The sequence below is a fragment of the Desulfosarcina variabilis str. Montpellier genome, assembly GCF_048565275.1.
Classification (GTDB): domain Bacteria; phylum Desulfobacterota; class Desulfobacteria; order Desulfobacterales; family Desulfosarcinaceae; genus Desulfosarcina; species Desulfosarcina variabilis.
Genome location: NZ_CP159846.1, coordinates 4,555,336 through 4,670,678 on the forward strand (window position 1 = coordinate 4,555,336; position 115,343 = coordinate 4,670,678).

A 115,343-nucleotide genomic window follows, 5' to 3' on the forward strand; every position below is an offset into this window, starting at 1 on the left:
ATCGATGGCTTCCTTGATCTTCATCAGAACGTCGCGTGACACTTGCTTTGGTTTTTTCTCTTCCATTAGTGGAATCTCTCTACCAGTCCTCTGTGATCTCCGAGGAGTATGACTTCCATGCCGTTGCCTTTTCTGCTTAGATCAAGGATTTGCTGCAACGCTTGCATATAGTGCGGAGACATTTCAGGACAAACCATGACCGGTCTGAGCATGTCCTCTACTTGAGGTGGAGGGGTATTCCGGCGATCGCTTTTCTTGGTGCGGCCGGCTGCGATCGCCTGGGCTTTGCGTTGTTCAAATGTGCCGCGTCTTTTTGCTTGACCTGCCATGGTTTCCTCCTATCCCAGTTGATGGGTTCTCAACATGGCCAGGTCCTTGGCATATCCGTAAATGTGCAAGCCTTTGCTCGAACAGATCATGTCGCCTTGATCGACGCCGATCTCATTGGCCATGTATTCCTGGAGCATGGAAATGCCGGCAACATTGGCAGGAAAACCGCCCCATAGGTCCCAGCTTCGGAAATAGGGGAAGAAATGAAGGCAGTCGTCTTGGATTCGGGTATCGATGTGGCGCAGGCAGGGAGGATCTTCGAGCAGCAGGTCAGAAGGCTGAGCCACCTGAAGCACCATCTGGTTGTTCCGCGGACCGTGTTTTTTATAAATGCTGATGATGTGATCTATCTGGTCGAGCCAGTGAAACCATTCTTTCTCGCCCTTTCCAAGAAGATGTACGTCGGGTGCCAGGGCGTTTCGCAGCCGTTCACCATAGGTGTACTGCTCGCCTTTTTCTTTGTGATCGGTCATGATGTAACGGGCATAATCGCGGATGTAGTCTTTGGTCACCGGGGCTGGCATGTTCAAATTACCTTCCGGCATCTCAGGGATAAGAGGCAGGCCTTCAACATCGCGTAGCCAGGGCTGAGTGATCTGTGCATCGACCCAATCCAATTCAAGACGGACCTGGCCAGCATATGATCCACGGTCGATTTTAAATTCGCGGCCTTCTTTCACGGCTGCGTAAAGCAATTGAAACCAGGTATCGGGCAGGCTCGTGGCTTGGATGGAAATTCTTTTAAGCATTGGCAGTTCTCCTTTTCTTAGCGAAATACTTTCTCATGTAATCGCGCATATAGTGTTTTTTGCATTTGCCAAGGGCATAATGAGGTAAGTTGCACCCCGGCTCGTTACAGGTGCGTTTTGACGGTCTGCATGATTTTTCGAAGGGAATTATCTTGGCTTGCTTTGCCGGTTGGGGTGGTGCCGGGCGACGTGGAACGGATGGCTTCAAATACAGATGATAAAGCCGCTCAACAATCTCTTTCCGGATCTGGCTGATACGGGATTCGGTGACGGCTATCATGTCGCCGATTTCTTTGAGCGTATGTCCTTCCCGAATGCAGTTGATGATCATTCGTTTTGTCGGATCAAGCCTGGCTGATAACTGTTCGAGGGATTGAATCTCATAGAAGTGGTTATCGAAGATCTGGCAGGCATCTTGTTCATATTCGACCAGGGGCGGCAATTTTTTCTGGCGATATCCCGGGAACATATTCCGGCTGAGGTTCATGCACGCCCGCTTGGCGACGATGTAAATCAGCGTGTGGTCGGTGCATGACCAAAGGCTATCCTTCCAGAGCTTTTCATAGACAGCCTGACAGAAATCTTGGACATCAAGGGCCATGTGCCCGAATCGGTAAATCTGAAACCAATAAATCCGGGCTTGTTTTTCAGCTATCTTTTTTATGAGCTCTGGAATTTGGTCCATCTTAATTTCCTTCTCACAATATATTGAGGGAAAGGTGAATGAAGATGGACCATCTTGTAGCAAACCATTCTTTACTTTACAAGTAATTAATTACATTGAAAGTAGAAAAAAAGACTAAAGGGGTTCACGACATTGGAAAACGGCAACTTTCTAAAGGTTTAGGACGAGGATTCACGGGCGAATTGGCTGAATTTCGATGGTTGTTTTTCCGAAATAGGATGTTTTCGTCCAAAAAGGTGACTGTCTCGGCGACGCTCCTGAGCTGAGCTGAAAAGTCGGAATCAAAACACAGGATGGCTGTTTCCTTTCCTTGGTCCAGATATGCTTGAAGAGTTGGAGAAAAACCGCCATCACCGGAAACCATCACCAGTTTGTCGAAATCGCAGATCTTGGCCATTGCGTCCTCGATAATCTCTGGATCCCAGTTGGAGTTCTGAAATTTTCCTTTCTCTGGATAGATGACTTTCATTCGCGGGATGTAACCGATGTGCTTCAACCGATCGATGAATTTGATCTGATTGATGATGGGGTCGGCAACCAGATAGATGATCACCTGGGAATTTCTGCGACCTCCTGCCGTGATGAGTTTAAACAGTTTGTAAAAATCGATCTTGGCTCCTGCTCCCCATCGTTTCCTGGGGGTATAATACAAGTTTTCAGCATCGACGAGACCGAGAATTCTTGGCTTGCTCATGGGCGCTCCTTTCAAATGGTGATATATGATTTCCGCCGAGATTTGATGGTCAGAGGTTTTTCGTCTTCCTCTGCGGTTTTGGGATTGTAAATGGGGATATATTCGCCTTCGGAGATGATATCCCAGTCCTTATTTCTGAGTTTCATAACAAATACGATATCTCGCTCCTTCCTAATCGAAGTTACGTCCACGATCTCGATGACTTCTGTACCAGGCGGAAGATCATACTTGTTTTTTAACAGTTCAATCAGATGGATGGCGTTTAATGGTGTGCGCTTACCTGAGTCGAGATATTTGGAGAGTTGCTCTGCAATCTCAGGGTGATCTTCCAGATCAGAGCTGGAAATCTGGAGGATTTTCAACCGGCGTTCGCCAGTGAGATCTTTATGATCCGGTCCTTTCCGATCGAGAAATTTTGATGTTGAAGGGACGGTTTCCTTCATCATTTCGGCGCTACGGATTTCAGGCTTTGGCATGCCAAAGGATTTGAATTGTTCACCGAACGCGCCGAGCATGTGATTGGACATAATATCAGATGGTTTTAATGCTTTCATGGCGGGCTCCTATATTCATAGCAATGCTGAACCGCCGTAGAAATATTTCAGGGCGGCTTTTTGTTTCAGGGTCCAAAGGTTTGGGGTATAGGTAAACTGTTGGTATCAGAGGTTTTGGAGAACTGAAAAACGGGTGATTGATCGACCTTATGTGTAGTTTCGCTTTGCTTGTAATTTTGTTATCTTTACCGGCGTAGGAGTTGAGGGCACTTGGGATTACTGAAATAATCTGTAGTTTGGAAGGTAACTGGCCGTATCACGAAAAAATGAATACGGCCTGCCTTTTTCAAATTGTTGGGTCAAATAAAAATCGAAATTCTGAATCATATTCATCTCCTTTTAGTGTTGCCACGCTCATCGTAAAATACGGTGAGCAACCCAAATTGGGTGCTAACCCGGCTCTTTTTACATTATGCAAAAACCTGGATGTTAAAAATAACTGCCCGGAAAAGCATTGATTAATCAATATGATATGATAGATTGAGTTTAAAATTTTATCGAATCTGCAATTTTGCGCGGATGCTTGATATTATCAACTCGGTTGCTCATCGTATTGCGGTGAGTAACAAATGTTAAATGGCGACAAATGAAATTCAGCTTCAATATGGAAGATGCGAGTCAAGTATTGGTGGGAGCATTTGCGCTCGCAGTGCCGATTTCCTTTTCTGAAGAAGCATGGCGATTAGGAGAAACATTGCCTTCTCATAATTTAATTATGTTATCCATGCTTTCATTACTATTTCTTACCCTTTTTACCTACCAAAGTGTGTTCCAGAAAGATGTTAAATCTCGAATATCCGTATTCATTTTCCGTATAGTGGTAGCGTACTTAATGACAGCGTTAGTTGTTGGTTTGGTTTTGCTGTGTTTGGATAAGCTCCCTGTACTGGACGACCCTATAATGTCGTTAAAACGCATTATAGTTATAACTATGCCAGCATCTATGGGTGCAATTGTTGTGGATAGTTTTGACAAAGAATGAGCCAAAGCCATTTAACTCAACTTTCTGGATTCATTTTGCGGTGAGTAAAATCAATTGGTTACGTACCGCTTTTTCGACATAAGCCATCATTCTGTTTGGCAATGCAAGATGTATCTTTGGCGCTTTTATAAGAATATATAACTGTTATTATTGAATAATATATGGTTTGGCGAATCCCGAAAGTTGAGCATTTAACCTCATGCTCTACTCGGACTGGTGCTCCGGCTGCCGCTACGCACCATCCAGTAAGCATGGTCGTTATGAGCTTTGAGAGATTATGAATGTTGAGCCGATAAAAAATCTTTATTCATTGCTGTTTGAAGGGAATTATCAACAGATCGAGCAAATAACTGAAGGCATTCGTCTCAATGCAAAAGAGATAGAAAGCGCTATTAAAGATTATGGCAAAACCCTTGTTCCATACCCGAAAGATGTTGCATTCGATGTGATTAAGATTGACGCTAACAATTCAGAAGAATGGAGTATTGTTGCCCCCATTTATACCTTAGAGGAGGGGCTTTCTGATTTGAGTATCGAATTGACTTTAATTCAAAGTGGCCCTGAATCATTTAAAATTGAACTTGATGACATACATGTCCGATAGCGGCTCATAACCTTTCACTGGTGCTGACCCGGCCAAAAAGCGGCCGGGCCGCACAGTTCAATCGTTCCCTCATACAGATTATTTTTATTATCTGTCTTTTTGGCCAAAAAATAAAGAATCCATATAAGTACAGGGTATTTGGCATTTTGGCGCCCTTTGAAAACGTGTGTTTTACAGCGTCTATTCAATCATATCATGATTTTGACCCCATTAATAAGGCACCGCTCAAATAGGAAATCGTGTGCGCTCCCGGATGGCCTCGACCAGATCTTCGAAAAGCACCATCGCAAATAGTGGGGTGTTGTTTTTCTTGAAAACGAGGATGGCCCGGCCGTTGCCGGGTACTTCGCCGTTCACCTGTTTCTTGGCGTGTTCCTGGGCTTGGGTGAACTTGGCCCATACGCTTTGATTGAGGGATGAGGTGACCTCCATGGCATGAAATGGCCACCGTTTCCGAGCAGCCTCGGTCAGACGGATATCCTGACCGGACTGGCCCATGGCGATCGATTCGAAGTCCTCCGGGGTGAGCATCAGTGCCTTGATGAGGATATCGGCGACTTTCTGTTGAGCCCGCCGGGCTTTCTGTTTGGCTGATTTGTTGGTGATCCGGGATTCCTTTTTCTTTTTCAGTTCGTCCTTGGTGATGATGGCCACCTCTTTGTTGCAGGTCGAACAGAACCCGGTGAACAGTTTCTTAACGGCTTTCAGGTCCATAAAATCTCCATTCCGTTTTTGAATTTATGATGACGTCCGCCCCAGTTTGAATCCGGTTTTGTCTTTGAATTCAAAAAAGATATCGAGCAGATACGTTAGCGTTTCGCCGTTGTCCCCATCGCCGCCGAATTTGAAGCAGAACGAATCGTCGGCATACAGAAAATCCAGTTCGCCAATGATCCGGGACAGCTCTTTTGCTTTAGGATGATGAGGGATTCCTTCCTCCCAGCGTTTGCCGATATCCGTTTCGATGTCGGTTTTTTCGATTTGATCGATCACTGTATTTTTCATTTTAATTTTGATAGCTACCAAGCTTGCCGTTTTAAACAATTTCCTGTATTTTAAAGTAAAATTTCGTTTTCAATAGAATCATTATTTTCTATTTAAATACCATGACAACCGGACTCCGATTACCAATAGGGGGAAAGGATGGGCAGCAAAATAACAGCGCTTCTATTTCTTTTGATAATTATTTGCTTCAATTCGAAAAATGCTATTTGTTACGACCCTAACGACCTCATTTTGGTTACCAATGAATTTCCCCCCTACACCATTATTAAAGATGGTGAGTTTTCCGGAATAGCTGTTGATATCATAAAAAAACTATCAAATCTGAATGGTTATTCGGGCGAAATAATAATTTTGCCTTGGAAACGGGCACTTGAATACTCCAAAAATAGAAATGTTTTTTTGTTCCCCTACACAAGACGTCCCTATCGTGAAAAACAATTCAAATGGATTGGTCCAATATTGACGGATACTTTCGTTTTTGGCGTGAATAGCAAAGAAAAAAGGAATTTCAGCACTATTGAGGATTTCAAAAATCTTGAGATCGGTGTCATTCATAGTTCGCCAACTGCTTTTCGTTTAGAAACAATGGGTTTTAAAAAATTACAGTTAGTTAATCAAGAAAAACAAAATGCATTTAAACTGGTTTATGCAAATAGAATTGATGCTTGGTATGCACCCAAATTTATCCTTGATCACACTCTCCAAGCAGAGGGAATCAAATCAGACAAAGTAAAAATCGCATATAAGGATATTGATGTTGAAATGTACATTGCTGGATCCATGACTGTGCGCGATGAAATTATAACTTTATGGCAGAAAGGCCTCGATGATATGAAAAAATCGGGGCAATACCAGCAAATCTTGAAAAAATACGGGTATTAGCCACGTCACCATAATTTGAAAATGGTGGACCAATATCAATTTTGCAATGTATAGGTTTCGACCACCACATGACAATGTAACTACGATTATCAAAAATCCATTGGTCCGGGATCACTCAGCATTTGTTACGTATAGCAAAGGTGCATGAATTACGGAATTATCGTTTCAAGTTCATCCAAGCTGATTGCCGCAGCAAGCTTCCTGATTCGTCATATGTGGAGTTGGATAACATTTCAACAAGATGGGTCTTTGAGGAGGAAAGATGATGCCTCTAAAACCAACATATGAGGAACTATTTCAAAGAGTCAAAGCGTTGGAAGAGGAAAAATCAAATTGGCTGAAAAAAATAGAAGTTGAAGCAAGTGCGCTCGAGGATGCGGACATTGAATCGTTGAAGAAACAGGAAGATTCTATAGAGGAAAAAGGCAGCCTCGAGTCTATCATAGATATTGAAGAGATTCAGTCGATCATGAACGATTTCCATAAATTGACAGGAATGGTTACAGCCATTCTCGATATGAATGGTACCGTTATCGAGGCAACAGGGTGGCAGGATATCTGCACTAAATTTCATAGAGTTCATCCAGAAACCGCACAGAACTGCACCGAAAGCGATCTTTATCTTGTAAAAAACATTAAGCCTGGAGAGTATATAGGATACAAGTGCCAAAACGGTCTGTGGGATGTCGTTACTCCGCTATATATTGGAAATAAACATCTGGGTAACATATACACCGGGCAGTTTTTCTATGATGATGATTCGGCGGATGAAGAAATGTTTATCCAACAGGCTGAAAAATACGGGTTTGACAAAGAAGCCTACATAGATGCATTTCGCCGAATCCCGAGATATAGCAGGAAAACGATAAGCCATTTGATGAGCTTTTTAGTTAAGTTCACCTCTTATATCTCAAACGTCAGCTATGCGAATATAGAGTTGGAAAAGGAAAATCACGAACGCAAGCGAGCAGAAAACGCGCTACGGGAAAGTGAGGACCGCTTGCGCTCATTGATAAATGCATTGCCTGATTTGGTGTGGCTGAAAGACGAAAATGGGGTTTATTTAGCCTGTAACAAAATGTTCGAGCGTTTTTTCGGTGCAAAAGAAAAGGATATCGTCGGCAAATCAGATTACGATTTTTTAGATAAAGACTTGGGGGACTTCTTTAGGGAGCATGACCGCAGGGCTATTGATGCCGGTAAACCAACCAGCAATGAGGAGTGGATCACCTTTGCCGACGATGGTCACCGCGCATTGTTGGATACAATCAAAACGCCGATGTTCGATGCCGAAGGCAATCTTGTTGGCGTGTTAGGTATTGGTCGAGACATCACGGAACGTCAACAGGCCTCAGAGGAGAGAGACAAACTTCAGGGCCAGCTCCAACAGGCTCAGAAGCTGGAATCGTTGGGGCGTTTGGCAGGCGGCGTAGCCCATGACTTCAATAATATGTTGAGTGTAATTATCGGCCATGCCGAGCTCTGCATAGAACAGTTGGATCAAAACAGTCCACTTTTTGCCGCGCTTAAAGAGATCCGAAAAGCAGCCGGACGCTCCGCCGATATCACTCGCCAACTGCTGGCCTTTGCCCGAAAGCAGACCATCACGACCCGGGTGCTTGATTTGAATGAGACTGTGGCGGGAATGCTACAAATGCTTAAACGCTTGATTGGTGAGGATATAGACATCACCTGGCTGCCTGGATCGGGGGTTTGGCCGGTCAAGATGGACGCCTCTCAAATTGACCAGATCCTTGCCAACCTTTGCGTAAATGCCCGAGATGCAATCACCGGTCAGGGGCGAATCATCATCGAAACGAACAACGCTACCTTTGACGAGGCTTACTGTGCTCAGCACCCGGAGGAAGCAATAGGTGATTTTGTGATGCTGTCTGTCAGTGATGACGGACATGGCATGGATAAGGAGACGTTGGAAAAAATTTTCGACCCCTTTTTTACCACCAAGGGAATCAGCGAGGGTACCGGCCTCGGTTTGGCTACGATCTACGGTATTGCAAAACAGAATAACGCTTTCATCAACATTTACAGTGAGCCGGGCTGTGGAACCACTTTCAAGATATATCTGCCCAGACACTTGGCTGAAACCGCAGAACCACAGATCAAAAGCCAGGCTACCCAAAAATTAGCTCAAGGCAACGAAACCATCCTGTTGGTGGAGGATGATCCCGCTATTTTGAACATGGCGAAATCGTCACTAAAACGCTTGGGGTACCAGGTATTGGCCGCCTCGACGCCGGGAGAGGCCTTTCAGTTGGCGAAGAAGCACGCCGATAAGATTCACTTGCTCATGACAGATGTGATCATGCCCGAGATGAACGGTCAGGAATTGGCGAGAGAGGTAGCCTCCATTTTTCCAAGACTTAGACTTTTATTCATGTCTGGTTATCCGGCCGATGTCATCGCTCCTCATGGTGTTCTTGATGAGGGAATAAATTTTATTCAAAAACCGTTTTCACTTCAAACGTTGGCAGTCAGTGTAAGAAAGGCTTTAGACAACTGATACAGCAACACAACTGATATCTCCACAGGGCTCAACTAAACAGCCGAAAGCCGATTGGCACTGCCAACGAAGATTTAAAAGCGATTTTGGGATAGTTTACATTTAACATGCGGAACGGGGTTGCTTTATGTGGCAACCCCTTTGATTTTCGTACACTCACTACCTCTATATTTTAGCTGACCACAATCTTTTGAGGTTCCCAATCCCTATTTTGGAATGCGGCTTAAACCCGGTAGCTACGTTGCCTGATGAATATCGGTGGTTGGAATGCATATTCAAGTATGGGAATAGAATCTCATTCGAAATTGTCATCCTGAACATATTTATAGGAATATGGGTGTTGGGTGCTGCTTAGGTCCAGGAACGACCTCATCTTGTTGTCACTATCTTTGAGACCTTCATATTTATCAGCAAGAGCAAGCAGGTCATTAAAATCTGTATCAGAACTAAAGTAATCAACTAAGGTTACATTGATATTTGGTACATTGCTTTGAAGTTGGGAAATGTGATCCAGAATGCTCTTGTTGGCGCTCAATTGTTTGAATGCCGTTATGAATTCTTCGTTTTCATTCAAGGCTTTTTCCAGCTCGGATTTTTCAGGGAAATCGCCTGAAATACTAATGTTATCCTTTGAATCGAGGGAAAGGCTAATTTCCTCATCCAGTTCAATCCCCAGGCTTTGGATGGTCTGGGTAAGCGTTACCGAGACAGAATCCTTACGGTCCTGTACCACGTCTTCAAGATCTTTTAACTTCAATTTCCCTGTGGGGTTCAGCCCTATGGCTTCCCGTGTCTGTGCCAAGGATAGGCCGGCTGAAAATGTGACTCGATCTTCTGATGCTGAATTGGCTTCTCTTGTCCGACTTGCCGTTTCATCAGAGGTGGGTTCTGCTTCGATAGCTGGCGAATTGATTCTATAATAATGATTGTCTGCAAAATAGGTTGTCATGGGAGTGACGCTCATATTTTCACCTCATAAACAATACTATGGTTTGTTGAAATAAAAAAAATTAAACCGCAATAAATGTGCCAGTTTATATGAACCCTGCTATCAAATGCGTAGCATAGCATTAAGAAATAGAAGTGGTTGGTTCTAAATTCGTCTAAAAAGAGTAGTTACCGTGTTTACTCAATATAAGGGGATTTTTGGGTTACACTGTATTCATCACTAAGGCCCCCGGATCACCTGTCAAAAACTGAGCATGACTTCATGGAAAACATACCAAACTTTTGACAGTTGAGTACTTATTCCTTGTGGTTAAATGCGGGAAAAAGACTTGATCATATCCACCAGCGTGCCAGATTACAAGAATCGGCATATTAATTGCTGATTTTGTTAGAATTGCAGGATTGAATATCACTTACAACAAGGAGAAATCATGCGTATCTCCCCCGTTTCAGTTCAACCCTCTTACTTTAACTATACTTACCAGGCGGAAAAAATTTCCTCGTCACCCGGATAAGCGCTGGCGAATAGTGTAACGGAAGGTTTTACAAAATACAGTAACAAATTTATACCCCGCTGGCAAAGCTACCCCGCTGCTGTGCGATCCGGATATCCCGCCCGGGAATGAAATGGACATACCCCGCACTTTTGAAAAAATATCCCCCCTGTATTATGAAGTGAATCACCACAAAACACTAATAAACAGGAGGGATAAGCGATGCCGCCGACAGCGACATACAATGATATTAGAGCATATCAGGAAAAAGTAGAAAAGGATAAAATCACACCGCACAGCCTTCCGCCATGCCCGCGCTGTCAGGTTGAGTCCAGATTTTTCAAATTGCATGCATACCGCGAACGCCGGTTTTTGATTATCGTTGAGTTGCTTGTCGAAGCCGTGCTTTGCACATTGGTGCGCTTCAGGTGCCCGGATTGCGGAAAGACCATCACGTGCTATCCGGATTTTGCCATTGCTAACAAGCATTACACCCGCCAGAGCATTGAAAGCTTCAGCCGCGCCTATGTGCAAGATGATCACAAGACCTACGAAGATGCGGTAATGACCGATGATGGTGTCCCCGAACGGCCGGTCAGCGGCCAGGCCCTGGCACCATCGAGCGTCCATCGCTGGATCAGCACATTAGCCGATCTTACCTGCGATGGGATAAAAAAATCACTTCCAAAAAGCAGCGTTGCACAGTCTTTTGAAAATCTGGATCTGATACAAATCCCTGAAAGAAAGTACAAAACCCCCAAAAGGAAGCATTGCCTTTTTGTCTGCTGGTGGTTTTTCAAGACGGTGGCGTTTTTGAACAAATCGGATTTCACCGACTTTGCAATAACATCTGTGTGAACTTGATATACGGTGCCTTCATAACGCCCCAACTTGAACGGGCGAGCACAAAAGGAGGCTGCGATTATGGGTTCATACACGGATGGTTTTTTAAAAAGGCTGCGCAATGAGATCGATATTGACCAGATGATCCACACCTTGGCACTAGAAACGCGAACCGGTACAAACTACCTCCGGTTTCGCTGTCCGGTTTGCCACGGATTTCACACGGCGACCAACCCAAAAACCAACCTGGCTAGATGCTTCGAGTGCAAAATTAATTTTAATCCCATTGATTTGGTCATGGCGGTCACCGCCCAAAGCTTCGTGGAAACGGTTGAGTATTTGAAACCTCATCTGACCGATACCCGCACAAATGGATAGGAATCGGGTACAGAAAATGGCTCTGTCCAAAAGGCGCCTTTCGCAGCTGGAATCGGTGATTAAACAATATCGACAGGATTTTTATGCCGTTGGAAAAGCGCTCAGAGAGATCCGCGATGGCCGGCATTATCACAAGCTGACCTTTAACAGCTTTGAAAGTTATCTCAGGCGTCGATGGGATATGGGCCGCTCTACTGCCTACCGGCTCATTGAGGCCGCTGCGGTGATCGATAACCTGTCGCCAATTGGGGAGGTGTTGCCCAAAAACGAATCACAGGCCCGGCCCCTCACCCGGATAGATGCCTTTAGCCAAAGAAGGGTGTGGCGCGATTTTTTAGAAACCGGCCAAACGCTCACCGCGGTGAATATCAAAAAGTTCGTATCGGCTCACTTGGGTGAGCAAAAAACCAAAGCGGCCTTTCGCGAGGTCATCAGCACCGATTACCAAAAAGCCGTGCGTGCGATGCTCTGTCAGATCCGCATTGCGCAAAATGACGGCTGGAGAAAAACGTCACAAAAAACCGCTTTGTATTGGAACAATGTGATGAAAGAGAAAATATTGTGGCGATAGAGCAGGACATCTCAACGCTTTCTTTAGATGATCAATTCATGATCTTGCTGCATAAAAAGATTATGAACAAGACCGGTTCGGCCAAGCGCCGCGCCAAAAAGTATTATGTGGACCAGTATAAAAAAACAGGTATCATCCCCAAGCCACTGCTGCTTGCCGGCCGCGGCATCATGGAGGGCCGAAAATGCAGCGGACGGCCGCGTGCGCTGTCTTGTGACGTAAAAAACCGCTTTATTCAAATGGTCAAAGCCGCCTGTGATGCCGATGACGACAATTTTATCTACGTTACCCGAAAGGCGCGAAAGATCACGATCTTTCATCAATTTCTGGAAGAAGAATTTGAGAAAAAGATCTCCATACACGCCCTTTACCGTCTGGTTCGCCAGGAAAACCTGCATCTGTATTTGAAAAAGCCCGATTTTGATGAACTGCCGGCCAAGGGGTTTTTCAACCCCGAGGACATTTTTGATTTGGTGCAGGTTGACGGCTGCAGCTTTCAGTACATCAAAATCAAAGATGAAAACGGAAAGTGGCGTAAACCGCAGGTGATCGAATTTTATGATACCGGATCGCGGTATATGTTCGTATTGGAACTGTATTTTTCGGAAACCAGCCTCAATGCGCTGGATCTGTTTACCCGGTTTTTACTGTACGGGCCGTTTCCCAAAAAACGCATCCGGCTGCGTCCGGATCGCGCCAAAGGGTTTTTGAACCTGAAGCGGCCTATCCACGAACTGAACATCAAATACTCGCTGCCCGATGGATTTTATATGGAGCCGGACTTTACCGGCCCAAGGTCACCGAAGCACAAGGTGCATCTGGAGTCGAGCCATCGCAGTCTGCATCATTTTGAGATCCGTATCATTAAAAAGTTTGCCGACAAAATCTTAAAAACCGAACCGGGATGGGCCTTTAAAGGCAATAAAAAAGAGCCCATTGTCGTTACCTTTCTGGACATCAGCCTCGATCAGTTAAGACACAGCCGGATGCTTGAATTGTATCGCCGGCAGCACAATGAAAGCCTTCACCGATTTACCGAGGCCGGTAAATCGGTAAAATGGGTACCCAGGGAAAAGCTTGCGGCATATTTGTCGGATCAGGATACCCTGGCATTTGATCCGGATCACGTGCAGGGCTTTATCCGCTATGGATTTGATAAGCGAAAAGCCGTTGTCTCCACGCAAAAAACCATCACCTACGACAAACAGAAATATACCGTGGTTGTGGGGGCTGAGAAATTCAGTTCGCACAAAAGCACGCCCGTTCAGGTGTCTTGCTGCAACAACAAACTCTATATTTTTGAGCCCCAAAAAGACGGCGTTTTTTTGGGCGAGGCATTGTGCCAGCAGCGGTCGGAAAAACCCAAATCCGTGGTGGAAAAGTCAGAAAAAAGGCTGAAACAAAATGAGGTTGAACAGATTGCTGCATATCTTGAAGCCAGGCAAATGAGCGTTGATATGAAAAGCCTGATTGCCTGCTACCGAAACGGACTGACGTTTGATATCGCAAAGGCCGTCTTTGAAAACAACACGAAACGCTATGATCGGCTTGTGGCCAAGCTAGACGAGCCAGACAGAGCCGGTTTTGTGCGCTTCAACGCATTTGCCATCGATTATTATCGGTATCGGCGAAATCAGCTTGCACCGGGCAAGGCGAGTGGGCCATGAAAAAAAAGCGCAAAGAACACTTCATCAATGACAAGCGTCGGGTATCGTATCTGAGCAGCGTCTATACCCGCATGTACCGGGGCAAAAGCGTGTTGATTGAGGGCGCCTACGGCGCCGGCAAGACCCGCTTTTTACAATTGATCCAGCCGAAAAAATTAAAACCGGTTTGGCTCGAATCACTGGACAACAAACATGAAATCCTGGCATCAATCCTTCAGGAGCTAAATTATGAAGGTGTGGCAACCCATTGGCACACGTCCCGGAATCTGAAAAAAATCTGCAGCCTGACCGGTTTTTTTATTGTAATCGATGAGGCCAATGATCTGGATCGCCGGGTCTGGCCGTATTTTAAAAGAATTATTGATGCATACATCCCGATGGTTTTTGCAGGCTTGCCCAAGGTCAGAACGTATCTGGCCAGTGAACATCCGGATATTCTCAGCCGTTTAAAGGTACTGACGATTTATCCTATCATCGTTGAAGACTTTATTGCCGAGTATAAAAATTTTTCTTCGGAAGCCATTGAGCAGATATATGCCGCCACCGACGGTGATATGCGAAAATTTGAAGAAATCTGCATAGAATGCCAGGATAAGGCCAAGGAGCTCAAGTATAGCCTTGTGGATATCAATTTAGCCCTGACAGTCCTCACCGATCTTCCCTCCAACCATTGATCCGACTTTAGCCGATACCGATCCAACCCCCTTCATTTTAAGCTTTAACCCGAGGATCTGAACAAAATCCCCATCATTTAGATTGCATACTTCCGGGGGCTTTTGACCGGAATCAGTCAAAAAATGAAAAATGACAGAAAACCGAGCCGGTTTTTTGCATTTGGATGTCATCTTGTAAGAGAAGTAAACTATCGATATCTTAGGGGCATGCAAAATGCGAGCATTATTATTTTGCGAACATTGGCGTTACACTATTCGCCAGCGCTTACCCGGAAAGAATGATGTAGTAACGCTTTCGGATGAAGGAAAAAAAATGGCGGCTCTGGGTTCGGCAAACTCCTCATTGTTGATTGACACTGAAATTAATTTTATGGACGGTGCGGGAAAAGACGGGGTCATCACTCTGGATGAAATCCGGGCCTTTAGTGAAAAAAAATTTAATGCCGCCAAAGATATACTGGCAGAGACTCTTAGCCAGTTAGGTATCCCATCCGGCTCCAGCATTACTATAGGCACGGACGAAGAAGGTGTGTTCAGGGTCGATTCCGATCTCTCTGCTCAAGACAATGATAGATTGGAGACCGCTTTGAATGAGCACTCCGATTTCCAGCAAGCTTTTATGAAATCAAGTTCCAGCTTCTCCCTGCTTGATGCAGGCGAGAAACATACAGAGTTTTCCCAGGCCTATGCCCAGGATCCCATGGCAGCGGTCGCCCGGTATGGTATCGGAAATCCCTCATCAGGGGAGTATGTGATTCAATATGCACAAGGCCAGACTATCCAGGTATTGAAAACAATTTAGTCTCCCGTATTGGATAACTCACTGAAGTAATAGTTACATGGACATCCTGTCTTCCATAGTCCAATGAATCTCTGGATTATCACGAACGGGATCGGGCTAAAAACCGGCCCTTTCCAGTGAGCAAGACCCTACCTTCACAAATTTTCGAAGAGCGACAAAGCCAGATTAACCCTTGGCTGTTTGACTTCAGCAGGCTTCGAACTCCCTATGGTTACGTAAGTCAAAACCGCTGATGGGCTGGGGACCAAAGACGAAATAAACATCACAAATATATTATGATTCTGGTGTGTTGTGACTACCTGTCAGAATCCGTAAAATCCAATTTCTGAAGTGCGAGACAGCTTTATTTTTATAATCTGAACTTCATGGCAAAATTGCCGACCACAAAATATGGGATTGGTGATTGTTGCCTTGAAACATAAGGTAAGAAACCACACGATTCGGTAGGGGACATTTATAATGGATAGCCACAGTGTAGATTAAGCCGATGAAATCTTTGCTAACATCCCGAAAAAACAGAGCATTGATTCATAAAAATAATCCGCCAGCCATCCAACAGCAAATCGAATGCGGTTCCCGCCATAACTTCTGTGCATGCCAGTCATCCCGTTGCTCGGGCAGCCGTCCCGGCGTAGACAATCCCACATGCATTTTTACGGACCTGGGCTAAAGAAATGTATCCGATTGTCGATAAATATAACGCCAATTGATGGCGTTGCCCACGGCACCCAAAAGATGGAAAAAATCTGGGTTGCAGCACCAAGCGGATAAAAAGCATGATCTAAATTAATCAACTATCAATTTTATACACAGCGTTTAATATAAATTCGGATCATTATCGACAGAAGACCGAATACCAATGGTTCATATAAATATTATGCGTAATTATTCATGTCGCTGTGTATAATTTAGGAGGATGTATAAATGAAATCCATTCGCGGAAAGCTAATTCTTTTTTCCAGTTTATTGATCCTCATTACCGTGCTGCCCATCATTCTCACGGTGAATATCCTGATAAACAGATCGATTCAGGATGGGCATATCCGGAATGTCACCCAACAGGTGAGCATCATCGAGCAGATGCTATTTATATTTTATGATGATTTAGATCGAAATATCGATATGTTCGCTTCCCACCAAAAGGTCAGAAAGGCGGACAGCACCATCACCGATTATTTAGCGGGCTCTGGGGAAATGATGACGCCATCCAGAAATGGAGGCATTGAGCAAGAGATTTTCGAAGAGTTCGATAATTATGCCAAAACACACCCAGGCACCCTGTATGTCTATATGGGGACCGAGGATGGTGGTTACATCCAGTGGCCGGAAACAAAGAACTCCAAAAATTACGACCCAAGAAAACGGCCCTGGTATCAACGGGCCATGTCCAATAAAAATCAAGTTATCCGGACGGATCCATATGTGGATTCGGTGAATGGCTCTGTCATTGTCAGCAATGCCCGGACATTCACAGACGTTAGCGGAAAGATATCCGGCGTCATGGCGATTGATGTCTCTTCAGGCAAGCTGACCGAAATAATGAATGGCATTAAAATCGGGAAAACCGGCTATGCCATGATGATGCACAAATCCGGTTTGATTCTGGCCGATCCCAAAAACGCTGACAACAACTTAAAATATGTGAAGGATGTTCAAATCGAAAACCTGGGGATTGCCCTTGAAAAGCCAACCGTCAATTTCGAGACTACTATCGGCACGCAAACCTATCAGGTCGATTCATTCAAGATTCCGAATACGGACTGGATCATTGCCGTTTTTATGGATCAGAGCGAGTTGTCCGAGGTCTCCAGATCGATTCGGTTTACGGTTTTTGGTTTGACGGCACTGGTTTTATTGGTGATTTCGGTTCTGGCGTTTTTCGTTTCCGGTAGATTCACCAAACCAATCAATGCCATGGTTGATGGACTTAAGGACATCGCCCAGGGTGAAGGCGATCTAACCAAACGACTGGAGGTAGTCACCAAGGATGAACTGGGCGAACTGGCCACCTGGTTCAACACCTTTATTAACAAGCTGCAGCATCTCATCAAGGAAATCGCCAACGGTGTGGAGACTCTATCGTCTTCTTCTACTGAGCTGTCAGCAATTTCCGAACAGATGGCCCAAGGCATTCATAACGCCACCGAAAAAGCGAATACCGTCTCGGCCTCCTCCGAAGAGATGAATGCCAACATGAACAACGTGGCTGCGGCCATGGAAGAGTCAGCCACCAACACCAACATGGTGGCCACGGCCGCCGAACAGATGTCGGCCACCATAGGCGAGATTGCCCAAAACGCAGAAAAAGCCCGCGGCATTTCCGACGACGCAGCCCACAAGGCCGGCAACGCTTCCACCAACATGGATCAACTGGGGGCTGCGGCCAAGGCAATCGGCAAGGTCATCGAAACCATCACCGACATCAGCGAGCAGGTCAATCTTCTGGCCCTCAACGCCACCATCGAGGCCGCCAGGGCCGGCGAAGCCGGTAAGGGCTTTGCAGTGGTGGCCAACGAAATCAAGGAACTGGCCAAACAGACCGCCGCGGCTACCGGTGACATCAAGGCCAAGATCGAAGACATCCAGGGCACCACCTCGACCACCATCGACCAGATCACCGAGATCGCCAGGGTCATCACCGATGTCAACGATGTGGTAGCCACCATCGCCACCGCTGTGGAAGAACAATCCGCCGCCACCAAGGACATTGCTACCAACGTGGCCCAGGCCTCCCAGGGCATCCAGGAAGTCAATGAAAACGTCAACCAGAGTTCTTCGGTATCGGCCGAAATCTCCAAGGACATCTCCGATGTCAGCGTTTCCATGAACGAGATGTCCACCAGCAGCAGTCAGGTCAATCTCTCCGCCCAGGAATTGTCCAAGCTGTCCGAAAGCCTCAAGAGCATGGTAGATCAGTTTAAAATTTAATTCACATTACTGGCAATGGGAGCATTCGATACGTTCTCCCATTGCCACACATTTTTAAAGAGCAAAATTTAAGGAAACATACCTGCTATCACTATGATAAATTGAACCGTCAGTAAAAGACGGTCATATACAACATCTTATGCTCGGCCTTTTTTTACTGATTATTCCAGGTTAGTTGACTCTATTCCAAACGCCATCAGTTCTAATGACGTTACAGATACCAAATTGCAGCGTCGACTCAATTGCAGATATATATCGAGCATGTTCGGTACTCCCTATGGTTAATGTAGTTTGTTGATGGAAATTTGCTTCGTTTCTTTAAGCCAGAATTCTGGAATACCCATCCTTGCCTTTGACAATGGTGATGGTGTTGTCGAACATGGCTTTCAGTTCGCTGTTGTGGGTAACGACCAGTACAGTGCCGATCTCCTTGGAAATCTCCTGGAGCATCTCAACAACGTTGGCGACGCCTTCATTATCCAGGTTCTCGAAGGGTTCATCGTAGGAACAATACGAGAGGGTGTTCCGTCCGAATGAGCGGACCAGGTCTTGAATGGATTGGGCGATGCAGACGTCGGCACGTTTCCGTTCGCCACCGCTGATTCCTTTATACAGTTTGGCACCGGTCTTATGGGATATGCCAATCGAGAACTTGTCTTTCAGGTCTCCACTTTTGAGTTTGGTGACTGTGTTGAAATCGATCTCGATCTCACCACCGGTTACCGTGGTCGAATGATGATTGGCCTGTTCGTTGAGGAAGGGGGTCACGGTGTCCAGCAGGAAAGAGGGCACGCCCGAATAACCAAAGCCAGCCTCCCAGAACTCGATGTAGCGGATCTCTTCTTCCTTTTCGGCAATGACGGAGGCTATGGCATCGATTTTCACATTGGCTTCATTGACGGTTGTTTGCTCTTTTTCGATGTAGTCTTTCCAAGGTGATTTTTCCTCCGCCTTTTTGGCTTTCAGTTCTTGAAGTTCGACGATTTTGGCGGCCAGCATGGCGGATTCCTTGGTGGAAGCCTCGATGCGGGAGAGGGTTAACTTCAGGTCGGCGATGGTCCGTTCGGCCTTCTGACAGGCAGCGATGTTGGTGTCTATCTCCGTTTCCTGGGTTTGATAGGTCTTCAGTTGCGGCTCGGCTCTGGTGACCAGGGTTTGATACTTGGCCAGCTCGGCGGATGTGGTTTCGATCTGTGTCTTGATCCCGGCGATCACGTCGGCCAGGTCAGCTTCGGTGATGAGTTTTCCACATTCGGTGCAATTGGTTCCGACTCGGCTGCTGACTTGTTTCAGCTCCCGGTTTTTGATGTTCAGGGTGCGTTCGGCGTCCGCAGCTTTGTGTTTGATGAGGTTAAACGAGTCGCGGAAGCGGTTGGATGTCTCTGCCAGTGAAGTCTTGATGTCGAGGTGCTCAGGCAGTTTGGCGACGGTCTTTTGATAGGTGGCAATCGTATCCCCGATGATTTTGATCTGTTTGGCATGGCCGTCGAGGGAAGCGATGCGGTCCTGAACGGTTTTGATCTGATTATCGAATTCGGCAAGGGCGGCCTTTTGAGTGTCGCCGAAGGTGTCATGCCGGGATTTGTAATCGGCCTTGCGGGTTTCGGCCTCCATGACTTCCTCCAGCAGTCGTTCTTTACGACCTTGGATGGTGGCCAACTCCTCCCGCAGAACCTTCTGGTCATGGCGAGCCTTTTCCAGTCCACTGGTAAACCGGGTGAAGTCCAGGGCATCGATGAACACTTCCTTGATCTGCTTGTCGGTGTAGGTGGAAAAGGGTTTGACGTTGTTCTGGCTGAAATAGGCGGAATTGCAGAACAGAGTGTATCCACAGCCCATGAACTGCTCGATGCGCTTTTGGGTTTCGGCCTTGTCAACGCCGGCGAGGTTTTCCTCGCCGTCAGCTCCAACCCGGACGAATTTCAAATCATCGCCGTGCTCGCTGTGTTTGCGGTATCGTTCGATGCGATAATCAAAATCGCCGTCTTCGAAGATGGCTCTTACGTAGCAGTCCTTTTTGTGGATGTTGTTGACGACGTCATTGACACCGACGTCCTTCGTGGTTTTACCATAGACAGACCAGAGGAGTGCCTCTTGAAGACTAGTCTTCCCGGCTCCATTGCTGTCTGCCATATCGGATATTTCATTGATTCCGTTGATCAGGACCAGGCCGCGGTCGGCCAGGTCGACGAGGTTACCAGGACCAAACGACATAAAATAATCGATATACAGGGATCTGAGTTTCATATTGATATCGCTGCCTCCTTTTTACGTTTTTCCAGGATGTCTTTGACGTCCTCGCTGATGATCTTTGTCGGTGTAGGCGTGGGTGCGGCTTCACCCAGGTCGCCGAGGCGTTCTGTTGTGGAAAGGGTTTCGGTTGAGTTGATGTGCATCTTGGCAATCAAGTCCTTGGGTGTGAGTACGATCCGACTGTCGCGGTCTGTCGGGTGGGTGAGGATGATATTAACTGATGTCGGGGTGCGTTTTCCAGGCTCGGTACCGGTGACCTTGAAAAGCTCGCCGGGCCTGTAGGTGGTCTTCATGTGATATTTCTGTTCACCGGATGGGGTGGAATACCGGGTCGGCAGGCGGTGCGCACTTTTCACTTCCATGGTTGGATAATGGCCGAATTTCTCCTTGAACTGGGTGACGTAGGGCTCTTCGGTGATCCCCAGTTCACTGAATGTTTTGTATGTCGCTTTTAAGTAAGGTGGATCTGCATCGTCATCATCGAAATCCTCGTAATAGTCGTCCATGCCATCGTCATCCTCGAAGAGTGGGTCTTCTTCAATGAATTCGGGTTCTGGATGATCAGGTTCTTCGCCGCCGATAAAAATCCGGGGTCTTTTGGGGATATCCATGGATGCCTCCTAACTGAGATATGCCAGGCCGATTTTTTTCAGCCGATCGTGGTCAAGATCTGTTTTGCCCCATTCAGATTCGAGGTATTTGGTGATGATTTCCTCGTCCTTGGCACCGGGAGTGAGATCGATTCTGGCGGTTTTCTTTTCGGGTACGACTTCGATGCGGTATTCGGCGACACCGTGTCGTTCAAGTAGGGTTTTGACACGGGTGCCTTCGGCCTTTGATTTGACCTTTACTGATACAAAGTCACCAGTGATCTTTTCAGGGACGATGGTTTTCTCGCCTTCGAAATAATGGAATTCAGGGGATTCGATGGGGATGAATTCGAAGTCCAGAGTTTCGGTGTTTACGATGATGTATCCTTTCTTGTCGCCGCGTTCGTCGGCCCTGAGCTGGATGGGCGAACCGATGGAGACCACTTTCTTGGTCCGGCCGTGTTTGTCGGTCGGTCCCAGAATGACGTCGTGGACGTGATGGTGGCCAAGCAGGACCAAGTCGAAATGTTTCATCAGTTCTTTTCCGGAAAAATCACCACCCCGGTCGAGGTGTTTTTTCATCAGCTCATGGGTGTAAAGGTGGCCAAGCAAAATCGCCGTGTACGGTTTAGCGTTTTCAACTTCCTCGATGGCTCGCTTTAGCATGCCTCGAAACTTGTCCTCGCTGAACCGACCATGCTCCATCGGGTAGGGGATGATGGCAAACATAATACCTTCGCCCCAATGGGCAAAACTGACTGATGCGCCATGCGGAATGAAAATGCCAGGCAGGTATGAGAGGGATTCCAGGGCGTGCCGGGAACCGTCATGCGTGGCCATGTCGTGATTACCGATGTTGATGATGTCGAATTGATCGGGATTGGCTACCTTCGACCGCCGGTGCAGGATGCCGGAAAATTCGTTGAAGGCGATTACATGGGCGGAATTTTTAACCTGAAACGTGTCACCTCCTGATACGACTGGGCAACCGATCTCCTCAGCGGCATCATAAATGGTTTTAACTGCCCGGCCGATGTCGACCAGGCGACTATTCATGCCATCGGGCAGGATCTTCGAATAGCTTTGGTGAGGATGATTATGCGGATCGCTGTATGCGATGAATTTCATTTCTGGATCTCCTTGATGACCCCAGCCGGAGCCGGGGTGTTAGGGTTAGGCGGCTGCCTGGTCGTTGTATTGGTCTTGGACTTCAGCGGCGATGTCTCGTTGGAGCTTGTCGTTCTCGTTATTGAGGAACTTATCATTCGGCCGCAGCAGCTTCAGATACCTCAGCACCAGGACCATCCATCTTAGCTTTAATGTGATTGAGTTTTTCATTGACGATCTCCCTTGCCATGGTTCTGAGCTTGTCTGCCATCGCCGGATCGGCTGAGGCCATATTGTAAAGCTCTTTTTGCCTGCGGTTCTTGCCATCCCAGAGGTAATATCCGGCGGCAGTCCCGAGCAGGTCGCTGTTGGATTTGATGAAACCGATCGACTCCCAGAGGGTGTCGACGCCCCGATCGAACCAAGTAACGTACTCGATCCGGCCGAAGGGTTTTCCGACTTTGTTTTTAGAGACATAGATTTTGGTGATGATTCCTTCGGCATCCTCCCCTTTTGATCCTTCGGGAAAGGGTTTGCCTCGGGTCATTTCCAAAGTAATGGCACTGTGAAAATCGATTGGGTTCTGGCCAATGTAGGTATTTGGATTGCCGAACATGACGCCGATTTTCTGCTTAAGCTGGTTGACCAATAGCAGAATGCAGTTCATGTCGTGGACAACGGGCATGAGCTTGCGGAACGCTTGGGAGAGAATTCGGGCATGAGCGCCCATGCCGGCCTTGCCAACATCGTTTTCGATCTCCTGGGCTACGGATGAACCGGCGACCGAGTCGAGGACAATACCAATCAATGCTTTCTTGTCTTTGGCTCGCAGCACCTTGATGACGCTTTCCATGATGTCGAAGGCGCCTTTGACTTTGATCTCTTTACCGGTGTCGATGTCGACGTCCTCGTAAGTGTCGAGGGATTCGGGTTGGCAGCCCAGGTAGCGGGCCATGTCGAGGCCTTGCTTTTCGCAACGGGTCTTGAGGTTGGATCGTTCGACGTCTAAACCAAGGGCAATGCCGTCATGTCTCTGGATCTGAGCCATGCAATGCACGCTCAGGGTGGATTTGCCGACGCTTTTGGCGCCGATCAGGGTCACCAGCCTGCCGACTGGAAGCCCGCCACCCAAGGCGAGATCGAGTTGCGGAATACCAGTGGGTATCCACCATTCGACGTCCTTCAATATGGTCAGATCATTTTTGAGAACGCCTTTGACGTCAGCGACGAGGGCGTCCAGATCCAATACTGGAGTCGATACGTCTTTTTTAACAGGTGTCCGTCCCATAGTCCTCCTATGAAAGTTCTTTAAAAGGTTTTATCCAGTTTGCGAAATCAACAAAGATCGCGGCAATCTGCATTTCCACAGCCATTTGGCGGACGGCGCCCCAGTTGGGTTCCTGCCGTTCGATTTTGGCAGTGGAGAAGTCAGCCAGCGGGGTATGCAGGTTGATGAGCGCCTTGCTGAGCTGGAAAGTCTCCCAGCCATCGATAATCTTTTGCTGGGTTTTGTTTGGATTGAGGCTTCCGCCGTCGACCAAGTGACGCCATTTATCGACGCTGTCGAATGCGGTGAGCAGCTTCAGGGCTGTTGCCGGGCCAATTCCTTTAATCCCAGGGACATCGTCGCTGGTATCGCCTTGCAGGGCTTTGTATTCAAGAAACTGATCCGGACGCAGACCGTCGTAGATCTTCGAGAAATTGTCGAAGGTGATGTGGCGGCCTGCTTTCTTGTTCATGGTTGAATAAATGCTGACCTTCGGGGTCACTAGTTGATGAAAGTCCGAATCAGAGGAAATGATGACGGCATCTTCGCCCATTTGATTGGCTTTCTTGGCCATGAGGGCGATCATGTCGTCACCTTCGATTCCTGGGCCTCCCAATTGATACAGTCCAAGATCGGCGACGGCTTGTTTGATGAAAGGGATCTGCGCCAACACTTCTTCGAGGTTCATTTTCTGTTCGGGTGTTTTCTTTTCGACGGCGCGCCCCTCTTTGTAAGTGGGAAGTCTGGCCAGCCGTTTTTTGGATTTACCACCATCCCAGGCGATGAATACTTTGTTGGCTTCAAACAAACCGATGTATGACCGGACGGATTTCAAAAAGTTCGATATGCCCTGGGTCGGAAAACCGTCGCTTCTGGATAAGGCGCCGACAGAATTCGAAACAAAGGCCAGATTGTTTCCGTCAATCAATAAAATCATAGGAACTCCCTTAAATCCGGGACGGACCTAACATCCGTCCCGGATGGATGGAGGTTATCTGTTAATCGCTGCTTCCATTTCTGCCATCAGGTCTGCGGCGGAAACCGCCGGGTCTGCGGCGGGAGCCGGGGCTGCGGGAGCCGGGGTTGCAGCGGGAGCCGGGGTTGCGGCGGCGGCTGCGGCGGCTTTGCGAGCAGCTCGCTTGGTTTCTACCATTTTGGTTTCGCAGTCATCTTGTTCGACACAGTCAAGGCAGGTGGCATTGTTTTCGTTGAAGTTTCCAAAACAGGCCGGGATACCAGTTACCGGCGGGGGCGTCACGGCGGCTTTTGCGGCGGCTTCGGCTTCCAGGGCAGCAGCAGCTTGTTCCTCTAAAGTCATCGAGGTAGGAGTTACAGAAGTTGGAGCCGGGGTTACCGGGGGCGTCACGGCGGCCGGAGCTACCGAAGCTGTTGGAATAATCACTTCCGGGGTAACGGGTGCTGCTACGGCTTCGACGGCCGGAGGTGGCACATAGGCGCTGCCAACCTTAACCATGTCGACGTCGGATGGGGGTGCCGGCAGGGCGGTTGCACCCGGAGCAGGCAGCGGTTCTTTTCCTTCCCAGACCAGCTTCAGGTTCTCATAGGATTCGTTGCGAACCATCATGTCCAGGTTGGGGAGATCCTCTGTGGTGATCGGGATCGGAACCGGGGAGGGTGCCAACTTGGCCCGAACACTGTAACGGGTGGAAAGACCCTTGCCCGTCTTGTCGATGATGATATCGCGGCCATTTTCAAGATGAGTGATATCGCCATAACCGACTTCGGTATCGACCATGATGTTCCAGACTTCCAACAGAACCGTTTTCGGGAATTCGGCTACCTGGATTCCAGTATCAAGATCGTTTATGTCGATGACATTGACGTAGAAGCGAGGACCGGCGCCGACCTTGCGGAGCCATTCTTTCGTGGTTTCATCAGGTTTGCTTTTCCACATCACATCGATGTTGTCGCAGATGGGGCAGGGTTTATCGAAGCAGACTTTCGGGCAATAAACCATGGTTTTGCCTTCCGGTCCCAGGTTCCAATGTTTGGCGAAAATCCGGGAAAAATCATCAGCGCCTACCCACGGCGGAAGGATCCGCAGGATGTTGCGACCATCTTTCCATTCGTAATAGTTGGTGCTACGGCGGGCGGCTTCTTCTTTGGCTTTTGCGGCGTTTTCACGGATTTTGTCGAGGTTAAGTGCCATAGGTTGTTTCTCCTTTAAAATGATAGGTGTAATTAATTACTTCGTCAAAAGGGTATAGAAATAGTGTTGTTAAGCTGCTTTGGTGTCCAAAACTCCTTTGGCTTTTTCGCGCAAGCTCATTCCGATCTGATCTACCTCCTGTCGTTTGGCTGATCCAAGTTGGATCAGCATGTCGCGGCGTTGGGCAAAGGCTTCTTTTGCACCTCTGGCAATATCGGCGTCCCGATTGGCATCGATCAATTGCTGTTGGGCGGCTTGATATTCGGGTGAGAGGATAACCTCTGACTGGATCATTTTCTCCGTAGGCTTGGTGCCCTCAGCCAGCAGGCGTTCCCGGATTTTTTTGGTCATTTCCGCGTCGACCACTTCCAGGCGGAGTTTCGCGGTCATCGCTTTGCCTTTGGCATAGGCTTCGGCGTTGGCGTAGCTGGCATATTTGGATGCCTGGGATTTGAATTCGGTATTTAAGTCTCCTTCATTGATCTCAACGTCGTCGGCGAATGAGGGTTCGCCTATCTTCAGCTTACCAATCCCCGCTGCTGCGGCTTCGACCGGTGAAGGGGTCGGAGTGGGGGCAGGAGAGCTTTCAGGGGCTACGGCCGGGGTTGAGGGTGTGGCTGCCTCTTCCGGGGCCTTGGTGATGGGCTTACGGACTGCCGGGGTGAGATCCGCTATGGTGGATGAAGCCGGTGCAGCAGGAGCGGTAGATGCCGGTGCAGCTCCGCCATCCAATTCCATGCGGCACATCTTCTCGACGATCAGTTCCTGAAGCGCGTCGGCAGTGGTGTCTTTTTCGTAGGGGATTCCAAGTTCTTTTGCCTGTTTTCTGAGTTCTCTTAATGTTGCCATAGATAGTGTTTTCCTAATGGATGGTTGAATGTCAAAGATACTCTTTCAATTTCCGAATAGACTGCCTGAACATTTCCTCCTTTTCACCTGATTCGTCATACGCCATCATGCCCGGGGTGATGGAAAAAACGACCATGGCCCGGTATTTAGCGTGCCAAATGGATGTTGCGTTTAGTTTCATGATGCCTGTGCTTTTTCCGGTGAAAGCGGCCACCCCGGCATTGCCGAAAGCCAGAACGACGTTCGGTGAACACGCGGCAAATAATTTGGGCAGCCATAAATTAGGGCAGGTGCAGGCATCGGTGATTTCGCGTGATAGTCGACCTGTGGGTGGCCGGCAGGCGAAGGCATGGGCCATGAAGATCTTGCCGGGGGTGAGTCCGGCTTCGGCTTTCAGGATCTCCCACATCTTTGTATAGGTTTTCCCGGTGAATGGCGTCCCTTTGGTTTCCTCGGCCATGTTGGGGAATTGACCGATTATCAGAACCTTGCTTCTCGATGACCATTTCCAGGGCACCGGAGCGTTTTCTTTGGTGCCAAGGTCGCAAGCCTTGCAGGTGATGAATTCGCCGGTCACCATGTCGAGAATGTCGTCGTGGATCTCCATGTCGGCCGTGATCGAAATCGTTGAGCTGGAAAATACACCCGGAGCATACTCTGCTTTTTGGCTGTATTTTTCCGGGTCGTCAAAGTCCGGATAACCGGCCAGCGGAGCTGGTGGGTCACCGGCTACCAATGCAGGGTAATTGTCGACAATCCATTTGGTGTTTGGGATGAGGGTTTCGAATCCGCCAGAATAGGCAATGGCCTCGACAACCCGTTTATTTACAGCCCTCCTTTCTGTGCAAGCCATGAAGTCCTCAAAAGTTTCGAAATAACCTAACGAGCGGGCGGCTACGATCTTCTGCCCGGCAATTTTACCGACGCCTTTGACCGAGGCAAATCCGGCAATAACCCGGTCGCCAACAGCGGTCCAGTTACTATCGGATAGATTGATATTCGGGCCTTCGATCTTGATTCCGAGGCGATGGGCTTCCTTGATATACATTTCCGTGGTCTCTGACTCATCGACAACTGAGCGGAGCAGAGAAGTTATGAATTCAACGGGGTAATAAAATTTCGCCCAGGCAGTCAGATATCCGATGTACGAATAGCAAGCGGCGTGCGCGCGGTTGAACCCGTAACGACCGAATTTGACGATATTGTCATAAATGACATTGGCGACGGCCTCAGTCATGCCAACTGTCTTGGCACAGCCTTCAATGAAGGTGATGCGCTTTTCTTCAAGCAGGGCGGCGCCCTTCGACTTGCTGATGATTTTCCGCATTTGGTCGGCTTCCGGCCAGGTGAATCCGGCCAGATCGACAAATTGACGCATAACCTGTTCTTGGAATATGGGGAGCCCTAAGGTCTCCTCTGTGATGGAAGATTCAGCCGGGTGCAGGTAGCTGATGGCTTCCAGTTTGTGATAACGGTTGACGTAGCTGTCCACCATGCCGGAATCTAATGGCCCAGGACGATACAGGGTGTTGCTGTGAACGAGCGTTTCAAAAGACTGGATCGGAGCGAGTTTTTGGCATAGCCCGGTAATGCCGGACGATTCAAACTGGAAAAAACCTGCGGTGTGTCCATCGGAAAACTGTTTCAAAACGTCGGGGTCATTGGGTTGGATTGAAAAATAATCAATCGTGACGCCTGTGCGTTCCTTGACCAACGTGGCGGTATCGCCCAATACAGAAAGGTTGCTTAAGCCGAGAAAGTCAAATTTGAGCAATCCGAAATGTTCGACTTCGTCCATGTGCCAATTGACGGTCACAGCGGATTTGCGTTTTTCCAAAACACCTCGGGTGCTGAATCCATCTTGAGACAGGATGACGCCACCGGCATGTACGCCTTTGGAGCGGAGCTGGCCATCGAGACGTTTTGCATGTTTAATGAGGATTGGATTCGCGGTGGCAAATTCTGCGAGTTCTCCGCCACTAAAGTTATCCTCCACGGACAGATCCTTATCCATCTTTTTCGAGATTTCATTGACCTGGGCGATGGGAATGGAAAAGACACGAGCAACATCCCTGAATGCTGATTTGCCGTGCATGAATGAAGAGGTGCTGATCTGACAGACATTTTCGGCGCCGTAGGTTTTCTTGACGTATCTGATAATCTGGTCTCGGTCGGCGCCGGCAAAGTCGAAGTCGATGTCAGGCATATCGATGCGGTCTTCACGGAGGAACCGTTCAAAATACAGTTCGTGTACGATGGGGTCCAAGGCGGTGATTCCGAGCAAGTAAGCGATCAGGGAACCTCCAGCAGAACCACGACCGAATCCGCAAAGGATCGATTTTGACTTGGCATAATCGATGACGTCCCAGCCGAGCAGGAAATACCGGATCGCGCCAATCTTCGATACAACGCCCAGCTCGTGTTTGAGGCGTTTAACGTAGACCGTTTCATCCAGGCCGCGGCCGGCGATCTTTGCCTTCCAACCATCCATGCAGAGCTGCATCAGAAATGCGGCCTCATTTTCGACCTTGTGGCGTTTAAGAGATGGGAGGGCAAAGTCGAGTTTCGGGATCTCCAGCCCCGAGCATTTGTCGACGATCTCCTGCGTTGAAACGAAGGATTTATGCAGGAATTCGACGCTGAAGTATCCGGCTTCAATCCATGGTTTGAAGGAATAAATCATTTCCTGGGGGGTTTTCAGATACAGGCCTGCCATGCCGCCGTCGATGAAGCTGAACCGGCCTTTCTCATTGATCTTGGAATTAGTCTGGATGGCCAACAGGACGTCGTGGGTGAGGGTATCCTCTTCATTGGGATAGTGGGCGTCGTTCGCAGCCACGGGTTTGATCCCGAGCATCTCATGGAGAGCGACGACTCGCTTATTGGCTTCGAACTGGCCATCGATCCAATGGGGATGAATTTCCAGATAAAAGTCATCGCCGTAAACCGTCTGCATTTTGGCGATGATGTCGGCATAGTTTGGATGGGCGGTCAGACCCATGAGGCAGGCTGATGTGATTACGCAGTCCTTGAAATCGAAGATCTGATCGATTGATAGCAGTGGGCGGTAATACATCTGTTGATTCGCCAGTGTGAGCTGCCGGAAAATGGATTGAAGACCATTCCAGTTTTTGGCCAGTACCAGAAGGTGGTAGCGGATCATCCGTTCGCCTTTGGCTGGCCGGCAAGCGGGATCGTCAGTGATATAAAATTCGCAACCGACGATGGGGATGATACCGGCTGCCTTAGCTGCTTTGTAAAATTCCAGTGCGGCGCTGCATGAACCGTGATCAGTGAGCGCCAGCGCTTTGAAGTTTTTCTTGGCAGCAGCTTCGACCCAGGCATCGGGATTACCCAACCCATCGAGCAGGCTGTGGCTGCAGTGACAGTGCAGGTGTGTAAACATTCTGTCTCCTTGTAGAACGAAAAAAATTTCAGTCAAAACGCAAGAAAGCGATGCAGGGCGGGTAAGCGCCCTGCATCGTTAAGGGTTATTGTCAGGCGGTGGCAGCCGCAGCACGTTCGATGATTTCAATCTGATGGGGAAGGAAATCGGCATTCTGCTTAGTTGCGGGCTGGGTACCGCGGAAACATTCGTATTTCTCGGAGTAACAGGAAATGACGAAGTTTTGTCCGTTGTATTTGCTCCGGGGGTTGACGATCTTGACCGTGTCACCGGCGTTGATGACCAGGTCGGCTTCTTTGGCCTTGTCGATGAGGATGAACTTGCCGTCATCCTGTTTCTTGAACATGGCAACCTTCAGCGCCGTGCATTGCCGAGTGGTTCCGGCGGGCTTGGAGTCGGCTGCAGCCGGATCGGCAGCTTTGGCATCGGCTTTTTTAGGAGCGGCCTTTTTCGCAGCAGCTTTTTTGGCTTTGGTTTTCTGGGCTTTCGTCTCGTCGACTGTGGATTTGGCTGATGGCCCATCCTTTTCGACATTGGCGGCCAGTGTTGCGATATCGCCGGTCGCTTCGGGAGCGGCTTTGACTTCAGCTTCGGCTGCTTTGGTTGCAGCTTCGTTTTCCAATTCGGCAACTGCCTGATCTTCCAGTGTTGCCGGAGCGGCATCGACGACTTCGGGTTCAACTGCCGGGGTTGCAGGTTTGGATGCGGATTCAATCAGTTTTTGCAAGCCGGCTTCGTCTTTGGCCAGGAATAGCTGATCGGCTTCCTTATCGAAACCGGCGGCGCGGGCCTGGTCGCGTAAAGCAGCCAAGGTGTCCGTTTCTGGAGCGGATGCCGGAGCGACTTCCATCGCCGGAGTAGGATTCATGGCGTTTTTGCACTGTTCGTTGGCAGCACATTTTCCGCAGTCAGTGTCGGCCGAATCAAAAAGTTTTCCAAAACAAGGTGGGGTAGCGGTTTTCGTGGTCATTTTGATCTCCTTTTAGGATGAATGAATGTTGATTTCAGTCAGATATAAATCTCAAAAATCTGTAAAAAGAATGATGGGTATCAAGTCAGTTGCTTGTAGAGGTTCGCCATCAATGTTTCAGGAAAATTCTTCAAATTGTTCACGAGCATATAATTTGAGTAGTAGTGTTTCGGGGCATCGGTTAGCATTCCGAAACCGACCAGGGTCAGGCCGGGGATACGTTCCAGATCTTTGACGACCTTTTTCAAATGGCTATGCAGCGATCTGTATTTGCAGCATCCGGCTGCCGGTTGACCGTCCGAAAGCACAAAGAGAATTTTTTTGCGTTCAGAGCGTTGCAGTAGGCGGTTTGCAGCAAACAGGACGCTTTCCCCGTCATAATTTTCTCGATGGGCGTGTAATCCGCAGATGCGTTCTTTCTGATCCCGACCATAACGTTCGTCGAATTTTTTGAAATAATACATATTCAAGCTGCCCCAACGGTCGAAGATCTTTGTTTCTTTGGATGGGATTTTGGATGATTTATGGTCGCCGCTGAATCCCAGGATCTCGAAGGGGATGCTGATCTTGGTCAGGGTCTCAGCCAGTAGGACCGCAGTTTGCCGGGTGATCCCCACTTTCGAACCCATTGAGCCGGAAAGGTCGATCAGGATGGAAACCGCAGTTGACATCTTAATGCCTTCCTTCCGGGTCCGGTAGACGGATTCGGAGGTTTTCGCGACAACTTGGTGTAATTGGCTTGGGTTGAGAATGCCCTTGCGCTTGTTGCCGTCCCAGCGACTCCGTTTTTGGGAAAGCAGGATGCGGGACAACCGGCCGCGCAAAGTGGTGACAATGCCGTTCAGGGCTTCGGCAATGGCATTATAGGTTTCGATCTTGCCGGTTGGATGAGATTCAAAACTATCCTTTTCGGTTGAATACGGCCGGTAACCATCGGCCTTTTTCGCTGCGTCGGAAATGTCACTGCCAATGGAGGGAATAAAACGTTCTGTATCGGAATCCAGGGATTTCCGGATGCGTTCCTTCAGAGCAGCCAATTCCTCTTCAGTCGGGTCAGTTTCGGGCTCATCTTCATCAATCACTTTCTTGTCGTCTTCTTTGTCTGAATCGGTCGCGTCGTCATCTGCTTCGTCGTCATCTGATTTTTCATGGGCAGATGGGGCGGTTGCCTCAGGTTCGGTTTCCTTTTCCTCTTTGGATGGATCTGACTTGGTTGGAGAACCTTCGTCATCGTCCTCGTCATCATCATCTCCGCCGCTGGGTAATGGATCGTATCCGTCCTCTGATTCAATACTAATGGTGTGTCTATCACCTTCAATGTGATCTTCTCCAGTAACGCCGCCACCATCATCACCGATGGTGTGGCCACCGTCGGCGGAAACGCTGACAGAAGAGGAGCTTTTGTCTTTCTCTTTCTTGCCCTTTGGCGGATCAGGAATAGCGAATGTCTCAATCTTTTTCAGGATGCGTTTGGCCAGTTCCAGGGAATCCTTGGTGCAGGTGATCTTTTTGGTGTCTTCGATTTCGGGACTCAGATGCTCCAATAAAGGCATGATGTCGGCTGCATACTCCTCGATAAAGGGATCAGACCAACCGATCTGGCAAATATAGATGAAAAAGACCATCGTGCGAAAAATGGGATCGGCGCCCCGGTCCAGGTCGCCTTTGTCGGCAATGATTTCATCCCATTGTTTTTTCAATTTCGTGGTGGTGAATTCACGAGATTTGTCAAAGTTGACACTACAGCCACGATAAACTTCAGCCATTTTCCGTTCGATGAAAACATCTTCGACTGCATTGGTTACAAATTTCAACGGAGTTCCGTCATCGTGACCTTCCTTGATCGATCGTTTAATGATGCTCCAATCGGAAAAGAGGATATGGGCGACTTCATGATCCAGGAATCCACGGATCATTTCGACAAGCTGGCCAGGGAGTTTGTCCGGCAGGGACGGGAGGACAATCAATTTCTTGGTTGCAAAGCACTCAGACCCGCGGAATAACACCCTGATATGGTAATTATCCGTTAGTGCCGATGCGATATTTTCTACGACTGAGCGTGCTATCATGCTTTTTTCTCCTTTGTTGGGGGCACCGCCAGGGGGGATAAACCCGCCCTTGGCGGTATGATGTTTATCCCCAAATGCGTTGGATCAGCTCCGAAATGGTTTTAGCGTCTTGAAAAGGCAGAATCGATGTGCAGGAATAGGTCATCGCTTTCTTGGCATCGCCCAGCAGGACGTAAAGTTCCGCCCAATTGATGAGATCGCGCAGAGAGTAGGGGACGTCGATGCGCCCAGCTTCATACTGTTCGCGGATCTTCCTGGCTGTTTCGGTCAGAAGGCCTTGTTCATCACCGGAAAGTGTGGGGAATTTCTTGTGTAGGATCGCTTTTTCATGCTCTGGTTTGAGGTAGTCTAGTTTGACACGGAGCTGGAAGCGGGAAACAAAGGCCAGATTCTGGATCTGCGTGCCCTGATAGTGCCCTTTGTCATCTCCCAACCCACAGGTATTTGATGTTGCGACAATGCGAAACATCGGATTGCTGACAACCTTCTGGCCGCCGGCTGCGGTGAGGATGATATTACCGAGACGCCCGTCATGGCGGCGTTCAAGTACCGGCTGGTACATCATGCCAATCTCGGGATTGATGGCATCCCATTCATCCATGATCAGAATCAGTGGGCGCTCCATGGAAAAAGGAAGCGGGCCATACTCGAATGTGGTTTCGCCTTCGCGGATTTGAACCTGGCCGACGATATCGTAGGAATACATGTCAGATTGATGGTTGATTCGCATGACCGGGTAATTGATCCGGGCGGCGATCTGTTCGATCAGGGTCGTTTTTCCCGACCCGGTCGGGCCGTGAACCATGGTCGGTTTGTTGAGGCGAATACCGAGCAGAATGATCTTTGTGGCCTCGTCTGGGAATTGGTATTCGGGATCAATTTCGGGAACGAGGGGGTGGCATTCCTTGAATCCCGTGATCGTGTCCATCATTCCCATGTCAATGCCGAAGTTTTCCTTCAGCGAATACTCTGTCGTGAGCATTTTATGGATGTCAATTTCGGCAGTGGCCTCTGTTTTCTGCTGTTGGGCGAGTTCTGTTAGTTTGCGATCGAACATAGGGCTGGTCAGCGGAGCGTCGGGATAGCGGTGTTGATACTCTTCAACCGTTACGGTGCAGCATTCTTCGCGTCCTCCGACAAAATGGGGTTTTAGGTTGTGCGAAAGATGCCCGCATACCTTGCATGTAACGCGGTGTTCCATTTGAGCTCTCCTTTTCATGAGATTTATGGGTACAGGTGAATTGATTGATATACGGAGACATAAATCTCAATTTTCTGTAAAAAGAATGTAACTAATTACTTTGAAGACCGGGCGCAACTAAATCGTTATCATTGCTTTTCTGACAACTTTTGATGCAGGCGATGCGGGTGATGATTTTTTCATATCGGTATATTTATATTTTCCGGCAACGTCGGATGTTTTGAGGGCTTCTTTCTTTGTAATTGCGGCTGGTGGAATCCAACCCGGTAGGCTCTGTGCAGAAGCAGAAAACCGGGAGAGTGCGACTTCAAGATCCTTTTCCATGTATTCTCGATCTTTTTTACTGAGGACAATTGAATCAGATCGGAATACATAACCTTTTTTGACTTTCTCTTTAAGTTTCGTGAGCAGCATGTTGAATGCATTGAAAACTGTTGTTGCTGCCTTATTGGTTTCTTGGCCGGTTGCTCCGATCCTGCCATAATGAGCATTGAAAACGTATGTTGTTCTCCCAATGGCTGTGGTTCTAATCACCTGACCATGCCAATATTTATTGGATGTACCTTCAGTACATTCAAGGTGAATATCGATAACTTTCATCATTACTTATCCTTTCTATTTGGGGAGATTTAGCATAGCGCCAACCTCCTCAATGGTGATACCTTGTGCGATAGCTTTTTTTAATTTGGAATATGCAGACATCGACAACATTGTCCAAAACGTGTCGGTGTTAAATATGAGGAAGATCTGCATTTCTTCTCCTACTTGCCTGGAGTAAAGATGGTCGAGCCCATTGGTTAAAATGCTCTCGACTTTGGGGTCTGTCATAATGGTATCGAAAAAATCTTCGATGTCACATCTTACTGTATTAACAGACAAATTTGGATACATATGAAGATCCTTTATAAAGGGGGGGGGAGGCTAGTTTGAGAATCAAAAGTCCAGAGATATTTAACAAGAACGAGTTACTTACAATGTAATTAGTTGCTTTGTTTATTGACACCAAAAATCCCCTTAAGTTTCGACTTTCACAGTCGGATTAAAGGGGATTCCTTTTATTTGGATTTTTTCTTCACGACTTCTATGAGTGGAAACAAATACGGCTCCATTTCCGGATAGACATCGCAAAGGGCATACAGTAGGAATTCGGTCGGATCGGCTTCAATTGCTTGTGCATACTCCAACCATTTCCCTTTGGCGAGAGGGAAAACGGAGCGACCAGACTCGATCATACCAATGAAATTGCCATAATTGTAACCAATCTGTTTTGCAAAGTCGAGCTGAGTCAGTTCGTTGCGATCCCGATACTTCCGGATCATTTTACCAATTCTATTCTTTGATGTGGCTTCTTTTGGCATGTTGCCTCCATTTGTTATTAGGCGCTCGACTAACACAGTAATTAATTGGTTGTCAAGTACCAAATTACTTCAATTGCCTTGCAGTTTCAATGATCTCTTCTCTAAGCAGATCTGATATGGAAGAGATAGGCGTCCGAACAGGCGTGCGTGTAATAGGATTAGGATTTTTTATCTTATTATCGGTAACTTGTTCAATGGTTGATATTGCCTGATTTTTTGGCAGCCGATTATCAATGACCGGGGTTCGGATGATTTTCAGGGGCTGCGTGAGCACCTCCAAATTATCATTAACTGCGGTAATGGTGGAAATTCGCATCGGAGATTGAGACCATAAATTTTCACCAAAGTTTTTGACGATTTTCTTAAATAGGCAATTGGATGTAGAACACCGCCGTTTCTTACATACCTCCCAGAGCATTGCCTGTTCGAGCCTGGTGCAATAAAGGATCAACTTGTTTTGAATCATTTTCACCTTCCTTTCCTGTTAGATGTCGATGGCGGCTTCGAGTGAATGTTCGACAATAAAGTCTGCGCGGGGTTGAACCTGATCACCCATCAGAATTTGAAACATTCTGTCGCAATCTGCATCGTCGATGGACACCTGGGTCAAGATGCGATTGGCTGGGTCCATGGTTGTTTTCCAAAGGATTTCGGGTGGCATTTCTCCCAGTCCTTTAAACCGTGAGACAACCGGGTTGAATGATGAGGTTTTGTATTTGGCCATGACTTCGGCGAGTTGTTCATCGTCATAGACCCAGGTAGTGGCTTTACCGGCTTTGACCCGATACAACGGAGCCTGGGCAACGTATAAATTTCCATTGAGGATGACTTCCGGCAGGTGGCGGAAAAATAGGGTTAACAATAACGTCCGAATGTGGCTGTTGTGGACGAAAACGCCCGAGCTTTCGCCGGCGCACACGAGGAAATTGTGATACTTTTCAACAGTTAGGTCATAAACTGGTATTGGTTCTGGCAGATCGACCAGTCGGATCGAAGCAACTTTATGATTATAATCCTTATTTTCCTCTTGATTCCGATCATAAGTCTCCTTAACGTTCAAACGCCATGACATCCGCATCAACAATGTGCCTACCCCCAGCTCATCGACGCGGGTGTACTCACCTGTCAAAAGCATAAACGGATGATTTCCAGTTGCTCTAATCACGCTCCCGTCATCAAGTTCGACTTCGTATATTTTGGAAACATGGCGGGTAATTCTTGCTGAATGAGCAACGGCGGGGATGTGGCGTCCTGACCCGTCATCGGCCCATACCCAGAACCGAGTCGATTCATTTGGGTAAAGGATGGCAAGCTCTTCCATTGTCCGGTAAGTACCATGGAGCAATTTGACTTTGGTTTCGCCGGCCAAACAGCCGTCTACATCAGCGTCCGTCATGATGATGACTTTGTGGTACCGCAGGCGCTTCAGATCCACAGAGGCGGTTCCGATCCCAATCCCTAATGCGGCGATGATCGTTTGAATCTCCTGGTTTTTAAGGATGGTTTTCATGGATGCTTTTTCGCAGTTGAGTATCTTGCCTTTGAGCGGCAAAATTGCTTGATATCGACGGTCTCGGGCCTGTTTGGCAGAGCCTCCGGCCGAATCGCCTTCCACGAGAAATATTTCGCGTTCGGCTGGATTGGAACTTTGACAGTCGGTGAGTTTTCCGGGGAGCATGTCGGTGGCCAGATTGGCTGCTTTGCGGGCATTGTCGCGTGCCCGTTGGGCTGCCAGGCGGGCCTTGGTCGCGTTGATGATTCGGTCAGCGATGCTTTTTAGGTCGTCTTTTTTGGCGTCTTCGAAATATTCGTTGAGCTTCTGATAGACGAGCTGCATGGTGACCGTCTGTGCGGCGGATGTGCCCAGTTTGGCTTTGGTCTGCCCTTCGAACTGGGGTTGAGGAACCCGAACACTGACGACGGCGACCAGACCTTCCCTGATATCATCGGCGCTGGGTTGTTCCAGGCTTTTGGGGACATAATTGGCCAAGAATTTGGTTGCGGCGCGAGTGAGCCCGGTCTTGAAGCCGGTCAGGTGCGTCCCGCCTTCAATGGTGTTGATGTTGTTGCAGAACGAGCGGATCTCCTCTTTGGCGCTTTTCGTCCACCGGAGGGCGACGAAACAGTGGATGCCACCATCGGAGCCGGTAACCTGGATGGCTTTCGGCTGGAGGTCTTTGTCCGGGCTGATGTCGTCGACGTAGTCGAGCAGCCCGTTCTTGCTTTTGAAAAGTTGTTTCTGGCCTTTAGGTTCAATAAATTCGATGGCCAGGCCGGGGTTGAGGTAAGACAGTTCCTTGAGGCGGGTGGCAATGATCTTGTCATCGAATTGGGTCGTCTCAAAGATTGTCGGATCAGGCCAGAACTGAACCTTGGTACCAGTCGCTTTGGCATCGCCGGTGAGCGTATTCGACATGGGGGCTACCGGGATACCTCGCTGATATGTCTGGGTATAAACGATACCTTTTCGGAACACCCAGGCATCGAGCTTCTCGGAGAGTGCATTTACGCAGGAAATGCCTACGCCGTGCAACCCGCCGGATGCACCGTAGGCTTTCTCGTCGAATTTACCGCCGGCATGGAGTTTGGTCATAACGACCTGGAGCGCCGGGACACCTTCGGTCGGATGGATATCCACCGGGATGCCACGACCGTTGTCTTCGACCGATATGCTGCCGTCGTCGTGATGGGTGACTATAACTTTGGTGCAGTGTCCGGCCATGGCTTCGTCAATGGAATTATCGACGGCCTCCCAAACAAGGTGATGCAGGCCGGTACTGCTGGTTGATCCGATGTACATCCCCGGTCTCTCCCTCACCGGTTCGAGTCCTTCAAGGATTTTGATTGATTCCGCGCCATAAGTGGTCATTTGGTCTCCTTTACAGTTTCTCGATGATCTCTTTGATGACTTGGCCGTGGCAGGGGAGGGGATGGCAGTTGCAGACGAGGTGAACGTCTTTGCCGTCCAGATACGCTTTGTGGATTCGCATCATCTCCCTGTCGATCGGGGTCAGGTGGGGATCGCGGGGGTTCTTGCAAAATTCCGCGTTCAGCCATTCTCGATACTTTTTGATGACGGTCTCTCTGTCACCGTCCCGGCCGATAATGAAGGGGTTGCCAAGTAAATGGGGTCGATCGATAGCGATCCGAATGGTATTGGAGCTTCGGGGTGGCAGATCTTTCCGGTTGACGATTCGGATGGTTCCAGGGTTTGGATATTCGATCTCATTGTTGTACGGGTCGACAAAAACTTGTCGAGCGTAGGGATTATGCACAATAGCCTCCTTTTTAGGTGTGATAAGCTCGGCGGCAGCCGATCGAGCAAAAGGTTTCCTGATCGAAATGGGGTTGCGTGGTGAGACCATCGTTCAGTGAGCCGTAGCGGAACCGGCCAGGGCGACCACACCAGGCGCAAGATTTTCTTTCATCTTTGAGAATGGTTTGACGAATGGTATCGAACCGACCAAACGGGTCCCGGCTGATGGTTACATAGTCAGGCATGGGTCCTCCTAAATGTTGAATTGTCTTTCGAAAATACGGATCGCCGTTTCCACGGCCAGAAGGCCGCCGGCTGTTTGCATGTTAAAAATGGGGATTTTGGCGACTTCGGAGGCGATGCTGATCGCTGTTCCAGTGCCGCCAGTGCTGGTTTTCCGGGTGCTGTGTCTGGTGCATCCATCCGGGGTCCAACAGATCAAAAACTTGGATGGAGTGTTCAGACCCTTACCGAGGACCTGGAATGCGTTACGGCCATGCAGTCGGCGGGAATACCATTTCATGTAATGCCATGCGGGATGGTATTGCGCGGCCAGTTCCAGGGCTTCCGGGGTTGCATCTTCGGGGCGATAAATCTCCTTGAGATCACCGGCTCCAGCTTCAAAAGCCTGGTCCGCCCCGATGGCTCCACCGGATCTGAGGATCAATCCGTTCCGTGCGGCGAACATAGCGAACCGGGTCATCAAAGTGAGGATTTCCGGCGGCGTTTTGCGGCTTCCGACGCCTGTGTAAAATTGCATAAGAGCCTCTTTTTCAGTTGTCGCCAGGTATGCCTGGGCATATCCATCTGGACCCGCACCATGTCATGGGGTTGATTGACGAGCGGGTTCGATCGATGTGGAATGGATTTATTAAGGGTGATTCCGCCATCGATGGCCAGGTGCTTCTTGATGATTTCGATGGCTTTGCCTTCCTCGGGAAACGGGCCTCGAAACCACATGATTTCCATAAGGTCTTTGAGCAGCCGTTCGGCTGTTTCGTCTAAGGGATCCATTTTACTCTCCAAGTAATTAATTACGTTGATGTGGGATTAAAATTTTTCTTTCAAAGATGTTTTTATCTCCTTCTTTATAGTGATTTTCCATAAAATTTTTCCTATAATAACCTAAAGTAGGCGATTCTGTTTTTGAACAGCCGTGTCTCAAGAAAAAACCTGGCAGAAAAGTGAGAACAAGCAATTTCCGGTCTTAAATTCTCACGGGAATCGTTTACAGGCTTAAAGCATATGATCATATGCTTTTTATCCCAGATTTCGCACGCACCTCACCATCAGTTTTGCTATGCCGTTCTGCCTTGTTTAACAGTTATGCGATAATCGGAACTTCTTCACACCTCCTGAACAACTCCGGTAAACGAAGGCTTTCCAAGTAGGCCCTGGATACTTTCAGGACTGTTTCTTTACCGTGAAAGACAATCTTGCCGGCTATATCGATCAGGCGCCTGCGTACTGTAGAGGCATAGGAGCCAATCGGTAAAACCGGAGCGCTAACGTCCTCTTTAAAGGATTCAAGCAGAAAATGACCCACCAGCATTGTATAATACCAGGCAGCGTTGGGGGCAAATCGTTTGAAGGGCAATTGCTCGTGCCCAAAGTCCTTCAACGCCCGGTTGGCCAATTCGTCGCTGCCGCGTTCATGATAGCAGGCAACGAGCCCTTGGGTGGTCATGTAATCCATCGCCCCGGCCTTTTTCAGCATACCATCAATTGCCTCGCCCTGACCGATATTGGTGATAATGACGGTATCAGGACGGAACCCGGGAAGATAGAGTTGCTTGCTGTCGTCATGCATCAACCGGCAAAAGATCGCTCGGCGGAATTTATGCCAGTTGCCCTGTTTGCAACCGAACTCAACATATTGCCATGCCTTGTTCTTACCGCATTCAAACCGTTTCCATTTGGACTTGTCCCAGTTGTCTGCCATTTGTTTGATGTCTTTGTAGACTTTACCGCCACAGACGTAGCCGATGTGAAGCAATTCACAAAGCGCAAAGATTTTCTGGTCGAAAAACCCGCTGTCCATTCGGATAATGATTGGGACGTCACCCCGATACTCGAATCTGATTTTCAAGACCATGTGCTTGATCATATTCTGCACTGCATCACCATGATTGGAATGCTTGTTCCCACTTCGAAATACCGCATCAACGATGAAGCGCCCCCAATTCATCTGCAGCGGTTGGAAACCCTTTTTCTTTTTGTAGGTGGGTTTGACGCCATGCCGGCATTTTGCATCATCATTGTCCATGACCATCGTGTCGATGCCCAATTCGATGACATCGGGTTGCTTGATCCGCAAACGCCAGATAAAAAGGGTCTGCAGAAGACGCCGGAACAAAAATACCCGTGTCCAGGCAAATGCTTTGAAAAAACGCTTCATTTGATCCGAAGAAGCCATGTTTTCTATTGGCGTCTCGATGCTACCAGCATAACCTTCATCGTGAGAAATCTGATCGAAGTAGGTCAGTCGTCGACTGGTAGCGTCAACAAAGAAACAGAGCGCTTGCTTGAAAAGCTCTGTAATATTGAGGCCTTTTTTACTCTTCCGGATGGAACCGAACCAGCGATCCAACCAACTGAAAACTTGGATACCGTGCATATAGGCTACGAACAGGGACAATCCTGCCCTGCCGGTCAATCGGTCAGAAGTGGCTTCGATACGTCGGATTTTGAGTTCATTTTGCCGGTAGTTTTTGCTATGTTTACTCATAGAGTCCTCCACCTGTTGGGTGCGCTTTGGCTTGTTGTCAATTTGGTGATTTTTAACAAGCATTATAGCATGTTATCCAACTTTTGAGGACTCTTTTTTTCTATAAATCGCCTACTTTAGGAATAATATATATCAAAATGGCTTTTATCAAATGAATCGAGGATTAAAGTTGATGGTTTCAATATAAAGTTTATTATTTGTTCTTGATTCCATTTATTCGAAGTTGTGATAACTCCATTGTATGGCCAGAGATCTTTGATTACAATACTATGATCAAGATCTAATAAATCTTTTAAACATGGTTTATAACAATGGGAATTTGCCAGTATAACATGGGTGTAAGGTGATTTATTCTTGTCAAATATAATGATAGCAAAAGCCATCAATGCAACTTTATATTTCTTGTCAATAGCATGGCAAAAACGACTTATCATTTTACGTATTTGAGAATTTTCCCATTGTTTAATAGGAAAAGTTAGTGTCGCATGCCATTGCCAATATATCCTATCTAAATTGAAGTAAGTTCTAATTTTTAATCTATTCTTTTCCCTTCTAATTTGAAATTCATCTTGTAACCTCGTTCTAAAATTACCTTTAAACGTTTTTAAAGGCGCATTATATTCTGTTTTTTTCACATACGGTGGATTATAAATTTTTTCCATTTCACTTTTTTCTTTCTTAGGATAAAGCGCGAGAAGCCCCGGTTTTTCAAAACCGGGAGCAGTCACGAATTATAAAATTCATAACCTTTATTGCGACAAAATTCAGTGCAGTATTGACGGCCATCATAATCCACATAAACAGGCATCGATGCCATTGAATGATGATCGTCAACTTCGTGGAATGATCTTCCGCAATAATTACATCGATAAGCTACTTTGTAGTTTTGATCGGCCATGTCTTTTCCTCGGCTGGCGATTGGAGTGTAATTGATTACAATGATGTTGGGCTAAAATTTTTCAATTAAGTCAAATTTGCCTTTCGCAACTATGTCCGAGAAATATTTCAGACCGGCAGGGGTGATCAGTGTCTGTTGGGGTACGATTTTGAGAGGGTGCTTGGCATTGGTGCGAATGATGAAGAAACCTTTCTGCACCCATTTCGAATATGCCAGATCGTCCTTGTCGATGTACTTTTTGTTTCGTAGGAATGTAAAAAGGGAGTGCATCGGGAGACCGAGCATCCGGGCTGCATCTCGAATGCAGAAACCGGAGCGACCGGAAAAAACGCGATCATAGCTGTCGGCCTTTTCTTTGAGAGTTGCGTTCTCGATGCTGAGCTTATTGACTTTATCTGTCAATTTCCGAACTTTATCGATGAATTCTTCATTGCACGCATTCATCCCTTTCATGAGGTAATTATCGACAGTAGCAAGGATAAGCTGGTCGCGGGGCGAAATCGGAGCGGGCAGTTCCGGGGCTGATGGTTTGGCCGTGTAGCAACCTGTTTTTCTGATCGCCGGCAGAACTTCGTGGGTCACCCACCGCTTGAAGATTTTGGCAGCGGGTTTTCGGGATCGAAGGATCAGGGAATACAGGCCGGGCTCGTTGATGATATTCACTTCGCCTTTCAAGCCGCCTAAGTTTAACTTAGTCACCTCATCTTTATCTAAAGATTTCAGGGCCATAGTTGGGTTGCTAATCCCCAGTACGTCGCATACTTCCTTCGCTATCCACCAGGGGTTGCCTTTATCATCACTGATCGTGGTGATGTCGTGCCCTTCGAATTTGAAGAGCTGGGTATTCCTGTCTACAACTACAGGAACCGGAAGTGCGGATTCGATATCCTCCAGGATCGCCATCGTCGGATGGTTTTTTCGGATGATATTCATAAATTTCACCTTCGGGGTGCCGAGGGCGATCATGAAGTCAGTCGACCGATTAAGGGGGAAGGGGGTTTTACCACGTTCGATCATCGAAATGGCGTTACGAGTAATAGTCCCGACGCGGCTGATGCTTACAATTTTGGCGGCAAGTTCTCCTTGGGTCATGTTTGCTGCAATTCGTTCCTCTTTGAGAAACGCTCCGATCTCGACAGTCATGAATGTTTCCTTTCTTCAAGTATTGATTCGTCTATGCGGCCTTGGGGTTGCACCATATCCGAAGATCGTCTTCGCTGATACAGGTGATACCTAACCGCAAAGCCTTTTCCCGTTTGGAGCCGACCTTCTCGCCGCAAACCAGGAAATCGACTTTCTTGGTTACGGAGCCGGAGACTTTGCCGCCATTGTTGATGATGAATTTATGCTGATTATCACGGATTTTGGGGAGGTCCTCTAAACCCCCCGAGTGACGCCGAAATAAGAAGATTTTGCAACCAATTCTCATGATATCGGAAGCCATTCAGTCTTTCTGCCGGACTTTGCAAGCCATGATACTTGGCGACCGTCCTCGGATTTGAAGGCGCAAAATTCTGGATGAGTGCCCATCCGCGAATACCCTGCTCGGCTGTCTCAAGACTTCCATGGAAATATTGGGTGCAGAATAGGTAACGATCCAATCGTTGCATGAGCCTATCGACCATGTTGCTTGTCCGATGCGCGCCGGGATGGTTATAAGCAATTGAAAATGAGGGAAGATTATTGCGCAGCTTTTCAAGCTTGGTCATGATGACAGATGGCATCTCACGGCAGGAAGCCCATTCGTGAAGACGCCTCACCCGTTGAGCAAAAGAGGCTTTGCTTTTAGCCTGATAGCAGCTCCACAGCTTATCTGAAACCAACCGGAAGATATCTTTGAACTTTTTCCGTGATCGATCTCGGATGGAAATGTAAAGGTGTAAAAAGCAGGAGATGAGCACCATAGCCGGGAATAATGACTTGAATGCGTTCATGGTTGGCATCCAGCCATCCGTGTTGCAGGTTTGCGGAGAGTAAGTCGGGTTCAAGTCCTGCGCTTCCTTTTTAAAAACACCATAGCCGGCCTCAAGGTCCTGTTGGCCGGCACTTTTCTTCACGGCCACGCCTAAAATGCAATCGTTGCCGACCGTGCAGGGCACATAGACCTTTTCGCCCTTGATTCGGCTGTGTTTTTCATCCGCGCTGATATGCTGGGGCAGGTATTCAGGGTTTTTAATGGAGGTGCCGATGAGGCTGTTTTTGCCAAGAGACGTCTCCATTCGGTACCAATACATCGGGTTTTTTCCGAAGCCGTATAAGCGCTGGCGAATAGTGTAACGGAAGGTTTTACAAAATACAGTAACAAATTTATACCCCGCTGGCAAAGCTACCCCGCTGCTGTGCGATCCGGATATCCCGCCCGGGAATGAAATGGACATACCCCGCACTTTTGAAAAAATATCCCCCCTGTATTATGAAGTGAATCACCACAAAACACTAATAAACAGGAGGGATAAGCGATGCCGCCGACAGCGACATACAATGATATTAGAGCATATCAGGAAAAAGTAGAAAAGGATAAAATCACACCGCACAGCCTTCCGCCATGCCCGCGCTGTCAGGTTGAGTCCAGATTTTTCAAATTGCATGCATACCGCGAACGCCGGTTTTTGATTATCGTTGAGTTGCTTGTCGAAGCCGTGCTTTGCACATTGGTGCGCTTCAGGTGCCCGGATTGCGGAAAGACCATCACGTGCTATCCGGATTTTGCCATTGCTAACAAGCATTACACCCGCCAGAGCATTGAAAGCTTCAGCCGCGCCTATGTGCAAGATGATCACAAGACCTACGAAGATGCGGTAATGACCGATGATGGTGTCCCCGAACGGCCGGTCAGCGGCCAGGCCCTGGCACCATCGAGCGTCCATCGCTGGATCAGCACATTAGCCGATCTTACCTGCGATGGGATAAAAAAATCACTTCCAAAAAGCAGCGTTGCACAGTCTTTTGAAAATCTGGATCTGATACAAATCCCTGAAAGAAAGTACAAAACCCCCAAAAGGAAGCATTGCCTTTTTGTCTGCTGGTGGTTTTTCAAGACGGTGGCGTTTTTGAACAAATCGGATTTCACCGACTTTGCAATAACATCTGTGTGAACTTGATATACGGTGCCTTCATAACGCCCCAACTTGAACGGGCGAGCACAAAAGGAGGCTGCGATTATGGGTTCATACACGGATGGTTTTTTAAAAAGGCTGCGCAATGAGATCGATATTGACCAGATGATCCACACCTTGGCACTAGAAACGCGAACCGGTACAAACTACCTCCGGTTTCGCTGTCCGGTTTGCCACGGATTTCACACGGCGACCAACCCAAAAACCAACCTGGCTAGATGCTTCGAGTGCAAAATTAATTTTAATCCCATTGATTTGGTCATGGCGGTCACCGCCCAAAGCTTCGTGGAAACGGTTGAGTATTTGAAACCTCATCTGACCGATACCCGCACAAATGGATAGGAATCGGGTACAGAAAATGGCTCTGTCCAAAAGGCGCCTTTCGCAGCTGGAATCGGTGATTAAACAATATCGACAGGATTTTTATGCCGTTGGAAAAGCGCTCAGAGAGATCCGCGATGGCCGGCATTATCACAAGCTGACCTTTAACAGCTTTGAAAGTTATCTCAGGCGTCGATGGGATATGGGCCGCTCTACTGCCTACCGGCTCATTGAGGCCGCTGCGGTGATCGATAACCTGTCGCCAATTGGGGAGGTGTTGCCCAAAAACGAATCACAGGCCCGGCCCCTCACCCGGATAGATGCCTTTAGCCAAAGAAGGGTGTGGCGCGATTTTTTAGAAACCGGCCAAACGCTCACCGCGGTGAATATCAAAAAGTTCGTATCGGCTCACTTGGGTGAGCAAAAAACCAAAGCGGCCTTTCGCGAGGTCATCAGCACCGATTACCAAAAAGCCGTGCGTGCGATGCTCTGTCAGATCCGCATTGCGCAAAATGACGGCTGGAGAAAAACGTCACAAAAAACCGCTTTGTATTGGAACAATGTGATGAAAGAGAAAATATTGTGGCGATAGAGCAGGACATCTCAACGCTTTCTTTAGATGATCAATTCATGATCTTGCTGCATAAAAAGATTATGAACAAGACCGGTTCGGCCAAGCGCCGCGCCAAAAAGTATTATGTGGACCAGTATAAAAAAACAGGTATCATCCCCAAGCCACTGCTGCTTGCCGGCCGCGGCATCATGGAGGGCCGAAAATGCAGCGGACGGCCGCGTGCGCTGTCTTGTGACGTAAAAAACCGCTTTATTCAAATGGTCAAAGCCGCCTGTGATGCCGATGACGACAATTTTATCTACGTTACCCGAAAGGCGCGAAAGATCACGATCTTTCATCAATTTCTGGAAGAAGAATTTGAGAAAAAGATCTCCATACACGCCCTTTACCGTCTGGTTCGCCAGGAAAACCTGCATCTGTATTTGAAAAAGCCCGATTTTGATGAACTGCCGGCCAAGGGGTTTTTCAACCCCGAGGACATTTTTGATTTGGTGCAGGTTGACGGCTGCAGCTTTCAGTACATCAAAATCAAAGATGAAAACGGAAAGTGGCGTAAACCGCAGGTGATCGAATTTTATGATACCGGATCGCGGTATATGTTCGTATTGGAACTGTATTTTTCGGAAACCAGCCTCAATGCGCTGGATCTGTTTACCCGGTTTTTACTGTACGGGCCGTTTCCCAAAAAACGCATCCGGCTGCGTCCGGATCGCGCCAAAGGGTTTTTGAACCTGAAGCGGCCTATCCACGAACTGAACATCAAATACTCGCTGCCCGATGGATTTTATATGGAGCCGGACTTTACCGGCCCAAGGTCACCGAAGCACAAGGTGCATCTGGAGTCGAGCCATCGCAGTCTGCATCATTTTGAGATCCGTATCATTAAAAAGTTTGCCGACAAAATCTTAAAAACCGAACCGGGATGGGCCTTTAAAGGCAATAAAAAAGAGCCCATTGTCGTTACCTTTCTGGACATCAGCCTCGATCAGTTAAGACACAGCCGGATGCTTGAATTGTATCGCCGGCAGCACAATGAAAGCCTTCACCGATTTACCGAGGCCGGTAAATCGGTAAAATGGGTACCCAGGGAAAAGCTTGCGGCATATTTGTCGGATCAGGATACCCTGGCATTTGATCCGGATCACGTGCAGGGCTTTATCCGCTATGGATTTGATAAGCGAAAAGCCGTTGTCTCCACGCAAAAAACCATCACCTACGACAAACAGAAATATACCGTGGTTGTGGGGGCTGAGAAATTCAGTTCGCACAAAAGCACGCCCGTTCAGGTGTCTTGCTGCAACAACAAACTCTATATTTTTGAGCCCCAAAAAGACGGCGTTTTTTTGGGCGAGGCATTGTGCCAGCAGCGGTCGGAAAAACCCAAATCCGTGGTGGAAAAGTCAGAAAAAAGGCTGAAACAAAATGAGGTTGAACAGATTGCTGCATATCTTGAAGCCAGGCAAATGAGCGTTGATATGAAAAGCCTGATTGCCTGCTACCGAAACGGACTGACGTTTGATATCGCAAAGGCCGTCTTTGAAAACAACACGAAACGCTATGATCGGCTTGTGGCCAAGCTAGACGAGCCAGACAGAGCCGGTTTTGTGCGCTTCAACGCATTTGCCATCGATTATTATCGGTATCGGCGAAATCAGCTTGCACCGGGCAAGGCGAGTGGGCCATGAAAAAAAAGCGCAAAGAACACTTCATCAATGACAAGCGTCGGGTATCGTATCTGAGCAGCGTCTATACCCGCATGTACCGGGGCAAAAGCGTGTTGATTGAGGGCGCCTACGGCGCCGGCAAGACCCGCTTTTTACAATTGATCCAGCCGAAAAAATTAAAACCGGTTTGGCTCGAATCACTGGACAACAAACATGAAATCCTGGCATCAATCCTTCAGGAGCTAAATTATGAAGGTGTGGCAACCCATTGGCACACGTCCCGGAATCTGAAAAAAATCTGCAGCCTGACCGGTTTTTTTATTGTAATCGATGAGGCCAATGATCTGGATCGCCGGGTCTGGCCGTATTTTAAAAGAATTATTGATGCATACATCCCGATGGTTTTTGCAGGCTTGCCCAAGGTCAGAACGTATCTGGCCAGTGAACATCCGGATATTCTCAGCCGTTTAAAGGTACTGACGATTTATCCTATCATCGTTGAAGACTTTATTGCCGAGTATAAAAATTTTTCTTCGGAAGCCATTGAGCAGATATATGCCGCCACCGACGGTGATATGCGAAAATTTGAAGAAATCTGCATAGAATGCCAGGATAAGGCCAAGGAGCTCAAGTATAGCCTTGTGGATATCAATTTAGCCCTGACAGTCCTCACCGATCTTCCCTCCAACCATTGATCCGACTTTAGCCGATACCGATCCAACCCCCTTCATTTTAAGCTTTAACCCGAGGATCTGAACAAAATCCCCATCATTTAGATTGCATACTTCCGGGGGCTTTTGACCGGAATCAGTCAAAAAATGAAAAATGACAGAAAACCGAGCCGGTTTTTTGCATTTGGATGTCATCTTGTAAGAGAAGTAAACTATCGATATCTTAGGGGCATGCAAAATGCGAGCATTATTATTTTGCGAACATTGGCGTTACACTATTCGCCAGCGCTTAGCCGTAGGCTAACATCCAGAAGGGAACAGCAGCCTTGCGCAACATGAGAGGTTTTTCAACATCCTTTGTAAACCCAGTCATATAGGGCATAGCAAAGGCTGGACGTATCGTATAGGCGATGCCATCAACTTTAATACGGCGGATCCAAATCGACAGCTTTTTCGAACGATACTTATCTTTCATCCGATAGCCTTTGGAAAATGAAGGCGGAAACAGTTCTGGGAAAAGCTCATATTGCGCATCCAGAAATTTTCTGAAATCGACGGCCGAATTGATTTTGTTGTCATAGGGTTCTTGAGAAAATGGTAAACATATGGTTCTATTGAGTCGGGTGGTGGATGTTGCTGCATCTGCTTTTCCCATGTATAGTTAGAGACCTCCTTGCCAGGGTATGGTCTCTAACTATACAAAATCATTAATAAAAAGTCTAGTTGTTTAAATATTACGAAAAATCAACATGTTACACTAATGTTCATCCAGCTCCCCTAAATCCGTTATAATCAGTAAATCTGTTGACATCTGCGTCGATATCTTCTAAGTATGCGTTTCCAACTGAGCGGGAATAACTCAGTGGTAGAGTGCGACCTTGCCAAGGTCGAAGTCGCGGGTTCAAATCCCGTTTCCCGCTCCATTTTTTTTCTTAAGGCGGCATAGCCAAGTGGTAAGGCAGAGGTCTGCAAAACCTCCATTCACCAGTTCGAATCTGGTTGCCGCCTCCAATCTGTGATGATATGCAAAGGGCCGATTGAATCAGCCCTTTTTTTTATCCAGTCTGACCGTGCCGTAGTTGGCTTCCCTGTTAAACCTAATTGTTTGAATATTCTATATTGCTGGGCATGATCTATCAAAGGCGGGGGAAACGGCGGGATGGCGGGGACGATTCAAGAGATCCATCAAAATAATGATTGGTTTTGTATCCACACAGGCTACAGCTCAGATAGCGATGCCGGTCCGATGCCTCCTGCAGGCAGGTGTCGTAATACCGGCACCAAAAATTGCGTAGAAAGTCGGTTGGACTGACATTTGTGGTCGGTCTGGGAAATAACGGGGCTCGTTTCACAACCATCTCCTCTTTTTCAACGGGCATGTTTTAATTTACTTTCAGTTCTCGTCGACTGCATCGGGGTCTTTCCCAGCACAATCCATACCATGTCTTCTATTTAATTTTTTTATTCTTTAATATACAAATGGAAACAGTTGGTTGCGTTTTAAATAGTAGCTCGCGGAATATGAAGAAAGATGATGCTGGACCGGATCGGATGGCCGGCTTGTGAACCCGGAAACATACCCCATGGGTAATTAAGGTTCCAGATTAGGGTATTGACTCAAAATTGCGAAGCCAATAAAACAATCCAGGAAGAAAACCATATGAAATTCATTCACACTGCAGATATCCATCTCGACAGCCCCATGCATCGCCTGGAGGCCTATGAGGGTGCGCCGGTTGACGAAATCCGCCAGGCATCCAGGCGGGCCTTCGAGAATTTAATCGATCTGGCCCTGAGCGAGACCGTTGACATGGTTCTCATTGCCGGCGATTTGTTCGACGGAGACTGGAAAGACTACAACACAGGCCTGTTTTTTATCCGTCAGGTGCGGCGTTTGAGCGATGCCGGTATCCGGGTGTGTATCGTTGCCGGTAACCATGATGCGGCCGGTCAGATGACACGCCGTTTGCCGTATCCGGAAACCGTCCACGTATTCTCATCGGCCGGGCCGGAAACCATCCTTCTGGAAGATTTGCGGGTGGCGATTCACGGGCAGAGTTTTGGCAAAGCCGCGGTGACGGAAAATTTGGTACGACGCTATCCGGAGCCGGTTGCTGGCTACATCAATATCGGCATTTTGCACACCAGCCTGACCGGCCGTGAAGGGCATGAGAACTACGCCCCCTGCAACCTTGACGATTTGATCAACAAGGGGATCGACTACTGGGCCCTGGGCCATGTTCATCAGGCCGAAATTGTGTGTGAGGAGCCGCCGGTGGTGTTTCCCGGCTGCATTCAGGGCCGCCACATCCGGGAATGTGGGGTAAAAGGCTGTATGCTGGTGGACATACAGGCGGATCGCCCGGCAGATATTCACCATCATGCACTGGATGTCATCCGATGGGAGAAGGTGGTCATCGATGTAGCCCGGGCCGAGACCATCGATACCCTGTTGGAGCGATTTAATGACGATTTTGAACAGGTACTGGCATCCCATGACCCCCTGCCGGTGATTGCCCGGATTGAACTTTGCGGGGCAACCGATCTTCATCACCGACTGGTATCGGATCCCGAACACATCAAGCAGTTGATTCGATCCACGGCTCTGGCATCTTTTGGCGACCGGGCGTGGATAGAAAAGATTGTGGTGGCCACCACCGCTCCCTCACAGGATATGGTGGATGTGGGGCCCTTGAAGGAGTTGTCCCTTGTGGCCCATGATCTGGTACAGGACGAGAGCAAGCTTGTGGCCCTTGGCGAAGAGGCCCTGAGCACGGTCATTCAAAAGCTGCCAGCGGATTATCGCACGGGGGAGGCGCGGATCCGCTTGGATGATCCGGAAATGATTCGCGAATTGATTGAGCAGGCCCAGGCCCTGTTGGTCCAGCGCCTCCGGAAAGCGGACGAAGGCCCATGAAAATCAAGACTATCCGGCTTTTTGCCTACGGACCGTTTACCCAAACGACGCTCGATCTGTCGAGCGGCTCATCTGACTTCCATCTGGTGGTGGGTCCCAACGAGGCCGGCAAGAGTTCCACCTTGCGAGCCTTGCGGCACCTTTTCTTTGGCATTCCGACGCGCACGGCGGATAACTTCCTGCACCCCTATCCGGATCTTCGCATCGGTGCCAGCCTCAAGCGCAGTGATGGACAGACCATTGACTTTGTCCGCCGTAAAGGGTTGGCCAAAACCCTGCGCGGGGCAGACGATGAAGCCGTGCTGGATGACCAGGCACTTTCCTCATTTTTAGGCGGAATCCACCAGGATCTGTTCGAGCAGATGTTTGCTATTGGACACGACGATCTGATTCGTGGAGGAGAGGAGATCGTTTCCGGAAAAGGCCGCATTGGTGAAGCCCTGTTTGCTGCCGGCGCCGGCTTGATACGGCTGCAGCGTATCCAGCAGGGATTTGATCAGGACTGCGGCGCGTTGTTCAAGCCGAGTGGATCAACGCCGGCCATCAACAAGAGCATTGCTGAGATTAAGGCTGTGAGAAAAGAGCAAAAGCAATCGCTTTTATTGGCCAAGACCTGGCAAGCCCATGATCGCAACCTGCGCCAGGCACAAAAACAATTGGCAGCGGTAAACAGCCGCCTTGAACAAAAAAAACAGCGTATCGCTCGCCTTGAGCGCATTCATGACGCGCTTCCGTTGATCGCCCGTAAACGAGAGATCGAAACCGAATTGATTGCCTTTCGTGGGATCCCCGACCTGGCGGATGATTTTGGCGATAAAAGGCGGGATGCCGAGAAAGACATCGCCATTGCCAGCCGCGATTTTGAGCGATTCCAAAAACAGATAGACAAAATTCGCCAACGTCTCAACGACATTCAGGTTTCCGATATATTGATCGAGCATGCATCGGCCATTGAGTCCCTGCAACATGAGCTGGGCAGTTTTCGAAAAGCGCAGAAAGATCGTCCCGGGCTGGAAGGGCGCATGCGCACCCTGAGACATCAGGCGGGTGAGATTCTGGCCGAGATTGGTGACGCGATCACCGGTACGGCTGGACAACTGCCGCCCTTGCCGCCGTCCACGGTGGGGGAAATCCAGAATTTGAGCAAAGCCGTTGAACGCCTACAGGCCAAGCTGGAGTCTGCCGGTGCAAGACAGCGCAAACTATACGCCCGCCTGGACATGCTGAATAAAAAACGATCACAATTGTCCATGCCGGCCGAGGTGACCGCGCTTGAAACAGCCGTTACCTCGGCCCAGGACGCCATGGCTCTGCATGGTCAGGGCCAGGACCTGGAACGCTCGATCCAGACCCTTCACAAAGATCTGACCCGCCGCATCAGTCGTCAGCGATTGTGGGCCGGATCACTGGAGCGGGTGGACACGCTGCCCTTGCCCGCGACAGAAACCATCGATCGATTTGATCGGCATCTGGATGCCGTGGGGCGGCGCGTCGAACAGCTTCAGGCGCAAAAGCACAAGGTACAGGAGGAGATTGATGGCATCCAGACGGACCTGCAGTCCATCGATCTTGCCCATATCGTGCCCACCGAGTCGGATTTAAACGATGTCCGGGCCCTGCGCGACAGGGGATGGAAAATCATCCGGGGGACGTTAAGCGGACACCCCGTACCGGCATCCGAACAGGACGCCTTCTGCCGTGAATCCGAGGCAGCGGCGAGCCTGCCGGACGCTTTTGAATGGAGCATGAAAAGGGCGGATGATATTGCCGATCGTCTGCGGCTTGAGGCGGATCAGGTGAGCCGCAAAGCCTATCTTCGGGCGCGCCACCTGCAGTTGTCTGCCGTGCTTGAAAAAACGCAGCAGGAATTGGCAGACGAAGCCGCCGCCGGTGAGGACCTAAAAAAATCATGGAAGCAGCTGTGGACACCGGTTGGGGAAGAGTTCGAACCGCTTTCACCTCCGGAGATGCGATCATGGCTGCTCGACATGCTGGCCATTCGGGAAAAGCTCGGAGAGCTTCGTGCGGCAGCGAGCCGGCGCGATGCCATCGCCAGTGACCTGGACGGCAGTCGATCCCGTTTACACCAGGCGATGATCGATACGGGCGCGCCGTCGGCGGATGATGCCTGTCTGCCGGAGATGATTCATGCGGCCAAGGCCTTCATTAAGGCCCAGCGGCTGCTGGGAACGCGTATTGCTGCCATGGACCAGGAGATCGACGCATTGAACCAGGAGACCGCCGACGTTGCTGCCGAGGTGGATGACCTGAATCGCGCACTGTCTGGTTGGACATCAGACTGGGAGAAAAACATCAGCCGCATGGGGATTAAAGCCGATGCCAGTCCAACGGCTGTGCTGGCCGTGATCGAAAGCGTGCGTGATGCGAAAAGCAAGCTTAACGAGGCTGAGGTGCTGAAAAAACGCATTGATGGCATTGAGCGGGACGCTGCTGCCTTTGGTCAGCGGGTCAAACAACTGGTCACCGTCGTGGCCGCAGCGCTTTCCGATGAGCCCAAGGACAGGGCGGCTGAACTGCTCTACGCCCGTCTGACGGCTGCGCGCCGGGATGAATCCGAAAAGCGCAGCCTTACCGAACAAATGCAGGCGGCCCAAAAAAACCATAAGGATGCCGAGGTGCGGATTCTCAACGGCCAGGCATTGTTAAGCGCGCTGTGTCGTGAAGCCGGCTGCGAAACAGCGGATGCCCTGATCGACATTCAGCGCCAGGCGCAGCGGCGTAAAACCCTGCTGCAAAACCAGGCGGCCATCGATGACCAAGTGCGACGGTTGGGGGCCGGTGCCACGGTGGAAGAATTCATCACCGAAGCATCGGCGGTGGACGCCGATGGGATCACCGCTGAGCTGGAGCGGCTCAGCGAAGACGTCGAGCATCTGGAGCAGGATCGATCGGCCTTGGAGCAGACCATCGGCAGTGAGATGGCAGAGCGCAAACGCATGGATGGCAGTGCTGCTGCGGCTAGTTATGCCGAAAAGGCCGAACGATTGCTGGCCAGCCTCGAGTCGCAGGTACAAGCGTATGCACGACTGAAAATCGCATCGGTCATTTTGGCCCGAACCGTCGAACAATACCGCAGCAAACATCAGGGCCCATTGATTTCGCGGGCCAGCGAGCTGTTCGCGCAGATGACCTTAGGGGCCTTCAGCAGTTTGCGGGCCGAGTACGATGAAAAGGGCAACCCGATTTTGGTGGGGATTCGATCCAACACCCATGCGAAGGCCGCTCAGGTGACGGTGGATGGAATGAGTGACGGCACGGCCGATCAACTGTATCTGGCCCTTCGGCTGGCCAGCCTGGAGCAATACCTGGCGCACAACGAGCCACTGCCCTTTATCGTCGACGACATTCTGCTGCGCTTTGATGACGATCGTGCCCTGGCCACATTAGAGGTGCTGTTTGCGCTTTCCCAAAAAATGCAGGTGCTCTTTTTTACCCATCACCGCCATTTGGCGGACCTGATCGAGAGCTCTGAAACGCTTAAGCCGGCAGTTAATATTCTTAGCTTGAATTAGAAAGCAGACAAGGGATTGTAATCGTGTGGCAAAAAGAACTGGATGAACTGGCCAAAAGAAGAACCATCGCCCATCGCTTGGGCGGAGAAAAGAACATCGCCAAACAACATGCACACGGTAAAATGACCGTGCGCGAGCGTATCAAACGCCTTTGCGATGCAAACACGTTTATGGAACGGGGCATGCTGGCCGGCGTGCCCACGTACGACCCGGACGACCCCCATCGGCTAGACAGTCTGGTGCCTTGTCCGTTTATTATGGGCATTGGCAAGTTAAACGGAAGGCGGGTCGCGGTTCACGGAGATGATTTCACCATCAAAGGCGCTTCGGTGGGGCGTATGTACAAGAGCAAGGGAGCCTATTTTGTAAAAATGGCCCGCTCGCTGAAACTGCCCATCGTGCGTCTGGTGGAAGGGGCCGGCGGATCTATCAAGGAAATTCTGGAAATTGGTTACACCGAGCTGCCCAGCTCCGGCGATGAGTGTGCCCAGGATCGGGTGGAGATGATGAGCGAGGTGCCGGTTGTGGCGGCCGGATTCGGATCCGTGGCCGGCCTTGGGGCGCTATACATGGTACAAAGCCATTTTTCGGTGATGGTCAGGCATATGTGTCATGTGTTTGTGGGCGGTCCGCCGCTGGTCAAATCGGCCTTTGGTGAGGAGCTGACCAAAGAGGATCTGGGCGGTTACCTTCTGCATACGCGGCAGACCGGGGTGGTGGACAACGATGCGGTCGATGAGAAAGATGCCCTGGACCAGGTCAAATGCTTTCTTTCCTATATGCCCGCCAATGTCTGGGGGATGCCCAGGCGTCAATTTACTGAAAAAGATGACCCACAGCGCCAGGAAGCGGATCTGGCGAGCATTGTTCCGCGGGACAAACGCAAAGCCTATGATATGCGCAAACTATTGACCATGGTGCTCGACCGGGACTCGATGTTTGAGATTGGAAAATATCAGGGCCGCTCGCAGATTACAGCTTTGGCACGGATAGATGGGTACCCGGTTGGCATTTTGGCCAATGACCCGCATTTTCTGGGTGGTTCCTTTAATTATGATGTGGCTGAAAAATTTCAACGCTTTATCGACATGTGTGATACGTTTCACCTGCCCATTGTCAATTTTGTGGACCAGCCCGGGTTTACCATTGGCCAGGAAAGCGAAATTCAAGGAACCATTCGCAAAGGGGTGCGGGCCAGTTTCGCGATCATCCAGGCCACCATTCCCATGGCCGTTATTTATGTGAGGAAGTGTTTTGGTGTGGCCGGTGGCGCCCAGAAAAGCGGGCTGCGTTTTTGCTGGCGCTATGCCTGGCCGTCGGCCATATGGGGTAACATTCCCGTGGAAGGGGGCGTGTATGCGGCCCACAGGCGGGAAATTGAGGCGGCCGATGATCCAAAGGGGTACCTTGAAAAACTCCAGGATGAATACCGGGCTGTGGCCTCCCCCTTTAGAACTGCCGAGGCATTCGGCATTGAGGATATGATCGATCCGGTGGAAACCCGTCCGCTGCTGTGCGAATGGGTTGAGATGGCCTATCAGATGGAATCAACCAATCTCGGGCCTAAGAAACGTGGCATGCGATGCTAGATAAATAGTGGCCATCCAGAAATGGGTCATTTCTGGATGGCCACCAAATAGCGGATTGCCTTTTTCCCCTCTATACTAATTTTTTTCCCCTTCGTTTTTTTCTTTTCTTGACCTACGAGCCGAAATGGACAATAATCCGTTTCGTTATGTCATCATTGACCGAACGTATCTGCCGGCGCCCGCCAGGGGAACTTCCCATCCTAAAGAATGGCCCATCAGCCAAACCTCGCTAAAAATTATAAGGTTATTTAAGGTAAGTTTTAATCCTTTTTAAAAAATATAATAAATAAATTACTAAATATAACTAAAACTGAAAAATAATACCTTCAATACATAGATAGTATCTATCCAAAATATTCTTTTTTGACAAAAGCTATTTCTAATATTTTCAGCACTTTTATTTTTTTGCTTGACAAAATTAAGGGCCAAAGTTAGTTATAGAAAACGTTCGTTCTCCCAAGAGAAAGGTGCCAAGACGATTTGTACCAGACCAAAATTGGGTACATCTTGCGAGCCCAATTACCAATTGGTCCATAAAAAAGGATCTACTACTTCAAAAGGGGTAACAAAATGAGGTACGGCGCAACAGGGGTTAATTTAGAGATTGATCTATCCCGTGGTAACATTGAAAAGGTGGAAACAGATCCAGAAATAACTGAGCTGTTTTTAGGGGGCCAGGGCGCGGCTGCCAAAATACTCTTTGAACGGGTTCCCCCTGAAACAGACCCCTTTTCTCCAGATAACCTTTTGATTTTCAGTGCTGGGCTTTTACATGGTACACCCACACCGGCAGCTAACCGCGTTTCGGTCAATACCTTTTCTCCCCAGACCAACCTCATGTCGCATTCGCTGATGGGAGGCTTTTTTGGACCGGAAATGAAATATGCCGGTTATGATCAAATTATCATCCGCGGCAAGGCGGACGACCTGGTCTACCTTTATATTAACAACGACACGGTGGAAATTCGTGATGCTACCCATTTGCGCGGGTTGGGCTGCACGGAAACCGGTGACGTGTTGAAAAAGGAACTCAAAGACGAAAAGATTCAGGTGGCCGCCATTGGTCTGGCCGGCGAAAATCGGGTGTATACGGCATCCATTGACCATGGGCACTCCAGCGCCGCACGCGGCGTGGGCGTCATCATGGGCGACAAGCGCCTGAAGGCCATTGCCGTCAGAGGAACCAAGGATGTCAACGTCGCCAAACCGGCCGAGCTTTTCGAAATTTGCATGGAAATGCATAAAAAAATCGGCGGAAGTGATGGGTGTGGGGACTGGATGGCTTATGATGAGGATGACAGTTTCCATCATAATCATTTTTCCTGGGGCAATGCGCGTGTCCGTCGGTTGAATTTCTGGAGCGATGAACTGCAAGAGCGTTGGACCAAAATCAAATACGATAACATGGATCGTCAGACGAGTTGCTACAACTGCCCCAAGAAATGCCGCAACGTCATCAAGTATCCGGGCCGCAAACGCTTCGCCTACAAGTGCTATGGAAAAGATACCTATCACATGGCGGCTTTCAAGGAACTGGATTTCAGCTATGAAATTCTGGGCGAGGCTCAGGAATACGGGTTGGATTCCTATTCAACCCCCCAGGCGATGGCATTGGCGGTAGAACTCTATGAAGCCGGCATACTAACAGACGCCGATATGCCTGATTTCCCGAAGGACAGTGGGGATCGGTTCTTCTATCTGATGGAAAAGATCGTTCGCCGAGAAGGAATCGGCGACATCTTGGCTGACGGTGTTTACTGGGCCGCCCGGAGAATCGGAAAGGGCGCCGAAGCATACGACCACAATACCATCAAGAAATTTGAACAGCTGCCCATTAAACTGGGTAAGATCAACCCGGCTTATTTTCTGATGATCGCCACGGGTGAGAAAATGAGTATCACCCAGATTGAAGGCTCTTTTCCCCAGGATCCGATTCCTGACCTGGAAGAACGGCAGGCATTCGTCGACAATTGGGATGCCCCACCGGACCAAAAATTCAAAGACTACTTCCTCAAATGGGAAAAGCGCAACATCATGTCCAATCAGGCGTTCTGTGATATCGTCGACTGGAACGAGGCCATGCATTACATCGACGATTCCATCGGCCTTTGCGGATTCGTTTCATCATTCAGGGGGCAGTTTGGCGGTGGCGTTGCCTATCATATGAATAATATTCCTGATTTTATCGCATTGTCCACCGGTTTTGAAATGGACAAGGATAAACTGTGGAAATGTTTCCAGCGCATCCGCACCCTGGTGCGGGCTGTCAATGTCAGGCGAGGCCTGAGACGAAAAGATGAGCGGCCGCCTGAAGATCATTGGGTCGTCCGGGATGAAGAGATGGAGCAGAAACTGCTTGACGATTACTACGAATTCAAGGGCTGGAACAAAGAGGGCATCCCGACCAAGAAGACGCTCGATGAACTCGGCCTGGAATTTGTCAGTGAAGATTTTGTCAAAAGAGGCATTCTGACCGGCAGTGATGCGGAAACAGAGAATTAATAACGCTAGGGGGTGGTTACCGTGAAGGCTGGTTCAAAAAAGAAAATCATCAAAGAAATAAAAGTCGACATCGATAAATGCACGGGCTGCCGGTCCTGCGAATTGGCCTGTTCCGCATTTCACTCCGTGCCGAAATACAGCAGTATTAACCCGGCAAGGTCTCGTATTCGAGTCCTTATGGATGAAATCAAGGATCAGTATGTACCAATTCGTGCCGGTGACTATACGCATGCCGAATGTAACGGCAGAAACATTTATGTCATTGACGGCAAGGAATACTCCGAGTGTGCCTTCTGTCCGGCATCGTGTCCGTCCAGAGATTATTTCAAAGAGCCGGACTCCGGTTTGCCGCTGAAGTGTGACATGTGTGAGAGTGTACCGCCGTTGCCTGAGCCCATGTGTGTGCAGGCCTGCGAATTCGATGCGCTGACCTATGAAGAAAGAGAAGAGGAAGTCGTTGAAGAAGAAGTGAGTCGCAGTGAAATTGAAATCGGCATCCAGGCACTCATACGCAGATATGGCGCCAAATCGGTAAAAGAGGCGGTGAACAAAGCAACCAAAGGCTAACCCATCATTGATGAAAACCAAGAATAGGCGACCTATCACGTGGAAATACTAGCACCTTTCAAAGAAGTAATCGAGGAGATCGTAGACGCCGGCGGAGAGATTTCCAAGCTGTGTTTTCAATGCGGGAGATGCGATACCGTCTGCCCATGGAACCGAGTCCGCGATTTCAGCATACGCAAGATTATCCGGCAGGCAAACTTGGGACTCACCGAAGTTGATGGTGAAGATATCTGGCTGTGTACCACCTGTGGCCGGTGCGCGGACAATTGCCCCCGGGGCGTCAAACAAATCGACATCGGCGTTTCTCTGCGCCGCATGGCTTCGGAATATGAGGTGTTTCCAGCTTCTGTCAAATCGGCACGGACGGCTCGCGCGGGTATCATTTCCGAAGGCAACCCCTTGAGCGAAAGTCGCGACAAACGCGATGCGTGGGCCAAAGACCTGTCCTTGAAACCGTTTTCCGAAGAGATGGAAATTCTCTACTTTGCCGGCTGCTATTTTAGCTATGATCCCAGAATGAAAAAAGTGGCTGTGGCCACAGCCAACATTCTGAAAAAAGCCGGCGTTGAATTCGGGATTCTGGGCAACAAGGAAAACTGCTGCGGAGAAAGCATCCGCAAGACGGGAAGCGAAGATGTCTTCAGGGATGTGGCCCGGCAGAATATCAAAACCTTCATCGATCATGGCGTGAAGAAGATTTTGGTTTCCTCCCCGCATTGTTATCATACCTTTAAGAATGAATACCCCGAGTTCATGGTGCACTTTGATGTGGTCTTTGCCACCGAATACATCCTTGAACTGCTTCAAACCGGGCGCCTGATCATCAGTGGTGAATACAACAAGAAAGTCACCTACCATGACCCCTGCTATCTTGGACGGCATAACGGGATTTATGATCAGCCGCGCGAAATTCTGGATCGCGTACCGGGACTGGAACTGGTGGAAATGATCGACTCACGCAAAGATAGTCTGTGTTGCGGCGGTGGCGGTGGCCGGATCTGGATGGATACGCTCAAAGGTGAACGTTTCTCAGACATCCGACTGGATCAGGCGTTAGACGTGGGAGCCCAGGAGCTGGTGACTTCCTGCCCCTACTGCATCACCAACTTTGAGGATAGCCGGCTGACCATGGAATACGAGGACCGGCTGGAAATCAAGGATATTATGGAAATTGTCCAGGACGTGATCGAATAACGTTCCTTTTATATAAGGATACGATTCAAGGAACCGTAGACACCTGACAAGGACGGATGAAATTGGAAAAAGAAACAGTCGAAGAACGAGCCGCTGAGAGTTCAGCAGACGATAAGCGTGTAGACGTCATGATTGTTGGTGGCGGAATCAGTGGCATCCAGGCCGCTCTCGACCTGGCCGAAACCGGGTTTAAGGTCTATTTGGTTGATAAATCTCCGGCCATTGGCGGTAAAATGTCGCAACTTGACAAGACCTTTCCCACCAATGACTGCTCCATGTGCATCGAGTCCCCCAAATTCATCGAGTGCAGCCGGCATCCGAATATTGAAATTTTAACCTACACCGAGGTCGAACGGGTGGAAGGGGAAGCCGGTGAATTCATGGTGACCCTGACCAAAAAACCTCGCTACATCATCGAGGAGAAGTGTACCGGATGCACGGTTTGCGTTGAGTACTGCCCGGTTCAGGTTCCCGACCCGTACAACCAGAACCTCTCCTTGAACAAGGCCATCCATATCTACTTTTCCCAGGCCGTTCCGCTGATTACCTATGTCGATCCCGAAGCCTGCCTCTATTTGCAGGATGAGAAATGTACCATCTGTCAGGGGGTCTGCAAGAACGACGCGATCGATCTGGACCAGAAACCCGAACGGCTGGAAATTGAAGTCGGTGCGATCATTCTGGCACCCGGGTACGAGGTGTTTGACCCGCGTCCCCGTGGTGACTATGGCTATGGCATCTTTGAGAATGTGGTTACCAGTATGGATTTTGAACGCATCCTGTGCTCCACTGGACCTTACGATGGGGAGATCCTGCGTCCGTCAGATGGTAAACATCCCCACAAAATTGCATGGATTCAGTGTGTCGGGTCACGGCAGGTCATTGAGGGCGGCAACAGCTATTGTTCCGGGGTGTGCTGTGCGTACACCCAGAAACAGGTGATTCTGTCCAAGGATCACCATGCCGATCTGGATGCGACGATTTTTCACAACGACATCCGCGCCTTCGGCAAAGACTTCGAGCGATTCTATCAGCGGGCCGAGAATCTGCCTGATGTGCGTTTTATCCGCAGTTATGTGTCGATCGGGCGGGAGATCCCCGAAACCAAGAATGTTACCATCCGTTATTCGACCTTTGACGAGGGCGTCAAAGAAGAAGAATTTGATATGGTGGTGCTGTCTGTCGGGCTTGCACCGCCCAAAGACGCCTTGGATCTGGCCCAAAAGTTCGGTATCGAACTCAACCCGCATCAATTCTGCCTGAACAAAACGACCAACCCCATTGAAACATCCCGTCCGGGTATTTTTGTCAGTGGGGCGTTCCAGGGGCCCATCGATATTCCCGAGTCGGTCGTCACCGCCAGTGGCGCCGATGCCCTGTGTAGCCAGTTTCTGGCCTACCGCCGGGGCGATTTGGCCAAAGACCGCGTCTATCCGCCGGAACGCGACGTTAGCGGCGAAGAACCCAAGGTCGGCGTGTTCGTATGCCACTGCGGCGCCAACATCGGTCGTGTGGTGGATGTGCCTGACGTCGTCGAATACGCCAAAACCTTGCCAGGCGTCGTGCATGCCCAGGAGAGCCTGTTTGCCTGTTCCACGGACAATGCCCAGCAGATCTCCGATACCATTCGTGAAAAGGGCCTTAACCGGGTGGTGGTCGCTGCCTGTACCCCCCGAACCCATGAGCCGCTGTTTCGCGATACCTGTCGTGAAGGCGGAATCAATCAATACTTTTACGAGATGGCCAACATCCGTGAGCATTGCTCCTGGGTGCATTCCAAAGAGAGTAAAAAAGCAACCCAGAAAGCCAAAGAAATTGTCCGGATGTCGGTGGCGCGATCGACGCGGCTCGAGCCATTGGAAGAATTCGATTTGCCGGTGAACAAAAACTGCTTGGTGGTTGGCGGCGGTGTAGCCGGAATGACCAGTTCATTAAGTTTGGCGAACCAGGGATTCCAGGTTTACCTGGTGGAAAAGGCGTCTGAGCTGGGCGGCATGGCGCGCAACCTTTACTACACGCTTGAGGGCATGGATGTTCAAGGGCATGTTAAAGATTTGATCCGTCAGGTCTACCGGCATCCTTCCATTCATGTCTCCCACGATGCAAAAATTTTGGATGTGAGTGGGTACATCGGTAATTTTAATACCAAAATTGAATCCGAGGGAAGAATAAAAAAGATTCCCCATGGGGCCGCCATAATAGCCACCGGTGCGGAAGAGTATAAACCCACCGAGTACCTCTACGGTGAAAATGAAAACGTGGTGACTTCGGTTGAGCTGGAGTCGATGATCGTTGGGCAGGACGAACGATTGAAAAACTGCCAAAGCTTGGTGATGATTCAGTGTGTGGGCTGCCGCAACGAGGAAAGAAACTACTGTAGCCGGGTCTGCTGTGGGCATTCCATCAAAAACGCCCTTGAACTTCGGGCCATGAACCCGGATATGGATATCTATATTCTTTACCGGGATATGCGTAGCTACGGCTTCAAGGAGGATTTTTATCGTGAAGCCGCGGAAAAGAACATCCGCTTTGTGCGTTACACCGTGGATGACAAGCCTGAAGTGGAAGCCGTCGAGGAAGGTGGCCGCCAAATGCTTCAGGTGACGGTAACCGACCATGTGCTGGGAGACCAGCTGCTGCTTGACGCCGATATTCTCCAATTGGCCGCCGCCGTGGTTCCATCAAAGACTAGTGCCGACGTGGCCAAACTGTTCAAGGTGGCCATGAACCCGGACGGCTTTTTCCAGGAGGCTCACGTCAAGCTGCGACCGGTGGATTTTGCCGCGGATGGTATTTTCCTTTGCGGTACGGCCCATTATCCCAAACACATCAACGAGACCATCAGCCAGGCCTATGGGGCTGCCGGTCGTGCGGCAACCGTGCTGGTCAAGGATTCGGTGACGGCTTCGGGCGCGATTTGTGAGGTCAATGAGGATGCTTGCGAGGCTTGCGGGGCCTGCATCTCCCTTTGCGCCTATGATGCAATCGAATTCGCAGATACCCCCAAAGGGAAGAAAGCCCGGGTCAATCCGATTCTCTGCAAAGGGGACGGCCTTTGCAACACAAGGTGCCCCACCGGGGCCATATATCTGAAGCACTTTACAAACGAAGAAATACTTTGCCAGATCGATGCGGCTTAAACGAAAAAGTAGGTTTGACCGTATTGTATGGATTCATGATTAAAGCAAACCATGATCACTAAGGAGTGACGTTAAATGGCTACTATGCGCGAGTTCCGGCCTGAGATATTGGGCTTCCTCTGTAACTGGTGAGGATATTCCGCTGCGGACCTGGCTGGAGTTTCCAGACAACAATTTGCGCCTGATATCAAAATCATACGTGTGATGTGCACCGGTAGAGTCGACCTGTCGTTTGTGCTGCGTGCGATCGCAAATGGAAAAGACGGCGTGTTAATCGGCGGATGTTGGCCCGGTGAGTGCCATTACATCACCGAGGGCAATTACTTGGCCTTGAGCATGATTAACCTAAGCCGCAAACTCCTGGCACTGATCGGTCTTGACCCGAAGCGCCTGCGGCTGGAATGGATCGCGGCATCCGAAGGCAGCCGCTATGCAGAGGTCATGAACGATTTTTCCCAGACGGTGAAATCGATCGGCCCCTTAGGCAAAGCCGAAGGAATCGATGAAGACGTGCTCGCTTTCCGCCTGAGAACCCTGCAAAGCATGATTCCGTATATTCGATTGGTGGAACGGGAGCGATTTCGGGTAACCACCAAAAGTGTCGAAGCGGTTGAGGGGTTCTACGCCAGTGATGAATTTGCCACCATGTTCCAGGAATTGATTGCCGATAAACTGGCCATCTGTCAGATCATGGACCTTTTGCGGGAAAAGCCCCGTTCAACCGGAAAACTTTCCAAGATCATCGGTCTGAGTACTTCCGAGATATCGCGCCACGTCAACATCGCCGCCCGGCAGGGAATGTGCCGCTTTGACGAACAAAAGAATATGCTTGCCGCCGCCTACAACCCGGATGCGGATGAATCGGCGGCCAAGGCAGCGGCCGAGGTTAAACCGCTGGCCTTGGGTAATGACAAGATCGATCAGATCATTGAAAAGTACCAGGGTAATCCTGGGGCCTTGATCCACGTGCTCATGGATGTGCAGAGTGAGAATAAATGGCTGCCCAAGGAGATTTTAACCCTGATCAGTGAAAAACTGAATGTTCCCTTGAGCCGGGTCATACAGATTTCTTCTTTTTACAAGACCTTCAGCTTAACGCCTAAGGGACGCCACGAAGTCCACGTCTGCAACGGTACATCCTGTCACCTCAGAGGGGCAGATCACCTGCTCGCTTCGGTTCAGGAACTGATCGGCATCCGGCCCGGTGAGATGGACGCGGATTCCAAATTCAGTCTGGATACCGGCAATTGTTTGGGGTGCTGTACGTTAGGACCAGAGATCATTATCGATGGAGAGCATCACGGTAGGATTTCAGCTGACAAGGCGAAAGATTTGCTAAAAAACTACGCGTAAGGAAAGACTATTATGCCAAGGATAAATTCAGCTGCTGAGTTGAATGCATTAAGAGCGGATATCCTGTCCCGCAAAGATCCTGAGAAACCGGCGATTGCGATCTGCGCGGGTGCGGGATGTCACGGGTTGGACAACGGGGCGGTGATCCGGGCCTTTCAGGAAGAAATCGAAAAACAGGGCTTGACCGATCAAGTGGACGTCAGGGCCACCGGTTGCCACGGCATGTGCGAACAGGGACCCAATGTCGCCATCTATCCTGAAGAGATCTACTACGTGAAGGTCACACCGCAAGATGTGCCTGAAATCGTGAAACAGACCATTCAGGAGAAAACCGTGGTTGACCGCTTGGTTTACACGGATCCGGTGAGCGGCGAAAAAGCGGTTCATTTAAACGAGATCCCCTTTTACAAGCTCCAGCGCCGCAATCTGATCAGCCATAATACGCGCATCGATCCAACCAATATTGAGGATTATATCGGAAATGGCGGCTACGCGGCCCTTTCCAAGGCGCTTTTTGAAATGAAGCCCGAGGATGTACTGGGCGAAGTCAAAAAAGCCAATTTGCGCGGACGGGGCGGCGGCGGTTTTCCGGCGGGCCTCAAATGGGAGACCGCGCGCAACGCGCCAGATAAAGAGAAATACGTTATTGTTAACGGTCATGAAGGGGAACCGGGGGCATTCATGGACCGGGCGATCTTTACGGGCAATCCCCATCTGGTGTTGGAGGGACTCATCATCGGTGCCTATGCCATCGGAGCCCATCAGGGATTTATCTACACCCGCCACGACTCCAAGCAGCTCAAAAAGAACATCGATCGGGCTCTCGAACAGGCCAGAGAATATGGCCTGTTGGGTGACAATATCATGGGCTCGGGTTTCAGCTTTGACGTCGAGGTGCATTTTGACGTTGGTATTTTCGTTTCCGGTGAATCCAGTGCCTTGATGCGGTCCATCGAGGGTAAGAACCCGGAACCGCGGCCCAAATACATCCGCACCTCGGTCCACGGTATCTGGGACAAGCCCAGCAACCTGAACAACGTGGAAACCTGGGCCAATGTTCCCCAGATCATCGAGAAGGGGGCCGACTGGTACGCCGGCATCGGTACGGAGCGCAGCAAGGGGACCAAGATGATCTCCCTGTCCGGTAATGTGGTCAACGCCGGTGTTGTGGAAGTGCCGTTTGGAACCACCTTAAGGCAAATCATCTACGATATCGGCGGCGGCGTTCCGGGGGGTAAAAAAATCAAGGCCATTCATTTTGGCGGAGCCATGGGCGGTTCGATTCCAGAAAGCCTGATTGACACGCCCCTTGATTTTGATGAACTCAAAAAGGTGGGGGCTCCCATGGGCGCCGGGGCCTTGATGGTCATGGATGAGGATACCAACATGGTCGACGCCACCCGTTTTTTCCTTACCTTTTTGACCAATGAATCCTGTGGCAAATGTGTGCCCTGCCGCGAAGGTATTCGGCAACTGCTTACCATCTTAGGCGATATGTGTGACGGTAACGGCAAAGAAGGCGACATCGAAACCATGCAGGAGATTGCCGAGGTGATGAGTGCCGCATCCCTGTGCTCGTTGGGGAAAACGGCCACCGACCCGCTTAAAGGTACGCTAAAGTATTTTAGAGAAGAGTATGAGGCGGCGATCAAGTAGTGTCTATCGATAATTTTGTAGACGCGCAGGATAATTAAAATCATCTATGGTTGTGACCAACCAACGCAACAGAGAGTGAAGCTTGATGAGTGATATTACATTGAACATCGACGGCAGGGAAGTGAAGGCTAAAGAAGGCATGACCGTACTCGAGGCTGCCAAAAGTGCCGATATCCATATCCCCACCTTGTGTCACAACGAGATGCTGGAGCCTTATGGCGGATGTCGGCTGTGCACCGTGGAAGCCGAAACGCGGGGACGCACCAAGCTTGTCGCGGCCTGCCTTTTCCCGGTCGAGGCGGATCTGATTGTTCGTACAAGGTCTGAAACGGTTGATAAAATCCGCAAACTGATATTGGAGTTCCTGCTTGCCCACGCACCGGATTCAGAGAAGATGAAGGAGCTGGCCAAAGAATATGGGGCAGACAAGGACCGGTTCCCCAAATCTTCCTCGTTTTGCATTCTGTGCGGGCTGTGTGTCAGGTACTGCGCCGAGGTGAAACAGAAGAATGTGATCGCCTTTGTCGACCATGGTGCCAAGCGGGAAATCAATTTTATTCCGGAACTGGCTGCCCAGGAATGCTGGGACTGCAAGGAGTGTTTTCCGCTGTGCCCCACTTCTTATTTGCAGGCGGCATATCACCTGACGCATGCGCTGGCTTTCCCTACACTCAAGCTGGAGACGGCAGCCAAGGCATGAGGGCGACCAGGTTAAAACAGTATATCGTACCGCGTACGCCAAAAAAGCAGCTGCATCGCGGGCTGCATCATCGCAACCATAGAATAATCAGGGGAGGAACCTTGCATGGCAGTCATATTTTCAGCACGCGAAATCGCCGAGTCCGCCGTTGAAAAAGAGAAAAGGCGCAAAGCTTTTTATGCGAAAGTCTGTGAACTTAGCACGGACAAAAAGATGAAGGATCTTTTTCAGTTTCTGACCGACGAGGAAGACAAACACGTGGCGGCGTTCACGAAACTTCGGGACAGTCTGCCGGCAGAAACCCGCGCAGATGAGTATGACGAAGATATGGACGCCTATATGGACTCGATGATCGATGATCGTCTTTATTCTAAAATTGATTCGGCCGAATTCGTGAAAGAGGCCATCGACACCAAGAATGTCTTTCAATTGGCGATCGGCTTTGAAAAGGACGCTATCCTTTACTTCCGTGAATTCATGCCCTTTTTGAATGATGCGGATAAGAAGATCGTTGATGGATTGATAGAAGAAGAAAAAGGGCATATCCGCAAGCTTGCCGAGGTTCAAAAGCAGATGGGCGAGTAGAATAAACATGAAGACCAATAGATGGTAGCCCTATCGGTCAATACAGCGGCTCCCTGATTTTACAACTGAGCGCAGGGAGCCGTTCTTTTTTTACGAGTAGCCGATTTATTTGATACTGCTGATAGCAAAACCGACCAAGTAACTGGAACCTTTCGTGGTAATCCCCCGGGTCTTTTTAACGACCGCTGCAACAACGTCAAGATCACCATCACCGTCAACGTCTACAAGGGCTGAATCGGCTATAAACCTGGCCACGTCCATGGTGTGTGACGTGGAGCGGATGCCGGCATTCTGATATTTGAGCCATTCCAGCCGTCCTTTGGCGTAAATCCGATGGCGAGCCAATACGCTACTGCCCTTGAAGCTAAACTGGTTTTTAACCACCAACAGTTCCTGAACGCCGTCATTATCTACGTCGTGAAGATGAATTCTGGGAGGCAGGTAAATATACTCCTTTTCATCCCACTGCTCTTCATCCGTAAAAACGATAAAATTTGCCCCCCCGCCGTACTTCTCGGTGGTGAGCCAGATCTCTTCTCCGGATGGACTGAGGATTTGTACGTAGCTGTCTGAATCATAGGTCACCACTTCAGGTTTATCTGGTGATCGGACAGCGCCACAGGCAAATCCAAAAATATTCAGATTACGCGGCAAGGCAAGCCGTTCACCAGCAGTATAAGCCGTATTGGTCCATTGCATCTCGTAAATACCGGATGTGAATTGTTTTCCCTGGCCCTGGCGCTGGCCGACCAGTATACGCCCCCGGTGAAAAAAATCCACGTTTCGAAAATACCAGGGCAGTTGGGTGGCGATTCGTTGCAAGTCGTTACCGTCCCATTCCAGTACAAAAGAGAGTACTTTGCTATCTTTTTGGCCGAATCGTGTGACGAAAATTTCCTGCCTGCCATTGCCATTGACATCGGCGATATCCACACCGATAAAATCGCCTACACTGTCGTATTCGGCGAGTTTAGCCCACTTGGCGCCAATGAAGCGATAAACGAACAAATGATTGCTGGTGATGGTTACAATGTCGGCGATGCCGTCTCCATCAACATCGCCTGCTGAGATACCGCTAGCTTGGCCCTTGATGGAGCCGATTCCCGGCAGTCGAGTTGGTTCAGTTTGGCTGAGTGTTTTTCCGACGTTGGAAGGGTGCCGATCTGTCGCGGGAGATGGCATGGGTGCGGTGACAACAGAAGGCGAGGTTTTTTTACCAATCGTCGGGGGCACGGATTGGTCCGGTTGCGATGGGCTGTGCCCGAGTAGACGGGTGTTAATGGTGGCCGCTAATTCATTAATGTGCTCGATCAGCTCGGCCTGCTGGCGACCTGTTCGATTAAAGGATAGCACCGGTGTGTCTACTGCCGATCCTTTTAACACTTGTGCATCGGTACTGGCGCTATCGCCCACGATGGTAACACTGCCGGTGATCACATAATCGGCAGCGGCCGTTTGGGATAAGGCCTTCAGGTTATCTCTTTTCCCATCGGCAGTAGCGACAGTGACGTTGCTGTCTTTTTCCAATCGCGAGGTCAGCATATCACTGATTCCCTGCTGCAGGTAACTGAATTTTTCAGCTGCGTTGATGGTAAACGGAACGATCAGAATGCGGGTCGTTTCACCTGCCTGACTGATTTGCGCCGGTGTCGAAAGGACGCTGAAAACAAAAGTTGTTATTCCAATGAAGATTAAAAAGAATTTGTCTATGTAAACCGGTTTTGTTCTGTTCACAGCTTCCCATCGCTTTTGTTGGTACAGGTTATTGAAGGGCGCCGTTCGTAACCGCTACGTCGCTGCTGGGCATCATTTTTGTAGCTATGCCAAGCATGATGAACTCGTAAAAAGTTCCGTTCGGAAGAATCCGTCAAGAATGATAATCCCTTTACATATCCGGTCAGGGGAGTCAAGCTGTAAGCTTTGTATGGTAAAAACCCTATGTTTATCTGCCCTTTTTAAAAAAACGCTTTCCGTTTATTAAAAGGGAAGCCTGCCAGGGGCAGGCTTCCCGATATTTCGCATCGATTCTCGCTATGGCAACGAACTGCCATGGGAATCGGTGGGTGTTACGATGTATGCCGATTAAAAAAGCACCCGCATCCACAAACTGTAAACGTTGGACGGGTCTGGATCAATATCGTCCATGAAACTGGCATCGACCCGTTGATAGGTGGCGTGCAGAGTGGTTTTGGGAGCGATCGGGTAAACGGCTGCCGCCAGCAGGTTGTAGCCTTTTTCGAATTCACCGGTGACGCCGGTGAGATCGTCGTCATCGGCGACCATGTAATGGAATTGACCGATCAAAGAAAGCTTTTCAAACATTGTGTACATGGCGCCTACACCCGCACCCTTGGAGCCGGTGCCTTGTAAATAGGGGTCAAATACATCGCCGGGCAGGGGGCCGGGAGGAATCACTGATGAAAAGAGAAAACCATTGGCACGCCCATAGGTTTCCGTATCCCAGCCCATGGACCCACCGTTGCGGATGTCGTAGGAGGCAAAGGGGTTACCCATGGAGGTTATCTTTTTTTCATTGTCACCCGCGGCGGATGAGTAGAACAGGTCCAAGCCCACCTTCAGGGCATCGCTGATGTTGAACATACCGTTTACATTGACCTGGGTTCCGGTATAGTCAACGGTCGTGTCGGTTTCTTCATAGGTAAGCTCACCGCCGAACTGCGCCACCTCACCATGAACGGCTAAAGCGCCAAGATCCATCCTGACACGTAAACCAAACACGTGCGGTTCTTCTTGGTTGTTATAATCGAATCCCGTTCCATTGGGGGTTGCGCCATGGCCACTATCCGATTGCTTCACACCGAAAATATTGGCGGCAAACGTGTCACTTTTCCACCCCAAAACAGCCAGATAACGATCCTGATCTTTGGTTTCGGGCGTTTCATCCCTCAGGCTGAACAAGCGTGTGCTATCCGTACCGCTGCCGATTCCTTCCCACGCTTTGATCCACCCCAGGCGGATGCCAAACGGGGTGCCGGTTTTGATGTCGAATTGCAGGCCCGGTTCATTGTCACGGAACACTTGGGTTTGACCAACCGGGAAAAACTGAAGGCCGGCGCGAACACGCAACCATGTGGTGTCTACGTCAACATAGGCGCGATCCACCTGAATTTCGGAATCGTCATTGTTGGTTGATGTGTCACCGGCTCGGTTCGTATCAAAATCCTGATCGTGTCCCCACATGCCTTCGGCAAAGTCAAAGCGCAGATGAGCAGAGACATTGTCCGAGGCCTTGAACGTGGGAGCCAGACGGAAGCGCTGGTAAACATAGTCGAGTTCGTCTTCGTCAAGCGTTTCGGCCAATCCTTGATTCTGAGAAAAAACGCCTTCTGCATGAAAGCCCTGGACGACATACTCGCCCTTGATGCTCAGATTGGGCTCTGCCGCCGCCGGGACGGTCATGGCTACAACCAGTGACACTGCCAAAAAAACTACAAACCAATTTTTCATTTTTTACTTTCCTCCTCCGAAAGAGTTAACATGGGTGACGACTATCAACGATATGCACCAAAGATGTTGCTTTACAGGAAGCTTGTGGAAGACTATGTCAAAGAAAAACAACGACCGTAGTCGATCCTCAAAAAAAAGGCTACCTGTCGATGCAGACCTGATGGTCAATCACCTTCCCCCAATAAAAAAAATGAAAATGTTGAGCCGGTTGGTTCTTCATCGCGGGATACCTTGAAGCAGGGCTCGCAACAAATCAACAGAAACCAATAATCTGCTAACTTCCCGGCAGTGATATGTATTTCGCCATCGCAACCGTGTCCGGAATAATCGTTGCGATGGCGTTGGTACTTGAAAGATGAAGTGGGGGGGGCGTTGTTTGCGGAAAGGTCGATAAAAAAGATGATCAGTGCAGATAATCGTAATTCCCCGCACACCAAACCATTCCCATCGGTTGCTGAACGAGGATTTACGAATTTGGGCTTCTTTTCTGCGTGTCTAACCATAAACTCTCAAAAATAGCGGGTACAAGGAGTAACAGCAACATTCAATCAACAAACAGTTTGCGAAACAGAGTCAATCAATTCGCAACGCAGAAATGATGCAAAATTAAAGCATCATAAAGTTTAAAAAATGAATTTAATTTATTAAATACATTGAGTAATTAAATTTATATATCTCTATTGGACAAGTTGTGTCAATAGTATTTGTAAATTATTTGTAGAAGAATGGATCATTCGTGTGTTGAATCGATACGCAGGATAGGATAATTTACGTGTTGAATAAAAATGGGGGGTCCATTCATTGTTGATGTAAACGCGTATAGGCGGGGATGAGGGAAAAAGCAGACGATGAGCAATTCTAACTACAAAAGCAACCTGACGATTGACGAAAGAGTGTTGATCGCAACCGTGAGAGCCGCCGAATTTTTTAAAAGAGTCCATTCTAGCGTTTTTAAAAAATATGGCCTATCCTTTTCGAAATACAATCTGTTACGGGCACTCGATGCCAGCAGTCATGGCCGTAGCCGGATCAGTGACGTGAGCCGCATCATGCTTGTGCCGAACGCCAACATTACCGGTGTGGCCAAACGGCTTGCAAAAGATGAATTTATCGTCAAAAAATCCGATCCCACGGATGATCGCGTAACGATTCTAGAAATAACACAAAAAGGAAAAGATGCGATCAGAACCATCGAAAAGGACAAGGACAGCAGTTTGAAGATGATGTTGAAGGGGTTGTCGAATAACGAAAAATCAGCATTTCTGGAAAAAATAAATACGATATTGAAAAACAGCCTATTGTCGCCGGATAAAAAGGATTTTGGTCAATTCTGATGAACCGACAAACTTAGCACTCACCTTTTCTTTCAATATTGAAGGACGACGAGGACGCCGATGATTCGATCAACATCGCTTTTAGTGTTTCAAATTCATCGGTATCAATGGCACCGGTTTGTTTGAGTTCTGCAAGATGCTGCAACTGATCAAGAATATCAGCTGTATTGGTATTCCCATTGGCCGATGGCAACAACGGTCGATTTTCCTGCGGTAGGGCAGGGCGCGTATCGGCCTGATCGTGTCCGCAGGAAAATTTTACCATTCCATTAAAAATTGAAAGTTCAACCGGTTTGCCCAATAGCAGGTTGCGGCGAACCTCTTTGCGAACCAAAGAGCCGTTTTGTCGGAATCGAAACCATAGCCTCCGGCATAGTTTAACGGCAAGCCAGCACAAGACGATCAATCCTGCTATCCCACCAGCGATAATAACATACCGTAAATCCAGCGCCCCTTTGATCAGGATCACCACAAAGGTCCCTAAAAGGGGAATGGCAAACAGAGCAATCAAAATAACATAAAAAATTCCCAAGCTCCGGAGGAAATAGAACTGACGCTGCCAATATCCGTCTTTTGAATCCACGATGTTGTTATTCCTAAAAAATATGTTGCTGGTATAACAGTTCGTAATAGTATCGAAAAATGACAAAACCCAGTATGGAATGCCATTATCCTCAATATTGATCTTTCATAATAGCATATCAATACCAACTAAGGATTACAACAATCCCTATGCGGTGTCCATCCAGAAATAGGCAAACAAGGATGATTGGGCACCATCAATGGGATATCGCTATTGGGATAGTGGTGAAGTGCTTTATTTTTGTTTACATTTTATAGCCAATCGTTCGCAAAAAGGATTTACGCTTGGCGATATCGGCGTCACCTTCAATGCCCTTGGTTGAAAAACCATCGATAACCCCCATAATTCCGCGTCCCTGGTTCGTTTCGGCGATAACCACCTCGACCGGATTGGCGGTCGCGCAGAAAATTCGGCACACTTCAGGGACCGCTTTAATGGCGTTGAGAATGTTAACGGGAAACATATCCCGCATGAAAATGATAAAACTGTGCCCGGCCGAAAGAGTCATTGCGTTTTTCTGGGCCAGCGCAATCATCTCGTCGTCCGTTCCAGCATAACGAACAAGGCATACATCAGACGCTTCACAAAATGCGATGCCGAATTTTGCACCGGGTACGGTATTGATGATCGCTTCGTAGATATCTTCCACGGTTTTAATAAAATGGGACTGCCCTAAAATCAAATTGTGAAGTTCTGGGTTTTCGATGGTGACGATTTTCAGTTCCATGGTATTCTTCTCTTCCTGTTTATCTGAGGATTGATGGAGAACTGGCGATGTTGGCATCGCCGGCCTTTTTTTGTCTCCGATCATGAGCTTGTGTGCTTCTTTGGGTGGTGGCAACGAGTATCTCAGAGAGATCGCCGCAGGTCAACAAGAACAAGTATTTTCGTTTTCTACCCTTAACAGGTTACAATTTTTTCACCTCCAATTTGTATTTTTTTTGCCATCGTTGGCAATTCAGCAGTTATCGATTAAAACGAATGAATTCTATTAAAAAATAGAAGGTTATAATGGATTGAAGTATGTTGGAAAATATTGAAATATTTTATCTTCATACAAAATATGAATATCATTCAATTGCCGGATAATGTGCAAAAAACGCAATCGAATGCGCTAAATATTGTGGTGAATTTTAAAAAAAACTGTAATTATAGATGATTAAAAAGTGGAACGATTTTTGCTTTGCCCAAAAACCAAAAAACGGTCCCGGTTTTTGAGGGTTCTGGATTTGTTTTTGGAATGCAGCTCATACTGATCGTCGATATATTGCCCCTAACAGTCCTTGGGATCGAAAAATCCGTCAACGATAATCTCGTCGTGACTTATCTATCATCCACAAACGAGGAGGAAGGATTGAAATTATTTAGTATTATTTCCATTGTAGGGGCCGCTTGCATCGTTTTTTTAGCCTGTTCTGAAAACCAATCCATGGATACAAGTCAACTTGAAAAAAAAGAAAAACAAGCAGTCGCTGAGGCGGCGACAAAAGCACCCGAAAAGCCCAGCGAAGTCGATGGAATCATAACATATACAGAAAAAGGACTTGCGGTCGTTACCGAGAGTGATCTTTTCCTCGTGATGGGGCAGGACCTGGCGGAAATGGTTGGAAAAAAAGTCAAGATCACTGGTGCCATTGCCGAAGTTGATGAGAACCAGGTCATCCAGGTGATGTCGGTCATGCCCATTAAATAATATGGCTTGTGGTTTTGGCCGTTGCAGGTAGAAAGCCTCCCGAAAACGGGAGGCTACCTTTTAAATAATTGTTTGTTGTCCCATGGGGCTGGTTCATCATCAGAGGCCTTGTGATAAGGCTGGTTCTCATAATCCACAGCGATGATGTTCTCGCACATGACGCTTAATTTTTTGATCACCACCTGATGGTCGGGATGCTGCTGATAATGCTGCAGCGTGTCAAGGTTGGCAAACACCGATACCAGGACAAAGTCGTAGGAACGCTCGGAATGCACCACATCCCGTCCAAAATCATAACTTTGAATTTCGTTGATTCGGTCAGGTAGCTCGCCCAGCAGCGCCTCGAGTTCATCGATATTTTTTTCCGTTACATCAGATTTAAATTTCATCATTACGACATGAGTAATCATTATCCGTATCCTTTCCTTTTTGGCTTACCCTTATAGCACAAGCAAAAGCGAAGCTGAATGGCAGATTGAACTGTCGGTTGATCCTGAGGTATACAGTGGACAACGCCATTATTTCATTTTATAACTGAAGGTGCTTTAAACGACTGTTTTCCCAACATCTTAATGCCAATGGAAAGGAAAATGAACTGATGCAAAACAAAACCGGTCAGCCGGTTGCCTCCATTATCATGGCGGCGGGCAGGGGAAGCCGCATGAAAAATTACAGCGGCAGCAAGACCCTTCTGCCGCTCGACCCCGCAGCCTCTGTTTACGAGGGGCACCAACCCATCATCCTGTATTTAATGGATCGTCTGCCTGACGGCCCCAAAGCCATCATTGTCAATCACTGTAAGTCTGATGTGATGGCCGCTACCCGGGCATCCGGTGCGGCCTACATTGAGCAGCCCGTTCTCAATGGCACCGGCGGTGCGATTCTTGCTGCAGGTGATTTTATCAATTCGTTGTCGGTTGACGCGGTGATCATTACCATGGGTGATGTTCCATTTGTGAAAAAGGAAACCTATCTGTCCATGGCAGACGGATTGCCCGCCCATGACCTCATGATTCTCGGTTTTTCTCCGGTTGATAAAAAACAGTATGGTGTACTTGAAATCGATAGCGGAAAGGTAAAAAAGATCACTGAATGGAAATACTGGCGAGACTATCCGGCTGAGCGCCAGGCTGAACTGACAGTCTGCAATTCAGGGATTTATGCGGTGCGCCGTCCGGCCTTGATGCACTATCTGCCTATTTTGGCTTCGCGTCCTCAGATCGTTCAAAAAAAGGTCAACGGCAAGCTGACCGATATCGAGGAATTCTTTTTTACAGATATGATCGAATACATGGTGCAAGACGGTAAGCCGGTTGGTTATCATGTGGTGGATGACGAGACGGAAACCATGGGCGTCGATGATGTCGACGCGCTGCAAAAAGCTCAGGCGGTATTTAAGGATTCCGGTTTTACAGCTTTAACATGAATCGTCCAATATCCGTTGAACGTGACGACGGGCCCGTTCAAACGGGTCCTCAAAAGGTACATTTTCTTTCAGCCTTAACGGTAAGGGAACAAGAAAAAAATACAGACTCTGGACAAGAACGAAGAGCCAGATGGCCAGCGACCAAGTAACGGCTGTGTGCGGGCTGAGCGCCGATACCAGGCCCGCACCGCCAAAAATGGTGATGGTCTCCGCCACAAGGGCGCGAAACGGGGTCTGGCTAAAACAGATCCCACTGCGGATCCAGGACAGAACCCCTAATACCATGAAAAAAAAGCACCCCTAATGCCCGGCCACAACGCTGATCCCAGAAGCAGGGCCAGGGGAAAGATGAGCACAACTTTTGGTTTCTTGCTCCAGTAAGCTAAAAGTACGGCGTACCCCGTCATGCTCGCCCAGAGCATCAACTTGAATGCAGTGGCCCATCCCATAACTAAGGCAAACAATACGGCGGATGGCCATACCACTGCCGCGCTGATCAACCCGTAAACGATCGTGCCGCGAGCCTGTGGATTCATGCTGCACCGTCCTGCGCAAGCGCCTGTTTGCGTCGAATCAATTCCAACTCGATTTCCTCATCGCGAATTTGTCCTGAACGACCATCAACGGAAAAAGAACGCGCTACACTGACAAAGGAATCGTTTTCAGACCGCCGTTGCCAGGTTTCCGCCCGCGCTTTCAAGGTCTCGTACTGCAATTGTTGGTCCTTGATCGTTTCCACCAAACAGGCTTTTTGCTTTTGGGCCGCTGATAGTTGTTCCTCCAGTTCACCGGCTGCTGCTTCTATGCCGAGGCGACGGCGAATCAGCATGCGAGCGATATCGGTCTTCTCCTTGGATAGTGCCAGATCCACGTCTTCTAATTTATTTATCTCTTCTTGATTTATAGCTGTCGTACTGCAGGGACTTGGATACGCGTTTCTTTTTCTCAGCCGTGACGGCTGGCGGACCGGCGAATGTTTCTTCCACCTGATCGCGCAGGACCTTGACATCCGTGGTCAGGTTCTGGGTCACTTTACAGGAACCAACAACCCGATTGATGGCGGCCTGCTTGGCTTCATATTCCCGGATGCGTTGCTGGGCGCGGGATTTTTTGCCATCGCGGATATCTTTGGCCACGTTTTCCTTGAGTTGACCGAATTCATCCTTGACTACTTGATCGGTCCAGACCTTTTTGTTGATACTGGCCATGGCTGCCGCTGGATCAGCCACGCACAAAACCGTAGGCGGTTTTGGCGTTTCAATACGCTGGGGCTGGTTGGCAAACCGGTACTGCATCGCTAAACGGCCCATGGGGATGGTCCCCAAGGTGTCGGTGGGCACGCGAAAAGTGAGAAAAATGGTGCGTTGTTGGCCGGAAAGCAAATCTCCCGGGTGGACGACCGCCACACCTTTTTCATGACGGACAGGATAGCCGCCGGCATCTGCAAGGATCACACCGGTTGAAAGGGGCATGCGGATCTCAAGGTCAGACACAGCCACGCGGCGGCTGGCCGACAGCTCGCTCTTAAACACCTGAGCAAAGGACCGGGGATCCTCCAAAAAGTGATAACTGCCTGCACCGTGATCGGCAATGGTGGTCATGAGCGTTTCATTGAAGTCGAGTCCGACACCGACGGTACTGACGGTAAAATGGTGTTCCACAGCCAGGCCGGCCATTTGTCCCAACGGACTCGGATCGGTGATGCCTTGATTGGCCAGGCCGTCGGATATCAGGATCACCTTGCGCTGACGCGCCTTGCCGGGCATTTCCAGCATGAGATCGATTCCCTGGCGTAGGCCCCCGCCTAGGTTGGTCCCGCCACCGGAGACGATCTTACGGGTCAGCGACACCAGATGGCGATGGTTGTCCGCCGTGATCGGCAAAAGCGGTGCAAGGGTTTGCACGCCGTCGGAATAGGCAACCAGGGCCAGCCGATCATTCGGGCTGAGCTGCTCTATTAGATCCAGCACCGCTTGACAGGCATCGGCAAGCTTTTGTCCTTCCATGGAACCGCTGCGGTCCAGTACAATCACAACATCTGCCGGTGGGGGTGGGGCATCGCCCTGATCCGGTAACCGATGGGCAGTCAGACTGAGGGCCACGGTGGCATGGCCGTCTCCGTGCTTAAGGATTTTTTCCTGAACCACTTCGCTGGATACGGTCAAACCGCTGCCCGTTGTATATTGAGGGGACGTGGGGGAAACGGTGGCCTGAGAGCCCATGACGTTCAGAACGGTCAGGACACCCGTGGTCAATGCAATCAGGCCGAGGATGGTAATCAGATGTTTGGTTTTTCTGGACATGCAATGCCTCCTTGTTCAAACTCGAAAAGATCATGGCTGGGCCGTTGGGCCGCATTTATGAATTGGATTCTACGCGGCTCGAAGAGAAATACAATTCAAACAAATGCAAAAGGTTAGGTGAAAATTTTTACATAACTTTTGCTTTGATTGGCACGGTTGATGGTGTAATGAAAAGACAAGACCATTGGGCAAGCGATGCAAACACGCAGCGAATGAAAAGGGAAATATCCATGACCCATTCCAAAGCACGGATTTTAATTGTGGAAGATGACACGGCCATCCTCAAAGGGCTTTGCGATGTGTTGGTGTTCAATGGGTATGCCGTGGACGGTATCGACGATGGCCTCAAGGGATGTGAAACCGCCTTGAGCGGACAGTACGATCTTATTATCTTGGACGTGATGCTACCCGGTATGGATGGATTGTCCATTTGCCGTAAGGTCCGCAAACGGATGCCGACTCAGCCGGTGATCATCCTGACCGCAAAAGGCTCCGAAGATGACGTGGTGGCGGGCTTTAGCGCTGGTGCGGACGACTATGTGAGCAAACCATTTTCGTTGCGGGAACTGATGGTTCGGGTGGAGGCAGTGCTTCGAAGAAGCGGCAAGTCAATGGGTGAGGAAAAAATCAACGTTGGCAAAATCCTGTTCGACAGCCTGAATTTGCAGGCCGTGTATCAAGACCGCAAAGAACCACTGACCCGCCGGGAAATCGATCTGGTCGCTTATCTTTACCGTAACCGTGAGCGTATCGTCTCCAAAGCTGAGCTGCTCGCCGAGGTGTGGCGGTATAAAGATCCCCATGTGGAAACGCGTACCGTAGATATCCATGTGCTCAAATTGAGAAAAAAAATTAGCGTCCTGACTGATGGAAAGGCCTTGATTGAAACCGTTCGCGGTGAAGGATACCGTCTGGAGCCGGATCATTGAAGAAACTGCGCCTGACCATGATTGTGTTTGTGGTTCTGATTTCACTGCCGCTGGCTGTTGTCGTCTGGCGCACCTTTGGCGCATTGGACCGAGAGGCCCGGTCGCAGGTACGGTTTTTTGCCGAACAGCTCCTGGACGAGATTGAAGCCGAACTGTCCCATCTGGTGCGTCAGGAAGAGGATCGGGCGGTGGACGAATACCGCCATACCATGGTCCAATCTCAAGGAACGGTGGTGTCCCCCCTTGCCCGTCTGCCTGATCAGAGCTACATCCTGGGCTATTTCCAAAACAATCCGGACGGCTCATTTCAAACACCGCTCGTTGAGGACGGCCAATCGGTTCCTTTTGCCTTGGCCCAACGTTTTTCTCAACTTAAGACATTTAACCAGTACTTCAACCAGCGCAAACGAGATGTTCAGGATCCTTTGACGCTGGATACAGTAACTTCCACAACAGCACTGCCCGAAAAAAAAGCGTCATCCGATTTTAAGGAGCGGTTTCTGAAAAGCACCGAGCGCAAAAAAAGCAAAACCGTTCTTGGTCAAAAGAAGGCTCGTGTAGAAGAAATTACCGCTGTTCAGGCCATGAATGTGGCCCGACAGGACCGTGTGGCTGAGCAAGCGGCAGTTGATGAGGATGCCTTTTACGAGAAAGATGTCAAAGATGTCCGGCAAGACGATTCGTCGATGGACAAAAGCCAGTTGACATCTGGATATACCATCAATGCGCCTGCTTCCCGGCCACGGATGAGCCAATCATCGACGGATAGCCATTCGCGGAGTCGCTTCCAAGTGGAAGTGGCGCCCCTTCAAACCGTGGTCATGGATTCAGAAAGTGTGTTTGTGTTTCGAAGGATCGTCATTGAAGGTCAGATCTTTCGTCAGGGATTTGTACTCGCGCTTCAGCCGTTTCTCGATCATCTGTTGGCCACGTTTTATGCCCCCCAGCCGATCGCCCGGTACATACAATTGATCTTCAATGCAGCCGGCCGATCGGTTTCTGGCGATGGTGAGACGGATCCTGCCCGCATTTCTGCTGGTGAGTGGATTACGGCAAGGACCTTTCCGGCCCCGTTTAATTTTCTTACCGCTCAGATCCGGATCAAGACACTGCCGGTATCCCCTGCACGGCGGGTGCTGATACTGGCTCTGACCGTATTGGGGGTCGTGATGGTGGTGGGATTGGTGCTGATCTACCAGAATGCGCGGGCGGTCATGGATCTGTCGGAACGACGTGCCCGATTTGTTTCCGCCGTGACCCATGAACTCAAAACACCATTGACAAACATACGCATGTACGTTGAGATGCTCGATCAAGGCATTGCCGCCACTCCGGAGCGAGAGCAAGCGTACCTGGACGTTCTGGCCTCTGAGAGTGCCCGGTTGTCCGGTCTGATCAACAATGTTCTCGAGTTGTCGCATTTGGAAAAGCAGACCCGGCGCTTCAATCTGTCCGAAGGCGATCTGACGGACGTGCTGAGCGACGTGCAGTCGATCATGGGGGAGAATCTTGCCTGGGAGGGATTTGAGCTGACCATTGACCAAGTCGATCGGCCTGTGTTTGCCTACGACCGGGATGTGCTGGTTCAGGTGCTGCTCAATCTATTGGAGAACAGTATCAAGTTCGGGCGCCACCTGCCCCAGAAAAAGATCCGCATTTGCGTGCGTGTTAATGACGGGTGGGTCCGGTTGATGGTTTCCGATACTGGACCGGGAATTCCCCGGCAATCTTTAAAAAAGGTCTTTGACGATTTTTACCGGGTTGACAATGATCTTGTGCGCACCATCGGGGGCACGGGGATTGGTCTGGCCTTAGTGAAAAAACTGATATTGGCCATGGGAGGGCGGGTGCAGGTGGAGAACAACCAAGGGCCGGGCTGCACCATTATTCTCAGTCTGCCGGCAAACCGGCATCTAAAGAAAACATAAATACTCATGCAAGATAAAAAACAGAAATTAATTCCCATTTATGATGCATTTGAAGCGGCTGCGGCCGATTATAAAAAAAACGCCGCCTGCCATAAAGGCTGTGCGTTTTGTTGCAGCGATGCCGGTAGCATTGATATCACCACCCTGGAGGGACTGGTGATTCAGGATCAGATCAAAACCCTGCCCAGGCCTCGTCAGGTTGCCGTCAAGAAAAGCCTTTTGGCTGACATGCGGCGGCGGGAACAAAAAAAGCCATCCGCCTGCCCATTTTTGATGAAGAACCGCAGTTGCCTGGTTTATGCGGTGCGTCCGTTTGCCTGCCGCCGCATTTACTCTGTGACGGTTTGCAGTGCTTCACAGCACCCCATGCTGAGTCAAAAGGTAATGGCCTTGGGGCAGCAAACCATCCGGATGCTGCAGCAGCTCGATGATAACGGGTATAGCGGCCACCTGTCTTACATCCTTCACATGTTAGATACGCCTGCCTTCCTGAAAGCGTACCTGGCCGGTGAGTACCATCCGGAAACGGTCATGGCTTTTGGCAAGACCCACGGCATTGTTATCAATCGGATGATGACATCACGCCAACCCAAATAATGCTCCATCAATGGCCGATTTGTCCGATATTGGCGTTACGTAATAATTTATATCCCCGGAATGTCAGTCAGAACGACAGGGGAGGGCGATCATGAGTCGTTGTCAGTGAAGCGGTTGTCGTAATCGTAATCGAAAAAACGAAAATGACGATTACGACCACGACAACGATTATATAGCGCGATTGATTCGGTAAAAAACGCTACCGATGTTTTCCATCCTCAAGCAGTTCTACTGCTTCCTCGACTTTTAAATCCTGGTGAATCAGGCCGTGGACGGCGGTCAGCAGGGCCACCGGGTAAGGGCTTTGCCAGACATTGCGTCCCATGACAATGCCTTTGGCGCCGCCTTGCAGGGCACCATAAATCATCTTGAGGGTATCGAGGTCGGTTTCACACTTGGGACCACCAGCGATCATGATCGGCACCGGACAGCCCGCCACCACTTTGTCAAAATCGGTTTCCGTATAATAGGTCTTGATGATATCCGCGCCGTGTTCCGCGCCGACCCGGGCCCCCAATGCGATAAATTTGGGATCTTTCTTTTTATCTTCGTTGGTTTTACCCAGTCCAATCACGCCCAACAGGGGCAGATCCCATTTTCGGCACTCCGTGGACAGGCGGGCCATACTGATCAGGGTTTCATGCTCATATGGAGAGCCTACAAAGGCTGAGGTGGCTACCGCATCCACGTCTAAATGCATGGCTTCCTTGGCTGTTGCGGTCTGCCCTTCTCGGGTCAGTTCAGGTCCCGCTATGGTCGCTCCACCGCTGGCACGCAATATTACGCCGGGGTCCCGATCCACGGACGGGGAGAAAGCATGATTGTAAATACCCTTGGTCATCAGCCAGCAATCCACTTTTCCGGTGTCATCCAATGTACGGATGGTTTCCGCGATATTGACAATCCCGGTCATGGGGCCCAAGGCCATGCCATGATCCACGGCCAAGACCAAACTGCGTCCGGTCGATTGATTGAAAACGCGTCTCAGACGTCTTTCTTTTCCATTCATATATCGTTCCTTTAAATCATTTCAATTAATTGATGCGATTGACGAATCTGTCCAATGCTAAATGACAACAATGCCGCGAATAATTTCCTGGGCTTTGGCCTTCTCAACGGCGTCCAAAAAATTGTCCAGGGTGAAGGTATGGGATACCAGATCATCGACTACGATGGCCTTGCTGTGGATCAGCTCCAGGCATTTTTTAAAGTCGCCGGGCGAACAGGCAAAGGTCCCGGTGAGAGTGATTTCCATGTAGTGCAGCCATCTGGGATCAACGCTGATCATCTCACCGGCCGGCGGTCCACCGAAAATATTGAAGGTGCCGCCTTTGCGAGTCAGCTTCAGATTCGCTTCAACGACTTTGGGGATTCCCAGGGAGGCGATTACCGCTTCAGCGCCTTTACCATCCGTTATTTCGTTGATGAGATCAAAGTGGTCGGTGGTGTTGGGGTTAATACAATGGACTGCACCCATTTGCCTGGCCGTGTTCAGACGGTCATCGAGGATGTCCACGACGATTGTCGTGGCACCTTTGTATCTGGCCATTTTGAGATGCATCAGCCCCATGGGGCCGGCACCCAGAATGACGACGTGTTGACCAGCCTGCACCCTGGATGCGCGTTGGGCGGCATACACGCAAGATAGGGGCTCGCTGAGAACAGCCCTTTCATAGGAAAGATCGTCAGGGATGGGAACCACGCCGCCGATGTTGACAATTTCTTTTGGCAGCCGGACATACTCGGCAAACCCGCCTTCAATGCCGTGGGCCAGACCGAACTCATGCTCGCAAAGATTGTGACGTCCCTGCCTGCAAAACTCACATGCGCCGCAGACGGCGATAGGATAGACGGCAACCCTGTCACCTATTGCGAAGGTTGAAACACCTGCACCGACTTCAGCGATTTCGCCTACCACTTCATGGCCTAAAATCGTGGGCAGGTCCTTGGGCAAACCTTGTCCCAAGAGGGTCTTGATATCGGTGGCACAAATCCCGGAGACTTTTGTGCGCACAACCAGTTCCCCTTCACCCGCTGTTGGGGTGGGGTAGGATTCAATACGAATATCATCTTTTCCATGAACGACCGCTGCTTTCACTGGAGCTTTCTCCTGTTGTTGGATGTTGCCCTGATGGCGTCCATCAAGGCATCAATTTTTTGGGAATCTTTCTTGCCGGGCACCGCCTCCACACCAGAGCAAAGGTCGATTCCAAAAGGACTGACCGTTTCGATGGCAAGGCGCACGTTTTCAGGATTGATGCCGCCGGCCAACCAGACCGGAAAACCTTTAGGCGCTGAGTCAAGTAACTTTTTTGCGATTTCCCAGTCAAACACCTGACCGGTTCCGCCAAATTTTGTTTTACCCTGTGCAGCCGTCGCGGTATCCAGCAGCAGGGCATCGACACCCGCCGCAAGGTAACGATCCATGCTGCGTTGATAGATGTCGATGGACACATCTGCCCCGGATTGCGGTAGATGAATGGATTGCCAGATCTCTGTGGATGGATAGGTCGCCTTGAGTTTTTTTAGAAGCGCCGGATCCGAATCGCCCAGAAACTGGACGGCATATGGATGAAGCGTGTTGATCAAAAGATCCAGCCTTGCTTTTGTCATTTCAAAAACCAGGGCTACGGCCGGTAATGGCGGCTGGGAAAACAAAGATGCCGCCTGCTGGATAGTCAATGATCGGGGCGAGAAGTCAACCTCAACCACCACACCAAAAAAATCGGCGCCCGCATCGGCTGCCATGCGGGCGTCCTCGATATTGGTGTTGCCGCAGATTTTTGCTTTACAGGTGCAGTCCACGGCCTTAGCCTTTCAGCCAGTTGTCGTTGGTGAAACTCCGTTCCACACCATCTTCAGTGATGGTGCCGCCCAGGTTGTCGACTTCGGTTTCGATGATTCTTGATTCGGCAATGTTCATTGACTTGAGGTATGAAAGCACCCGATCGTAAACATCTTCTTTCTGGGTCAGGGCGAACACGGTCGGCCCCACGGAACTCATGCCGGTGATTTCCACTCCGATCTTTCTGAATGCATTGATGTATTTATAAATGGGTGTTCCGAAATCACCGTGCTGCTCGCATTCGGCACGTTTGGAGCCCAAGTAGCAAAGATCGAACAGGGCGTCCCCGATCTTTACGAGATCTCCTCTAATCATGGCCGGCAGCATGTCGAAAAGCACAATCTGCGCCTTTGTTCCCGATTGCATCGCATCCATGCTTCGGGCCCGCCTGAGCAGAAGCTCCACTTCGGATTCAGCAGAGGTTTCCTTGCCGCAAAATTCATCTTCGATACTCTTGACTTCCGGAATAAAAATGATGGCCTTTGTGTTGGGCAATTCCACGCGATGGACCAGAACCAGGTCATCGCTGGCAACTACCCACCCGCCGTTGACACCGACCATGGCACCGATACCGGTTTCAAACGCCGGGAGCAGAAACCCGTCGTTCTCGGGGGTCTCCTCACAGGAATGATACCCCATGATGCGGCGAAGTTCCCATCCATGAAAGGGCCTGCCCAACACCTCGTTCATGCCGATGCATGCGGCACACATGGTACCGATGGATGATCCCAGACCAACATGGCGGCGTTTGTGGTCATACAGCTCGATTTCAAAGCCACCGGGATATCCCAGCAATTCTTTGAAAATATGAGCGAAGTGCGTGACGATGAGCGGACGTTCACCACTGGTGCGGATTTCAGGCGCATCAATGGCTTTGACCTTGGCGTAGAAATAAATAGCGATACTGACGCCGATTCCACCGCCTCCCGGGCGATTGAGATTAAAACGATTCATGTCTAGCACGTTGTTGTGCAATCTTGCCGGCACTTTGACCTCGATTTCATTGTGCTTGACGTGGTCATAGCCTCGGGGAGCAATGCCCATGGTTTCATAACTATGGATGAACCGTTTGTCCCCAGGCTTGAACGCTTCCAAGATTGTTGTGACTTTGTCAAAACGGCTGCCGATGATTTCAATCTCAATTTTTTGTCCCTGCTGCTCGCTGTTTTCTGTAGCCATCGATTCTCCTCTCCCTAAAGCGACTGACGGATGCGAGTGGTTAATGTTGGAAAAACAACAGTGGAACGATCAGGCTTCAACTATTTGTATAATAAATTGCGAACTTGGATCGTCGATTAAACCGGATTCAAAAGAAAAAGCCATCTTTGATAGCACGATCGGAAAAATCTTGTCAACAATATTGGCCGGAGATTAGAGGGGATTCGCATTTGAATCAAATGGCGGAAAAGCTGGCAATCAATCTCAATATATTCTCCCGCACAGCATGCAGGATTATTGTATCTGGGGGGATCCAGCGTTTTTTTCTGAATCGCTGGAGGCTGTATCGTTGGCATTGGTCGCTTCGGGCTGGCGTGGCGATTCTTCGGCCAGGTTTTCGGTATCTTCTGGTTCTTCTTCCAGCCGCGATTGGCTGAGTTCTTCGATCTCTTTCGGTGTTGGCAAGTCTTTGAGGTCTTTTAGCTCAAACACTTCGAGAAAGTGTTTGGTGGTGGCGTAAATCAACGGGCGGCCGGGAATTTCCTTGCGTCCCAACACACGAATCAATTTCCGTTCCATTAGCATCCTGATTACACCACCACTATCCACGCCGCGGATATGCTCGATGTCACTACGGATGATGGGCTGATTGTAGGCGATGATGGCCAGTGTTTCCAGGGCTGCCTTGCTTATGCGAGGCGCACTGGGTCTGACCAAGCGTTTGATCCACTGGTTAAAACGCTCTTGCGTGCGGAATTGATATCCGCCGGCAATTTCTCGGAGCACAAACCCGCCATCACGTTGTTCATACTCGGCGGCCAATTGCGTAATGGCTGTTTTAATGGTGGGTGTATCGACATTTTCAAGAACTTTTTTTATCTGCTCCACCGTTAGGGGCGTTTCCGAAACAAATAGTAAACTCTCGATAATATATTTCAGATCTTCTGGCATCGTTGCGTGGTTGTCGTTATCCATCATTGGTAGAAAATTCTGATAATTCCCGTCGGTACATGCTGGGCGATGTGAATCAAATTGAGTTTGGCCATCTCCAAAATGGCCAGGAAGGTGACAATAATATCCGGCTTTTCCCGACATTCTTCGAATAATTCGTCAAAGGTCATCGATTCGTTGGCTTCCAGAATTTCCGTCAACTGAGAGATACGCTCTTGAACCGAGATTCGATCCCGCGTCAGGTTAACCCGATGGCTTGGCGTCACCTTGTCTAAAATGCTCTGAAAAGCGTCTATCAATTCGAACAAACCAATACGGATGACTTGATCGTCCTGAATATGATCAAACAAGCGATTGTCCGGTTTGCGAACGAACGTTTTGTCACCCAGAAGATTTCGTTCGGCCAGTTGTTCTGCTGCAGATTTGATGCGCAGGTATTCCAATAAGGGACGGGTGATTTCAAGCCTGGGGTCATCCTCTTCTTCTTCGCCTTCCTGGGCAGGAAGCAGCATTTTCGATTTGATATGGGTCAGCGTCGATGCCATGAGGACAAAATCACCGGCAAAATCGATATTCATCTGCTTCATCCATTCCAGATAGTTTAAATATTGTTCGGTAATCTGGGCAATGGGAATATCATAAATGTCGACTTCGGCTTTTTTTATCAGATGCACGAGAAGATCCATGGGGCCTTCGAAAACATTTTCAAGCTTCACCCGGTAACGCTTATTTAAAGCTTCCCCGGAAGGTGCATCCATTTGGTTGTCCGTCATCATGGCCACTTGGTATTGAACGTTTTTTTGCTTGATATGTGGTAACCGAGCCTGGCAGGGCTGCCGAAAAGCTGGTCGATATTTGTTTATCGCCCTTTACCATTGATAAAAAAATAATTCTAACGGTATGCATCAGGGCAATCAAGAAAAAAAGGCTGATGCAAAGGGCGGGGATATATGGGGATAAAACGCTATTCGATAAATTGGCGCTTTACAAACCGAAACTCGTCGTCACGCGTTTTGACGGTCCCATTTAATTTCGCCTCGGTGATTGATTGCAGCACCTTGCCAAACAATGGGCCCGGCGGCAACCCTAATTTGAGCAGATCCTTGCCGGACATGGTTATGGATACATTGCGAAGCTGTGTCTGAAAGAAAGATATCCGCTTTTTCGCGATTTCAGCCTTTGCACAGATCATCATGTACAGGATGATTTCTGTTTTAAACGCTTTTAACAGGTTATAAACGTCAGCGTTGCACATGCGTTTGCGGCTTTCCAGGCGGGGCAGTCGTCTTTCGGCCTGCAAGCGGGTTTCACCGAATAGCTTTGCGTGCCTGGGCGCAATGGTTAAATGCTTACAGATTTCGTTGGTCGTTTTTAAATCGCAGTGGCGAATCAATGTCATGAAATAGACGGTCCAACGTTCGTAGCTTTCATCAATAAACAAGAGGTCATGCCAATCGGTCACCTTTTTAGCGTTACCTAAGAGACGGGCAAGTTCATTTTCAATTTGTATCGCCGGATGGATCACCCGCAACAAATCATAATCCTGTAATCTCAATATGGCCGGCGTGGGATTTTCCTCCTTTAGGATCAATTTGAGTTCCGTGTATACGCGTTTGCCGCTCAAGCGTTTGAAAAAATCCATTTTAACGGCATTGTCGATAAGGCTGGCGGTAAGCTTGCCAATGGTAAAACCGAATCGTTGTTCGAACCGCAGTGCTCTGAAAACACGGGTTGGATCTTCGACAAAACTCAAGTTGTGGAGTACTCTTAACACTTTGTCCTTGATGTCTTTCTGGCCTGAAAAAAAATCAATCAGTCTGCCGAATTTATCCGGGTTGAGCTGAATTGCCAGGGTGTTGATCGTAAAATCCCTTCGAAACATGTCCATTTTGATGGAGCTCATTTCAACAATCGGCAAGGATGCCGGAAACTGGTAATATTCCATGCGTGCGGATGCGACATCGATTTTAAACCCTTTGGGAAAAATAATCACTGCCGTACCAAACTTAACATGGGTGTGGGTACGCGCACCCAATTTGCGGGCAAAGGTTTTGGCAAAGGCAATCCCATTGCCCTCAATCACAACGTCAATATCTTCATTTTTTCGATAAAGAAACAAATCGCGTACAAAACCGCCCACCACATAGGCGCTGCAGTTTAATTCACTGGCCACGTCGCCTAATTGGACGAGGGTTTGCATGATATGCCTGGGAAGACGTTCGCGCATGAAATTAAGAACCATGCGTGAGCGTTTGGCACTCAAATTCTCGTCAAGGGGGGATACATTGTGGTTGGATGAGCGGCTTTGTTGAACCAATGTGTTAAGCAAATCCGTTCTCGTGATTACTCCCAGCACATTGCCGTTTTCCATAACCGGTAGGATGCGCTGCTTGTTACCGATAATTTTATTTTGAATTTCGACAATATCTGCATCCGGACGAACAAATGACATTTCAGTACTCATGTATTCGTGAATGGGAACATTATCGAGATCATGAAACAGCGCTTTTTCTACGACCTGACGGGTGATGTATCCGCTGAAACCTTGGGGCTGCGACCCATCTGAAGCAACAAGAAGGGCATTGATGTTGTAGCGGGTGAGCAAGCCTTCAGCTTCTTTGCAGGTTGATTTCAGCGGCGCCATGATGGCCGGAGATGACATCAAATGACGGGCCTGACGTCTGGGATTGATTTTGCTATAGAGGGCATCAAACAACAATTGCTCTGTCTGCGCAATGGTTTTTCCTTTGACCGTTGCAGCGGCGGCCGTCGGGTGGCCACCGCCACCGATTAGACTTAAAATTTCCCCCACGTCAACATCGTCGGTTTTGCTTCTTGCAACCACGTACACCTTGTTTTCCATCAGCCCCAGCGCGAAAATGGCGTCGATATTCTCCATTTTGGCCATTTTTTGGACAAGGAAAGAAAAATCAGGAAAATAGTTGTCGGTGGTCACACTGGTAATAACAATATCAACACCGTTAATGGTGTAGCGACGGGAAGATTGAATCATGTCGTTGAGCAAGCCGATCTGCTCGGGGTTGAATTCCCGCGTGATCATATTGGAAATCATATTCAGGTTGGCACCTTTGGATAACAGGTACGCTGCTGCTTGAAGGTCGTATTCGGTCGTGGATGGGAACGAGAATGAGCCCGTATCTTCATAAATTCCCAGACACATGATCGTTGCCTCTTCAGGTGTAATGGGAATATCTTTTTCTCTAAGAATACCGGTTAAAATCGTTGCCGTGGCACCTGTCAGCATATGATATTCTTTGTCCGCTTTGATATCGTCATCCTTTTTGGGATGATGATCGTAGATATGGATTTCAAGATTTGGATTGTCAAGAATGGGACTCAGTGCGCCGATCCGACTGCGCCGTCTGGTATCGACCAACACTAATTTGGTGACTGATGAGAAGTCGATTTTTCCCTGCTCGGCAATATTAAAAAGATATACCATGGATTGAATAAAAAAATTCCTCAGGTTTTTTTCCTGGGACCCGGGAAATACCACCAATGCATCGGGGTAGAGCTTTTGCGCACATAGCATTGAGGCAAGCGCATCAAAGTCTGCGTTTACATGACAGGTGATAATGGTGACGGCTTTTGTGGGCGCTGTCTGATGAGAGCTCATGGGGGGTAAATACCTTTTTAAAAAAGGATGTTGATTTCCATTATGATTGAAATACGAAAAACAATAGCGCACTATGTGCTTGGTTCTATTCTTGCATATTGATGCCTGTTGGTGGTTGTCGTAGATAGTAAATTGCTATTGGAATGATCCCAATGAATGCAAAAGTTGTTGTTGTTTCAAGTAGTTTATGGTAGCAAAGAGATAATTCCAGCCATACTTCCGAGTGGTGAATATCGATTGTACATTTTCATACAAAACCATTTTTGGACCTGTTTATTTCCAGCGCTTGGGCATTTCTCTTCGTGTGGATCTTGCTGCCCACAAAACTTGTAGCACGGATTGCGTGTATTGTGAATGCAGTGCAACCACCATCTGACAAATAAACGAAAAATGAAAGATATTTCAGATTTCCTTGAAGATGCCGAAATTGTGAAATATGGACCTGCCCCGCCTTAAAAAAGCGATGGGGCATACAGATTAGACAATAAGGTCGATATCGTTGTTAAATGGTGACAACTGCGTATTTATGAATATAGGGGGATGGCATGCCGGTTTATCTGTGGGAAGGGAAGAACAGAAATAACATCGTACAAAAAGGCGAAATGGAAGCCGCAAGCGAAGATGTGGTTCGGTCCAACCTTGGCAAACTTCGCATCACACCGACCAAAATCAAGAAAAAACCAAAAGATCTTTTCGAAAATGTGGCCTTTTTACAACCCAAGGTAACCCAAAAGGACGTTATTTTATTTTGCCGTCAGTTCTCAACAATGATCGATGCCGGCCTTCCCATCATTCAATGCATGGACATCCTGCATGCCCAACAGGAAAACGCCACCTTTAAAAAAATGCTCAAAAATATCAAGGAGCAGGTCGAAAGTGGGGCCACCCTGGCTGATTCATTGAAAAAATATCCCAAACAATTCGATGACTTGTTTGTCAATATGGTGGCTGCCGGTGAGGCCGGAGGTATCCTGGATACGATCCTAAGACGATTGTCAGCGTATATGGAAAAGGCCGCCAAACTGAAAAGCCAGGTCAAGGGCGCACTGACCTATCCGATTGTGACCATTATTATCGCCATTCTCGTTGTTGCCGTTATTCTGGTCTTTGTTATTCCCGTATTTCAAGAGATGTTTGCTGATATGGGGGGAACGCTACCAACCCCCACTTTGATCGTCGTTGCCATGAGTGAATTTGTCAAATCGAAGATTCACTGGATGATTATCGGCCTTGTTATTTTTATCTACGCTTTTAAGAAATACTATAAGACCGAAAACGGGCGTAAAACCATTGACGCCACCGTCCTTAAACTGCCTGTTTTCGGGATGTTGCTTCGTAAAGTGGCGGTTGCAAAATTTACCAGTACCATGGGGACAATGCTGGCCAGTGGTGTCGCGATTTTAGAGGCGTTAGATATTGTCGCCAAAACATCCGGCAATAAAACCGTTGAACGCGCGATCTATACAGTTAGAAGTGGTATTGCCGAAGGTCGTACCATGGCGGACCCGCTGGCCGAAAGTGGTGTCTTCCCGGCCATGGTGTGTCAGATGATTTCCGTTGGTGAGTCCACCGGTGCACTCGACGCCATGCTGAAAAAAATTGCTGATTTTTATGAGGAAGAAGTTGATCAGGCGGTTGAAAATTTAACTGCCCTCATTGAACCGTTTATGCTCGTTTTCTTGGGCGTGGTGATTGGCGGTTTGGTAATTTCCATGTACCTACCTGTGTTTAAGATGGCGGGTAACCTTTAACCTTTCTCATAACTCGCATTTAATGTGTAACCCGTGAAAACCTGTTTTGAATAACACGTTGCCTGATTATGAAATTGACCCGGATGTATTTGGGCGAAAACTCAGATGGTTGATATCCTTACGGTTTGTTTTTGCCCTGTTGCTCTTAGGGTCTACGATCGTCTATCAGACTGGCGATTTATTAAATTCATCCGATATTTCAATCGTACTAATCTATGTCCTGTGTGGGACGATTATCCTGCTCACCTTTGTGTATGCTTTTCTACTGCCTTATATCAATCAGCATGAATTTTTCTTTGTTCATGGGCAAATTGGCATCGATACGTTATGTGTGACACTGATTATTTACATTACCGGCGGCTATGAAAGCCTGTTTTCTTTTTTATATCTGGTCGTACTAATCTATAGTAGTGTTTTTGTGCGTAAACGCGAAACCCTCTTTATTGCAGGTTTTTGCAGTGCTCAATTCGCCACCCTTTTAATCTTCGAACTCTATGGTTTCATCGCTTCGGTTGCCTATAATGGAGCACTTGTCGGTTCGCTACTGACCACGACCCAAGTCATTCAAAAATGCTCAATCCTGACGGGGGCATGCTTTTCTGTCGCTTTTTTAAGTGGTTATCTGTCTGATCAAGAACGACAATCCAAAGCTGAACTGGCAGCCATCCAAGTGCATTTGAGCAGAGTGCAAAGTTTGGCCCAAATCGGTGAGATGGCCGCCGGCCTGGCCCATGAGATAAAAAACCCATTGGCATCCTTGTCTGGAGCGATCCAGATATTAAAGGACGAGATGGAGCAGGACAACTCGGATAATATGCGCTTGATGCATATTGTGCTCAGGGAAACCGACCGATTGAGCAGTCTTGTGAATAATTTTTTGACTTTTGCCAGACCGTCTGCCGGACAGGCGAAATGCGTGGATTTGGGAAATGCATTGACGGAGGTCACTACTCTTTTTGAAAAAGACAGTAGTATGCGCCAGCGAATCACGATGTCGTTGTCTAACATCGATAATGTTCTTGTTCGCTTTGATCCACTACAATTGAATCAGGTGATTTGGAATTTATTGGCCAATGCTGCTGAAGCAATTGAAAATGAAGGCCGAATCACGATTGTTATGCAAAAATTGAAAAATGAACGGGTGATGGTTGAAATCACCGACAATGGCTGCGGTATGGATAAAAAACATGTTGATTTAATATTTAATCCATTTTTCACCACGAAGCCCAACGGTACAGGACTAGGCCTTTCCATTGTCTACCGAATCCTGGAAACTCATGATTGTCGGCTTGATGTACACAGCGAACCGGGAATCGGAAGCACCTTTACGGTTTTTTTTAATCAAATCGAGCCCTGCCATAATAACACCTAAATAGCGATGCATCGTCGACCGGGATGCTTATGATTAGCGTATATGTATAAATAAGTGTACAGATTTCATTTTGTTTTCACATTCCAATACATGTCCAATCTCACCTGTCTTTAGATCTTTATTTTTCCAATTTTTATCAAATCAATTAAAAATACTATTATTCAATGAGTTATGCGTTTACTACGCAAGCTTATCTTTTTATCTACTCTTTTGGTATGAAATGTGCGTTTCAAATAAAGTACGTTGTTCGCTGACAATTTTAGTGCTCGAAAAAGGCAACCCATTCGAAAGGATGTGACGCAAAGCCAACGGCCTAAGTCCAGGACAGACTGGATATGGCGGCTGGGCTGCCGAGCGAACACAGCATCTCATAAGTTTGCTGCTGCTCGCAAGGTAAGACAAATTTAGGAGATGCGCCGTGAAATTCATAAACCGATCCATTGTACCGCAAGTTCTTTTCGTCTTTATTACCGTTCTTTTTATTAATACGAGCTTTGCCTACAGTAGTGCAAGCGTATCGTTGGCTTGGGATGCCAACGACCCCGCACCCGAAGGATATCGGGTTTTTGCCCGTGAAGCGGGAGGTCAATATGACTATGCGCATCCGATCTGGGAAAATAGTCTGACCACCTGTACATTGACCGGGCTTACCGAAGGGGTAACCTATTATTTTGTTGTTCGTGCCTTTGATGGAAGCCTGGAAAGTGTCGATTCCGAAGAGGTATCCTACACACCGCCGTTATATTCAACTGAATCAAATACGGATTCCAGTACCGACACCAACACCGGTGCTGAAGCCGACACCAACACCGAAACCGACAGCGATGGCGACAATGTCCTTGATGCTCAAGATCTGTTTCCGAATGATCCCGATGAGTGGGCCGATAATGACAACGACGGGATTGGCAACAATCTGGATACGGATGACGATAATGATGGCATGACCGATGAATGGGAAATCGCCTATGGGTTGGATCCACTCAGCGATGATGCTGACCTCGATGCGGATGGCGATGGTGTATCCAATCTTGATGAATTCCTCGCAAGCTCAGAAACAATAACTTCCACCAATGCTCCAGAAGCACCTGTTCTTGACAGTGCTACCGAAACCGATCGGGTGAGTTTGACGCCGGTATTGCTGTGCGGGGGATATTTTGATTCAGACACGGATGGCCATTATCAAACCCGTTGGCAGATCAGTACCGAAGCTGATTTCTCTACCTTGATATTGGATGCAACCAGCACAACCCAGCTCTACACATATGCCGTCGGTGAAATGGTGCTTGATGTCGATACGGATTATTTCTGGCGGGCACAATTTATCGACGACAATAATGGCGTGTCTGATTGGTCTGATACCGCAACTTTTACTACCGTTACGGCCGAGAGCATGGGCGACACCGATTTTGACGGATTGTTGGACACCCAGGAAGCCGATGAAACGGCAGATGTGAATGAAAACGGGATTGCAGACGTTCTTGAAAGCAACATCATGACCATCAATACCATCGAGGGGCAGACCACGGTAGGTGTTGAAACGTTATCCGAGGCGGTCACCTTGGTTTCGATTAAATCGCTTTCCGCGGAAACCGTTGCCGATAGAAGCGTGAATTTGGGATTTGGCTTGGTTGGTTTCAAACTGTATCTTCAAGAAGGAGTGAAAACCGCTTCCGTAAAAATCCATTTCTCAAAAAAGGTACCGTCTACCGCCAAACTCTATAAATACACCATTGAAAACGGATGGAACGTATACGAAAATGCGGCTTTTGCGGCCAACCGCAAGAGCGTGACCCTGGTCCTTGAAGATGGTGGTGTGGGGGATGAAGATGGCGTTGAAAACGGTGTCATCGTTGATCCATCGGGAATCGCCTACCAGGAAGAAGAAACAGAAACACTATCTGACAGCGCCTCTGTTTCAACCGATGACACCACCAACGGCGATAGTGGCAGCGGCGGATGTTTTATCTCAGCCGGTAGCACCGGATTCGGTAATATGAATACCGGATCAACAACCGTGGCCACCATCTTGACGATTGCTTTGGCAACCTTGGGCGTGGTTTCCGCAAAAGCGGTGCGCGTCAAAAAATAAAAACAACGCCGATCAGCATATTAAACACCATTTAAACAACCGGTAAAGCAATCCCCCTGGCGAGTTTCCTGCCAGGGGGATTGTTTTTTTGCGCAACAGGCAACGCGTGTCTTCTATCTACATAGATTCAGAGCAATCCGGGCAACCCGATCGGATGCCCCTGAACCGCCCAAGCGTTTTCGTACATGAGACAATGCGTCTGTGATCTGCATGTATAATCGCGGATCATTGACCATTTGAATTATTTTACCGGCAATATTCTCGGGTGAGGCATCATCTTGTATCAGTTCAGGCAAGAGGCTTTTCTGAACGATGAGATTAACAATGCCGATATGCTTGACCTTGATTAGCCGTCTGCCCAACCAGTAGCTGGTGGGGGATACTTTATAGACGATCACCGTTGGCACCCCGTAAAGCGCGGCTTCAAGCGTGACGGTACCTGATGCAGCCACTAATATCTGGCTATTTCTAATGACTTGTTCAACCCTGCCTTTGATGACATCAACGTCGAGGTCGGCGTTGTGGCGGTTTACAATGTCCATCATTCGGTCTGCATGGATGGAATCAGAGCAAGATACATTAAACCGGGCGTTTGAGTAAACCTTTTGGATTTTTTTGCAGGCTTCAAGCATTACCGGAAGCAGGGTTGAGACTTCTTTTTCTCTTGATCCGGGAAGCAGCCCAATGGTCGGGGCGTCTTGGAAATCAGATGATAATACCGGTGCTGCAACCGGAGCAATCCTGTCCAGCAGGGGATGGCCAACAAACGTAACAGGCACCTGGTGTTTGCGATAAAATGCGGCCTCAAAGGGGAAGATTACGGCCATGTGGTCGACCAGGCGCTTTATTTTTTTTACCCGTCCTTGGCGCCAGGCCCATATTTGAGGGCTGATGTAGTATAAAATGGGGATACCCAGCTTTTTAGCAAATTCAGCAACGTGAAAGTTGAAATCTGGAAAGTCAATCAGAATCAATAGATTGGGTTTAAGTTGCCGCAATGCCTTTTTTACAATTGACATGGACCGGTATATGGTCGGCAGGTTGGAAAAAACTTCTGTAATGCCAACCACGGAAAGGATGCTGGCGTCGACCAACAGCTGAACCCCTTCGGCCTTCATGGCACTGCCGCCAACACCAAAGATAAAGCTCTGGTGATCCATTTTTTTTATGGACTGGGCCAATTTGGCACCGTGCATATCACCGGATGCCTCACCGGCAATGATCATCATACGATTTACGGGCATTTTTTACGCTATTTCTCAACCAACAAGGTGCTGGCTGGTTTCTTGGATTTGAGACATGATGGATAATGCGGTTTTCAGTGCATCGCGGCCCATTTTCCCGGTAACCAGGGGCGCTTGGCGGTTCCTGACGGCCAGGACAAATGATTTTAGCTCATCATCTAAGGCATCACTTTTATCAAAAGAAAGTTGCTCGATTTTCATGCCCGGAATAATTCCTTGGGATTGATTTTCATCCGGATGAACAAGCGTGATGTTGTGATTGGCAAAGTCGATGGATATATAGGCATTTTTCTGAAAAAGTCTTAGTTTGCGTTCATTTTTTGCCGAAATTCGGCTGGCGGTCACATTGGCAACCGCCCCATTTACAAACTCAAGACGTGCATTGGCGATATCAATATTGCCGGAAATAACCGATATTCCCGCTGCGTTCACGGTTTTAAGCTCTGAACGAACCAGGTTCAAAATCAGATCAATATCGTGAATCATCAGGTCAAGCACCACACTGACATCCGTGCATCGACCCTGAAATATACTCAGTCGATGGGATTCAATAAATCGAGGCTGGTCGATCTTTCCGTTGAGCGCCACTACGGCCGGGTTGAACCGTTCCAGATGCCCCACCTGAATGATCAATCCGTTGGAATCGGCAAGAGCGATTAAATCGTCAGCATCTTCAAGAACAGTGGTGATCGGTTTTTCGATGAGAACATCCACACCATGGGTCAGGAAATCTTTCGCGATCGAGTAATGAACGGGTGTTGGCGCGGCTATACTGACGGCGTCAACCTTACCAAAAAGAGCCTGATGATTGGGAAAATAGGTGGTTTGGTTTTCATTGGCCACGGTTGATCCGTGATCGACGTCGGTGTCGACGACCCCCACAAGTTCTACATCCGGCATATGATAGTATTTTTGAGCATGAAATTTTCCCAGATATCCCACACCCACCACACCAATTCGTAGCTTTTGCATGTCAGTTCTCATTTTTCAAAGAGGCTGATATCGTTTTATTATCGGGTGACACCGCGGGAAGAGGCCTTGATGAATTCAATGAAATGCTCAACTTCCGGAAGCATTTCCACCTCGGCATGAACGCGGGTAATGGCTTCATTGACTGTTAGTCCGTATCTAAAAAGAATGCGATAGGTCTTTTTTAATGCGGATAGCACTTGATTTGAAAATCCGTACCGTTTTAAGCCGACTCGGTTCAGACCATGCAATATGGCCCGGTCACCAGCAGCAATGACATAAGGAGGCACATCCTTGACCACGGCTGATTTTCCGCCCACAAATGCGTAGTCACCGATACGGACAAATTGATGGATGGCTACCAGTCCCCCCACCGTGGCATGATCACCAATGGTAATATGACCGGCCAAGGTGGTGTTGTTGGCCAGCACCACCATTTTGCCGATACGACAGTCGTGGGCCACATGGGTATAGGCCATTAAAAATGATTTTTCACCGACATGGGTCACCCCCCCGCCGCTTTCCGTTCCACGATGGATGGTTACAAATTCGCGGATGGTCACATCAGATCCGATTTGAACCATGCTTTTTTCTCCGCCGAATTTGAGATCCTGGGGAATCGCACCGATGGCGGCAAATTGAAAAATACGGCATCCAGGTCCAATACCAACATGTGGATCAATGACCACATGGGGTCCAATACGGGTCCCCTTGCCAATGGTAACGTCATCACCAATGACAGAGAATGCACCGATCTCAACGTCATCTTCGATAACAGCACCTGGGCTTACGATAGCAGTGGGATGAATCATTTTAATCTCCATATGCGGCCAATAGTTGCGCTTCGGCAACGACATTGCCATCGACTTTGGCAACCCCGGCCATTTTTACAGCTCTGGTTCTTAAATTCAGCATATCCAATTCCAGAATTAGCTGGTCGCCGGGGACCACCGGTTTTCGGAAACGAACCTTGTCAAACCCCATGAAAAGAATCAGATTACCCTGCTTTTCGGGGGGAAGGGACTGGGTGACCAGAACGCCTCCGGCCTGTCCCATGGCCTCAACAATCAGCACACCCGGCATGATGGGCATGTTTGGGAAGTGACCTTGAAAAAAAGGCTCATTAATGGTGACATTTTTTAAGGCGACAATGCGTTTGGATTTTTCAAATTCGACCACCCGGTCCACAAGAAGGAAAGGATACCGGTGGGGCAGATGGTCTAATATCGATTTAATATCGAACACCGTTTCCATACAAAGGCCTCCGCAAGAAGTCAGCGTTTATCAAGCAAGGATTCCAGATCAGCGATTTTTTTCTCCAGATCCGCAATCTTTTTTTTCATCTCAGGCAGGTTGGGAATAACGCGTTGAACTCTCAACCAGGTTCTGTGCGGCATGGATGGCGAACCAGACGAGACCACCTGACCATCTTCGATATCTTTGCCGACCCCGGTCATGGGGCCAACGGTAACATGGTTACCAATGGTTAGATGACCGGATATCCCGGCTTGACCGGCCAGGATGGCATGATGACCAATCTGGGTGCTGCCGGCGATCCCGACCTGGGCAACAATCAGGCTGTCTTCACCGACAACCACATTATGGGCGATATGAACCAAGTTGTCTGTTTTTACCCCGCGTTTAATCCATGTTCGTCCAAAGGTTGCCCGATCAATGGTGTTGCCGGCACCGATCTCCACGTCATCATCAATCTGGACAATTCCGATTTGTGGTATTTTGTGATGCTTTCCATCGTCTTGTACAAACCCATACCCATCACTGCCGATCACCGTGCCTGGATGAATCGTTACCCGATTGCCGATACGGCAGCCGTTCATGATGGTCACATTGGGAAAAATGACCGTCTCGTCACCAATGATCACATCATTGCCAATATAAACGCCATGGTGGATAAACGTGTGGGTACCGATGGCGGACCTGTCGCCAATGCTTGCAAAGGGGCCGATATACACATTGTCCGTCAATTGAACGTCAGTGCCAATCCACGCACGATCGTCAATTTTGGCTACCGGCCGATGCTCTGGCTGAAACAGGCCAACAACCTTGGCAAAAGCCAGTTGCGGATTATCAGTGACGATCAGGTTTAGATCAGATCGCGAAGCGATTGCCTGGGGGACAATAACGGCTCCGGCATTAACGCTTACGATGTTTTTCAGATACTTGCTTCCAGCGGCAAAGGTAATCTGATCTGAGGTGGCCATCTCAAAGGGGGCAACCCCACAAATGCGTTTTTCCGCGTGACCGGAAAGCTGGCCCCCGACGATATCGGCAATTTGCTTGAGTGAGTATTCAACCTTCACGTTAGTGTCCTACTTGTTCTTATTGGTTTTTTGTTTTTGTATAACTTGCATTATATCTTTTCACTACCTCGTCCGTAATGTCAATGGTACTCGGAGAATAAAGAACTGCAGATTTGTCAATAACTACTAAATAGCCCTCCGACTTTCCAATTTCAGCGATGATTTTTTGGCTTTGTTTGACAAGGTCACCCATCAAGCGTTTGTTCATCTCTTGAAGTTCTGCTTCGTATTTTTTCTGAAGCATCTTGATGTCGTTTACTTTAATCCTGAATTCGCGATCTTTCTCCTCGCGCATTTCTTTACTCATAACCAGTGATTCCCGGTCCATGCGCTTTTTCAGCTCTTTTATTTCTGACTCTTTTTCTTTGAGCTCGCCTTCCATTTGTTCGTATTGGGCAGATATTTTGGCTTTGATGGTCTTGCCGGCTTCAGACCCCTCAATCACACGTTTGAAATCAACCACACCAATTTTTGCCACATCGGCACCCAAACCGACTTCTACGAAAACCAACAAAGCGATAAAGAAAAAAACAAACCACTTGCCAGATAAACGCATATTATCCCCTTTCATTTTTATACCTGTCGAACTATTCAGGCACCCTTTAACATTGTTTCAAAAAAATGATAAACGTGTTTGTTAACGGATTTATCAAATAGCCTCTGAGAAAAAAACGGATTTGCAGGAACAATCCGTGCTAAAATGCGGCCCCCATGGTAAATTCCCAGTTCGCATGAGAGTTTTCTCCTTCCTTGGGATCAAGGATATGGCCGGCCTCAATTCGAATGGGGCCAATGGGAGAGTACCAGCGCAGACCATATCCGGCACAATGGCGCAGTGTACCAAGCGCAATGGATTCGTCAGGCGCGAATACATTTCCGGTGTCATAGAAAATAACCCCCACAATTCCGATATCCTTGAGCAGCGGGTAGGTGAGTTCAAAATTGAACTGGACATATTTTTCGCCGCCTTCTTCCGAATCCTCGCCGTCACTGTTTGTGGTTTTAATGTTCACATCCTGAAAATCAAACCCACGTAAGGAATTCATGCCACCCAGATAAAACTTTTCATAATCCGGTAAGATGTAGCCACTTCTTTCCTCGACATGTCCGGCTTCACCGTGCAGAAAGCTGACCAAGCCTTTATAGACCGGGATATACCATCCCAGTTCGCCAACAATTTTATGGTATCCGATATCACTGCCCAAGCCGGCGAACGTATAGGACAAACGGTGATCCTGGCCTTCCGTGGTGTTGAATACCTTGTCCCTTGAATCATAGCTTAACGTGGTGGTGATGGCGCTGGTATCGTGTTTCCCTTTCAGGTCCTTGATGTTGTCCGAGGCGTTATCATCGATATCATCAAGGGTCGTGACATCATAGCGGTAAGAAAGGCCGAGCCAGGTGTAATCGAAAATCCGGTAACTGACACCGCCGCCGCCGCCCATGCTGGTTTTATCGTATGTATCATATTCGCGCCTTGTACGATAAATATTGGCCGTCCCGCGAAGCGGAATGTCAAACATCCACGGCTCGGTAAAACTCAGGTTATAAAGATCTGACGTGCCGCCCACCTGTCCGCTGAGTTTGATGATTTGTCCTCTTCCAAACAGATTTTTCTCGGTAATGGAACCGGTAACAAACAACTTATCGACTGTGCTGTAACCTGCCCCAAAGGTGAAATTGCCGGTGGGTTTTTCAACGACTTCAATATTGACATCCATTGTATCGTCGCTGCCGCCTCTGGGGGTGTCCACCTTTATATCCTCAAAGTAATCCAGTCGATGCAGGTTGCGTACGCTGCGTTTGAGCTCCCGGCCGCTGTAAAGCGCTTGTTCGTGAATACGCAGTTCCCTGCGGATAACCTTGTCACGGGTGCGGGTGTTGCCGGAAATATTGATGGATTCAAAATACACTTTGCTATGTTTATTAATGCGATAGGTGATATCCACCAGGTGGGTGTCTGGGTGCTCCTTGGTCAGCGGTACGATCTCCACGTAGGCATAGCCCGCATCTTCGTAGATATCCGTCAAGGCGAGAACATCCTTGCGAACGGTTTCTTGGTTGAAAAAGGGCTCCTTGACAATGCCCAATGCGGGCATCAGGCGGTCCTTGGAATGGATCAGGTCGCCATCCACGTCCATGGTGCCGACTTTGAATCGTTCCCCTTCGTCAATCTTAAAGGTGATATAAATCCATTTGTCTTCGAAATCGACAATCGGGTCGGCAACTTTGGCATGGATAAATCCGGTGGTATGATAAAAGGCCATCAGCCGCTGGACGTCCTGGCTGAGATCCTCCCGATTCAACTCACCGGAAGAGGTCAGCCAGGACCAAAATCCTTTTTCGGATGTGCTGATCCATTTTTTCAGTTTTTTATCGCTAAAGGTCGTGTTGCCCTGAAAGGTAATTGTTTTGATTTTGATCTTTTCGCCTTCTTCAATGACGAATTCAATATCGGCCTGGTTGTTTTCCAAATCATGGACGGCGTAGCTGATTTTGATATTGTGGTAGTTTTTCTCCTTGTACATGATTTGAAGCTGTTCGATGTTGGATTTAATCGTGAAGATATTCAAAATGGATCCTGTACTGATCGTCATATTTTCTCTGAGTTCTTCATCTTTGAATACCTGATTGCCCGAAAAAGAGATCCTGCGAATGGTCGGTTTTTCTTTGACATGAAAAACAATGGCTTTACCGCCATCGGTGTCTTCCGCTTCCACGCGGATGTCATCGAAATACCCCATCTTATGAATATTCTTCAAATCATTGGAAAGTTCACCGACACGCAGGATGTCACCGGCTTTTGTGCGGATGACCCGTTCGATAGCATCGGATTCAATACGCCTGTTCCCTTCAATACGGACATGGGTGATCAATTCTCTATGAAACAGCTGTCTGGCCAATTTTTCCGCTGTTTTTTGGGTGACCATTCTGAGGCTTTCCATGCCCGTTGCGGCTTCATAGACCGATTGGACCGGTTTGCCCCCCATGGTTTCCACCAAATTGGTATCAAGACTGATATGGTTGCCGATGCGTGTCATGCTTCCCCAGATAACACTATCCGCGCCAACATCGAGCCCCATCTGGCGAAGCGCATCTACATTCGATGATTGTGTTGCCACCTCATTTTTTTGGGCATCGTTTATTTCAAGCAACACCGCACCTTCGGATTCCAGGTGTTCACCAATGACTTTCGGAATATCCGTTTTGAGGTAGGACAGGTCTTGGTCGGCATGAATAGTAAAAGGCAAAACAAGCACTCGAACAGTACTCAACGCCGCAGTGGCGGTGCCTTGAAGGACCACAAAATAAAGTATCGATAGAATAACAGTATATCGCCTTAGCATTGGTTCTCCCTGGGCGAAAAATAGATTTTCGGTCAACCGGTACACATCTTCACAACGTCAGCAATTACGTCTTTAAGGGAACACCCCAACCCGTCACCTTTGAAAAACAGAAGCGTCCTTATCCCATTGCCCCACAAAAGCGTAGAAAAGACGGGAGGTCAATCAACTTCACAAAGTCCACCATTTAAAATCGTGACCCGTCTGGAAACCAGTGCTGCAAGTTCCATATTATGGGTGACCACGACCAATGCCATGCCCAATTCCACATTTAATTCCATTAACAAATTATGAATCAAATCGCTATTTTTACGATCCAGATTGCCGGTCGGTTCATCGGCCAGCAAAAGTGCCGGCCGCTGAACCAGCGCCCGCGCCAAGGCAACCCGCTGTTGCTCTCCACCGGACAGTTCCCCGGCACGATGATTCAGACGGTCTTTTAATCCGACCCGAACAAGAATCCTTTCGGCCGCTTGTTTGGCCGTTTTTTTCCCCACCCCATCGATCAGTGCCGGCATCATGGTATTTTCCAGGGCTGAGAATTCGGGCAAAAGGTGATGGAATTGAAAGACGAAACCGATGGTTTGGTTGCGAAAGCGGGCCAGCTTCGTATCATCCCATTCAAGCACATTTTTCCCTGCGTATTCCAATCGACCACTATCGGGCCGGTCCAGTGTCCCCAGAATATGGAGCAGGGTAGACTTGCCAATTCCCGAGGCACCCACAATACCCAAGGTTTCTTTGCTGTTCAGACTCAATGCCAGTCGGTCCAGTACCATGATATGGGCCCCGGTGTGGTCGTAACTTTTACTGAGATCACAGGCGCGTATCAATGGGGACGTGGAAGACACAGGATCAGACAAACGATTCTCCTTTGCCTTGCTTGAATGATTAGCCATGGCGGATGGCCTCGACCGGATTCACCCTGGCCGCCTGGCGCGCCGGATACAAAGTTGCCGCCAGACAGATCAGCAGCGCGCTGACTGCGATCAGAAGCACATCGAAAAGCTTCAGGTTGACCGGCAATGTAGTGATATAATAGACGTCGGCAGGAAGATGAACCAGACCGTAGCGCGCTTGCAGCGTGCATAGCCCCACCCCTGCCGATGTGCCAAGGGCGATACCCATCAAACCGATCATCAGGCCTTTGATAACAAAGATTCGACCGATTGATCGGGACGTTGCTCCCATGGCTTTCAAAATGGCGATATCCTTTCTTTTCTCCATCACCATCATGACCAGTGAACCGGCAATGTTGAACGCCGCCACCAACACAATCAATGCCTGAATGATGAACATGACTGTTTTTTCCAATCGTAGTGCCGAAAAAAGATTGCGATTGAGCTGTTTCCAGTCTTTGACGGAATAATCGCCATCGATGACGGATTCAATTTTGCCGGCAATCTGGCTTACGCGGTCGATGTTGTCGACACGGATTTCAATGCCACTGACGGAATCGGACATTTTGAGCATCCGCTGAGCCTGAATGAGGTCGACGAAACATAGGGTGCCATCAAATTCATACATGCCGGACGAAAATAGATCAACGACTTGAAACCTGACCATGGCGGGCATGTGACCAATGGGTGAAAGCATTCCGCGTGGGGAGATGATATAGACCGTGTCGCCACGGATTACCCCCAGGCTGGCTGCCAGTTCTTTCCCGATGATAATCCGGGGCAGTGACGGTTTTTTTTTGTGGTTTTGGGGCGTAGCTGTATCAGATGGTGATGCCAACAACTGCGTGTCCACACCGCTGATGCCGCTTGCATCAGCGGTGACTTGAACCCCTTTCATAACTGCACCCGCCACACGTGTATCCGTTCGCAGAACAACCTGGGTGGAAATGAACGCAGAAGCCGTTTCGATTCCCTTAGTGGGGGTAAGTTGACGAATAAGCCGCTGATAATTGTCAAAGTCTCCCGTTTTTTGGGTAATGACCATGTGCGGACGGATTCCCATGATCCGTTGTTTCAGATCAGACTCAAAGCCGGCCATGACAGCAATCACAACAATCAGGGCCATGACGCCCACCGAGACGCCGGCGATGGACAAGACGGTAATCAGTGAAATAAACGCCCGTTTTTGGCGCGTCCTTAGATAACGCCCAGATACAAACGTCACAAATGACATGGCATTACCTGACCTTATCGTGGCTTACGGTTGACGCGTGGCAGCAAGGATTAATTACCGACCTTTGGCTGTCATGCCCTTGGTTTCATATGAGGAAACAGGATGACTTCACGAATCGATGGGGAATCGGTCAACAGCATCGCCAGACGGTCGATTCCGATCCCTTGTCCTGCTGTTGGCGGCATACCATATTCCAGGGCTTCAATGTAGTCGTTGTCCATGAAATGGGCTTCGTTATCGCCGGCCTCGCGATCTTCCACCTGTTGTTGAAAACGACCGCGTTGATCTTCAGGATCATTGAGCTCTGAGAAGCCATTCGCAATTTCACGGCCGGCAATAAACAATTCAAACCGTTCAGTCAACTCGGGATATTTATCGTTTCTTCTGGAAAGTGGCGACACCTCGGCTGGATAATTGGTTATAAAGGTAGGTTGGATAAGTTTGGGCTCAACCAGGGCATCAAACAGTTTGGTGATGACTTTGCCTAAACGTCCGGTTTTGGTTAGCGCCACCCCTTTTGATTCGGCAAGCTCAAGCAAACGGGACTTGTCATTTAAAATTGACGGATCAATGCCACCGATCTCTTCCAAGGCATCGAAAAGGGAAATCCGTTTCCAGTTTCCGCCCAGTTCAATGGTGTTCTCCTGATAGGTTACAGTGGTGCTTCCATTCACTTTTTGAGCGATTTCAGCGAACAATTGCTCGGTCAATGCCATCAGATCCTCATATGTTGCATAGGCCTGATAGAACTCGAGCATGGTAAATTCCGGGTTGTGCTGGGTGGACACGCCTTCATTTCTGAAACTGCGATTGATTTCAAATACCCGCTCAAATCCTCCGACAACAAGGCGTTTGAGATAAAGTTCCGGTGCAATCCGCAGGTAAAGATCCATGTCCAGCGCATTATGATGCGTCACAAACGGGGTCGCTTCAGCGCCACCGGGGATCGGCTGCATCATCGGGGTTTCGACTTCCAAAAAATCCCGTGCCAAAAAAAAGGACCGCAGGGCCTGGATGATTTGACTGCGCTTGACAAATAGCTCCCGAACATCCGGATTCATGATCAAATCAATATATCGCTGACGGTAACGCTTCTCCGGATCTTTGAGACCATGAAATTTTTCAGGAAGGGGTCTGGTAGATTTGCAAAGCAGTTCCAATTGCATAGCCAGAATTGTCCATTCACCGGTTTTGGTGCGAAACAATGATCCGGTAATGCCGACAAAATCTCCCACATCAAGGCGCTTGAACAGTTGATAAACCGAGTCGCCGACTTTATCCTTACGCACATAGGCCTGCATCAGACCGGATCTATCCTTGAACCGGATAAATGCAGATTTCCCAAAACGGTTGATCGCCATCATCCGTCCGGCCACTGTGAATTCGGTTGCATCCTCATGCTGTTCTTCTGTCAGTCCGTTGATATGTTTATCAATATCTTTGATGGTATGATTGACAACGAAACCATTGGGAAACAAATTGATGCCTTCAGCATTGATTTCGGCTGCCTTTTGTTTTCGTTTGCTCAGCAAATCTTTTGCATCGTCCATGCTAACTCTCTCCGCTTCTCATAATTTTAGCGCTTGCGGTTGTATTCGTTTTTTCAAACAGGCCTTATTACCCGGACGTAAGATTCCGATGGTTTTTTTGGGCCCAGTGGAAAAATTGGTAAAAAAACATAAACCATTTTTGCTATCGCATTTAACTGAAGGTGTCAAGGATCGCCATTTTTTCCACTAATTTTCTACAGAATGTAAACGTTTTGCAGCGATGGCCCATGGATTTATCGAAGACCTTGCTTTTATTCGAGTTTAACGATAAACAGCATACCATGTTATCAAACCAACCTGTCTGTTTGAAAAAGGAGACCCGCCATGGCCAGGCGTTGCTGTCTTGAACGAAATACAACGGAAACGCAAATAAAAGTCGAATTGAATCTGGACGGTGAGGGGAAAAGCGATATCCATACTGGAATTCCCTTTTTCGATCATATGTTGCAGCTGTTTTGTGTTCACGGTCGATTTGATCTGAGCGTCAACGCCAAGGGTGATTTAGCGGTGGATTTTCATCATACGGTTGAAGACGTGGGGCTGGTTTTTGGAGACGCCGTTTCCCAAGCCCTTGCCGAGCGCGCGGGGATTCGCCGCTACGGTTTTGCTGTAACCCCGATGGATGATGCACTGGCCGAAGTCGCCATTGATCTGTCCAATCGCCCTTTTTTGGTTTTTCATCTGCCGCCTGTCGTTGAATCGGAGGGGCCGTTTCACAGAGGCATTGCCAAAGAATTTTTCAGGGCGTTTGCGGTAAAAGGGGGGATGAATCTACACATCAATGTGAAATACGGCGATAACGAACACCATATCCTTGAGGCCATTTATAAATCTGTTGGCCGTGGGCTCAAACAGGCGGTCTGCATTGATGTTGATGGTCGTGGTATTCGATCAACCAAAGGCGTTTTATAAACGGTCCGGCAATCCCTTTAAAACCGCATCCGCACCAACGCATAAGGCAGTCATGACAACATGTTGGCGAGCCTTTACCCGTTTTTGCATGCTTGCCGGACGGGACGGTTGAACACCAGTAATAAAAAAAAGAAAAAATTCAAGGAAAATAAGCATATACGCCGAAAGTTCAAATACGGATGCCAGAAATTATTGACAAATCAAAGCTCAAAGTGTAGGTTGAAAAATTTAAAAAAGGTTAGCCTTATGTACCAAATACATGCAATTACAGTTCAGATGCTCAGGCGCATATACCACCGCCAATCCGGCCCATAACCATTTTCTTGTTGAGAATGGCCAAGGTCCTACCGGAGCAAATTTGATCCCGAATCCATTTGAGATGGAGGCGGCACTCTTTGGCGGCATACATTCCTGACGACAAAATACTATCAATAAAAAACGCATCCGATATTGTTGATATCATATCGGAAAGTGTTGCCTTGCGTCGTACGGGCCGCAATTTTGTCGGTCTATGCCCTTTTCATGCCGAAAAGACCCCCTCCTTTACGGTGAGTCCGGACAAACAAATCTTTTATTGTTTCGGCTGTGGTGCCGGCGGCAATATTTTCAGCTTTGTTATGAAGCATGAGGGGCTCTCCTTCCCGGAGGCAGCCAGATCGCTGGCCAGGCGTTACGGAATCGATCTTCCCACCCGCAATCTCTCGCCGCACGAGAAAAAAAAGTTGACGGAGCGGGAAATGATACTAACGCTTAATAAAGAGGCCATGGCTTTTTACCAGGATTGCCTGATTCGTAAACCGGCAGGTCGTCATGGTATGGCTTACTTGCTGAAAAGGGGGATGAATAAAAGTACAATTGAAGATTACAAACTAGGATTTGCCCCAGAGGGGTGGGACCATTTGCTGCGATACATTCGCTCCCGTAAAAAGCCACTTGACCTGGCATTAAAAGCGGGACTGATTATCCCGCGAAAGTCTGGGAGCGGCTTTTATGATCGTTTCCGTAACCGGATCACCTTTCCCATTTTCGATGGGCAGAATCAACTGCTGGGATTTGGTGGACGCGTCATGGACGATGCGCTGCCAAAATATCTGAACAGTCCGGATACACCTGTATATAACAAGAGCCATTCGCTGTACGGTCTGCATTGCGCCCGTCAGCAGTGCCGTAAAACCCGGACGGTGTATGTGGTCGAAGGGTACTTTGATCTCTTGGCCATGCATCAGTTTGGCATGCAAAATACGGTGGCCACATTGGGGACGGCGTTAACCGCATCCCATGTACAGATGTTGAAGGGATATGTCGGTTCCCAGGGAAAGGCAATTTTGGTTTATGATTCGGATCAGGCGGGAGTCAAAGCGGCTCAACGAAGTGTAACCGTTTTTCAAAAAGGCCTTCTGGAAGCGCGTATTTTGGTGCTTCCCAAAGGGCATGATCCAGATTCCTTTTTGATGGCCCATGGCCCTGAGAAATTTTTACTGGCGGCTGAAAAGGCCATGCATATGATGACGTTCATGGTGGAAACCGCCGTGGAGAAATACGGGCTTGGCATTGATGGTAAGGTGCGTATTGTCAATGACCTGAAATCGGCGCTGTTGGCCATCGATGATCCGGTTGCGCGGTCATTACAGGTCAAGTATTTGGCAGAAAGGATCGATGTAAAAGAATCGGCTATTTTGCAAAAGGTTCGACAGCCAATTCAAAATCGGACACGGCTGCCGGACGATCATAGACAGAAAAGGGGAACCAACGCCACGCCCGTACGCGGTGAAACCTATCGACTGGAACAGAAGATGGTGACCATGATGCTTCAGTTCCCTGAAATGGTCGAAGTGATCGCACAGCGACAACTAATGGACAATTTTACGGATCCATTGCTGGCAGATGTTGGGCGGGGAATCATCGAAAATCTCGGAAAAGCAGGTGGGGATGTGGCTAGTTTGCTATCCCAATGGGACGAGCCTGAAAGAAAAGCCGCGGTTGCCAGGCTCTGCCTGGCGGATGAGCATTGGGATCGCAGTGGGTGTATGAACCTGATTAATCAATTTGAAAACAGCACCCGCCGCAGGGATAATGTGCTCTTGAAGCGTATTCAAGCGGCAGAAAAAAATGGAGATCAGGATCTTCTGGCCGAGCTTTTAAAACAAAAACAGCATCAGGCCTTGGAGCGAATGGGGAAAAAAGGCGGCCATTAAGGTTGGTCGTCTTTCAGGATACCGTGTACGATTGATGAATTGAGTAACATCCTGCTTTGTTTCAGGAGGCATAGGGAATGACCAAAGAATCCGATGAAAAACGTGAGCGGACAATAATGCAGACGCAACAAACAACAGTCAAGAAAAAGGCTGGAAGCGGTGGCAAGTCTGCTGCTGATATGGTCAGGAAGACCACAAAATCGGAAAAGTTAAAAGGCGCGATCAAAAAGAATGATCAGAAGGCGATCAAAGCCCTCATTGAAAAGGGCAAGGAGCAGGGATCGTTGACCTATGATGAGATCAACGAAGCCCTGCCCAACGAGATGATGTCTTCGGAAATGATCGACGATACATTGATGATGTTCGATGACATGGACATCGAAATCATCGAGAACGAAGATGGGGCGGCCAGAAAAGATCAGGCTCCTGAAAAAAAAGAAACCCTCAACAAGGCGGTGACGGTATCAGATTTCGGATCTGTGACCGACCCGGTCAAGATGTACCTTCGCGAGATGGGGATGGTCACCTTGCTCAGCCGTGAAGGGGAAGTCGAAATCGCCAAAAAAATCGAAGAGGGTGAACAGGACGTACTCAAGGCCCTTTTGGAAACATCCTTGGGGGTGAAATACATCCTTGATTTTGGAGATTTGATCGAAAAAGGGGCCCTGCGGCCAAAGCACGTTCTGCGCGATGTGGATGAAGGCGATGCTTACGTGGATGAAATGGTGCAGATTGATAATTTCCTGGGTACCATTGCTGATATCCGCGACGTGAACAATGAAAATCAACAATATCGTGAGCGCATGTTCACCGAAAACATGGAACCCGACGAGGCCCGTCGGGTCCGGCGCTGCATTATGCGGCGTAACAATAAAATTTTTGAGCTGCTTAAAGGGTGGCGGCTTGAGGGCGGGGTGATCGACCGTATCGAAGCCCATATTCGGCAACTGATTGATTGGTTTGATTCCCAGAACCGACTGATTGCCATGACGGCTGATGCGCTGGGGGTAACCATAAGGGATTTGCGCGATAATCTGTCGTCAAGGGATGCGTTTTTGCAATGGGCCGTGTCCCAGTCCAGCCTGGACGAAGAATCATTGGGCCTTATTTACGACCATTTGAAATCCATAACCGATGAACTGGTTGAAAAAGAAAACGATTTTAAAGCCAATAACCGTAATCTGAAAAGAGTGATGGCCAGTGTCGATGAAGGGCGCCTGCGAGCAAAATTTGCCAAAAGCGAATTGATTCGGGCCAATTTACGATTGGTGGTGAGTATTGCCAAAAAATACACCAACCGCGGACTGCAGTTTTTGGATCTCATTCAGGAAGGCAATATCGGCCTGATGAAGGCGGTCGACAAGTTTGAGTACCGCAGGGGGTATAAATTCAGTACCTATGCGACGTGGTGGATTCGTCAGGCCATTACCCGTGCCATTGCCGATCAAGCCCGTACCATCCGCATTCCCGTACACATGATCGAGACGATCAACAAGCTGATTCGTACCTCTCGCTATCTGGTCCAAGAGTTCGGACGGGAGCCCAGGCCGGAAGAAATAGCTGAAAAAATGGAAATTCCCATCGACAAGGTTCGCAAGGTGCTCAAGATTGCCAGAGAGCCCATTAGTCTGGAAACCCCCATCGGCGAAGAAGAAGATAGTCATCTTGGTGATTTTATTGAGGATAAGAAATTTATGCTGCCGTCCGAAGCAGCGGTCAGCATGAATCTGGCTGAGCAAACACGCAAAGTGCTGGCGACACTGACACCACGTGAGGAAAAAGTTCTGCGGATGCGTTTCGGCATCGGTGAAAAGGCCGATCATACGCTGGAGGAAGTGGGCCAAGATTTCACGGTGACCCGCGAGCGAATCCGCCAGATCGAGGCCAAAGCGTTAAGGAAGCTTCGGCACCCGACACGCAGTCGTAAACTGAAAAGCTTTATCGATAGTTAAACACAGACATATTTGGCATTCATTTGCTTGACAAGTCACGTTAACGAGAGTAGGTAAACGATCGCAATTGATGATTTAGTCCACTTATTGGATTACCAACAATTTTCAAAGATTGTTTAAAAAAATACTACGGGCCCATAGCTCAGTTGGCAGAGCCACCGGCTCATAACCGGTCGGTCCCTGGTTCGATCCCAGGTGGGCCCACTTTAACACCCAGATTCAGTGCCGTTGTCCTGGTATTTCGGCAGGGACACACATCGTTTGGCACTGCCGGGGAAAATAAGACGAAACGGCGTGGTGAATATTTTTTAGCTACCGCGCCTTTTTTGTACCCGAGCTGAGTGTTTCAAATTTTGGATTTAACCATATGGTTAGCCGCGCCGGAAGGGGGGAGGGGATGACAGGTGACGTTGCTGAATTTATCCGTGTTCTTGATCGGATCGCACCCGTTCATCTGGCCGAATCGTGGGATAATGTCGGTCTTCAGCTTGGAAGCCGTCAATGGCCGGTAAAAAAGATCTGGACGTCCCTTGATCCCTTGGTAGAGGTCGTGGACCAGGCATGTGCAAACCATGTCGATTTATTGGTTACCCACCATCCACTGTTTTTTAAGGCGATCAAGCGCATTGATTGTCAAACTGCTTTGGGGCGCATTATTCAAAAGGCCTTGTCATGCCAGTTAGCCATTTACAGCGCTCACACCAATTTAGACAGCGCTGTCGGCGGGGTGAATGATGTCTTGGCGTCGCGCATCGGATTGAGTGATTTGTGCGTGCTTGCTCAGCCGGCAAAGGCCGATCGATCCAATAACGATACGGGATTGGGACGGGTGGGCACGCTGCCGGCGTCCATTCGCCTGGGCACCCTTGCCGAACAACTAAAAAAGTCGCTGAACATCGGGAGTCTGAAAGTGGTCGGAAACCTGGATCAACAGGTCAACACTGTTGCTGTATGCTCTGGCAGTGGCGGTAGCCTCTTGGATGCCGCGCTGGCGTCGGGGGCACAGGTCTACGTGAGTGGTGATTTGGGATATCATACCGCCAGGGATGCCCAGCAGGCCAGCATTGGTTTGATTGACATCGGCCATTTTGGGTCCGAACGATTGGTTGTCGATGCACTGGCCGCATCCATTCGCGATGTGAGCCAGACGCGGGGCCTGGATGTAACGGTGGAGGCTGCGACCATTGAGACCGACCCATTTCATCAGCTTTAATACGGGGGACTTTTAAAGAGATGGATATTCAGGGGCAGATTAGGATCTTAGTCGCTCTGCAGGGTGTTGAATCCGAAATTCTCAAAACCGAGCGGCAAATTTTTGCATTGAAGGATGAGGCCTCCTCTCTTGGCCAGGCTTCTGCCGAGCACGAAACACAGGTGGCCGCAGAAAAAAAGGCGCTGGACGAACTGAAGAAAACCTACCGTGAGCTCGAATCAGAATCCAAAGATAATGCCGCAAAAATCGAAAAAAGCAATGAGAAGCTCAGGGCTGTTAAGACCAACAAGGAATATCAATCGACCCTGAAAGAGATTGAGGAGATTCAAAAAAAGAACTCAGGCATTGAAGACCGCATGATTGAGCTGCTTGACCAACTGGAATCCCAGGAGGCGGTTGTCAAGCAGAAAGAAACGCAATTGGCTCAGTTTGTTCAGACTTGTAACGAAAAAAAGGTTATCATTACAGGTCGTATTGATCAGCAAGCGCAGGCCGTTGGGCAGCTACAGGAAAAAAAGGCGCAGATCCAAGCCAGTGCGGATCCGAAAATCATAACGATTTTGGACGATGTGAAGACGAAAGTGCGGGGGATGGCCGTGGTTCCCGTTGAACAGGAAGTGTGCATGGGATGCCACCTGAATATCCCTGCGCAATTGTACAATGAATTGCGACGGTATGATGAAGTTCGCTTTTGTCCACATTGCCATCGAATCATTTACTGGAAAGAAAAAGACAAGGATAGTGATTAGCGGTTGGAGTAAACCAGGCGGTCGCTGGCTCGGCTTTTTGCCGGACTGGAGGAAAGTCCGAACACCACAGGGCAGGATGCTCCATAACGTGGAGTCACGGTGACGTGAAGGCAAGTGCAACAGAAAGCAAACCGCCTCGCCATTGGCGCGGTAAGGGTGAAACGGTGCGGTAAGAGCGCACC

Annotated in this window: 103 protein-coding genes, 3 tRNA genes, 1 other RNA gene, 2 pseudogenes and 1 riboswitch (2 of these 110 only partly in view); of the genes and pseudogenes, 46 read left to right on the plus strand and 63 right to left on the minus strand. The window is 48.8% G+C overall.

What is annotated here, in order from left to right:
- The 6 genes from Dvar_RS20530 to Dvar_RS20555 all read right to left on the minus strand — a co-directional run.
- Positions 1-66 carry the 5' end (the start) of a hypothetical protein gene (locus tag Dvar_RS20530; RefSeq protein ID WP_419663831.1) on the minus strand. The gene continues 120 nt to the left of window position 1, outside the view, so the window shows 66 of its 186 coding nt (coding positions 1-66); its start codon is at positions 64-66; its stop codon lies off the left edge, out of view.
- Positions 66-329 carry a hypothetical protein gene (locus tag Dvar_RS20535; protein WP_419663832.1) on the minus strand — a complete coding sequence of 88 codons (264 nt, stop codon included), beginning with the start codon at positions 327-329 and terminating at the stop codon, positions 66-68. The genes Dvar_RS20530 and Dvar_RS20535 overlap by 1 nt, the downstream gene beginning before the upstream one ends.
- A 9-nt stretch (positions 330-338) precedes the next feature.
- Complete coding sequence (locus Dvar_RS20540) at positions 339-1,079, minus strand: thymidylate synthase (protein WP_419663833.1); 741 nt, start codon at positions 1,077-1,079, stop codon at positions 339-341.
- Positions 1,072-1,764 carry a sigma factor-like helix-turn-helix DNA-binding protein gene (locus Dvar_RS20545; RefSeq protein WP_419663834.1) on the minus strand — a complete coding sequence of 231 codons (693 nt, stop codon included), beginning with the start codon at positions 1,762-1,764 and terminating at the stop codon, positions 1,072-1,074. The genes Dvar_RS20540 and Dvar_RS20545 overlap by 8 nt, the downstream gene beginning before the upstream one ends.
- A 124-nt stretch (positions 1,765-1,888) precedes the next feature.
- Positions 1,889-2,458 carry an NYN domain-containing protein gene (locus tag Dvar_RS20550; protein WP_419663835.1) on the minus strand — a complete coding sequence of 190 codons (570 nt, stop codon included), beginning with the start codon at positions 2,456-2,458 and terminating at the stop codon, positions 1,889-1,891.
- 11 nt (positions 2,459-2,469) lie between these two features.
- Positions 2,470-3,012, minus strand: a complete 543-nt coding sequence (locus Dvar_RS20555) for a hypothetical protein (protein ID WP_419663836.1) — start codon at positions 3,010-3,012, stop codon at positions 2,470-2,472.
- Positions 3,013-3,598: 586 nt separating this feature from the next.
- On the opposite strand from Dvar_RS20555, the gene Dvar_RS20560 reads away from it, so the two are divergent.
- The gene (locus Dvar_RS20560; protein ID WP_419663837.1) at positions 3,599-3,994 is read left to right on the plus strand and encodes a DUF2391 family protein; all 396 of its coding nucleotides are present in this window, start codon (positions 3,599-3,601) and stop codon (positions 3,992-3,994) included.
- Positions 3,995-4,271: 277 nt separating this feature from the next.
- Positions 4,272-4,598 (plus strand): DUF7668 domain-containing protein, encoded by a 327-nt coding sequence (locus Dvar_RS20565; protein WP_419663838.1) that lies wholly within the window; start codon positions 4,272-4,274, stop codon positions 4,596-4,598.
- A gap of 225 nt (positions 4,599-4,823) precedes the next feature.
- Here Dvar_RS20565 and Dvar_RS20570 read toward each other — a convergent pair whose 3' ends face one another.
- Positions 4,824-5,312, minus strand: a complete 489-nt coding sequence (locus Dvar_RS20570; protein ID WP_419663839.1) for a hypothetical protein — start codon at positions 5,310-5,312, stop codon at positions 4,824-4,826.
- Positions 5,313-5,336: 24 nt separating this feature from the next.
- On the minus strand, positions 5,337-5,603 hold the full coding sequence (locus tag Dvar_RS20575) for a hypothetical protein (protein WP_419663840.1): 267 nt from the start codon (positions 5,601-5,603) through the stop codon (positions 5,337-5,339).
- Between the two features lie 138 nt (positions 5,604-5,741).
- On the opposite strand from Dvar_RS20575, the gene Dvar_RS20580 reads away from it, so the two are divergent.
- Both Dvar_RS20580 and Dvar_RS20585 read left to right on the plus strand, forming a co-directional pair.
- A complete protein-coding gene (locus Dvar_RS20580; RefSeq protein ID WP_419663841.1) occupies positions 5,742-6,485 on the plus strand; it encodes a substrate-binding periplasmic protein in 744 nt (247 codons plus the stop codon).
- 262 nt (positions 6,486-6,747) lie between these two features.
- The gene (locus Dvar_RS20585) at positions 6,748-9,006 is read left to right on the plus strand and encodes a PocR ligand-binding domain-containing protein (protein WP_419663842.1); all 2,259 of its coding nucleotides are present in this window, start codon (positions 6,748-6,750) and stop codon (positions 9,004-9,006) included.
- A 295-nt stretch (positions 9,007-9,301) separates the two neighbouring features.
- Here Dvar_RS20585 and Dvar_RS20590 read toward each other — a convergent pair whose 3' ends face one another.
- A complete protein-coding gene (locus tag Dvar_RS20590) occupies positions 9,302-9,970 on the minus strand; it encodes a hypothetical protein (protein WP_419663843.1) in 669 nt (222 codons plus the stop codon).
- A 700-nt stretch (positions 9,971-10,670) separates the two neighbouring features.
- Between Dvar_RS20590 and Dvar_RS20595 the strand changes: the two genes are divergently transcribed.
- From Dvar_RS20595 to Dvar_RS20625, 7 genes are all read left to right on the plus strand, one after another.
- Complete coding sequence (locus Dvar_RS20595) at positions 10,671-11,306, plus strand: hypothetical protein (protein WP_419656557.1); 636 nt, start codon at positions 10,671-10,673, stop codon at positions 11,304-11,306.
- Positions 11,307-11,372: 66 nt separating this feature from the next.
- The gene (locus Dvar_RS20600) at positions 11,373-11,669 is read left to right on the plus strand and encodes a CHC2 zinc finger domain-containing protein (RefSeq protein WP_419656558.1); all 297 of its coding nucleotides are present in this window, start codon (positions 11,373-11,375) and stop codon (positions 11,667-11,669) included.
- Between the two features lie 16 nt (positions 11,670-11,685).
- Positions 11,686-12,240 carry a DNA methylase gene (locus Dvar_RS20605; RefSeq protein ID WP_419656559.1) on the plus strand — a complete coding sequence of 185 codons (555 nt, stop codon included), beginning with the start codon at positions 11,686-11,688 and terminating at the stop codon, positions 12,238-12,240.
- Complete coding sequence (locus tag Dvar_RS20610; protein WP_419656560.1) at positions 12,231-13,907, plus strand: integrase; 1,677 nt, start codon at positions 12,231-12,233, stop codon at positions 13,905-13,907. Before Dvar_RS20605 ends, Dvar_RS20610 begins: the two co-directional genes overlap by 10 nt.
- The gene (locus Dvar_RS20615; protein WP_419656561.1) at positions 13,904-14,581 is read left to right on the plus strand and encodes an ATP-binding protein; all 678 of its coding nucleotides are present in this window, start codon (positions 13,904-13,906) and stop codon (positions 14,579-14,581) included. Before Dvar_RS20610 ends, Dvar_RS20615 begins: the two co-directional genes overlap by 4 nt.
- A gap of 214 nt (positions 14,582-14,795) precedes the next feature.
- Entirely contained in the window at positions 14,796-15,383 is a 588-nt protein-coding gene (locus Dvar_RS20620; RefSeq protein WP_419663844.1) for a hypothetical protein, read from the plus strand.
- A gap of 924 nt (positions 15,384-16,307) precedes the next feature.
- The gene (locus Dvar_RS20625) at positions 16,308-18,311 is read left to right on the plus strand and encodes a methyl-accepting chemotaxis protein (protein ID WP_419663845.1); all 2,004 of its coding nucleotides are present in this window, start codon (positions 16,308-16,310) and stop codon (positions 18,309-18,311) included.
- Between the two features lie 318 nt (positions 18,312-18,629).
- Here Dvar_RS20625 and Dvar_RS20630 read toward each other — a convergent pair whose 3' ends face one another.
- The 26 genes from Dvar_RS20630 to Dvar_RS20755 form a co-directional block, all read right to left on the minus strand.
- Complete coding sequence (locus Dvar_RS20630) at positions 18,630-20,558, minus strand: AAA family ATPase (protein WP_419663846.1); 1,929 nt, start codon at positions 20,556-20,558, stop codon at positions 18,630-18,632.
- Positions 20,555-21,175, minus strand: a complete 621-nt coding sequence (locus Dvar_RS20635) for a hypothetical protein (RefSeq protein ID WP_419663847.1) — start codon at positions 21,173-21,175, stop codon at positions 20,555-20,557. Before Dvar_RS20635 ends, Dvar_RS20630 begins: the two co-directional genes overlap by 4 nt.
- A 9-nt stretch (positions 21,176-21,184) precedes the next feature.
- Entirely contained in the window at positions 21,185-22,282 is a 1,098-nt protein-coding gene (locus tag Dvar_RS20640) for a hypothetical protein (RefSeq protein WP_419663848.1), read from the minus strand.
- 133 nt (positions 22,283-22,415) lie between these two features.
- Complete coding sequence (locus Dvar_RS20645; RefSeq protein WP_419663849.1) at positions 22,416-23,549, minus strand: ATPase domain-containing protein; 1,134 nt, start codon at positions 23,547-23,549, stop codon at positions 22,416-22,418.
- A 7-nt stretch (positions 23,550-23,556) separates the two neighbouring features.
- Positions 23,557-24,465 carry a 5'-3' exonuclease gene (locus tag Dvar_RS20650; protein ID WP_419663850.1) on the minus strand — a complete coding sequence of 303 codons (909 nt, stop codon included), beginning with the start codon at positions 24,463-24,465 and terminating at the stop codon, positions 23,557-23,559.
- 54 nt (positions 24,466-24,519) lie between these two features.
- Positions 24,520-25,698, minus strand: coding sequence for a hypothetical protein (locus Dvar_RS20655; protein ID WP_419663851.1), 1,179 nt, complete (start codon positions 25,696-25,698; stop codon positions 24,520-24,522).
- 69 nt (positions 25,699-25,767) lie between these two features.
- Positions 25,768-26,547 (minus strand): hypothetical protein, encoded by a 780-nt coding sequence (locus Dvar_RS20660; protein ID WP_419663852.1) that lies wholly within the window; start codon positions 26,545-26,547, stop codon positions 25,768-25,770.
- Between the two features lie 31 nt (positions 26,548-26,578).
- Positions 26,579-29,953, minus strand: a complete 3,375-nt coding sequence (dnaE, locus tag Dvar_RS20665) for a DNA polymerase III subunit alpha (RefSeq protein WP_419663853.1) — start codon at positions 29,951-29,953, stop codon at positions 26,579-26,581.
- Between the two features lie 91 nt (positions 29,954-30,044).
- On the minus strand, positions 30,045-30,923 hold the full coding sequence (locus Dvar_RS20670) for a hypothetical protein (protein WP_419663854.1): 879 nt from the start codon (positions 30,921-30,923) through the stop codon (positions 30,045-30,047).
- Positions 30,924-31,003: 80 nt separating this feature from the next.
- Positions 31,004-32,992 (minus strand): cobaltochelatase CobT-related protein, encoded by a 1,989-nt coding sequence (locus Dvar_RS20675; protein WP_419663855.1) that lies wholly within the window; start codon positions 32,990-32,992, stop codon positions 31,004-31,006.
- Between the two features lie 64 nt (positions 32,993-33,056).
- A complete protein-coding gene (locus Dvar_RS20680) occupies positions 33,057-34,193 on the minus strand; it encodes an AAA family ATPase (protein WP_419663856.1) in 1,137 nt (378 codons plus the stop codon).
- 117 nt (positions 34,194-34,310) lie between these two features.
- Positions 34,311-34,796, minus strand: a complete 486-nt coding sequence (locus Dvar_RS20685) for a WGR domain-containing protein (RefSeq protein ID WP_419663857.1) — start codon at positions 34,794-34,796, stop codon at positions 34,311-34,313.
- A gap of 12 nt (positions 34,797-34,808) precedes the next feature.
- Positions 34,809-35,084, minus strand: coding sequence for a hypothetical protein (locus tag Dvar_RS20690; protein ID WP_419663858.1), 276 nt, complete (start codon positions 35,082-35,084; stop codon positions 34,809-34,811).
- Between the two features lie 164 nt (positions 35,085-35,248).
- A complete protein-coding gene (locus Dvar_RS20695; RefSeq protein ID WP_419663859.1) occupies positions 35,249-35,551 on the minus strand; it encodes a helix-turn-helix domain-containing protein in 303 nt (100 codons plus the stop codon).
- Positions 35,552-35,615: 64 nt separating this feature from the next.
- Entirely contained in the window at positions 35,616-36,017 is a 402-nt protein-coding gene (locus Dvar_RS20700; protein WP_419663860.1) for a hypothetical protein, read from the minus strand.
- Positions 36,018-36,035: 18 nt separating this feature from the next.
- A complete protein-coding gene (locus Dvar_RS20705; RefSeq protein ID WP_419663861.1) occupies positions 36,036-38,420 on the minus strand; it encodes an ATP-binding protein in 2,385 nt (794 codons plus the stop codon).
- 10 nt (positions 38,421-38,430) lie between these two features.
- Positions 38,431-38,826, minus strand: a complete 396-nt coding sequence (locus tag Dvar_RS20710) for a DUF4326 domain-containing protein (protein WP_419663862.1) — start codon at positions 38,824-38,826, stop codon at positions 38,431-38,433.
- Positions 38,827-38,839: 13 nt separating this feature from the next.
- Positions 38,840-39,052: a hypothetical protein gene (locus tag Dvar_RS20715; RefSeq protein ID WP_419663863.1), complete on the minus strand. Its 213-nt coding sequence runs from the start codon at positions 39,050-39,052 to the stop codon at positions 38,840-38,842.
- 8 nt (positions 39,053-39,060) lie between these two features.
- Positions 39,061-39,567: a hypothetical protein gene (locus tag Dvar_RS20720; RefSeq protein WP_419663864.1), complete on the minus strand. Its 507-nt coding sequence runs from the start codon at positions 39,565-39,567 to the stop codon at positions 39,061-39,063.
- Complete coding sequence (locus Dvar_RS20725; protein WP_419663865.1) at positions 39,510-39,821, minus strand: hypothetical protein; 312 nt, start codon at positions 39,819-39,821, stop codon at positions 39,510-39,512. Before Dvar_RS20725 ends, Dvar_RS20720 begins: the two co-directional genes overlap by 58 nt.
- A gap of 310 nt (positions 39,822-40,131) precedes the next feature.
- Entirely contained in the window at positions 40,132-41,535 is a 1,404-nt protein-coding gene (locus Dvar_RS20730) for an IS1380 family transposase (RefSeq protein WP_419663866.1), read from the minus strand.
- 116 nt (positions 41,536-41,651) lie between these two features.
- Positions 41,652-42,263 (minus strand): hypothetical protein, encoded by a 612-nt coding sequence (locus Dvar_RS20735; RefSeq protein WP_419663867.1) that lies wholly within the window; start codon positions 42,261-42,263, stop codon positions 41,652-41,654.
- Complete coding sequence (locus Dvar_RS20740) at positions 42,260-42,433, minus strand: hypothetical protein (RefSeq protein ID WP_419663868.1); 174 nt, start codon at positions 42,431-42,433, stop codon at positions 42,260-42,262. The genes Dvar_RS20735 and Dvar_RS20740 overlap by 4 nt, the downstream gene beginning before the upstream one ends.
- Before the next feature lie 51 nt (positions 42,434-42,484).
- Entirely contained in the window at positions 42,485-43,576 is a 1,092-nt protein-coding gene (locus Dvar_RS20745) for a BRO family protein (RefSeq protein ID WP_419663869.1), read from the minus strand.
- A gap of 31 nt (positions 43,577-43,607) precedes the next feature.
- Positions 43,608-43,877, minus strand: coding sequence for a BRCT domain-containing protein (locus Dvar_RS20750; RefSeq protein ID WP_419663870.1), 270 nt, complete (start codon positions 43,875-43,877; stop codon positions 43,608-43,610).
- On the minus strand, positions 43,789-44,667 hold the full coding sequence (locus Dvar_RS20755) for a hypothetical protein (RefSeq protein ID WP_419663871.1): 879 nt from the start codon (positions 44,665-44,667) through the stop codon (positions 43,789-43,791). Before Dvar_RS20755 ends, Dvar_RS20750 begins: the two co-directional genes overlap by 89 nt.
- 225 nt (positions 44,668-44,892) lie before the next feature.
- On the opposite strand from Dvar_RS20755, the gene Dvar_RS20760 reads away from it, so the two are divergent.
- The 5 genes from Dvar_RS20760 (at position 44,893) to Dvar_RS20780 (ending at position 48,803) form a co-directional block, all read left to right on the plus strand.
- The gene (locus Dvar_RS20760) at positions 44,893-45,528 is read left to right on the plus strand and encodes a hypothetical protein (protein ID WP_419656557.1); all 636 of its coding nucleotides are present in this window, start codon (positions 44,893-44,895) and stop codon (positions 45,526-45,528) included.
- A gap of 66 nt (positions 45,529-45,594) precedes the next feature.
- A complete protein-coding gene (locus Dvar_RS20765; RefSeq protein ID WP_419656558.1) occupies positions 45,595-45,891 on the plus strand; it encodes a CHC2 zinc finger domain-containing protein in 297 nt (98 codons plus the stop codon).
- Between the two features lie 16 nt (positions 45,892-45,907).
- The gene (locus Dvar_RS20770) at positions 45,908-46,462 is read left to right on the plus strand and encodes a DNA methylase (protein ID WP_419656559.1); all 555 of its coding nucleotides are present in this window, start codon (positions 45,908-45,910) and stop codon (positions 46,460-46,462) included.
- Positions 46,453-48,129 carry an integrase gene (locus tag Dvar_RS20775; protein WP_419656560.1) on the plus strand — a complete coding sequence of 559 codons (1,677 nt, stop codon included), beginning with the start codon at positions 46,453-46,455 and terminating at the stop codon, positions 48,127-48,129. The genes Dvar_RS20770 and Dvar_RS20775 overlap by 10 nt, the downstream gene beginning before the upstream one ends.
- Positions 48,126-48,803 carry an ATP-binding protein gene (locus Dvar_RS20780; protein WP_419656561.1) on the plus strand — a complete coding sequence of 226 codons (678 nt, stop codon included), beginning with the start codon at positions 48,126-48,128 and terminating at the stop codon, positions 48,801-48,803. The genes Dvar_RS20775 and Dvar_RS20780 overlap by 4 nt, the downstream gene beginning before the upstream one ends.
- A gap of 265 nt (positions 48,804-49,068) precedes the next feature.
- Here Dvar_RS20780 and Dvar_RS20785 read toward each other — a convergent pair whose 3' ends face one another.
- Positions 49,069-49,434 (minus strand): hypothetical protein, encoded by a 366-nt coding sequence (locus Dvar_RS20785; protein WP_419663872.1) that lies wholly within the window; start codon positions 49,432-49,434, stop codon positions 49,069-49,071.
- A gap of 193 nt (positions 49,435-49,627) precedes the next feature.
- Here Dvar_RS20785 and Dvar_RS20790 point away from each other — a divergent pair.
- The 14 genes and pseudogenes from Dvar_RS20790 (at position 49,628) to Dvar_RS20855 (ending at position 68,515) form a co-directional block, all read left to right on the plus strand.
- Positions 49,628-49,702: transfer RNA gene (locus Dvar_RS20790), tRNA-Gly, on the plus strand.
- Positions 49,703-49,715: 13 nt separating this feature from the next.
- Positions 49,716-49,790, plus strand: a tRNA-Cys gene (locus Dvar_RS20795).
- Between the two features lie 649 nt (positions 49,791-50,439).
- Complete coding sequence (locus Dvar_RS20800; protein WP_419663873.1) at positions 50,440-51,696, plus strand: metallophosphoesterase family protein; 1,257 nt, start codon at positions 50,440-50,442, stop codon at positions 51,694-51,696.
- Positions 51,693-55,229, plus strand: a complete 3,537-nt coding sequence (locus tag Dvar_RS20805; RefSeq protein WP_419663874.1) for an AAA family ATPase — start codon at positions 51,693-51,695, stop codon at positions 55,227-55,229. Before Dvar_RS20800 ends, Dvar_RS20805 begins: the two co-directional genes overlap by 4 nt.
- A 23-nt stretch (positions 55,230-55,252) precedes the next feature.
- Complete coding sequence (locus tag Dvar_RS20810; protein WP_419663875.1) at positions 55,253-56,818, plus strand: acyl-CoA carboxylase subunit beta; 1,566 nt, start codon at positions 55,253-55,255, stop codon at positions 56,816-56,818.
- 570 nt (positions 56,819-57,388) lie between these two features.
- Positions 57,389-59,320, plus strand: a complete 1,932-nt coding sequence (locus Dvar_RS20815; protein WP_419663876.1) for an aldehyde ferredoxin oxidoreductase N-terminal domain-containing protein — start codon at positions 57,389-57,391, stop codon at positions 59,318-59,320.
- 21 nt (positions 59,321-59,341) lie between these two features.
- The gene (locus tag Dvar_RS20820; protein WP_419663877.1) at positions 59,342-59,887 is read left to right on the plus strand and encodes a (4Fe-4S)-binding protein; all 546 of its coding nucleotides are present in this window, start codon (positions 59,342-59,344) and stop codon (positions 59,885-59,887) included.
- A 39-nt stretch (positions 59,888-59,926) separates the two neighbouring features.
- Positions 59,927-61,081, plus strand: coding sequence for a (Fe-S)-binding protein (locus tag Dvar_RS20825; RefSeq protein WP_419663878.1), 1,155 nt, complete (start codon positions 59,927-59,929; stop codon positions 61,079-61,081).
- A gap of 56 nt (positions 61,082-61,137) precedes the next feature.
- Positions 61,138-64,221: an FAD-dependent oxidoreductase gene (locus Dvar_RS20830; RefSeq protein WP_419663879.1), complete on the plus strand. Its 3,084-nt coding sequence runs from the start codon at positions 61,138-61,140 to the stop codon at positions 64,219-64,221.
- Between the two features lie 75 nt (positions 64,222-64,296).
- A pseudogene (locus Dvar_RS20835) lies at positions 64,297-65,061 on the plus strand (hydrogenase iron-sulfur subunit); the annotation flags it as partial.
- An 87-nt stretch (positions 65,062-65,148) separates the two neighbouring features.
- Positions 65,149-65,574: pseudogene (locus Dvar_RS20840) on the plus strand (NAD(P)H-dependent oxidoreductase subunit E); the annotation flags it as partial.
- 12 nt (positions 65,575-65,586) lie between these two features.
- Positions 65,587-67,230 carry an NADH-ubiquinone oxidoreductase-F iron-sulfur binding region domain-containing protein gene (locus Dvar_RS20845; protein WP_419663880.1) on the plus strand — a complete coding sequence of 548 codons (1,644 nt, stop codon included), beginning with the start codon at positions 65,587-65,589 and terminating at the stop codon, positions 67,228-67,230.
- 85 nt (positions 67,231-67,315) lie between these two features.
- Positions 67,316-67,930 (plus strand): 2Fe-2S iron-sulfur cluster-binding protein, encoded by a 615-nt coding sequence (locus Dvar_RS20850; protein WP_419663881.1) that lies wholly within the window; start codon positions 67,316-67,318, stop codon positions 67,928-67,930.
- A gap of 105 nt (positions 67,931-68,035) precedes the next feature.
- Positions 68,036-68,515, plus strand: coding sequence for a hypothetical protein (locus tag Dvar_RS20855; protein WP_419663882.1), 480 nt, complete (start codon positions 68,036-68,038; stop codon positions 68,513-68,515).
- Positions 68,516-68,620: 105 nt separating this feature from the next.
- Here the strand turns inward: Dvar_RS20855 and Dvar_RS20860 are convergent, their stop codons facing one another.
- The 3 genes from Dvar_RS20860 to Dvar_RS20870 all read right to left on the minus strand — a co-directional run bounded on the left by Dvar_RS20860 (position 68,621) and on the right by Dvar_RS20870 (position 72,486).
- Positions 68,621-70,249 (minus strand): FG-GAP-like repeat-containing protein, encoded by a 1,629-nt coding sequence (locus Dvar_RS20860; protein ID WP_419663883.1) that lies wholly within the window; start codon positions 70,247-70,249, stop codon positions 68,621-68,623.
- A gap of 348 nt (positions 70,250-70,597) precedes the next feature.
- Entirely contained in the window at positions 70,598-71,983 is a 1,386-nt protein-coding gene (locus Dvar_RS20865) for a porin (protein ID WP_419663884.1), read from the minus strand.
- A 164-nt stretch (positions 71,984-72,147) separates the two neighbouring features.
- Entirely contained in the window at positions 72,148-72,486 is a 339-nt protein-coding gene (locus Dvar_RS20870; RefSeq protein WP_419663885.1) for a hypothetical protein, read from the minus strand.
- Positions 72,487-72,831: 345 nt separating this feature from the next.
- Between Dvar_RS20870 and Dvar_RS20875 the strand changes: the two genes are divergently transcribed.
- On the plus strand, positions 72,832-73,317 hold the full coding sequence (locus Dvar_RS20875) for a MarR family winged helix-turn-helix transcriptional regulator (RefSeq protein WP_419663886.1): 486 nt from the start codon (positions 72,832-72,834) through the stop codon (positions 73,315-73,317).
- Between the two features lie 13 nt (positions 73,318-73,330).
- Here Dvar_RS20875 and Dvar_RS20880 read toward each other — a convergent pair whose 3' ends face one another.
- On the minus strand, positions 73,331-73,900 hold the full coding sequence (locus tag Dvar_RS20880) for a hypothetical protein (RefSeq protein WP_419663887.1): 570 nt from the start codon (positions 73,898-73,900) through the stop codon (positions 73,331-73,333).
- Positions 73,901-74,144: 244 nt separating this feature from the next.
- Positions 74,145-74,627 carry an adenosine-specific kinase gene (locus Dvar_RS20885; protein WP_419663888.1) on the minus strand — a complete coding sequence of 161 codons (483 nt, stop codon included), beginning with the start codon at positions 74,625-74,627 and terminating at the stop codon, positions 74,145-74,147.
- A gap of 456 nt (positions 74,628-75,083) precedes the next feature.
- Here Dvar_RS20885 and Dvar_RS20890 point away from each other — a divergent pair, with 456 nt between their 5' ends.
- Positions 75,084-75,593, plus strand: coding sequence for a hypothetical protein (locus Dvar_RS20890; protein ID WP_419663889.1), 510 nt, complete (start codon positions 75,084-75,086; stop codon positions 75,591-75,593).
- Positions 75,594-75,646: 53 nt separating this feature from the next.
- On the opposite strand, the gene Dvar_RS20895 is transcribed toward Dvar_RS20890, so the two are convergent.
- Complete coding sequence (locus Dvar_RS20895) at positions 75,647-76,003, minus strand: Dabb family protein (RefSeq protein ID WP_419663890.1); 357 nt, start codon at positions 76,001-76,003, stop codon at positions 75,647-75,649.
- 188 nt (positions 76,004-76,191) lie between these two features.
- Between Dvar_RS20895 and Dvar_RS20900 the strand changes: the two genes are divergently transcribed.
- Positions 76,192-77,019, plus strand: coding sequence for an NTP transferase domain-containing protein (locus Dvar_RS20900; RefSeq protein ID WP_419663891.1), 828 nt, complete (start codon positions 76,192-76,194; stop codon positions 77,017-77,019).
- Here Dvar_RS20900 and Dvar_RS20905 read toward each other — a convergent pair.
- Genes Dvar_RS20905 through Dvar_RS20920 form a run of 4 tightly spaced genes read right to left on the minus strand, consistent with a single transcriptional unit; the run spans position 77,011 to position 79,322 of the window.
- The gene (locus Dvar_RS20905; RefSeq protein ID WP_419663892.1) at positions 77,011-77,304 is read right to left on the minus strand and encodes a hypothetical protein; all 294 of its coding nucleotides are present in this window, start codon (positions 77,302-77,304) and stop codon (positions 77,011-77,013) included. The two genes, Dvar_RS20900 and Dvar_RS20905, sit on opposite strands and share 9 nt — an antisense overlap.
- Positions 77,295-77,555 (minus strand): hypothetical protein, encoded by a 261-nt coding sequence (locus Dvar_RS20910; protein WP_419663893.1) that lies wholly within the window; start codon positions 77,553-77,555, stop codon positions 77,295-77,297. Before Dvar_RS20910 ends, Dvar_RS20905 begins: the two co-directional genes overlap by 10 nt.
- Positions 77,552-77,890, minus strand: a complete 339-nt coding sequence (locus Dvar_RS20915; protein WP_419663894.1) for a hypothetical protein — start codon at positions 77,888-77,890, stop codon at positions 77,552-77,554. The genes Dvar_RS20910 and Dvar_RS20915 overlap by 4 nt, the downstream gene beginning before the upstream one ends.
- A 10-nt stretch (positions 77,891-77,900) precedes the next feature.
- Positions 77,901-79,322, minus strand: coding sequence for a vWA domain-containing protein (locus Dvar_RS20920; protein WP_419663895.1), 1,422 nt, complete (start codon positions 79,320-79,322; stop codon positions 77,901-77,903).
- Positions 79,323-79,552: 230 nt separating this feature from the next.
- On the opposite strand from Dvar_RS20920, the gene Dvar_RS20925 reads away from it, so the two are divergent.
- From Dvar_RS20925 to Dvar_RS20935, 3 genes are read left to right on the plus strand one after another with little or no spacing between them, the layout of a single operon-like run.
- Positions 79,553-80,251, plus strand: a complete 699-nt coding sequence (locus tag Dvar_RS20925; protein ID WP_419663896.1) for a response regulator transcription factor — start codon at positions 79,553-79,555, stop codon at positions 80,249-80,251.
- Entirely contained in the window at positions 80,248-82,179 is a 1,932-nt protein-coding gene (locus tag Dvar_RS20930; protein ID WP_419663897.1) for a sensor histidine kinase, read from the plus strand. The genes Dvar_RS20925 and Dvar_RS20930 overlap by 4 nt, the downstream gene beginning before the upstream one ends.
- A 6-nt stretch (positions 82,180-82,185) precedes the next feature.
- On the plus strand, positions 82,186-82,776 hold the full coding sequence (locus tag Dvar_RS20935) for a YkgJ family cysteine cluster protein (RefSeq protein WP_419663898.1): 591 nt from the start codon (positions 82,186-82,188) through the stop codon (positions 82,774-82,776).
- A 199-nt stretch (positions 82,777-82,975) separates the two neighbouring features.
- Here Dvar_RS20935 and Dvar_RS20940 read toward each other — a convergent pair whose 3' ends face one another.
- From Dvar_RS20940 to Dvar_RS20970, 7 genes are all read right to left on the minus strand, one after another.
- Complete coding sequence (locus Dvar_RS20940; protein WP_419663899.1) at positions 82,976-83,785, minus strand: class I fructose-bisphosphate aldolase; 810 nt, start codon at positions 83,783-83,785, stop codon at positions 82,976-82,978.
- Between the two features lie 57 nt (positions 83,786-83,842).
- On the minus strand, positions 83,843-84,874 hold the full coding sequence (locus tag Dvar_RS20945) for a zinc-dependent dehydrogenase (RefSeq protein ID WP_419663900.1): 1,032 nt from the start codon (positions 84,872-84,874) through the stop codon (positions 83,843-83,845).
- Positions 84,871-85,581, minus strand: coding sequence for a phosphoribosylanthranilate isomerase (locus Dvar_RS20950; RefSeq protein WP_419663901.1), 711 nt, complete (start codon positions 85,579-85,581; stop codon positions 84,871-84,873). The genes Dvar_RS20945 and Dvar_RS20950 overlap by 4 nt, the downstream gene beginning before the upstream one ends.
- A gap of 4 nt (positions 85,582-85,585) precedes the next feature.
- Positions 85,586-86,800, minus strand: coding sequence for a sugar kinase (locus tag Dvar_RS20955; RefSeq protein ID WP_419663902.1), 1,215 nt, complete (start codon positions 86,798-86,800; stop codon positions 85,586-85,588).
- A 273-nt stretch (positions 86,801-87,073) separates the two neighbouring features.
- Positions 87,074-87,757, minus strand: coding sequence for an SMC-Scp complex subunit ScpB (gene scpB / locus Dvar_RS20960; RefSeq protein WP_419663903.1), 684 nt, complete (start codon positions 87,755-87,757; stop codon positions 87,074-87,076).
- Entirely contained in the window at positions 87,754-88,488 is a 735-nt protein-coding gene (locus Dvar_RS20965) for a segregation and condensation protein A (protein ID WP_419663904.1), read from the minus strand. Before Dvar_RS20965 ends, scpB begins: the two co-directional genes overlap by 4 nt.
- A 206-nt stretch (positions 88,489-88,694) precedes the next feature.
- Positions 88,695-91,367, minus strand: coding sequence for a CBS domain-containing protein (locus Dvar_RS20970; protein WP_419663905.1), 2,673 nt, complete (start codon positions 91,365-91,367; stop codon positions 88,695-88,697).
- Positions 91,368-91,912: 545 nt separating this feature from the next.
- Here Dvar_RS20970 and Dvar_RS20975 point away from each other — a divergent pair.
- From Dvar_RS20975 to Dvar_RS20985, 3 genes are all read left to right on the plus strand, one after another.
- Complete coding sequence (locus Dvar_RS20975; RefSeq protein ID WP_419663906.1) at positions 91,913-93,118, plus strand: type II secretion system F family protein; 1,206 nt, start codon at positions 91,913-91,915, stop codon at positions 93,116-93,118.
- Between the two features lie 46 nt (positions 93,119-93,164).
- The gene (locus Dvar_RS20980) at positions 93,165-94,490 is read left to right on the plus strand and encodes a two-component system sensor histidine kinase NtrB (RefSeq protein WP_419663907.1); all 1,326 of its coding nucleotides are present in this window, start codon (positions 93,165-93,167) and stop codon (positions 94,488-94,490) included.
- A 264-nt stretch (positions 94,491-94,754) separates the two neighbouring features.
- Positions 94,755-94,845, plus strand: a riboswitch (cyclic di-GMP riboswitch).
- 63 nt (positions 94,846-94,908) lie between these two features.
- Positions 94,909-96,579 (plus strand): choice-of-anchor U domain-containing protein, encoded by a 1,671-nt coding sequence (locus Dvar_RS20985; protein WP_419663908.1) that lies wholly within the window; start codon positions 94,909-94,911, stop codon positions 96,577-96,579.
- Between the two features lie 113 nt (positions 96,580-96,692).
- On the opposite strand, the gene lpxB is transcribed toward Dvar_RS20985, so the two are convergent.
- The 10 genes from lpxB to lysS form a co-directional block, all read right to left on the minus strand.
- The gene (lpxB, locus tag Dvar_RS20990; protein ID WP_419663909.1) at positions 96,693-97,823 is read right to left on the minus strand and encodes a lipid-A-disaccharide synthase; all 1,131 of its coding nucleotides are present in this window, start codon (positions 97,821-97,823) and stop codon (positions 96,693-96,695) included.
- 15 nt (positions 97,824-97,838) lie between these two features.
- Positions 97,839-98,795, minus strand: coding sequence for a Gfo/Idh/MocA family oxidoreductase (locus Dvar_RS20995; protein WP_419663910.1), 957 nt, complete (start codon positions 98,793-98,795; stop codon positions 97,839-97,841).
- 38 nt (positions 98,796-98,833) lie between these two features.
- The gene (gene lpxA / locus Dvar_RS21000; RefSeq protein WP_419663911.1) at positions 98,834-99,604 is read right to left on the minus strand and encodes an acyl-ACP--UDP-N-acetylglucosamine O-acyltransferase; all 771 of its coding nucleotides are present in this window, start codon (positions 99,602-99,604) and stop codon (positions 98,834-98,836) included.
- 1 nt (position 99,605) lies between these two features.
- Positions 99,606-100,037, minus strand: coding sequence for a 3-hydroxyacyl-ACP dehydratase FabZ (gene fabZ / locus Dvar_RS21005; RefSeq protein WP_419664140.1), 432 nt, complete (start codon positions 100,035-100,037; stop codon positions 99,606-99,608).
- Between the two features lie 29 nt (positions 100,038-100,066).
- Positions 100,067-101,113 carry a UDP-3-O-(3-hydroxymyristoyl)glucosamine N-acyltransferase gene (lpxD, locus tag Dvar_RS21010; protein ID WP_419663912.1) on the minus strand — a complete coding sequence of 349 codons (1,047 nt, stop codon included), beginning with the start codon at positions 101,111-101,113 and terminating at the stop codon, positions 100,067-100,069.
- A 19-nt stretch (positions 101,114-101,132) separates the two neighbouring features.
- Positions 101,133-101,684, minus strand: coding sequence for an OmpH family outer membrane protein (locus Dvar_RS21015; protein ID WP_419663913.1), 552 nt, complete (start codon positions 101,682-101,684; stop codon positions 101,133-101,135).
- Between the two features lie 124 nt (positions 101,685-101,808).
- On the minus strand, positions 101,809-104,460 hold the full coding sequence (bamA, locus tag Dvar_RS21020; protein WP_419663914.1) for an outer membrane protein assembly factor BamA: 2,652 nt from the start codon (positions 104,458-104,460) through the stop codon (positions 101,809-101,811).
- Positions 104,461-104,618: 158 nt separating this feature from the next.
- Positions 104,619-105,320, minus strand: a complete 702-nt coding sequence (locus tag Dvar_RS21025) for an ABC transporter ATP-binding protein (RefSeq protein ID WP_419663915.1) — start codon at positions 105,318-105,320, stop codon at positions 104,619-104,621.
- A gap of 28 nt (positions 105,321-105,348) precedes the next feature.
- Positions 105,349-106,590 (minus strand): lipoprotein-releasing ABC transporter permease subunit, encoded by a 1,242-nt coding sequence (locus tag Dvar_RS21030; protein ID WP_419663916.1) that lies wholly within the window; start codon positions 106,588-106,590, stop codon positions 105,349-105,351.
- A 71-nt stretch (positions 106,591-106,661) separates the two neighbouring features.
- On the minus strand, positions 106,662-108,140 hold the full coding sequence (lysS, locus tag Dvar_RS21035; protein WP_419663917.1) for a lysine--tRNA ligase: 1,479 nt from the start codon (positions 108,138-108,140) through the stop codon (positions 106,662-106,664).
- Positions 108,141-108,464: 324 nt separating this feature from the next.
- Here lysS and hisB point away from each other — a divergent pair, with 324 nt between their 5' ends.
- The 7 genes from hisB to rnpB form a co-directional block, all read left to right on the plus strand.
- Positions 108,465-109,052: an imidazoleglycerol-phosphate dehydratase HisB gene (hisB, locus tag Dvar_RS21040; RefSeq protein ID WP_419663918.1), complete on the plus strand. Its 588-nt coding sequence runs from the start codon at positions 108,465-108,467 to the stop codon at positions 109,050-109,052.
- 395 nt (positions 109,053-109,447) lie between these two features.
- Complete coding sequence (gene dnaG / locus Dvar_RS21045) at positions 109,448-111,247, plus strand: DNA primase (protein ID WP_419663919.1); 1,800 nt, start codon at positions 109,448-109,450, stop codon at positions 111,245-111,247.
- Positions 111,248-111,426: 179 nt separating this feature from the next.
- A complete protein-coding gene (gene rpoD / locus Dvar_RS21050) occupies positions 111,427-113,199 on the plus strand; it encodes an RNA polymerase sigma factor RpoD (protein WP_419664141.1) in 1,773 nt (590 codons plus the stop codon).
- A gap of 131 nt (positions 113,200-113,330) precedes the next feature.
- Positions 113,331-113,403, plus strand: a tRNA-Ile gene (locus Dvar_RS21055).
- A gap of 193 nt (positions 113,404-113,596) precedes the next feature.
- Complete coding sequence (locus Dvar_RS21060) at positions 113,597-114,412, plus strand: Nif3-like dinuclear metal center hexameric protein (protein WP_419663920.1); 816 nt, start codon at positions 113,597-113,599, stop codon at positions 114,410-114,412.
- 20 nt (positions 114,413-114,432) lie between these two features.
- Positions 114,433-115,161 (plus strand): zinc ribbon domain-containing protein, encoded by a 729-nt coding sequence (locus tag Dvar_RS21065; RefSeq protein WP_419663921.1) that lies wholly within the window; start codon positions 114,433-114,435, stop codon positions 115,159-115,161.
- A 5-nt stretch (positions 115,162-115,166) separates the two neighbouring features.
- Positions 115,167-115,343, plus strand: an RNA gene (gene rnpB / locus Dvar_RS21070) — RNase P RNA component class A (it continues 201 nt past the right edge of the window).

Bases quoted from the DNA above. Each gene is read 5' to 3' on its own strand.
- Dvar_RS20620 (WP_419663844.1), top strand. From the start codon at position 14,796: ATGCGAGCATTATTATTTTGCGAACATTGGCGTTACACTATTCGCCAG.
- Dvar_RS20685 (WP_419663857.1), bottom strand. From the start codon at position 34,796: ATGATGAAAGTTATCGATATTCACCTTGAATGTACTGAAGGTACATCC.
- Dvar_RS20590 (WP_419663843.1), bottom strand. From the start codon at position 9,970: ATGAGCGTCACTCCCATGACAACCTATTTTGCAGACAATCATTATTAT.
- Dvar_RS20830 (WP_419663879.1), top strand. From the start codon at position 61,138: ATGAAATTGGAAAAAGAAACAGTCGAAGAACGAGCCGCTGAGAGTTCA.
- Dvar_RS20760 (WP_419656557.1), top strand. From the start codon at position 44,893: ATGCCGCCGACAGCGACATACAATGATATTAGAGCATATCAGGAAAAA.
- Dvar_RS20675 (WP_419663855.1), bottom strand. From the start codon at position 32,992: ATGATAGCACGCTCAGTCGTAGAAAATATCGCATCGGCACTAACGGAT.
- lpxB (WP_419663909.1), bottom strand. From the start codon at position 97,823: ATGCCCGTAAATCGTATGATGATCATTGCCGGTGAGGCATCCGGTGAT.
- Dvar_RS20875 (WP_419663886.1), top strand. From the start codon at position 72,832: ATGAGCAATTCTAACTACAAAAGCAACCTGACGATTGACGAAAGAGTG.
- Dvar_RS21015 (WP_419663913.1), bottom strand. From the start codon at position 101,684: ATGAAAGGGGATAATATGCGTTTATCTGGCAAGTGGTTTGTTTTTTTC.
- Dvar_RS20750 (WP_419663870.1), bottom strand. From the start codon at position 43,877: ATGGCTTCCGATATCATGAGAATTGGTTGCAAAATCTTCTTATTTCGG.
- Dvar_RS20640 (WP_419663848.1), bottom strand. From the start codon at position 22,282: ATGAAATTCATCGCATACAGCGATCCGCATAATCATCCTCACCAAAGC.
- Dvar_RS20545 (WP_419663834.1), bottom strand. From the start codon at position 1,764: ATGGACCAAATTCCAGAGCTCATAAAAAAGATAGCTGAAAAACAAGCC.
- rpoD (WP_419664141.1), top strand. From the start codon at position 111,427: ATGGTCAGGAAGACCACAAAATCGGAAAAGTTAAAAGGCGCGATCAAA.
- Dvar_RS20650 (WP_419663850.1), bottom strand. From the start codon at position 24,465: ATGATTTTATTGATTGACGGAAACAATCTGGCCTTTGTTTCGAATTCT.
- Dvar_RS20605 (WP_419656559.1), top strand. From the start codon at position 11,686: ATGGCTCTGTCCAAAAGGCGCCTTTCGCAGCTGGAATCGGTGATTAAA.
- Dvar_RS20895 (WP_419663890.1), bottom strand. From the start codon at position 76,003: ATGATTACTCATGTCGTAATGATGAAATTTAAATCTGATGTAACGGAA.
- Dvar_RS20695 (WP_419663859.1), bottom strand. From the start codon at position 35,551: ATGCCAAAAGAAGCCACATCAAAGAATAGAATTGGTAAAATGATCCGG.
- Dvar_RS21060 (WP_419663920.1), top strand. From the start codon at position 113,597: ATGACAGGTGACGTTGCTGAATTTATCCGTGTTCTTGATCGGATCGCA.
- Dvar_RS20630 (WP_419663846.1), bottom strand. From the start codon at position 20,558: ATGAAACTCAGATCCCTGTATATCGATTATTTTATGTCGTTTGGTCCT.
- Dvar_RS21065 (WP_419663921.1), top strand. From the start codon at position 114,433: ATGGATATTCAGGGGCAGATTAGGATCTTAGTCGCTCTGCAGGGTGTT.
- Dvar_RS20845 (WP_419663880.1), top strand. From the start codon at position 65,587: ATGCCAAGGATAAATTCAGCTGCTGAGTTGAATGCATTAAGAGCGGAT.
- Dvar_RS20660 (WP_419663852.1), bottom strand. From the start codon at position 26,547: ATGGCAACATTAAGAGAACTCAGAAAACAGGCAAAAGAACTTGGAATC.
- Dvar_RS20645 (WP_419663849.1), bottom strand. From the start codon at position 23,549: ATGGGACGGACACCTGTTAAAAAAGACGTATCGACTCCAGTATTGGAT.
- Dvar_RS20720 (WP_419663864.1), bottom strand. From the start codon at position 39,567: ATGCAATTTTACACAGGCGTCGGAAGCCGCAAAACGCCGCCGGAAATC.
- scpB (WP_419663903.1), bottom strand. From the start codon at position 87,757: ATGATGGATAACGACAACCACGCAACGATGCCAGAAGATCTGAAATAT.
- Dvar_RS20740 (WP_419663868.1), bottom strand. From the start codon at position 42,433: ATGGCCGATCAAAACTACAAAGTAGCTTATCGATGTAATTATTGCGGA.
- Dvar_RS20580 (WP_419663841.1), top strand. From the start codon at position 5,742: ATGGGCAGCAAAATAACAGCGCTTCTATTTCTTTTGATAATTATTTGC.
- Dvar_RS20595 (WP_419656557.1), top strand. From the start codon at position 10,671: ATGCCGCCGACAGCGACATACAATGATATTAGAGCATATCAGGAAAAA.
- Dvar_RS20655 (WP_419663851.1), bottom strand. From the start codon at position 25,698: ATGGCACTTAACCTCGACAAAATCCGTGAAAACGCCGCAAAAGCCAAA.
- Dvar_RS20705 (WP_419663861.1), bottom strand. From the start codon at position 38,420: ATGACCACTTATGGCGCGGAATCAATCAAAATCCTTGAAGGACTCGAA.
- Dvar_RS20540 (WP_419663833.1), bottom strand. From the start codon at position 1,079: ATGCTTAAAAGAATTTCCATCCAAGCCACGAGCCTGCCCGATACCTGG.
- Dvar_RS20955 (WP_419663902.1), bottom strand. From the start codon at position 86,800: ATGGCTACAGAAAACAGCGAGCAGCAGGGACAAAAAATTGAGATTGAA.
- Dvar_RS20565 (WP_419663838.1), top strand. From the start codon at position 4,272: ATGAATGTTGAGCCGATAAAAAATCTTTATTCATTGCTGTTTGAAGGG.
- Dvar_RS20765 (WP_419656558.1), top strand. From the start codon at position 45,595: ATGGGTTCATACACGGATGGTTTTTTAAAAAGGCTGCGCAATGAGATC.
- Dvar_RS20995 (WP_419663910.1), bottom strand. From the start codon at position 98,795: ATGCAAAAGCTACGAATTGGTGTGGTGGGTGTGGGATATCTGGGAAAA.
- Dvar_RS20900 (WP_419663891.1), top strand. From the start codon at position 76,192: ATGCAAAACAAAACCGGTCAGCCGGTTGCCTCCATTATCATGGCGGCG.
- Dvar_RS20970 (WP_419663905.1), bottom strand. From the start codon at position 91,367: ATGAGCTCTCATCAGACAGCGCCCACAAAAGCCGTCACCATTATCACC.
- Dvar_RS20570 (WP_419663839.1), bottom strand. From the start codon at position 5,312: ATGGACCTGAAAGCCGTTAAGAAACTGTTCACCGGGTTCTGTTCGACC.
- Dvar_RS20680 (WP_419663856.1), bottom strand. From the start codon at position 34,193: ATGGAACACCGCGTTACATGCAAGGTATGCGGGCATCTTTCGCACAAC.
- lpxA (WP_419663911.1), bottom strand. From the start codon at position 99,604: ATGATTCATCCCACTGCTATCGTAAGCCCAGGTGCTGTTATCGAAGAT.
- Dvar_RS21030 (WP_419663916.1), bottom strand. From the start codon at position 106,590: ATGTCATTTGTGACGTTTGTATCTGGGCGTTATCTAAGGACGCGCCAA.
- Dvar_RS20725 (WP_419663865.1), bottom strand. From the start codon at position 39,821: ATGGATCCCTTAGACGAAACAGCCGAACGGCTGCTCAAAGACCTTATG.
- Dvar_RS20780 (WP_419656561.1), top strand. From the start codon at position 48,126: ATGAAAAAAAAGCGCAAAGAACACTTCATCAATGACAAGCGTCGGGTA.
- Dvar_RS20940 (WP_419663899.1), bottom strand. From the start codon at position 83,785: ATGAATGGAAAAGAAAGACGTCTGAGACGCGTTTTCAATCAATCGACC.
- Dvar_RS20550 (WP_419663835.1), bottom strand. From the start codon at position 2,458: ATGAGCAAGCCAAGAATTCTCGGTCTCGTCGATGCTGAAAACTTGTAT.
- Dvar_RS20555 (WP_419663836.1), bottom strand. From the start codon at position 3,012: ATGAAAGCATTAAAACCATCTGATATTATGTCCAATCACATGCTCGGC.
- Dvar_RS20905 (WP_419663892.1), bottom strand. From the start codon at position 77,304: ATGGTATTAGGGGTTCTGTCCTGGATCCGCAGTGGGATCTGTTTTAGC.
- Dvar_RS20600 (WP_419656558.1), top strand. From the start codon at position 11,373: ATGGGTTCATACACGGATGGTTTTTTAAAAAGGCTGCGCAATGAGATC.
- Dvar_RS20910 (WP_419663893.1), bottom strand. From the start codon at position 77,555: ATGAATCCACAGGCTCGCGGCACGATCGTTTACGGGTTGATCAGCGCG.
- Dvar_RS20885 (WP_419663888.1), bottom strand. From the start codon at position 74,627: ATGGAACTGAAAATCGTCACCATCGAAAACCCAGAACTTCACAATTTG.
- Dvar_RS20615 (WP_419656561.1), top strand. From the start codon at position 13,904: ATGAAAAAAAAGCGCAAAGAACACTTCATCAATGACAAGCGTCGGGTA.
- bamA (WP_419663914.1), bottom strand. From the start codon at position 104,460: ATGCTAAGGCGATATACTGTTATTCTATCGATACTTTATTTTGTGGTC.
- Dvar_RS20730 (WP_419663866.1), bottom strand. From the start codon at position 41,535: ATGAGTAAACATAGCAAAAACTACCGGCAAAATGAACTCAAAATCCGA.
- Dvar_RS20785 (WP_419663872.1), bottom strand. From the start codon at position 49,434: ATGGGAAAAGCAGATGCAGCAACATCCACCACCCGACTCAATAGAACC.
- Dvar_RS20670 (WP_419663854.1), bottom strand. From the start codon at position 30,923: ATGACCACGAAAACCGCTACCCCACCTTGTTTTGGAAAACTTTTTGAT.
- Dvar_RS20755 (WP_419663871.1), bottom strand. From the start codon at position 44,667: ATGTATTGGTACCGAATGGAGACGTCTCTTGGCAAAAACAGCCTCATC.
- Dvar_RS20745 (WP_419663869.1), bottom strand. From the start codon at position 43,576: ATGACTGTCGAGATCGGAGCGTTTCTCAAAGAGGAACGAATTGCAGCA.
- Dvar_RS20870 (WP_419663885.1), bottom strand. From the start codon at position 72,486: ATGGTTAGACACGCAGAAAAGAAGCCCAAATTCGTAAATCCTCGTTCA.
- Dvar_RS20925 (WP_419663896.1), top strand. From the start codon at position 79,553: ATGACCCATTCCAAAGCACGGATTTTAATTGTGGAAGATGACACGGCC.
- Dvar_RS20935 (WP_419663898.1), top strand. From the start codon at position 82,186: ATGCAAGATAAAAAACAGAAATTAATTCCCATTTATGATGCATTTGAA.
- Dvar_RS20625 (WP_419663845.1), top strand. From the start codon at position 16,308: ATGAAATCCATTCGCGGAAAGCTAATTCTTTTTTCCAGTTTATTGATC.
- Dvar_RS20690 (WP_419663858.1), bottom strand. From the start codon at position 35,084: ATGTATCCAAATTTGTCTGTTAATACAGTAAGATGTGACATCGAAGAT.
- hisB (WP_419663918.1), top strand. From the start codon at position 108,465: ATGGCCAGGCGTTGCTGTCTTGAACGAAATACAACGGAAACGCAAATA.
- Dvar_RS20585 (WP_419663842.1), top strand. From the start codon at position 6,748: ATGATGCCTCTAAAACCAACATATGAGGAACTATTTCAAAGAGTCAAA.
- lysS (WP_419663917.1), bottom strand. From the start codon at position 108,140: ATGGACGATGCAAAAGATTTGCTGAGCAAACGAAAACAAAAGGCAGCC.
- Dvar_RS20805 (WP_419663874.1), top strand. From the start codon at position 51,693: ATGAAAATCAAGACTATCCGGCTTTTTGCCTACGGACCGTTTACCCAA.
- Dvar_RS20975 (WP_419663906.1), top strand. From the start codon at position 91,913: ATGCCGGTTTATCTGTGGGAAGGGAAGAACAGAAATAACATCGTACAA.
- Dvar_RS20965 (WP_419663904.1), bottom strand. From the start codon at position 88,488: ATGGATGCACCTTCCGGGGAAGCTTTAAATAAGCGTTACCGGGTGAAG.
- Dvar_RS20715 (WP_419663863.1), bottom strand. From the start codon at position 39,052: ATGCCTGACTATGTAACCATCAGCCGGGACCCGTTTGGTCGGTTCGAT.
- Dvar_RS20575 (WP_419663840.1), bottom strand. From the start codon at position 5,603: ATGAAAAATACAGTGATCGATCAAATCGAAAAAACCGACATCGAAACG.
- Dvar_RS20770 (WP_419656559.1), top strand. From the start codon at position 45,908: ATGGCTCTGTCCAAAAGGCGCCTTTCGCAGCTGGAATCGGTGATTAAA.
- Dvar_RS20920 (WP_419663895.1), bottom strand. From the start codon at position 79,322: ATGTCCAGAAAAACCAAACATCTGATTACCATCCTCGGCCTGATTGCA.
- Dvar_RS20850 (WP_419663881.1), top strand. From the start codon at position 67,316: ATGAGTGATATTACATTGAACATCGACGGCAGGGAAGTGAAGGCTAAA.
- Dvar_RS20560 (WP_419663837.1), top strand. From the start codon at position 3,599: ATGAAATTCAGCTTCAATATGGAAGATGCGAGTCAAGTATTGGTGGGA.
- Dvar_RS20535 (WP_419663832.1), bottom strand. From the start codon at position 329: ATGGCAGGTCAAGCAAAAAGACGCGGCACATTTGAACAACGCAAAGCC.
- dnaE (WP_419663853.1), bottom strand. From the start codon at position 29,953: ATGTTTACACACCTGCACTGTCACTGCAGCCACAGCCTGCTCGATGGG.
- Dvar_RS20700 (WP_419663860.1), bottom strand. From the start codon at position 36,017: ATGATTCAAAACAAGTTGATCCTTTATTGCACCAGGCTCGAACAGGCA.
- Dvar_RS20635 (WP_419663847.1), bottom strand. From the start codon at position 21,175: ATGGATATCCCCAAAAGACCCCGGATTTTTATCGGCGGCGAAGAACCT.
- Dvar_RS20800 (WP_419663873.1), top strand. From the start codon at position 50,440: ATGAAATTCATTCACACTGCAGATATCCATCTCGACAGCCCCATGCAT.
- Dvar_RS20855 (WP_419663882.1), top strand. From the start codon at position 68,036: ATGGCAGTCATATTTTCAGCACGCGAAATCGCCGAGTCCGCCGTTGAA.
- Dvar_RS20865 (WP_419663884.1), bottom strand. From the start codon at position 71,983: ATGAAAAATTGGTTTGTAGTTTTTTTGGCAGTGTCACTGGTTGTAGCC.
- Dvar_RS20815 (WP_419663876.1), top strand. From the start codon at position 57,389: ATGAGGTACGGCGCAACAGGGGTTAATTTAGAGATTGATCTATCCCGT.